This is a genomic window from Mesorhizobium sp. M0340 (genome assembly GCF_040321535.1).
Taxonomy (GTDB): domain Bacteria; phylum Pseudomonadota; class Alphaproteobacteria; order Rhizobiales; family Rhizobiaceae; genus Mesorhizobium.
This window is the reverse complement of record NZ_JAMYRR010000021.1, coordinates 1-100,817: the sequence shown is the minus strand read 5'-3', so window position 1 is coordinate 100,817 and position 100,817 is coordinate 1. Positions and strand designations below refer to the sequence as shown.

Here is a 100,817-nt window from a genome sequence, read left to right as displayed (position 1 = left end):
CGGTGCCGGATCCGACGCGGGTTCGGCTGAAGGCTCCCGTCGAGGGCGAGGTGCCAAGCCCGATCAATCCGCCGAGCGGATGCGCGTTTCATCCGCGCTGCCCACTCGCGGTCGAGCGTTGTCGCATCGAAGTGCCGCCATTGGTGCCAATGGCCGACGGTCGGGTCGTGGCCTGTCATGTGCGCGCCCCGGCGACAGAAGTTAACCGGCTGAGCAGGCGATCATCTGTTGCTCATGTGGTCAGCCACATGATCCAATCCTAAAGATATCAGAAAACGCAAGTACAGCGACAGTCAAATGTTGCTTGCAACAAAATAGGAAATCACATGAATTCGCCCGACGATAATACTCGCCCATCGGTCCAGCAGGACGATGGCATTGATACGGTCGGCTCAATCGAAACGAACGTTGCAGACGGCTTCACGATGGCGGCAGTCGGCGACCTTCTCTTGGCGCGGCCCGTAACAAAAGGACATCATCCAGGCTTGGCTGATGTCCTCAGGATCTTTCATGAGGCCGACGTCACTTTCGGCAACCTGGAAACCAACATCTTGGATGTTCAGTCTAAAGGATGCCCGCAGGCTGAGTGTGCTGCGTATTGCGTCAGCGCCCCGGAGCTGGGGCCGGACTTAAAAGCGATGGGCTTCAATATGGTTAGTCGCGCGAACAATCATACACTGGACTGGGGCCTTGAAGGCATGCGTGAAACAAGTCGCGCGCTTGATGAGAACGGTATTGTCCATGCAGGCGCAGGCGAAAATCTCGCACAAGCCGGCGCGGCTCGCTTCCTGGAAACTGCCCGGGGTCGGGCGGCCTTGGTATCATTCGCTGCATCGTTCAAGCCGATGGCTCGCGCCTGCAACGCCGCTGGGGAGGCGCCAGGCAGAGCAGGGCTCAACGCCCTTCGCTTGACGAAGAGCATTGTAGTCCCGCCGGCGATTTTCGAGAGCTTGAGACGGCTACGTGATATGTTGCCAGGTTTCAAGCCCAGTAAACAAGAAAGGAGCTGCGTCGTACTCGAATTTGAGATGAAATTTGAAATGGGCGAGAAAGCCGGCTACTGCTTCGACGCAGACCCGCGCGATGTTGCCGATATTCTACGAAACGTTCGTCGAGGTAAGCAGTTCTCGGACTTCTGCATCGTCACGAACCACGGGCACCAGCCCGGCGAATGGAGCCAGGAATCTCCCGACTACGAACAATCGTTTGCTCGCAAACTCATTGATAGTGGAGCGGACGCATACGTTGTACACGGACCGCATCAGTTGCGAGGCATTGAGATCTACAAGGGGCGGCCTATCTTTTATAGCTTGGGTAATTTCTTCTGTGAAGACCTCCGGACCCCCGCAGGAGCTGACTTATTCGACGCATACGGCAAAGACCCACGCGTTCACACGGACGCCGAGTTGACGGTCGACGAGGTGGCAATAGGATACCCGACGTTGGAAGGAATTGTAGCGCCACTCTCCGACGCCGTGTACTATGAGAGCGTCGTCGCCGTCAGCCGCTTCGAACAGAACCAGCTTGCCGAATTGAGGCTCTATCCAATTGAGCTCGGTCGCTTGAAGAGATTTGCCAATCGAGGAGTGCCGCGTCTCGCTGCCGCACCGCAAGCAAGAGTTATTCTGGAGCGGCTGCAAAAGCTCTCGGAGCCATTTGGAACCCAAATCGCCATCGAGAACGACGTTGGCGTGATAAGCCTGAAGCCCGACGCATCGATATGAGGCGTCTCGCAGACGGGATTGGCAGCCCGATCCAAGTCGCGATGCAATTTAGATTAGCAGGGTGCTGAAAAAGGGCTCGCGACAGCCGAGTGAATCGTGCGCGGCGGGGGCGAGCGGTCTGGCGAGTTGTTCAGATCCTAGGAGGAGGTGGATAGCGACCGGCGCGGTGGCAACGTGAGGTCGCCAAAACATCTTACGTTGGAGTTGAGCCGCTCGAAATGGCTGATCACGTCGCTGTTGCCGGGTGGCGGAGAGAGATATCGAAGCACATGGGTGACGGCGGGCGACGTCGCTATCGCAGTGACGTTTCTGTTCCTGATGATCCATGCGGTGACGGGCGAGCTCTGCTCGGCCCCCGCTCCACGCCGGAGATGAGGGCGCAGCTCTATCGGCAAATGGGCTCCACAAACCGCTTGTCATGCAGATCGCCATGTTCTTCGGTGGATTGCTCCATCGCAACCTAGGTTTCGACGTGTTCAGCCAGAGGTCTGTGGCCGACCCGTTTTTGAGCCGTTACCCTACAGCTTGAACTGATCTTCGTCTCATGGGCGGTTGCGAATGCCGTGCCCTTCGGGTGGTACTCGGCTGTACGTCGTAAATCGGCAATTGATCAGGTTGTTGGCATCGTGGCGGTGGCCACGATGCCACCCCTCATTTGTCATGGCGGTCTCTTCTGCCGTTTTTATCGAGGTCGTCTTCGAATCGGTGCGATCAAGTATGCTTCGAAATGCGAAACTATCCAGTCGTGCTGGACAGCGTGCTTGTCACTAGCGTCCTTGTTGTCGCCGCGACGACACTCTCCGATCTGGTCGCTGCAGCGCTCGATCCACGAACCCGCGAGAATTTTTAGGATGGCGAGCATCGAAGAATCCACTGCAAAGCCAATCAGGCAGCGGGCCTCAGCGCCTTCGCACCCCCGCGTTGCCCTTGCGCAAACGCCGTCTGGGCGTGCTTGGTGCGGGGCTTGTAGTGCTTTTGGTGGCCAGCGTGCTTTTTGCTCCGCCGTCATCACGCATGAGCCGACCCGCATTATGGTCGGGCGGCGTCTGGCAGGCGCTTCAATGGATCTTTTTTGGGCACGGATCAGCTCGGTCGCGACACGTTTTCGCGAGTCATCATGGGCGGTCGCATCCCGCCCCTCATCTCATTCGCCTCGCTCGAGAGTGCGCTGGCACTCGGTGCCGCATCGCAGGTTCGGGCCGCCTTGGCTGGACAATGTGCTCCTTCTTGTCTTCGACACGATTCGCTCCATTCCGAGCATCATCTTCGCGATGGCGATGATCGCGCTTCTCGGGCCCAGTCTGGCCACTTTCATTTCTATCCTCGCAATAGAGTCGGTGCCGATCTTCGCGCGTGTAGTCCGTAACCAGACACTGGCCCTGCGTAACAGTGAGTACATTGCCGCGGAGCGCAGCATGGGGCGCGAGCACGACCCATCCTCGGCGTTCACGTGGCTCCTAACGTGATCGGAGCGCCTCTAATTCTCGTCAGTATGGACATTCCGTTCGTCATCGCCGTAGCAGCAGGTCTAAGCTTTTTGGAATCGGCGTACCCCCACCCACGCCCGATTGGAGAGCGACTCTTTACGACGGCTATACGTACATCCAGCACACAGTCTGGCTGTAATCGCTGGCAGCATCCGATCGTCCTAGCCACGCTCGGCTTCACACTGCTAGGTGGGGCGCAGCGCGATATATTCGATTCAAGCTGCGGAAAGACCTATGAGACACGATGATTCGACGTCGCACGTGTCCAGCATTTCGCTTCTCGGCATCCGTGGGCTTAATCTCGATTTCGGAACTCCATACGGCCGCGTTGATGCGCTACGCAACGTTTCGCTCAACGCTCCAGCCTTACAGGTGGTTGGCACACCCGCGCGCTGCTTGAATGCAATCCAGGCGGATCAGAAAAAGGACGCCCACTTTGCCGACCACTCCCGGCGAGGTGCCCAACCTTCTAGGGGTCCAAGAAGGATGCATCTTCCGGTACTCAACCGGATTTTCTTGCATACAGCGATCGAATGCCGAAGGGCACCGCTGACGGCGTATCGGCCTCGAGCACAGCGCGATGCCATCTGCTCAGTGAAGAACAGAAGGTATCAGTATGAGCGCGCTGCGCCGCGTCCAGGATCTCTGCGTTCTTCCGCACCATGGGCCCACTGAAGGCGCTTGCCACGGGGTACGAAGCGTCCTTTCGTCGACAGCGGTATCTGCGGCGTGTCCTTCGAAATCCGCAAGGGCGAGACCCTTGGATTGTGGGCGAAAGCGCCTCGGGCAAGTCCACAGTTGCGCGCGCGATCATGGGGTTGAGAGCGGCAGCATTCGCTTCGAGGGAGAGGAACTCACTGGACTGAGCGTGGCCGAACGTAAGCCGTATCTGTGGCGCATGACAATGATGTTCCAGGATCCCATCGGCTCGCTTTCGCCACGGCTGACCGTACAATCGCTCCTGTCGGAGCCTTTCCGCATCCATGGATTAAGCGATCGCGATGCCGGAGCCGAAACGGAACGTCTTGCCGACGGATCTTGCTCGTGGCCACCCCCATCAGCTTTCCGGCGGGCAGGCCAGACGCGTGGGCGTCGCGCGTGCCATTGCGCTCAATCCGGATCTGATCATTGCCGCCGAGCCGACGGCTGGCCACCGGTTACCGTGGCGCTTCGATGGCGTGGTGGTGCCAGAAGGACGACAGCTTATTGAGCTGCAACTCCCCCCAGTTGTCGAGTGCAAGAATGTTCTATTACGATCGCTTTTTCGGTAGCGCCACCTCCGCTCGTGCGGGAAGGTGAGAGGCTTCTGACTGTCCTTGTTCGCCCAGAGTCGGAAATGGTGAGATCGACCAACTAATTAAGTCGACAGCACGCTCAAGTATCGCCTCTGTCTGAGCAAGGCTGGATGAAGCGGCAACGACATGCCCGATGCGGTCTCGGTGATCGCCTTTCCTGACGATCGGCATCTTGGGCTCAACATACAACGCGACCTCGGCGACATCTGGCACAGCAGCCGCCTGACAGTCGCCGGTGATCCAATCCAGGATGCCATCGCGATCAGGCACCAGAAACCGCGCGCCCGCGGCATGCGAATGCCTTCTGTTCAAATTCCATTTCTCGCCGATAACAAGCTCAATGTGCGCCGTGATGAGATCGACACCGTAAGCCAGCTGAACCAGCCGAGGATTGGGCCCACCCGCAAGACGCGGATTGACTTCAATGACGACTGGCCCACGCTTCGTCCACCGGAATTCAACGGACCATGGCCCCCAGCCAAGCCCGAGAGCTTGCGAACAGCTCAGCGAAACATTGGCGACACGCTCATGCTCCTCATCAGTCAGCGGGGCCGGATGGGTGTACCCACGAAAGACGAAATGCGGTGGGAGGCCGAATTCAGCGGCACAAATCCCAATGAGTTCATTTCCCATCATGTCAGCACTATAGTGTGGGCCTTGTGCGAATTCTTCGACCAGTATCCTCGGCGAAGACCGCCATATATGCTTCCCGCCCAATAGGTAGCTCGTATGTTCGGCTAACTCATCAACGCTGCGGCACAGTCGGACACCGATACTGCCGCTGCCTACGGCTGGCTTTACAATCACCGGCAGGCCGATCTCCGCGGCAGAGCTTTCCACGTCTGTTGCACTCGCCGCCACGCGATAAGCAGGTATTGGAACGTCGGCCTCTGCAAGGAGCTGACGTTGAACGAATTTGTCGCAGCATCGCTCAATCGATCCGGGGTTCGGTCCCGGTAGATCGAAATGCCGGCAGAGCTTGCCAACTGTCGTATAGATCGACTCGTCGTCGCCCGCAAAGCCAGTAATGCCCGCAATGTCATAGGTCGCACGTAGCCGGGAACATTCGCGGATCAGCGCATCGAAATTGTCTGTATCGACACGGATTGCCTCAAGCCTTTCCGCCGCAAGATAGTCGTACTGAGTTGGCTCGGCCGACAGAGTAATCGGATGAAGACCAAGACGCTGGGCCGCTTGGACGTATAGCAGACCATTAACCCTATGACCTTCAACCAGGATGAGCGCTTTTCTTGCCATTGGCGTCAACTTCCCTTGCGTGCTTTGCGGCGGTACGATCGTAAACAGGCATCAACTGCTTTAGCCGTGCCTGGCCTCAAACTTTGCGCTCAACCTACTATTCTCAGCGATTTGCGCTCGCAAAGATTCTATAAATTTGGTTGAAGGATCTGTTTCAACGCCTTGATTACCGGCCGCTGGCACGAAGTCCGGCGACCAGGGTTGCGATCTTCAAGGTACGCCAGTTTGACAGTCAATGATCCTGCTTGTTGAGATGCGCTAAAGAATCAGAGACGCTCCCCGATGGAAGCCAATTTCGGCCCGAAAAATCACCCTTTGAGACTGGCCTCCAAATGGGTCCATCATATCGACGCTGGATTTTTCCGACGGCGGAGGGCGCCAGCCATCTCCAAACGCGATGGCACCGTCCGGGACTTTATCGCGATGGCACCGTCCGGGACTTTATATAGGCGAACTCAAGGCCAAGTGGCGCATAGTTGGCGCGTAGGGGGATCGAACTGCATCCGCCGCGAACGCCATCCGGAAAGAATCGAGCGAATTGAAGTGCAGAGTCAAAGACGTCCTCCTCGCGCCTGGCAATGGCGCATTTTTCTATGACGACCAGGCTGCTATTAGGACCGGCACAATCCAGGACGGCTTAATCTAGGTCGGCGAGCCGATAACGCCCGGCTTCACGTCCATTCGCGTTCTTGATCGGAATGGAAGAAGCGCTCGCGTAACCAATCATCCAGGCGCGCCGTGTTGCGCGCGTATCCAAATCTGGAAAGCCGCTTGGCACCCACCAATCGTGCAGCCGCAACATCGCCACCACCTCGTCAGCCTGAAGCATTTCCGCGCCCTGCATCGTTCGCGACGATGCAGGTGCGCTGAGATATCGGTCGTCCATCTCTCCTCGTTGACAGAGGGGTCAGTTCTAAGCTTCGTTAGGGGGTCAGTTTCTCACTTCGCCGCCAAATTTAAAACGCGCAACGCTGTACCGGCCGTCGACACTGACGGGCACCTCGCCCTCGATGGTCGCACGGCTGGCGACGCGGCGCTGGTCGCCGTAATCCCTAGTCGCACAATGCATCGTGGCTCGGTTGTCCCAGATAGCAACATCACCCTGCTTCCACTTCCAGCGCACCGTGTTTTCCTGCGCTGTGACATGAGACTCAAATAGATCGAACAGCCTCTCGCCGTCGTATTTCGAGACGCCAACGAAATGTGCTACATAAGAGCCGAGCACCAGCGTGCGCTCGCCGGTCTCGGGGTGGACGCGTACGACGGGATGCTTGGTCTCGATCCTCGGTCCGGTAAGGGGCTCCGCATAAGGCCTCTTAGAAGCTCCGGGAAAGCTGTGAACAGCCCAGAGGTCGTCGGCAAGCCGTTGGAGGGGCAGCGGCAAGTCGAGATATGCGGCCGCAGTGTTTGACCACACCGTGTCGCCGCCGACTGGTGGGATCACAACGCCTCGCAGCATCGAAATCTTGGGATAGGCATCCATGCAGGACCAATCGATGTGCCAAATGTCAGAATGGGTTCCTCCTGCGGAATCAACCTCGAGGATCGGCATCGTTCCCTCTGGATATGGCGATAGCTTCCCGAAACGAAGAGCAAAGCGCTCCTGCTCGGCGTCGTCGAGATGACCCTGGTCGCGGAAGAAGATGACCTTGTGCTCAAGCACCAGACCGTTTATCGCAGCGATGGCCTGGTCCGGCAAATCGGCCGACAGCTTGATGTTCCTGATTTCAGCGCCGATGCGCGCTGTGCATTTAACGACATCCGTACGTGGAATGACTTTATCGATCAAGTCTATTTCACTCATGGTGGCATTCTCCAAAGTTGCGGCCTTTTTCACCGTGCAAAGCTATCCTACTGTGACAAGGTGGGTAGTGTTACCATGTCTCCATTTGCCACCGCGCCTACCTCTCCTAGTGGGTTGATCCCGAGCGAGATCGGCGCGACGTCTCTGCTGAAAGATCGCCTTGCCGCCGAACTCTAGCGTGCATTCGCGCCTGTGACAGGGGGCAAATGGAGTCGATGTTGATGGCACCGCCGCGTGACGGCAGTGATCGCCGTATGATGCAAGGCGACTTCCAGGTCGGCCCGGCGCTGGCGCTCCTCGGCGCCAGCCGTTGTCGAACCAGGCCTCCAGTTCTTCCTCGAGTGCGCGTACGGCCGCGAGAGGGCGCCGTTCCACCGGCGCTTGAGTTCGTGAGCAACCGACGATTCTCAAGTCGACCGTGTCCACACGCGCTCTGGTTGCCTCATATCGCGCCTGTTCGAGCGCCAACTCGATCTGGCGCTGTTTCTCGCCTGACTGATGCTCGCGCTGCGCGATCGCCTGGATGGCAGCTTTGCGGATTCCGACCCGAAGCCGGCCACCATTCCATCAAAAGCCGGCCGGTTTTCGGCACTGAATATTACCTCCCGGGTCAGCAAGTTTGACATCCAATGCTCCGCGATAAACGGGAAGATTTTGGTACCGGCAAAGAGAAGGCTGATCATGAGACAATTGAGACAAATGCTGCGTCTTGCTGGAAGCGGGACGAACTCGCGCGAGATTGCGGTAGTATTGGGACAGCGCGCAGTATTGTGCAGGGTAATCTGCAGCGCGCAGCGGCGGTTGGATTCAGCTGGCCCTTGCAGGGGGAGCTGGCCGACGATGCGCTTGAGCACAAGCTCTTCAGTCGCAATGGCGCCAAGGAGGGCACGGGCGACTAGGGACAAATAGAAAGCCGAGAACGCCATGCGTTTCGCCCAGTCCTGCATTCTGGGGGATACCCTCCGGCGAAGGCCGCCTTGCGAGAGGACGGCACGGTAGCGAGGCTGCGCTCTTAAGGTCGCCCTTACGAGCGAAGTTAGCAGCACAGCATGAGCCATGTGACGTTATTGACCGGGCCTGAGCGTCGTCGTCGTTGGCGTGAAGAGGATCAGTGCCGGATACTGGCCGCGGCATTCGCGCCCGGGGCCACAGTGGCGGCGGTAGCGCGTCAGTACGATGTCGCGACCAGCCTGATCTATAAGTGGCGCCGCACGGTGAGAGCCCGCGAGACGGGCTTTGCCGAAGTTGTCGTGGCTCCCGATGAGCCTGTCGCCGTTTCGCGGCCGGCGGCATCCCCAGCGGTGATCGAGCTGGAGGTCGCCGGCAAGGTGCGGCTGCGGATTCCGCTGACCACGCCGCCAACACTGGCGGCAGCGATGGTGAAGGCGCTGGGCGTTTCATGATCCCGGTTCCGAGCCAGGTGCGGATCTGGTTGGCGGCCGGCCGGACCGATATGCGTCGCGGGATGCAAGGCCTCGCTCTGCAGGTTCAGGAGACGCTGGGCCGGGACCCGCATGCCGGCGATATTTATGTCTTCCGCGGCCGCAGCGGGCAGTTCGTTTCATAATGCATCCCCTTGTCAGAGTCCGGGCAGTCGGACGACTTTATCGTATTGATATTGCTCGTAGAACTTCGGTCGACGAGCGACGATACCTTGCACCCCTATGCGCACCGCTTCTGAAGCGAGTGCTTCAACCGGGACCAGCCAGGGCGAACCGGGCAGAATCTGTTTCGCCGGCAGGATGCCCTTGAGAGCCAAGCTTTTCGCGGACCCGACGCAGATGCCAAGCCGTTCGGCGGCTTTCATCAGACTGATCATTTCGCCATCAGCCTTGGCTGGATCGTATCCGGGTATGCCGAGCCGCTCGCGCATTTCGCGCACGCGCACCGTCGTCCAGGTCTCGCCATCGCCGGTCTTGCAGCGCATCCGGTTGAGCGATACGGCAAGCTCGCGATCTGGCCAGTGTCCGGCGAGTTTGCGCAGTGCTTCGACGGCGCTCGGCGCCATATCTGGACAACGGCCGGTCTTGACGCGGGCAACACGCACCTCGGTGTGACGCCCGCCGGTCCAATGGATCAGCAGCACGGCTTCGTTGGTCGCCTCATCGAGATCACATACGATCTCCTGAACCAGGATATGGATAAGGCGCTGCTTGGTCCGAGTGTCGGTTGAGGGTGCGTTCCATACCGCCGGTAGATCATGGGCAAGCTGAAGCAAACGGGCGCGATCGACCTTTGGGCGTGTCGCCGACAGAGCCGACAGCTCCGCGATCCGGCGCTCCAGTGTGGCCACGCGGTCCAACGCATCGTTCCAGCGAGCCTCGAGTTCGCGTGCGACATGGCGCTTGGCGGGGTCGACCAGTTCGTAACGACGCCCGGCCAGCGAGGCATCGTATCGGGCTGCTTCCAGCTCCCGCTCGACGGCGGCAACGATGTCCTTTCGCGAACGCTCGGCCTGCTCCGAAGCAAAGATCGCGGCTTCCACGGCACGATCGGAGACGGCTTCTAGGATCTGCAGGGCGACGGCGCGATCAATCCGCAGACCGCCAATGCCGATGCACAGGCCAGCGCCGACATGGGCATCATCGCCGCGGCACTGGTAGCGATGGGCGTTGCCTTTCGCCATGCCATAGAAGACGCGCATCATTCGTCCGCATCGCCCACAACGCATCAATCCCGTGAGCAGGGCGCGGCCTCCACGTGCAGATTTGCGCGCGCAGTTCTTCTTCATATGCGCGTTCTCGAGCAGGAGCTTCTGATTCTCCTCGTATTCCTGCCAGCTGATGTAACCAGGATGATTGTCACGCAACAACACATGCCATTCGTCGCGAGACTTCCTGAAGCCGCTGGCCTTACGGGCGCGCCCCTCGACAATCCGTGTCCGCTGCGCCGTTCTGCCGAATGCGTAGGCGCCGCCATAAAGCGGATTGTGAAGAATCTGCATGACACTGTGGTAGGCGGGAGGCTTCCAGACGAGTTTGCAAACCTCGACATTGCGCCGGACCACGGGCATTTTAATGTCTGCCGATCGCAGCCATAAGAAGACCTGCCGCGCGCTGCCCAACTCGCGGAACTTCGCGAAGACCAGCCGGATGGTGTCGGCCACGTGCTCGTCAGGATCGATCTCGACCTTATCGGCCTCGCTCCAGCAGAAGCCTGGCGGAAGCATGAAGCGGAACTCCCCACGCTTGGCCTTGGAGTCACGGGCGGCGATGCCGCGCTGTCGCATCAGGCTCAGTTCGTATTCCGACATCGTTCCCTTCAGCCCAAGCAGCAGGCGGTCGTTGACGAGCCGCGGATCGTATGCGCCATCCGGATCGACGACCAGCGTGCCGGCCAGCGCGCACAAGTCAATCAGATGATGCCAGTCCCGTCCGTTACGCGCCAGTCGTGACGCCTCGATGCAATAGACCGCACCGACATCGCCGGAGCAGACCATGGCGACAAGCCGCTCAAAGCCGGGTCGCTGCATCAGGCCGGACCCCGAGCGGCCAAGATCGTCGTCGATCACCGTCACCGATGCAAAGCCGACCGCTTCTGCGGCTCCCGCCAGGTCATACTGCCGGCGCTGACTTTCCAGATTGCCCGTCACTTGCGACATGGTCGATTGACGAACGTAAACTACCGCCGAGCGGGCGAGGTGATCAGGCGTGATCTTCGGGTTCATCACCGCCTCCCTGATCCGCTTCGGCCGCCAGCGCTTCCAGCAGAAGGTCGGCCAATGTCTCGACCAGTCCCTTTGTGTTTTTGCCCACTGGCGGATGAGGAATTTGACGCTCCAGCTGCAGGATGAGCTGCGCGCGATTGTGATATCGGCTTCTTCGCACCGTCCCTCTCCTTCTTCCTTGAAGGGCGGGATTGTGCGCCTTGCTTGCGATTCGCGCCGAGCGCCGTCAGGACGATCGTCAACTCATTGAGACCCTCGATGCCGATTTCGGGTCGCCCGAGCGTCATGCCCGCGCAGTAGCCGGCGTCGAACATCCAATTCGGGAGTTCGCGGCAAAGGTCAGGACGCTCCTCCGTGTAGATGCACGTCAACGCCTTCCCACGACGAAATGGCGAAACCTGCAACGTGCTCCCAAACAACGGATGCCAGCGATAGGCAACCGTCGCAAAGCGAAAACCATATGCAGAATGTCGATAATTGCGCCAATCTGATCAAGATTATCTGGCATGATGGGCTCGGCATGTCGCTGTATGCAAAACGGCTCGAGAAGGGCCGGTTTCTATGGCCGTCGCCGGCGGACGGCACGGTTTCCATATCACCGGCGCAGCTCCCCTACATGCTCGACGGGATCGATTGGCGCAACCCGCTTCACACGTTCCGCCCGCAGCGCGCGGGCTGAGTTTTTCTTTGAGTTTGCGCCATTTTCCGCGAGTCAGCGGACGCGTTTTATGATTCACTCCAGGGCATGGTTGCCACCGCCCAGGATGCTGTTCCGGACGATATTGGCGCGCTGAGAGCAGCGCTGACCGCGGCGCTGGCCAGAGCCGAAGACGAGGCCGCGCGCGCTGCGCTGGTCGAGGCCGAACTGGCGGTCGCCAGGGCCAAGGCATCGGATGATGCGGCGCTGATCGCGCATCAGCATCTGACGATCCGGAAGCTGCAGCGGGCGCTGCATGGTCAGAGTTCTGAACGCTCAGCCCGCCTGCACGACCAGATGGAACTCACCTTCGAGGAACTCGAGAGCACCGCGACGGAAGACGAGATCGCCGCCGAACAGGCCGCGGCCCGGACCACCGAGGTGGCGCCTTACATGCGCAAGCGACCGGCGCGCCAGCCATTTCCCGAGCATCTGCCGCGCGAACGCGTGGTCGAGCCGGCGCCGGCCGCTTGCCATTGCTGCGGCGGTCATCGGCTGCGCAAGCTGGGTGAGGATATCACCGAGACGCTGGAGGTGGTGCCGCGGCAATGGAAGGTGATCCAGCACGTGCGGGAGAAGTTCACCTGCCGCGACTGCGAGGCGATCAGCCAGGCTCCGGCGCCGTTCCACGCCACTCCACTGGGCTGGGCCGGTCCGGGCCTGCTGGCGATGATCCTGTTCGAGAAGTTCGGCCAGCATCAGCCGCTCAACCGCGAGGCTGAACGCTATGCGCGCGAAGGCGTGCCGCTCAGCCTGTCGACGCTCGCCGACCAGGTCGGCGCCGGCGTCGCGGCGCTGATGCCGCTGTTCAAGCGGCTCGAAGCCCATGTGCTGGCCGCTTCACGTCTGCACGGCGACGACACGACGGTGCCGGTCCTGGCCAAGGGCAAGACCGATACCGGCCGATTATGGACCTATGTGCGTGATGACCGACCGTTCGGCGGCGCCGATCCGCCGGCGGTGGTGTTCTACTATTCCCGCGATCGCCGAGGCGAACATCCCGCGGCGCATCTCGCCGGCTGGAGCGGCATTCTGCAGGCCGATGCCTATGGCGGTTATGGCGATCTCTATGCGACGGGCCGTCAGCCGGCGCCTGTTCTGGAAGCCAGCTGCTGGGCCCACAGCCGGCGCAAAGTGTTCGAACTGGCCGATATCGAAGCGGCTGCGCGCAAGAAGGCGCACGGCGAGAAGCCCAACCTGGTCTATCCGCTAGCGGTTGAAGCCGTGAAGCGCATCGATGCCCTGTTCGATATCGAGCGCGAGATCAACGGCCTGTCGCCGGCCCAACGCCACGCCGTGCGCCAGGAGCGGAGCGCGCCGCTGGTCACCGAACTCGAGCGCTGGATGATCGAGACGCGCGACAAGCTCTCGCGCGGACACGATCTGACCAAGGCCTTCAACTACATGCTGCGCCGCTGGTCATCCTTCACCCGGTTCCTCGATGATGGGCGGATCTGCCTATCCAACAATGCAGCCGAGCGAGCCCTGCGCGGCATCGCTCTCGGCAGAAAGTCCTGGCTCTTCTGCGGTTCCGATCGCGGCGGACAGCGCGCGGCCGTTCTCTACAGCCTGATCGTCAGCGCCAAGATGAACGATGTCGACCCGCAGGCCTGGCTCGCCGACGTCCTCGCCCGACTGCCCGCCTATCCGGCCCATCGGATCGATGATTTGCTGCCGTGGAATTGGAGATCCGCAAAATTGCGGACCCAACCAGCGGCGGCCTGATCATGCAGCGCAATAAGGTGCATCACGTCTACACCGTCGATCGTGTCGCCAGGGACCTCGGCGTCAGCGAAGCGCTCATCCAGGACCTGACCCTCGGTCTCGAGCCCGAGGACGGCGTCATCTGGATCTACGGCGCCAACGATGACGACGGGATCTTGGCCTTCACCGATGAAGGCATCGAGGAGGTCAAACTCCTCCTCGAAGAATATCATCGCGTCTCCCCAAAGAAAGCTTGACCCCAGCACTCCGGTGCTCAGGTTCTCCTGGCTGCCGGATGCGCACGTCTGCGGTCTTCACCGGATGCGTACTTCTGGGGCGTCTGCGCAATCAGACCTTCTTCTCGCAGGCTGAGGCCAAGCCGCCATTGCCCGGCACTCGATGCATCAAAGATATGTAATGCGGCGGCTGAGCGTCAATCGCCGGCAACTATTCGAGACCGTCGAGCGCCCGGTTTTGTCCAGTCTTCCACTGGAGGACTACGAGTTTGGCCCGCGCACCATCATGCCCTTGCCATTGGCATCGTCCGCCGTCAAACCAGCTGTGATCTTCTTGTGTCCAACAGCTGGAAAAGACAGCGGCAGCAACGCATTTTCGGTCATTGCGGGTGTGGCTCGCGAGAGGCGGTGGCAGGGCTGGCTTAGACAACCGAGTCCTACGCCAAGTCAATCGCTAAGCTACATCAGCCAGCCTCTTTAAAACACGCCGTTATCATAAGACGGGCTTGGTGGCGCATGTTCAGGACCTTCGTGTGGACGACCTACCGCGCCAACATGCTGGCGATCTTGCGCAAGCGCGAACTGAACCGCGTCGCCGGTCAGCTCTCCGACGAACTCTGCTTGCCTATGGGCCTACGCCAAGGGTGTCATTCTCGACTTCCCGCGCCCAGGCTAGGGATGCAAATCTCCTTGCGTGACTTCAGCAACATCATCAGCGTGCAATGGCCGCGCCTCTCAGCGAATTTAAAGAACCTTCAGCATTCCGGAAACAGGATTATTGCGGAGATTTCTTAGAACTTTAATCCAAGGAACGCGCATTCTGTAAGATCATAGTCCCACGTTTGTTGTAGGTGCCGCTCAATTATAAGTGTCGGCTCAGAAAGGAAGCTTCTCATGCACATCCTAGAAACGCCGCGCCTGATCCTAAGGCCGCCGTCGCATAGCGACGAGCTTCTTCTACATGGAGTTCATAGCGATCCTTTCGTGGTGAACGCCATCGGGGATGGAGTCTATCCGACGATAGAGCAATCGAAAGCTGCACTGCTTCAGTTCATCAATCATTGGCAGCACAATCGTTTCGGCGTATGGATGGTGTTCGTCAAGGATGAAGGCCAAGCCAGAAAATTCGCTGGCTATTGTGGATTGATATGCAGCGGCCCGTATTTGCCCGAAGGTCCGAATAACGTGGGACTCGTAACCTGTCTCCACCTTGCGGCCTCGGGGAAAGGGATCGCGGTCGAGGCCGGCAGGGCAGTAGTCCAATTTGCTTTCGAGCGTCTAAAGCTTGAGAAAGTGACTGGATTCATTCGCCAAACAAACACGCGTTCGCTTCGAAAAAATATTAAGATCGGGTTTTGCTATGTCGGTGACAGGATGTTGTTTGAGGTTACTCCAGATAAAGCTGTAAAAATCGATAATTTACATGTTGTTGATTGCGCAGAACCCAGAAGTCCCAAATCAGTAGCGCTGCAACCAAACCGTATTGCTCGGTGCATGCTTACCCGTCGATGAACTTGCACTATGGTTGACACCGACGCGCCCGCGGGTAAGCCGTTACGCAGAACGGTTGATGCGATTGGGTGGTTCGAATGCAGCATCTGGTCTTCGACCGAAGCATGATGGGACGGCATTATCGACATGCCTCAAATTCGATGCTGGATTGAGAACGCTGACTACGGTCCCCTTGAGATATCGCGAGATCGGGAGAGTTCGCGTGCACAGGACATGAGGGGCAACTGCACTGTTTGTGATCTTACTCGGAATGTGCGGGTGTTTAAAGAGCGGCCAGCGAGGATACTACCGCCCTGGGGTAGGCGCGGACCGCGGTTGCCGCTTGAACTGCGGAGCCGCTACCAAAGTCGATAGACACTCGCTTGTAAAGACAGGACTTGGTAGATCGCAGCGACGGCGGTTTTTTCTTTGGGCAGGGGCCATCTCCAAACGCGATGGCACCGTCCGGGACATTATATTGGCGAACGGATTGCCACACGGCGCATACTTGGCACGCAACCGAACGAAACTGCATCAGGCCGCCAATGCGGTCCCATAGAGATCGAGCGAAGAAAAGTGCAGATCAAAGACGTCCTCCTTGCGCCTGGCAACGGCGCATTCTTTTATGACGATCAAGCTGCCATTAGGTCCGGGGCGACCCAGGACGGCTTCATCTATGTCGGCGAACCGACAACGCCTGGGTTCGACTCGATTCGCATTCCAGCATCTTCGCTCAGTCTGGGGCTCGTCCTTACAGACGACACCGTTGTTTGGGGTGACATGATGAGCGTCCAGTACTCTGGTGCCGGTGGACGCGACCCTCTGTTCGACACCAATCAAATCTCAGATCTAATGTCGCGCGTTGTCGCACCGCGGCTTCTTGATGTCGATGCCTCTCGGTTTCGTGATTCTTGCGCAAAGGTTTTTGAACCCTTCGAACATCGGCGGTTACCTCTGGCTGCTGAGTACGGCGTGAGCCAAGCGCTTCTTCGCGCAGCCGCCCACCTTCATCGGAAGACCATGGCGGAGATCATATGCGCCGAGTTTGATTTGCCGCTGCCGACGCGCAGGATTCCGATTTACTGCCAGAGCGGTGACGCACGCGAAATCAACGTGGATAAGATGATTCTGAAGGCCGTGGATGTCCTTCCCCACGGCCTGATCAACTCACGTCAGAAATTCGGCGTCAACGGCCAGACCTTCATGGATTTCGTCAAGTGGGTTGCAACGCGCACGCGGGAAATCGGGCGCGCGGGGTATCAGCCGGTGTTGCATTTCGATGTGTATGGCTGGATCGGTCAGGAAATCGGTCTGGAGCCGCAACGCATCGCCGACTTTATCTGCAGGGTTGCCGATACGGTTCCGGATTTCACGCTCAACATCGAGTGCCCGGCGGACTTTGGTTCCACACAGGCCCAAATTGATAACTACGCTCGAATTGTATCGATCCTGAATGACCGGGGCTCCGGAGCTCGCATTGTCGTGGACGAGAGGTGCAATACGCTTGAGGATATTCGGCTCTTTGCCGAGGCGAAGGCCGCGCATCTCGTTCAAATCAAGGCCCCGGATGTGGGCTCAATTGCCGACACGGCGCGTGCCGTTCTTCTGTGCAAGGGGAACAAGGTGGGAGCGTATGTCGGGGGAAGCTGCACTGAGACTGATTTCTCCGCCCGGGCTTCGGTCCACATATCGGTTGCAACCCAGGCGGACATGATGCTCGCAAAGCCCGGAATGGGTGTCGACGAGGCATTTTCCATCGTCGGGAACGAACAGAACCGATTGCTCGTGATGCTGAATCGTCGTCGGACTCCAAACGAAAACGCTGGGATGAAAAGCGCGGTGTCGTGATGCCGAACTCTCTTGAGGGGATCACTGTGGTAGCCGTGGAGCAGGCCGTTGCCGCGCCTTATGCATCGTCTCGTCTTGCAGACGCCGGCGCACGTGTCATCAAGATCGAGAGGCCGGAAGGGGACTTTGCCCGAAATTACGACAAGTTGGTGCGGGGACAGAGCGCTTACTTCGTCTGGCTCAACCGGGGTAAGGAGTCGGTTTGCCTCGACCTGAGGTCGGAGACGGACCGGGATGTCCTGGAATTACTCATCGGCGCTGCCGACGTCTTCATCCAAAACCTGAAGCCCGGCAGCATCGAAAAACTGGGTTTCGGGTCTGCGGATCTGCGTCGCCGATATCCGCGTCTGATCACTTGCGATATCTCGGGTTTTGGGGACAAAGGGCCGTATTCCCACTTGAAGGCTTATGATCTCATCGTCCAAGCCGAAACAGGTCTATGCGCGATCACCGGCAACCAACAAGGGCCCGCGCGTGCAGGGGTCTCGGTCTGCGACATCTCAGCGGGCATGACGGCGCATAGCGCCATTCTTCAGGCCCTCTATCATCGCGAGGTCACCGCTGAAGGGACCAGTATTCAGGTGTCACTGTTCGATGCCGTCGCCGACTGGATGAATGTTCCGGTTTTGCAAAACGACTATAGCGGCTACCACACGATACGCGCCGGCGTGAAACACCCGTCGCTTGCCCCGTATGGCGCCTACCGTTGTGCCGATGGCAAAGAGGTCATCTTTTCGGTTCAGAATGACCGCGAATGGGTAAACTTCTGCGAGAAATTCCTGAAGCAGCCCGGGCTTACACGAGCACCTGGCTTTGCTGATAATATGGAGCGTCTCAGTCACCGTGCGCAACTTGATGAGATCATTGAACGGCGGTTTTCAAAACTGTCCTGCCACAAAGCAATGCAGGAGCTTGAAGCGGCCGGTCTGGCGTATGGCCGACTGAACGAAGTGGCCGATGTTTCAAAACATCCCCACGTTCGCAGGGTTGAGGTCGGCACACCTGAAGGAGTTGTAGAGACGATTGCGCCGGCGGCGATCTTCAACTCCGAGCGCCCCTCGCTGCGCCCGGTGCCGGCTCTTGGCGCCCACACCGAGGCTGTCCGCGAAGAGGTTCTGGGGCGTTCGCGCGAAAGAGCCGCATCAGAGTGAGCGCGCATATTGTCGGTAAGATGGGCGCGCTCGCGATTTGCATAGAGCGTGCATACTTCTGGGCATCCCAGCGCATCGGCCGCCCAGCAAGGTCACTGCTAGTGTCCCAGCCAAAATCAACCGCAGAGGCGGCTGCATGATGAAGGACACCCTTCCGGCCTTTGAAGGCCCGATGTCTGTACCCCGCTGGAGATCCCTGCTCTTCGTTCCCGCGCACGTTCCGCGCTTTGTCGAGGCGGCCCATGAGCGCGGGGCAGATGGCTTCATTCTCGACCTGGAGGACTCCGTTCCCGAGGATCAGAAAGGCGAGGCACGGCGGCAGCTTCCCGAATCCGTGGCAAAGGTGGCGCGCAAGGGCGCATCTGTTTTGGTCCGCGTGAACCATGGTTTGCGCGCGTTGGCGGCCGATCTCGATGCAGCCGTGATGGCGGGTGTTGCGGCACTTGTCCTTCCGAAGACGGATTCGGCAGAGTGGGTTTTAGAGATCGCGAATGCGGTTTCAGACCTTGAACGAGAAAGAAATCTTCCACTGGGACGCATCCGGTTCCTTGCCCAGATCGAGACGCCTGGCGCCTTGCAAAGGCTCGCGGCCATTGCGTCGGCGCATTCAAGGATGGTCGCAATGGCGCTTGGTCCTGAAGACTTCAGTGCTGCTGTTGGCGGCGCCCCGGATTTTGACCTCCTCTTGGCGCCGAACCTTTCCGTTCTCTTTGCCGCCCGTGCGGCCGGGTTGCTCCCGCTGGGCTTTATTGGAAGCATCGGCGAGTTCTCGGACACTAATAAGCTTCGTGAAGCCGCAGCGCATGCGCGACGGCTTGGCTTTGCCGGAGCTTTGGCGATCCATCCGACACAGGTGGCCATATTCAATGAGGCTTTCTCGCCAAGCGCACAGGAACTCGAGTGGGCCCGTTGTGTCGTCGCGGCGGAAAACGATGCCGCCACGCGTGGACTATCTGCATTCTCATTAAATGGTAAGATGATAGATCCGCCAGTGGTTCGGCGCGCCCACGAGATACTGGCTCTCGCCAACAATAACTGAGCCTCAATCAGCTGCCGGACAGGCTGTTTCGAACTGGTGCGACAGTTTTGTGACTTGTCGACCATCTCGTTTCGAGATAGATATGAAGCACTGGGGATCATGCCCGGTTGGATGTGTTCATCGTGGACATCAGGCAGTTAAGATACTTTGTCGGCGTAGTCGAGGCAGGCAGCTTCACGAGAGCAGCCGCGATCTTGCACATTGCTCAAAGCGCTCTAAGCCTGCATGTGCGTCAACTGGAGGAAAGCTTCGGCACCCAGCTGCTGGTACGCGACAGGACTGGCGTTAGTGTCACGGCGTCCGGTGCAAAATTGCTTGAGCGCGCGCGGATCATCCTGAAGGAAATTCAGCTCACTGAGGCGGAACTCACCAACTCGGTGGCTGCTCCTTCCGGAGAGGTGACCATTGGCATTCCGTCCGGAGCCGCTCGCGTCCTTAGCGGTCCCTTGTTTGAATCGATGAGAACCGAATTGCCGAGGATCTCACTTAAGATGATCGAGGGCATGACGGGACCGCTGGAGGAGTGGATGGCTGCTGGCCGCTTCAATCTGGCAGTCCTGTACCGCACTGCGGAGAGCGTAGGGCCAATGACGGTGCTGGCCCGCGAAGAGTTTTGCCTGGCGGTGCCTCCGGGTGAACCGCCTTTCGAAGAGTCGATACCGCTCGCCGACCTGCATGCATTCCCGCTGGCGGTTCCAATGCGCAACAACAATGTCAGGCGTTCGGTGGCTGATGTCGTTGCGCAACACGGTTGTGTGCTGGACGTCAGATTCGAAGTCGACTCCCTTTCTACGATCATCAATATGGTCATGGAAGGAAAAGCCTATTCCATCCTTACCCCGTCGGCCATTCAGAAAGAGGCGTCTCAAGGCCAAGTCCGGACGGTTAAGATCATTGATCCGGTGATTACCCGTTCCGTTGTGCTTGCCGTCAACCCGAAAGATGAGCGCTCTCCAGCCGTTTCTGCGGTCCGCAAGCTGATCCCCAAGGTCGTCAGGACATTAATCGAGAGCAGGCACTGGTCGGCCACGGCTCCGGACCGGACTTAGGCACATCCTTCAAACCAAGTTCCAGGTGCTATTGCTCCTCCGCGACTGCCTGAGCCGTATCAATCTGTATTCGAGATGGTTTTGGTCGATATTCCATATTTGACCGGGCGTGACCATCGCGATGAAACTGCAGAGAAGCGAGCCTAGGCTGGATATCGGCTGGTCTCGCACTGGCAGGAATTCAGTCAAGCGGAGCATGCGATGTCCAACGCCACGAGCTATCAGCTTTTCATCAATGGCAGGTGGCGAGCCGGAAGTGACGGAACTACTCTGCCGGTGATCAACCCGGCGACAGAGAAGGTATTTGGCTCGGTGGCCGCGGCTTCAGCGCCGGACCTGGATGAGGCCCTTGCTTCGGCAGAGCGGACCCGCAAGGTTTGGTCCGCACGGCCTGCAAAAGATCGTGGCGAGATCCTCGTAGCAGCCGCCAGGATCTTGGCAGCGAAGCTTGGAGCGGCAGCCAGGGACCTGTCGGCCGAACAGGGAAAGACAATTGCCGAAGCGACAGGTGAATATGCGCGCGCTGTCGAAACACTGGAGTGGAACGGCACCCACGCCGACGAGCTGTCGGCCCCTATTCCGATGGGCCCGAACAGGATGATCGTCCCGGAGCCCCTTGGAGTCGTTGCTGCCTTTACGCCTTGGAACTATCCCGCCGTTCTCATCGCCCGCAAGCTCGCCCCTGCTTTGGCGGCAGGCTGTCCGGTGATCCTAAAAGCGGCTGAAGAGACACCAAGCGCGGCTGTCCATTTCGTCGAAGCCTTGCGACAAGCGGGTATCCCGGACGGCGTGGTCAATCTCGTCTTTGGCGTGCCTGTCCAAATATCCCGGCATCTCCTCAGCTCGCCGATCGTGAAGGTCCTAACTTTCACGGGGTCTACCGAGGTTGGAAGACAGCTCGCCAAGCTTGCCGCGAATAACTTGCAGCGGTGCATTCTTGAACTCGGTGGGCACTCCCCGGTCGTTGTATGCGAGGATGCCGACCTGGCAAACGCCGTACCTGCAATTTCGGAATATAAGTTCGAGTGCGCGGGCCAGAGCTGCAATGCGCCGAGCAGGATCCTTGTCGCGCGGACCCTCTATGAGGAATTCCTATCCCGGATGACGGAAGCCGCCCGCAAGATCAAGATCGGCCCGCCGGACGACCCGGCGACGGAGATGGGACCAATGGCAAACGCGCGACGAATCGAGGCCATGCAGCGTCTGGTCAAGGATGCGGTCGATCGCGGCGCCCGCATCGAAACTGGCGGCATCCGCCCCGACCAGCCCGGTTTTTACTGGCCACCAACCATCCTGACAGGGGTGCCAAAGGATGCGAAAATGCTTCATGACGAGCCGTTCGGGCCGATCCTCACCGTAGCGCCATTCGACACGATCGAGGAGGCGATCGAAGAAGCCAACGCCACCGAGTATGGCTTGGCCGCCTACTTCTTCACCGGCGCCGCCGACGCGAAACGGGCGCTGATCAGCGGTCTTTCGGCAGGCGCTCTCAGTGTAAATTATCTAAAAGGCGTTTCCGCAGATGCGCCATATGGGGGCGTCAAACAGAGCGGCTATGGATACGAAGGCGGTGAGCACGGTTTTCGGAGCTTCCAAAACCTGAAACTGGTCAACGGGTTCCGGTCATTAGGATGAGATTTCGTGAATAATAAGACACGGACCATTGCCGGCAAGGATATCACAAAGAGCGTCGCCGACGCCCTTCAGTACATCTCGTACTACCATCCCCCCGACTACATCCGATACCTTTCGCAGGCATACGCGCGCGAACAGAGCCCGTCTGCGAAGAACGCCATCGGGCAGATACTGCTGAACTCTCGCATGGCCGCCTTCGGACGGCGCCCGATCTGCCAAGACACCGGTCTCGTGGTGGTTTTCGCCAAGGTCGGCATGGGCGTCCGCATCAAATCAACGGCCAGTTTCGCAGACCTGGTGAATGAGGGCGTCCGTCGGGCATATCTCGACCCGGATAATCCTCTCCGGGCATCGATCGTTGCCGATCCGCTCGCCGGGCGGGTCAACACCCGCGACAACACGCCGGCGGTCATCCACGTCGACCTCGTGCCCGGCAACCAGATTGAGATGACCATCGCCGCTAAAGGCGGCGGGTCGGAAAACAAGGCGCGTTTTACCACCCTGAACCCCAGCGCGTCCGTTGCCGACTGGGTGGTCGACACCGTTTCGACGCTCGGCAGCGGATGGTGCCCGCCCGGCCTGATCTCGGTCGGCATCGGTGGCAGCGCGGAAAAGGCGATGCTGCTGGCTAAGGAGGCCATGAACGAGCCCATCGATATGTCGGAACTGATCGCCAGGGCCCCGTCAAGTGCGGAGGAGGCACTGCGGGTTGAGCTTTATGAACGAATTAATGCGCTAGGCATCGGCGCTCAGGGCCTAGGCGGCCTGACGACAGTCGTGGACGTCAAGGTTGCCACCTATCCTACACATGCGGCGTCCAAGCCTGTGGCGCTCATTCCGCAATGCGCCGCCAACCGGCACTTGAAGTTTATCTTGGACGGCGCAGGACCGGTACAGCTCCAACCGCCCGATCTTTCCGAATGGCCCCAGATCGGTCATGAGGACTTGCACACGACCGGCGTCCGTCGGGTCAATGTCGATGCGCTCACCAAGGAAGAGACGGCATGGTGGCGCTGCGGGGAAACCCTTCTTTTGTCCGGAAAGATGCTGACCGGCCGTGACGCCGCCCACGAGCGCATCGTCGACCTAATCGATGCCGGCAAGCCGCTCCCGGTCGATCTGCGCGGACGCGTGATCTACTACGTCGGACCAGTCCGCGCGGTGAGGGATGAGGTCGTCGGACCGGCTGGCCCGACAACCTCCAGCCGCATGGACGGTTTTACTGACAAGATCCTCGCCGAGACTGGGCTATACGCGATGGTCGGCAAAGCGGAGAGGGGCCCGGCGGCCATCGAGTCGATTGTCAGACACAGAACGCCCTATCTCATCGCAGTGGGTGGCGCTGCATACCTGATTTCAAAATCGATCAAGGCGGCGCGGATCGTTGCCTTTGAAGACCTGGGCATGGAAGCCATTTATGAATTCGAGGTGCAGGACATGCCGGTGATCATGGCTGTCGATGTTGAGGGAAACTCCATTCACAATTCCGGACCGCTTGAGTGGCGTAAGCGCATGGCGGCCGACAGCATCGCACGCAACATCGGCGTTTGAGTCTTCGGCTGGGCGATCCGGCCAGGCTCAATGTCGCGACATCGGGCCGGGCCGGACTCTGGGCCGTAGCGGCAACACGAGCGGCATTTGCGGTACCCAGGCTCCTCGGCGACCCAAAGAAGAAAGGCCTTCAATTCATCTCGAAGCCAAATGCGCAGATGTAAACACTGCATCGACCATGCCGTCCACGCGATCGATGCTCGGGAACTGTCGAGGGTGCCAATCAGGTAAAGTAGCGGAGATTCAAGAAATGCGCTGTCTATTTCGACGAGGTCTCTGCCGGGCGACTAACCTCTCCAGTGCGTCATCGCCCCGTTAGGCGGCGGGGCGATAGCGGCTTCTACAGGCTTTCCATGGTTCGAACTCCCTCACCTGACTTTCGACAACCCCACTCTGGCGCATTGCGGCCCGGGAATGGATGCCGTCCACTACATTAGGTCGCTTCAATTAATGATAGAATTGGTTGGCACTGATTGCGCTGTCGACCACGGCTTGAGAGCAAAAGGTCATGAAGTCGAAACTCGACCCTGTGCGACTAGACGCTTGGGACGTCCGGATTCTCTCAGAGATTCAGTCAGACGGTCGGATTTCGAAAAGCGAGCTCGCAAAGCGTGTTCACCTATCGGCTTCGGCCTGTTCGGAGCGGCTCCGTTTACTCCAAGCCGCAGGGATCATTGAGGGGTTCTACGCGCGACTCAGTCCAGCCCTCATCGGGGGTATTGTTTTTGTGATGGTTGAGGTGGTGCTGGATCGACACCGTCTCGAGGACCAACGACACTTCGAGGCTGCGATCCAAGACCTCCCGGAAATCCTTGACTGCTGGGCTATAGGGGGGCGGATCGATTATCTGATGCGCGTTTCATCTCCTTCTATGGCTGCGTATCAGGATTTTATGGAGCGACTGCTGCAGGCAGGCTTGGGGATCGATCAATACTACAGCCTAGTCGTGACGAAACCAGTGAAATCCAATTCACCAATTGCGTTGTCCTCCTTCAAGCGGAGATGAACTCTGAAGCGTTGATTTCGTCGGTAATTAGTCCCGATTCCGCGAATTCATCAGTCAAATACGCACATTTCCGCGAAATGCGAGAGGCCGTTGCGCATATAACGAGCCAGTCGACCGAGTGTTCCGCGTCAATTTTTCGGGCGAGAGCAACCAAGCTTTTGAGCAATTTAGTCGGAGATCCGAAAAGTTCTACGCCCAGGATATAAGCTCAGAAGCACATTAATGCCAACAACCGATAACTGCCGGCCCTACGACAAGCTCACAAAGTATGTGGATATGGAGGCCAAATATGGCTGGAAGACCCGACAACCCCGGAAAGGGACCACCAGATAATCCCGGAAAAGGACCGCCTCACGGAGTGCCTTCCGGGCCGCCTCACGGTGTTCCGCCGGGGCCGCCTGATCCGCCCATACCCCCGCCGCGCAAGGTGGGATGAGAGGATGGTTGATCCCGATTCATCCATGACGACCCCGGCGCAGCCAGTTCCCCGCTGGGAGAAGCGTTATCCGGGGCGGCTTAAATACGAACTCGACGCGCTGCACACCGCCGGGATAACGCCTGAGATTGACGAGCCGGCCCTCGCTGCCGGGCGATTGTCGCTCACATTCGACTGGCCGCTCGATACGGCGACGCCCCTTCGGTTGCAGGCTGTCTTTCCCGACGCCTACCCGCACTTTCGGCCTCAGGTCTTTCTGCTCGCCGGCCTTGACCCCCCGCCTGCGCGCCACCGCAGTCCTATCGACGGCAATCTCTGCCTGCTCGGCCGCGACACCCGGCAGTGGACACCGGGCTGGTCGCTTTGCACGTTGCTGGAAAAACAGCTCGCCGACTCCGTGCGTGGCACCGGTGAGGAAGACCAGCAGGGCGAGCCTGCCGAATACTGGTGGAATAACCTTGGTCGCAATTCGGGATCTTATTGTCTGATCGACAGCGACTGGAATCTCGGCGACACCTCGCAGGGCACCTTGCAGCTGCGTTATATCCAAGATCAAACGGTCAAAGTGGAGACCGAGAACGGTCCAATCCGTAGTCCGGCGGTCAGGGCCTATGTCGAAGAGGTTCGCGCTGAGGATGGCCAAGTACTTCACCAATGGGCGGGTCCGCTCCCGATTGACCTCGCCGACGCGAAGAATCAGCTGGAGGTTCCGTGGGTGAGATCAAAAGACACGATCCTGCCCGAACCTCAGCTCGACGCACAGCTGAAAAAGCTCCGCCAAGATTACTCATGGCTCCAGCGGGCCCGGCCGCGAAACTACGGTTCAGGTCTGAAGTTTGACCTCTGCGCACTCGTCTATCCGAGCGAGCTTGCCTTTGGTGAAACGGGCCTCGGCTGGTGCTTCGTCATGGTCTTCGGTCATGCCCACGGCTTTGAGCCGAAGAAGAACAAAGCCCCCAAACCGCGGCGTATCACCGCGTTGCCCGTTTTTCGCGCCGGGCCGGGCGACATTGGCTGGCGTGTTCCGGCCGTTGCATCCCTCAAAGACAAGCGGATCCTTGTCGTCGGTGTTGGCGCCGTCGGCGCACCGGTAGCGATCGAACTTGCTCGCAACGGATGCCGCACCCTCGATCTCGTCGAACATGACATTCTTGAGCCCGGAAACACGATCCGTTGGCCGCTGGGCGCAGCCGTCTGGGGTCAGCGCAAGACAGACGCGTTGCAGGCTTTTCTCGCTCGCCAGTATCCGGCAACCGAAGTCCGTAGCCATTCGCATTTTATAGGTATTGCGGCGCAGGCTCTGAGCGATCCGGGTGACGACGATATTCTCGACTCGCTCATCAGGGACGCCGATCTCGTTATCGATGGCAGCGCTTCGCACGGCGTTACAACGCTGCTGGATGACCGCTGCCGAAGCGCAGCCGTTCCCCTCATAAGCATGTCCGCGACGCCGACGCTGGAGGGCGGCACCGTTGTCCGGCACGTCCGCGAAAGCGGCTGCCCGAATTGCCTTTTGCACGCATGGCACAAGCACGAGATCGAACCCCCGCCAGGACAGGATGCCGGTGACGAGGCCCTGACCCAGCCGGCGGGGTGCAGCGAGCGCACATTCACCGGTGCCGACCATGATCTGCAGGAACTTTCGCTGCAGGCGGTGAGGCTGGCCATCGATACCCTCTCGGGTAAGGCGGACGAGGATTCGGTCGTGCAGACACTCAGCTTTGTTGATGATGAACGAGGGCGCTGTCCGCCGCGCTGGCGTGTCGATCCGCTGCCAAAACATCCGGACTGCCGGGGCGGGCATTGATGTTGCCGGATGTCGATGTCTGGCTGCCTAACACCGTGACTCAGGAATGCGCGGTTGAAGCCGACACCAAACTCCCATTAGAGACCGGCGGCACTTTCATGGGCTGGTGGTTGAATCCTGATACCGCCGTCGTAACCGACATGATTGGCCCCGGACCCGGCGCCCTTCACGAGCGCTTCCGGTTCCAGCCGGATCAGCAATGGCAGGCTGAGCAGATTGCCGCCCACTATGAGCGTTCGGGTCGCCGCGAGACTTACCTCGGCGACTGGCATAGCCACCCCGGCGCTTCGAGCGGCGCGCTGAGTTGGACCGACCGCGGCGTCCTTCGCCGCGTTATCGCCACACCAGAAGCCCGCTGCGCATTGCCGCTGATGATGGTTCTATGGGGTTCTTCCGGCACATGGCAGCTGACGGCGTGGCGAGCACAAACGGTGCCGCGGGTGGTGCTCTGGGACAAGCTGCATCTCGATCCGGTGCAGATAAGGGCCTTTTGAAATCTCCGCACACGCAGATCCCAGCGGCTTGATGAAAGGCATGACCTGGCATCCGCTTCGGTCAGGCGATGATCCGGCAAACCTGAGCGAGGAACGGCCTGCCCGACAGCGCGGGCAGCAGCGGGTGAAGTCGCAAACGGCCGCGCCCACCGGCGGGGACCCGCTGCATTGGCTGCTCCTGACCACCCATGCGGCAACCTGCTCCGCCGGGGCCTGGCAGATTGTCGCTTGTACACGCAGCGCTGGCTCATCGAGCAGTTCTTCCGAGTGATGAAGACCCAGGGCTTGAAGATCGAGACAGCCAATTGCAATCGGGACAGATGGAAGCGTCTACTGCTGTGTGGACACCGGTGTCGAGCCTTGGCGAGCCCGTCCAAATCTATGCGAAAGAAGAATCTAGAGCACGTCCTGGGATCGTAAGTCGATCGTGATGTGAAGAGGGGACCTTTGCTGTTCGATGAGGAGACTGAAGACGGTCTTCCCGAGCATGCTTCCCTGCCGCGCGACTCAGCGATCCCAACGCCTTCATAACGCTGCGAATCTGCTTAGAGAGGGTGGCAATCCTGAATAGCCCAAGGCGTGCCGCCACGAGCGTGCGCATCACCATATGCCCGAACATATCCCGGCGACACGAGGTTCTGTTGGGCTGCTGGATGGGGGCCTTCGGACAGCGCATCTCATAATACCAGTCCAGGGGGGTTATGCGGTACCTTCGCAGACATCCGCCGACGAACAGAACACGGCAGCGGCCGCACTGATCCCCTTATGCCTCAAGGAGAAGGTAAACTCCAGAAACCTTGGTTTTCACTGCGTTCGAGGCCGATTTTCGCGAATTCGTCGGCTAAAGACGTGCATTCCCGCGAAACTCGAGGGTGTTTGCGAGTATGCTTGTTTTCAATAGGCGGCTGGTTGAGTGTCTTCTGCCTACTACTCCCGAGGAGGAACTATGAGCTTGAGCAATTTGGGGACTGAGCAGCTGCGGGAGAAGGACCGAAGCTTCGTCTTTCATCCGTCTACACACTTGGCCAAGCACAGCCGCGGCGAGACGCCAAACCGGATCATGGCCGGCGCAGAAGGCGTCTACATCTGGGATACGGAGGGTCGGAAAAGTCTCGACGGTTTCGGCGGGCTCTATTGCGTCAATATGGGATATGGATGCACGGAGATTGCCGAGGCTATCGCCCGGCAAGCGCACGAGTTGCCGTTTGCCCATGTCTATGCGAGCCAAGGCACCGAGCCAGTCGCCCTCTTGGCAGAGGCCGTGGTCGAATATTTCGGACAGAACATGCGACGGGTCTACTTCGGCCTCTCCGGCTCCGACGCCAACGAAACCAACATCAAGCTGGTCTGGTATTACAATAACATCCTCGGGCGCCCCGAAAAGAAGAAGATCATCTCGCGGCATCGCGGATATCACGGGTCAGGGCTGGTTACAGGTAGCCTGACAGGCCTCGCTTTCTTTCATGATTTCTTCGACCTACCTTTGAATTTGGTGCGCCATACGACGACGCCACACTACTATCGCCAGGCGCGCGACGGCGAACATGAGGAGGCGTTCTCCAGGCGCTGTGCCAACGAACTTGAAGCCCTTATTCTCGCTGAAGGCCCAGAGACCGTTGCGGCCTTCATTGGAGAGCCGGTACTTGGGACCGGTGGCATCGTTCCGCCTCCGAAGGGATACTGGGCTGCGATTCAGGGGGTGCTTGACAAGTACGACATCCTTCTTATTGCCGATGAGGTGGTCTGCGGCTTCGCGCGAACCGGTGAGAAATTCGGTTCCCACCTCTATGGCATGCGCCCGGATTTCGTAACCATCGCCAAGGGCTTGAGTTCCGCCTATCTGCCTATCTCCGGTTCGATTATCGGTGACCGGGTCTGGTCGGTCTTGGAACAAGGGACGGAAAAGCACGGGCCACTCGGCCATGGCTGGACATATTCTGGTCACACGCTTTGCGCGGCGGCCGCGCTTGCCAACATTAAATTGCTAAAGGAAAGAAACATCCTGGAACATGTTCGGGACGTCGGACCCTATTGGCAAGCCCGCATGAAAGCCGAACTGGAGCGACATCCCATTGTCGGCGAGGTTCGTGGCGTCGGCATTTTATCCGCCGTGGAGCTGATGCGGGATCCGAAGGGCCGGGTGCCATTTGAACCCGGACTTCAAGTCGGCGTGCGCGCCGCCGCTGCTCTGTTTGAAAATGGCGTCATAGGCCGCGCTATGCCGCATGGCGATATCCTCGGCTTTGCCCCACCTCTGATCATTACCCGAAAAGAGATCGACATCATCGTCGATGCGACTGCGAAATCAGTCGATACGACCTATCGTGCGCTGAAGGCGGAAGGCGCGATATGATCTGGCGTGAGATGACGCCTTCAACTCGGATCGCCGGGATATTCACGTGCGGCAGCCCTGTGGCATCATGAGCAGGGGGCGCAACAATCCGCTCCGTTTTTAAGGCAACTTGCATGGAGGGTGTGCGAGCCGATGCCGAAATGCGACGCCAATCTCGAAAAACACAGTGCCGCCTTCGCGTCCGAAGACGCTCACGTGAGCTGCTGCAAGAATGTAGAGGCGACGCTCTGACAGACGACAGACCGCAATGTACCGTGAGGCTGAGCTCCTCCATGGAAAACAGTCCCAACAGCCCGCAAACAGACACCCCGACCGTAAGGTAGTGCAACCAAGAGGAAAACTGTCACCTGCTAACATATGACGCTGGAATGAGGTCTCGACGTCGATAACAGCGCCGTCGAAGCACGTATCGCCCTCCCAAGGCGCACGGCCCGGCACGGAGCTCAGTCTCCGGCCGGGCCTTCAACCCAGAATGGCTGCGCATTGGCCCCGCCCGTCTTGGCTCCTGGAGGGGGCCAGAACTCACTGCAGTTTAGCTATGCAAGACGCTTTTCATAGATTTGTAGAGCAGATAGCAGACAGCGCTGACGCGACGGACCTGCGCAACGCTCTGGGCGAGATTGCCTCTTCGCTCGATTTGCCGTCTTTTGCCTATCTTTTCCCTTCGCCTGGCAAGGGCCGCAAGGTGCGCCTGATTTCCACCTACCCTCAATCCTGGACATCTCACTACCTTCACAGTCGGTATGAAAAGATTGACCCCGTTATCCATCAGGCGCGTGGTGGTCAGGAACCGTTCAACTGGGATGCGCACGGTCCTGATCTCGAACTATCGACGCAGCAGCGACAATTGATGGATGAGGCGACGCAATTTGGCATTCACTGCGGCTTCACGATCCCGATCCATGACAGCACCGGTACTTTTGCAGCACTGACCTTCGCCTCCGATGAAAGGCGACCACCGTTCTTTCGCCTGATTGATCGATATGATCGCGTGCTGCAGCTCATCGCGGTCTTCTTCCATCTTCATGCCTGTCGCAAGCTGGCCGACGGCAGGACCGTGGCTGGCGTTGCCCTATCGCGAAGGGAAATGGAATGTCTGAAGTGGGCGGCTCGCGGCAAGACGGCGTGGGAGATCGGCCGCATCCTTGGGATCAGTCGGCGCACCGCGGCCTTTCATCGGGATAACGCCAGGGATAAGCTTGGAGTGAAGACGGCTATTCAGGCAGCTGTTCGGCTTGCACTGTCCCGGCCATCTCTCTTCACCTGATCTCCGAAACCTGGGCACATACACAGGTTGTATCAACTCCGGCCTTTGCCTTCAATCGCAGGTGTTATCCATGCGAGGGAGAAGGCCATCATGATGCAGTTGATCACGCCGGATTGTTACGCTGAGTTCAGCGACGAGCTCGAGCAGATGCATCGCTTGCGGTATCGCGTTTTCAGGGATCGACTTGATTGGGACGTTTCGTTCAGCGGTGGCTTTGAGGTCGATCCGTTCGACGCGCTTCGTCCCCATTACCTATTGCTGCGTGCGCCCGCCGGACGCATCGACGGCTGCGTGCGCCTGTTGCCGACTACAGGACCGACGATGCTGCGCGATAGCTTCTTCGCTCTCCTTGCCGACCGTCCAGCGCCGGAAGATCCGCGTGTTTGGGAAAGCAGCCGTTTTGCGCTTGATCTGCCGCCTTCCGCGCCCAAACAGGCGGGCATCGCAATTGGCACCTACGAGCTGTTTGCCGGAATGGTTGAGTTTGGTTTGTCACGCGGTCTGCGCAGCATAGTCACCGTAACCGATCTGCGCATAGAGCGCATCTTGCGTCGCGCCGGCTGGCCACTCGAACGGCTGTCCGATCCGCAAACAATTGGCAACACACGCGCCGTTGCCGGATATCTCGACGTCTCGAGAGAGAGCTTGGAAGCCCTCCGTCGCAATGGCGGGCTCAACGGCCCGGTCCTGTGGACCCCGGTCATTAAGATCGCCTGAGCCTGCAATCCAACCCTTTCTGGAAATAATGCAATGGACGAAACAAGACCTGGCCCTGCGTGGCCGGACTGGCAAGATGATGATGCCTATGGCTATGTCGAGCGGCTGACCAGCCGAGGCTGGGCCTGGGAATTCCTCAGGCGCAATCCGGACTTCCAGAACGATCTGGCGTACGCGCTGCGCCGTGCCGAGCGTACGAACGCCGGGGCCGTGGACATAATCAGCCTGCCGTCGAACACTGCCGATCTTTCGCGGTGGGGCCTTCTGTTTTGCAAGCTCGAAAGCAAATGATGCGAGTGTCTTCTGGTGCCCCCGCCAATGTCCGCATGTTTTGCCCCTTGCTGCCGAAAGAGCGGCGCGGCCTGGCGGGATCGACGTGCTCGATCTCGCCGCGCGCTCCTGCCGCATCTCCATACTCGTTACGGGAGACGGGCATCAGCACGTCCTTGTCGAGGACAATGGCAGGAGCTTGCAGGTGGCTGCTTCAGGCGTCAGCCTCCTCGAACCTGTGCGATTGACTTCCTCCGTCTTCTGGCCGCCTGAGGAACTCAAGCAACGCCTGAACGGGATGGAATGTCTGAACGGCCTCCGTTCGACCGGAAGGCTGAAATCGGGATTCTTTCCAACCGAACCCCGTCGCACGCGGTTGCGCCGAGTCTTGCGTGCGCTCGATGGCTCCATCGCTGGCGCGCCACACCGCGAGATCGGCCTCGCCCTCTTCGGTAGAACCCGCGTCGAGCAGGACTGGGCCGACCCCGGTGACCATCTTCGCGACAGCGTCCGCCGTGCAGTCAGACGCGGGCGCTCGCTTATGAACGGTGGGTATAAGCGGTTTCTTCTATAGTGATCGTCACTATCAGGCCTCTTGGCCAGAGAACAGCTCTTTGTACCCCGCGATCACCAGCCAGTGGGCGCGCGCGAGATGGCTGCGAACCGCCTTTTGGGCGCGAGCCGGCTCTTGCACTGGATCGATGCCCAATATCGCCTGCGCCATCTCTTCTTCGCTGGCATTCCCGGCGCATGCGTCTATGAGTCTCAGATAGATCCTGAAGTGCTCATTGTCATAAGCGGTCAGGCTCTCCGCCCAGGGGACCTCGTCGGCAACGGCAGGTTGGAGCAATCTGTCTTCCATCTCATATCTCGCTATGAATTCTCCCGCGTCCGCCTTTGACTGGACATATCCTAAAATGGGATAATCCGAAACTGGGATTAGTCGGTGAGCCAGTTCTTTCTGGCCGGTTCGTCTGATGCCGAAATCCCTTCGATCACCTCGCCAGCGCTGGCTGCTGAAAAGGTTGATAGCGGCGCGCAAAAATATCGGATTCACCCAGAGCCAGGTTGCTGAAATGCTAAGCCGCCCGCAGTCGTTCGTCGCCAAGTATGAGGGTGGTGAACGTGGGCTGGACGTAATTGAGTTTCTCGACGTAACCGAGGCTCTCAAAATCGATCCTTGCGAGCTTCTGGCACAAATGCGCCGCTGTCGTGACCTATAGGGGGCGTCGCACTTTGTTTGGGTGTCAAACTTCACGATTTACGTCCTTGAGTTCTCGGATCAGCGGGATTTGCCCTCGCTAAAGTGATGCCGTGCAGCCGCTCCTCTTTGTTGTCTCTGATTTTCGTAGAGAATCCTCCGTGGTGAAATCCTCGACGAGAGGGTCGCTTCTCGTGCATGGAAATCCGAGAGGTCTTTGCCCGCAATCTGCGTAGGCATCGCCAAAAAAGAAATTGTCGTAAGAAGCGCTGGCCCATGAGGCTGGCGTCGACCGAACATATGTCAGCGCACTTGAGCGCTCGGTCTATGCCGCCAGCATTGATACGGTGGCAAAACTCGCCATAGTGCTCGGAATCGAGCCGGCCGATTTACTCGACCCTCATTCTGAATAAATCTGGAAGCAGCGACGAAACCGCGGTTGATGAGACTCGACCAGAAGGTTTTCCAGGCATTTCATGCCGCTGACAGGAGCACCCGCGCGCGTGGCGACGCGCACCGGGTGCTCGTGAACCGAGCCCGCTTTTCTTCGGCAAGCTCAGGCGGTCTCGGCCATTCGGCTTCGCCCCTTGGCGTGGGCAGCCCTTCGGGCTGTGACGGCCGTCGCCCTTGCGGGCGGCGCGGTTTGTCTGTTGGCCTTTCCCGGTGGCGCGGGGTGGGCGGCACTCCCTTCTAGGCCCGCCGCGGCAGCCCGCAACCCTTCGCTGCCGCTCAGGGTCCTCCTCTTCGTTCCGGTCCTTCGGATGCGGTCCGCCTACCACGGCGGGCCTTTCCGGTCGCGACTCGCCGCCCACCCCCGCTCACATGGGGATTTTGTCGTCAAGACTGTCTTCGCATATCCACCTCAATGCGTTGTGATCCAAGGTCCGAGCCTGTCATCTTGGCGCGGTGACAACACCGGTCCAAACTCACGTACGGTCGCTGCTCTGCGGCAGCTGCACCAACATCCCGCTTTCGTCGGTAAGGCTCAGGGGAACGCGACCAATCTTCCGGACGGCATTTTGGGCCAAGTGGGGTGGAAGGTTCGTTCGCCCAGGATCAGCCGGGAGCGATCAATCCCGGCGGATGGAGAAGAGTGCGTTGATCATGCCGGCTTCATAACAGCGCCCTCAATGACAGCACCATGATGAACGTACTTCCACAGCGCGATCAGAAGTTTTCTCGCGAGCGCAATGATGGCCGGCTTGCGGCGCCTGCCGCCGTCGATCGCGACTCGCTCCTGGAACCATTGTGCCAAAGCCGATCGAGGTTGATGCAAAAGCCAGAACCACGACAATTGCACCATCACGGTCCTCAGCCTCGGATTGCCCGCCTTCGATACGCCCTGTTCCCGGCTGATCGATCCGCTTTCCGTGGGAGCGGACTTTGCCGAGGTGCTTTGGTCCGAGGGTCTTTATCGCGAATTTGCGAATCGACACGACACTCGGCGCTATCTTCCTGTCCCTGGAACTCAGTCGCTCGACCTGGTTGGTGACAAGTTTGTTGCCGTGCAACGGAGAGAAGATGTCAAAGCGCATCGCCCCTTGATCCGGTTCACAATCTTGATCCGCTCCGCGATGAGAGCGCGTCGCTCACGGCTGTTGCGCGACTGAGATTGAAACCGATGCCGTCCATACGAACAGCAGCTGTCGCAGCATGGCTGAACAAGGCATCTTGTCGGCGTCGAGGGAGCTCCGTGCTCGCCTTACGCAGGCGCATAGCTCTGACATGACGTCCGGGAGACTGATGCTGGGCAAAGACCGTAACTTTGGCATTCCATCAACAATACGCAATAGCCATCCTGGTCCGAAGCGCATCTAAGCACCTCCATTTCAGGCGTTCGTCGAGCCCGCATTGACCACGGGCTACCCTTCTTGGTTCGCTGGAGGAGGGCGGCCGCCCCTCGACAACCGCTTCTTCAGTTGTCGCCCGTTCAGGGCCGACGGAAAAAGGGCGCACAAGGCGCCCTTCATTTCGATCGGCTATCAGCAGGTGCCTTCGCTTTCGTTATCAGAAGCGGTAGGTGACACCTGCGCCTATCAACCAGGGATCGAGCTCCGCCTTCCCCGTCAGCTTCGCGCCGTCGACCGTGACGTCGAAGTCTGGCTTGAGGAAAACCTTCTTCACGTCGAGGTTGACGCCCCAGTGCTGATCCACCATGTAGTCGAACCCGACCTGCAGCGCGGTGCCGAACGTGTTCTTAACATGGAGAGCATCTGCACTGCCGACGTCCTGGTTATAAAAGATCGTGTAGTTCACGCCGGCGCCGACATACGGCTTGAATGCGCCGAAATCGGTAAAATGATACTGCAATGTGAGCGTGGGTGGCAGCAGCCAAACCTTGCCGACATTGCCCAGCGCGCCGATCGCTCCTTGGCCCTCGATATTCGCATAGGTGGTGCCGAGTATGAGCTCGGCGGCGATGTTGTCCGTGAAGAAATAGGAGATATCGAGTTCCGGCGTCACGGTGTTCGAATACGAAAGATCGGAGCCGGGCAGTGCATTGACGTAGCCCGAATCCTCAGTGACGACCCCCAACGCACGCAGGCGGATCTGCCAAGGGCTTGGCGCTTCCGTGACCGAGGCTCCCGCCTGCGGGACGCTCGCCGCTTGAGCAAGGTCCGCCGCGACGGCCTGCTCTCCCATCACAATGAGGACAACGGCCGCTGTTACTCCCCGCGCCGCGCGCATTTGGTTTCTCGCCATGATATTCTCTCCTTGCTCTTCAGAAATGTGGACTGAATTACGAAAAATCTTGCTCGAATTGCTTGATATTGGCGGAGCGCTCATCCCCAGTTTGCTTCGCGGCTGCGACCGCGTTCGGCGCGCATGATCATGGGAATGATTTCTCCTCTTTCCGTGCCGCAGCGCGTTTTGCGGACTGCGCTGCAGGTGTCGTGCCAAATGAGAAAATCATTTCATAACAATGCGATCACCCTGATGGCGCTATGTCTCATGTCCGACATCGTCGAAGATCCGACAACGAACGCAGCCGCGACCGCCTGATAGAACCTCCAGTGCCACTCGGTGGGCACTGCGGAATAAGCAGTGAAGCTCACCGCGAAACTGCCCGAGCTTCGGATCGACATCGGCGACGGGGCGATCGACGACCACTACGTCGCCGGTGTCGGGGCGCGACACAGCCTGAGAACTCCGCGGCGGCGATCATCGAATAATTGCGTTTACGATGGCTCCATCCTGGCCCACCGGTGGGCGCGCAAAAGACTGCTTTGCGGCCTCATCCCTTCGCCAGGATTGAGTCGCAGGGACCGAATGGCGCACGGGCTTTTGGAACCGACAGAGTGGCCATGACGCAATTGTCTTCCGGCTATCTTTACAGAGATTCGACAATCCAGTTGGTGAAGGTCCCATATCGCGCAAAGCATTGATGCGCTTAGGTCTGGGCATGCGCCCATCCGCAACCATCTCATCAAGAGCATCGATCCGACACCAACATAGAGAATTGCTTCCCCCTGAGAGAGGCCTCGCGGCGGACATGAGATTGCGTCACTCTTCATGATCGCGGCCTCCGAGGATGTCGGGATCGAGCCAGTGCAACGGCACGATAAGGGCGAAGGATCTGCAGCTCTTGCAACTGCCGGCCTCGATGGGAGAGGCACATCGCGATCTGTCCGGCAGAGACACAAAGTTCTGCACTGTCCGTTCATGAAGACGTCGTGCTGGTCTCCATAAGAGAAGTATTCTGGTGCAGAAAGTGCCCGATTAGCTATTCGGAAAAAGGTGACATCGACGTGCAAATCGAGCGCCGCCGTGAGGCGTCCCTCAATGTCGGATTTCCGACAGGATCGCAAATCCGCCAACCCATTGTTAATAAAGTTTTCCTGCTCTGGCACGGCCCATGCATGGGGTTCTGCGAACGCATCAGCGAGACCTCCTCCACGATCATGCGCACCGAAAATGCCGTCGCCGCAGTGAAAACCGCGCTCTCGCCTGCCATCAAGCCGCCGAAAGGCCGGCGCGCAATTGTTGAGGCGGGCGATTGCGCCGGCTTCAAACACCTGAATCGGCCTGGAAAGCGTCTCGCGTGATGGCGACGCGGGCATCCAGACGGGCGGAAAGGACATACGTCGTTGCCCCAGTCGCCGGCATGACCCGTCGATTGTCACCGCGCTGGAATGCTCGGGTCTACATTCGACGACCCGAACGCGCAGCACAATTCTCGCAAATCCGGTCGGCACCGGGGCTCGAGAACGCCCGCGAGGGGGAGCCCAATCGCTGCGGCCGATATTCGCCGCGAACAACCCGCCGAGTGGGAAGAGTCTATAGGAGGAAGCAGTGGAGTTATCTTGCGTTGGGGTCGGTGCTGGGCCGTCTAATTTGAGCCTTGCGTGTCAGATACACGAGCAAGTTGGGCAAGGTGCACTGTTCCTGGATCGGCAGGTCGACTTCCGCTGGCATCCAGGCATCGCATTCGATTCCTCGGAGCTCCAGGTCAGCCACTTCAAGGATCTGGTCACACTGGTGAATCCGCGATCAGCCTACACTTTCGTAAACTTCCTGCACGAGAACCGGCGTTTGTACCACTTCCTGAACGCACAGTTCGAGGCTGTGTTCAGAGCTGAGTTTGAGCAGTACCTGAACTGGGCCTTCCACAGGAACCCACTTGTCCATGGCGGCGAGACCGTGCACGAAATCCGCTTTGACGGCGCGTTTCGGGTGCGGACCGATAACGCGGTTCTCGGCGCCAGAAACGTCGTGGTTGGCATTGGCAAGCAGGCGCAAATCCCGCCTCAGTTTCAGGGCTGGATTGGACGCAACCTGTTCCACTCATCTGTTTTACTGCACATCCACCCTGAGGTGCGGAGAAAGCATGTCTGCGTGGTCGGCGGAGGCCAGTCGGGAGCCGAGGTGATGTTGCATCTTGTCGGCCTGCCGAAAGAACGGCGGCCTGCCTCGATCACTTGGGTCTCGCAGCGCGAAAACTATCTGCCTCTGGACAACAGCCCGTTCACAAACGAGTTGTTCATGCCCTGCTTTTCGGAACGTTTCGCGGCGATGAGCGAGTCGCAGCGTAAGCTGCTCCTGCGGCGTTTCGTGCTTGCCTCGGACGGCATTTCGGAAAGCACGTTGCGCGCGATCTATCAGGCGCTGTACCGCCACGCATTTTTCGAGCCAAACCGATCCGACATCACACTGCGGCCGGGCTGCACCGTCTCGCACTGCATCAACGCCGGCGCGGGTCACAGGCTGACCCTGCAGCACGGCATGGTCGAGGTTGAAGAAGTCACGGCTGACATCGTCATCCTGGCCACTGGTTACGAGAACGCGGTGCCAGACTTCTTGGAACCCATCGCGCACCGGCTGGAGCAGATCGACAATGAATTAGCTATTCGCGAGGATTTTTCGGTGAGCTGGGACGGACCGCGTGACAGACGCATCTTCGTACAAAACGCGAGCCCCGGGCAGCGCGGCCTGGCCGATCCGAACCTAAGCCTGCTGGCCTGGCGCGCGCGCCGCATCCTCGATAGCCTTCTTGGGCGCGCGCCATGCGCGAACCCCGAGCATCCTGGCTTCATCAGCCATACCTCGATCGAGAGCTGGCCCGCCCCCCCAGCCGAAGAAATGGGCAGCGGGATATGACTCGTAGACTTTTGATCATCGGCGGTGGCATCCTAGGAATGATGTCCGCCTCCGCTGCGGCGAAGGCCGGAGGCTTCTCCGAAATCATCGTGACCGAACAAGCCCTTGGACCAAGCGGCGCATCGCATTATTGTGGGGGCGTGCATTTCCCATACGGTTGTCAAGACCGTACCAGGTCGCTCACTCGAAAGAGCGCCGTGGTCTTGGCGGCCATGGCTGGTTCGGCGGTCAGCGGATGGGGCCGGCCTTTAGCGATGCGTGTCGTGGCTGGACCGGGTGAAGCGATTGATCCGGCCCAGTTTACGGAACCCCTGGACCCGGCTGAGCCTGACATAGGCAGTCTCGCGCCGAGCGTCTGCGGACAATATCCGCCGGAGCGGAACGCACTTAGCATCGCCGTCCCACATGACGTGAGTCCGTCTCCGTGGACCCGCAACTTGACCAGCGCCCGACTGCCCTAATTGGGATGTCCGACCAACCAGTCTTTCCAACAGGAGGCTTTTCGCATGTTGACTGATGCACAAAGAGAAAAGTGGCAGAAAGACGGATACGTCAGGCTCGAAAGGTTCTTCGCTCCAGCGGCTCAGGAAGATATCTCTACTTTTGTCGAAGATATGTCACGCTTGGATGTCAGCGATGATAAATGGCTCATGTGGTTCGAGAAGACGACGGACAATCGAAAGATCATCTCCAAGATCGAGAATTTTCTCGACTTCCATGATCCATTGCGTCGTTTGCTCTTAGAAGATCAGCGCATAAAGTCAGCGGTCGAGGATTTGCTTGGCGAAGATTCGCGCAGGCTCAAGGAGTTGCTGATTTTCCACTACCCCGACAGCGGCGGCTATCTCCCGCATCAGGACATTTATCACATTCCACACAAACTCCCCGACCGGATGGTCCATGCGGTGGTTGCCATAGGCATCGACGACTCTGACCCGGAAAACGGCGGGCTTTTCTTCAGCCCCGGCAACCACAAGAAGGGGGTGTTTCCCATGGATGCCGGTGGGGTGATCGATCCTCAAGTCGCCGAAATGTTCTCCTGGGAACCCGTAGTATGGAAGGCTGGCGACATCTTCATCTTCGACGATTACGCACCGCACTACTCACGACCGAACAAAAGCAATCGTTCGCGGCGGACACTCTACTTGGTGTTCCAGCGTGCTTCAACCGGTGGACCGACCCGCGCTGAATATAACGTGCTTAAGCGCGCCCTTAACCCGCCCGAGGGCAAAGTGGCCGATCTCGACAAACTCAAGCCCCCAAATGGCATTTTCTATCGCGATTGAGCTCACGCAGCCAGGCGGAGGCATGCACACGAAACTGATCGACCGCTCAAAAATGCGCGGAGAGTATGGCGTTCTGATTTGCGGGCTCGCGGAGCATCGACCGCAGCCCGTTACGACGCTTCGGCACGTGGATTGTGGAGGTGGTCGCAGGGCGTCTTCTATGACGCCTACAGCCCGACTGGCGCCCCCCTCGTCGCCCGCCTGGCGGCCCAGAGCCGCATTATTCTGGCCGGGGCCGCCAACGGGTTGGGCTGCCGCTTCTCTGCGCAACTTGCACAAGAGGCTGTTGCGTTGGCAGCCGAAGGTCCCACTGCTTGAACAGCTTAGGTTCATTGTCATGCGCAAATACACGTTTTCTCGAACGGAGCTGTCGCGGGCGTTCGGTATCGACACGGCCACGCTTGGAACGGGCAGCGCTCGCACGGGGTTTTCATTCGGAAAGGTTGGACCCGGCGTCACATCCGAGCCCCATCGGCACGACGAAATCGAGGCCTTCGTGGTTCTGTCTGGCGCGGGCAAGGTCACGACCGACCGTGGGGAAATCTCGGTCGAGGCGGGGGATGTCGTTCTGTTCCACCCTTTTGAAGCGCATGTGCTGCGCAACGATGGGGACGAAGACCTAGATTTCGTCGGTGTCTACTGGCGAGACGGCGAGGCCGCCCTTGATGCCGCTGCAAAGACCACGGCTCCACGCGGGCCGATCTTCGTCTTCTCCACGCCGCCAACGCCAAATGGCGATCTGCATCTGGGACATCTTTCTGGCCCCTATTTCGGCGCCGACGTCTATACTCGTTTCCTGCGCATGAAAGGAGTCGAAGCATATCATCTCACTGGAAGCGATGACAACCAGAGCTACGTCACGACACGCGCCGATGCCGATCAATCGACGCCTGCAAACGTGGCGCACTACTACGCCGACGAGATTCGCGCCACGCTTGCACTTTTCGATTGTGAGGTCCACAGCTTCCAACTCACGACGGGCGATGACGGTTATTGCGAGTTTCAAGCCGCGTGTTTCCGCAGTCTTCTGAGCAGCACGGCGGTAGATCTGCGCCAGAGCCCTGCGCTTTTCGATGCTGTGACAGGCCACTATCTTTACGAGCCGGATGTTAGCGGCCTCTGCCCCGATTGCGGCGGCTCCGCCGGTGGCAACATCTGCGAGGAATGCGGCGCCCCAAACCTTTGCCACGACTTGGGTGCAGCCCGGTCACGGCAGTCTGCCGAGGCGCCGCTGGTCGGCTCCGTCCGCCGCCCGGAACTTGCCTTGGACCGATGCTACGACAATATCGACCGGCATCTAAGGGCGTCGGGCGTCCCGCTACGGATCTTAGATCTCTTCGCGCGCCTACGCCGACGCGGCAACTTTTCAGTGCCCATTACCCACCCCTCGGACTATGGCCTGCCGGCCGAAGGGTTCCCGGGGCAAGTGATCTGGGTCTGGCCCGAAATGGCCTTCGGTTTTCTTTACAACATCCAGGCGCTCGGCCGCTTGCTGGGTCGCGACTGGAAGGCGGAGATGCCCGGCAACGACTGGCAGATTGTCCACTTCTTCGGCTTCGACAATTCGTTCTACCACGCGCTACTCTACCCCGCTCTTTACGCCGAGGTCTTCTCCCACTGGACGCCACGCATCCACTATCACGTCAACGAGTTCTACCTGCTCGACGGCAAAAAGTTCTCAACCAGCTGCCGCCATGCGATCTGGGGCAAGGAGGTTCTGAGCCCAAAGACAGTCGACGTCGTGCGCCTCCATTTGGGCCTGACACGCCCGGAAGGTGAGCGGACGGATTTCACGCTGGACGCGCTGCGCCGCACCGAGAACGAGGTGTTCCAAGGGGTTTGGCTGAACTGGCTTGATGCGTTGAACCAGGAAATCAGGCAGGACTTTGGCGGCCGTGTGCCCGACGCAGGCGACTGGGCTCCGGCCGACCGCGCCTTCTTTGCTCGGATAGAGATCTATCGCGCGGCGATGGAGTGCGCCTATTCGGACGAAGGCTTCTCGGTCCGGCGCGCGGCCGCGCAGGCCTGTGATTTCGTGCGCGATTGCGTGATCTACCGTCGGGCGCAAGACTATGCGGCGGCGCGACGTTTCTATCCCGCCCGCAATCGGACTTCGCTAGCCCTTCAGACGACGGCCGCTGCGATCCTGGCGCCGACACTCGCTCCGCTGATGCCCCGATTCGCCAGAACGCTGGCGCGAGGCATCGATGGCGTCTCAACCGAAACATGGCCCCGGTCCGTCCAGCGCCTTGCGCCCGGGACACGCTTTGATCTCGGACCCGTGTTGGTGTTCTACGCCAAATCCGGCAATCCTCATCTCGATGAGGGGGAAGCACTATGAGCCCAAAGGTGCACCAGTGAGCTATCCCAATCTCGACTAGATCTGCGCGGCAATCAAAGCCGATGATGCCAAATATCTTTACTCGCTGTCACTGGCGACCGAAGCCGCTATCAGACGGTAGAGACCAGATTGGCGGACCTGAACCGACGCATCGTCGACACCCTGGCCCGCGCCTTCGAGGACCGCTCGGCCGATCGCTTCCCAGCCCTTGCTGTTTCGTGCCGCAAATGCCGTGTGGGCTCGACTGCGCTGACCAACCTCTTCGGCATCGCGGGATTTCCGTCCTCCAGCCGGTCAAGACTATCATGCGGTTCGAGGCGCTTGGTCAACATGGCGCGCCCTGGATCGTGCGCCGATCACCGGAATGTCGAATGCGAATCCTGCCTGATGGTATCTTCGATTCTGGCCGAGCCTGTACCGGCGCGGCAGTCGGCCGAAGAACAACTGAGCTACTGACAATCGGAAGGTAGCAGGTTCAAAATTCTGCCCCAGAAACCGGATATTGCGCACAGCCAGCGTTCACGATCGCGATGGTGAACAAGCTTCCAACCAGACCCGCGCAACGACAGCGCCTGAAGATAGTCGGCGAGGGCCGCCAAATCCCTCGCAAGCGTATCCTCCGTCACATGCACGCCGTCTTCGCCGACAAAGCAGACGCTTGTCTCGTCGAGAGATAAGTCCAGCCAGGGTGCTCCTTCAGGAGCGTGTTTGCTCGGGTACGGAGCCGCCCCTCAGTTCCCAATCGAGGAGCGATCCTACAATTCACATATTTGGAGATCGCTCGCTAGGTTACCCGGCTGTGAACCCTGCAAGCCGAAAATTCAGATGCCGCCCATGCAGAGATATTTCATTTCTAGGTAGTCCTCGAGGCCATGGCGGGATCCCTCCCGCCCGATGCCGGACTGTTTTATCCCACCGAACGGCGCCGCTTCTGAAGACATCCGGCCGGTATTTACCCCGACCATTCCATATTCCAAGGCCTCGGCCACACGCCAGACACGCTTCAGGTTGGAGGCATAAAAGTAGGCCGCGAGGCCGTAGATCGTGTCGTTGGCCTCACGCACGACCTGATCCGCATCTTTGAAGCGAATAATTGGTGCCAGCGGCCCGAATGTCTCTTCTTGCGCGACGGTCATCTCGCTGGAGACACCGGTCAGGACTGTCGGTTGGAAAAACGTGCCATTCGTGCCGATGCGTTTGCCCCCGCATCGAATTGCGCCGCCTTTGGCGACGGCATCGGCAATATGGGATTCGATCTTGGCCAATGCGTGGTTGTCGATGAGCGGTCCGATGTCCACTCCGGGAGCGAAACCATCACCAACTTGAAGTTGGCGAGCCCGTTGCACGAATTTCTCGACGAACTCGTCGTGAACGCCCGACTGGACGTAAAGGCGGTTCGCCGAAACGCAGGTCTGGCCGGCATTGCGGAACTTCGCCTGGATCGCACCGTCAACCGCGGCATCGATATCGGCATCATCGAAGACGATGAAAGGTGCATTGCCGCCGAGCTCAAGGCTGACTTTTTTGATCTGGTCCGAGCACTGGCGCATGAGCAGGCGCCCGATCTCAGTCGACCCGGTGAAGCTGATCTTGCGGACCTTGGGATTGGTACAAAGTTCGCGGCCGACCGCGTCACCTTCGGACGCATAGATCAGGTTGACGACGCCTTCGGGAAAGCCAGCCTGATGGGCGAGGGCGAACATTGCTCCCGCCACGAGCGGCGTCTGTTCAGCGGGCTTGAGGACGATCGTGCAGCCCGCCGCCAAGGCTGGCGAGATTTTGCGCGCCACCATCGAGGCCGGGAAATTCCATGGCGTTATCGTGCCAACAACTCCGATGGGCTGCTTGATTACCAGCATTCGGCGGTCCATCGATGGTGCGGAGATCGTCTCGCCATAGACGCGATTGGCCTCCTCGGCGTACCATTGCAGATACGCCGCAGCATGCGATATCTCCGACTTGGCTTCGGCAAGCGGCTTGCCCATCTCCGCGGTGAGAATCGCGGCGAGATCGTCGGCGTGGTCGATGATCAACTGATGCCATCGCCATAGAACGTCGCTGCGCTCACGTGCAGTCAGCCCTGCCCATCCAGGCTGCGCGACATAGGCCTTGTCGGTCGCAGCGCATGTCTCCTCGACCCCCATGTCGGGTAGTTCTGCCAGCACTTCGCCAGTCGACGGGTTGAGGACCTCGAATGTCCGCTCGCTAGTCCGCGTGCCAAGTGCCGGCAGGCGATCAATGGGTCCAAACAGGTCGGGGGATCTCAGGTGACGGATCATCGGCAGGCACAGGGGCAATACCGGATTCCTCCTCAACGCAGCAGGTATATATAGCAGGTGCGGTGTGTACTCCGCGACGTCCGGGTTCCTTATAGGGCCTCGGCCAGACAGCTGGTAGACCACGGTACCCGACTGCAAGGGAGAATACCTGAATACGCTAGAAGATGCCTCGCGGTTCTACTAGTCGAACGATTGAACAACGGACATCGGCTTCGCCAGCCGCGCGGAGTGGATGCTGGTGGCCTGCGCCTACAATCTGCGGACCACGAATCGGCGACTCTATCCACTCGAAGAGAGGCTGGCCTGAGGAGGAGCGCACCCCAATAATGACGCCTGAACCGGCAAATGCCTGGCAAGGCCCGCGAAAACCGCTCCTCGCGGCTTTAAAATCCCATTTACCGGGCGAGCGCCCGGAAGATGAGAAAGAGGATGGAGAGGAACAGGGTGGCGAAGGCGCGCCGAGGGAAGACCGGCCGGCGCATTTGCATGGGGATGGAGCTCATGATCAATTCCCCGCCTGTTGCTGCGGCAAAAGATAGCCTGTCGTCGAATGGTCGAGCACCAGATAACGCGCGGCGACCGCCTTGACCTCGTCGGTGGTGACCTTGCGGACGCGGTCCGGCCTCTCGAGCACGTCCTTCACATTGCCACCGGTGGTGAGCGTCTTGCCATAAATGTTGGCGATGTGGTCCAGCTCGTCGTGCGCAAAAATCACCGAGCGGATATAGCGGTCTTTGGCCTTGTCCAGCTCGTCGCTGGTGACGCCATCCTTGGCGATCCGGGCGACTTCGGCAACGGCCGCCGCTTCGAGATCGACGAGCTTTGCATCGCCGCGCGGCGAGCCGGAGATGGTGAAATTGGTGTCGTCTAGCATGGTGCCCTGGAAGGAGGCGCCGGCCGCCGAAGCTATGCCTTGCTTGGCGACAAGCTCCTGATATAGCCGGCTGCGGTTACCGCCGCCGAGGATCTCGGCCAGCAGGTCGAGCGCCTCGGCCTCGCCGGGCTCTGCCGTATGATAGGACGGCACCACCCATTGAGTGGAAAAGCTCGGCACCGAAACGCGCGCATCGGTCAGCGTCACTGTGCGCCTGGTGTTCTGCTCCGGCTCGACCGGGCGGTTGCGCGGGGGCAGGTCCGGCCCGCGCACAACCTTGCCATAGGTCGTCTCGGCCAGCGCCTTCACCGTCTTCGGCTCTACGTCGCCGGCCACCACCAGCACGGCGTTGTTCGGTCGGTAGTATTTGTTGTAGATGGTGAATGCGTCGGTTTTCAGCTTCTCCATCTCCTCCATCCAGCCGATGACCGGAATGCGGTAGGGCTGGTTCTGCCGCAACGTCGCGTTGACCTCCTCGTCCAGCAGGGCCTGCGGGTTCGTCTCTCTGCGCCAACGGCGCTCCTCCAGGATCACGTCGCGCTCGGTCTTGATATCATCGTCGTTGAGGATGAGGTTGAACATGCGATCGGCCTCGAAGCCCATCATCTCACCCAACGCCGAGGGCGCCACCGTCTCGACGAAGGTGGTGTAGTCATAGGCGGTGAAGGCGTTGTTGTAGCCGCCGATGGCTGAGACGGCTCGGTCGAACTCGCCGGCGGCGTGGTTGGTCGTTGCCTTGAACATCAGATGCTTGAGGATATGGGCAAGGCCTGATTTGCCGGGTGGCTCGTCGGCGCTGCCGATCTTGTACCAGACCATATGAGTGACGATCGGCGCGCGGTGATCGGGGATGACGACCACTTCCATGCCGTTGTCGAGCAGGAAATCCGCCACCTTGCCGCCGGCGGCGGCGGCCAGAGCCGGAGCGGTCGTCACCAGGGCCAGGGCGGTGGCAATGAACGCCTTGCGCAGCCAGGCGGACGATCGATGGCTCCGATTGTGGTGGCTGGTCGAAAGGCAAGGTTCGAGGCAAAGTGATTTGTTCCTCATTTTGATGAAGGCGCTGCGTCCCAGTCTCCCCCCGTGGGAGGATCGGCGGGCAGCGCCGAGGCAGTTGAATAAGCTCTTCATGGTGCCAGGCCTTACTCGAGCCTCATCTTTGGATGCACCCAGGAGACCTGCGGCGGTATTTCTTGGTGAGGTGATCATGGGACGGATTCTCCTTGGTCGGCGACGCCTTGCGGATGACCAAGCATGCACCGTGCCAGATCAGAAATCGTTCGAGGCATGTGGACAAATCCGGCTGTGCCATGCTGCGCATCCGACATTGTCGGACATCGGACAGGGCCGAACGCGACGCGCGCGCGGCTGAGGATATCGTCTTCGTTCGGAAGACGATTTGGGCGCGCTGCCGGGGGAGGGGTACAGGATGCGCTTCGAATGGCCGCTGCACTGACGGTGAGAATGGAGATGTTGGTCGCCCCAGCGGAACCCTATTCTCGACAGCCAGACCGGGTCGATGCTGAACGGCAGAGGCGTGAGCAGCGTAGCGAACTCGAGCGCGGGGCCTGCTCGCGCGCGAAGACGGATCTGATCAAAGATCGGCGAGGTGGGCGATATCCGCGAGGCGCTGGAAAACGAACATCGTAGGACTCGGGCCGGAAAAAACGATGCGGTTGCGCGATTCTGGCGTAATGCGCCTGCCGCGAGGCCGTTGAGCCTGATGAGTTGCTGCGGGAAAGGGGAGTGTTTCGCGGGACCTTGGTCAAACGTAAGAAACAACCGTCGAGCTCGCCGTGGATGGGGCATGCAGGCACGTTTGTCGCTGGAGGACAGCAGCACGGAAGCTGTCCGCGCTTGCCGTCGTCGCTGGGTACCAAACAGGAGAATTTGACGGTCGCGATCGAATTCATCTGCGTAAATACCGCCTGGCTGTGCTCGGTTTGCCGGCGAACAGATTTTGCCTTCTTTGCGGCTGCAAACGCATCGCTGGCGGCGTGGTCCCTTAGGTCAAGAGCATCGGGTGAGTAACAGCCTGATCCTGCTCAATCTGATACGCGCCAACCGCCTCGCCGGATTGTGGAACCGCTCGCGGGTAGCTTCTACCACAAACAGCAAGGTCATGAAATCAAGTAGGAAGTCATCGATCGCTTGGGCGATTGTTTCTGACTTGCCCTTGAACTGGTCCAGCAAAACGCGCGCGTTGTCGATCGCTTCCACGCTGGTGGCATCGATTAACTCCTCGACCCTCTTGAAACAATCCAATTCGAAACTCCTTCAAGCGCTTGCCAAGCCGTTATGCACGAAGGTAGCTCCGTGAACCACCCGGCCTTTGACCTGGCGGCACGAGCAGCGGTCGGCCTTACGTCCCGTGCCTCCAAGCACCAGCCATAGACGTGGCGCTGAGGAGCGTTGGAAGGATCGGGCGCTTCCGGCCATGCTCGAGCGGTAGTGTAGGACACTGCTTGCTGGCGACTACGGCCAAAATGGAGTGCGCCAGCTGATCGGGGCTTAACAATTTTTCGCTTTTTGCTGCGCCCAAGTCTCGGCTATGAGTCGGGCAGGCCTAATGGCCTGCCCACGTTGCAATTGTTAAGGAGGAACACGTATATGCCTACTGGAACGGTAAAGTGGTTCAACAGCACCAAGGGGTTTGGATTTATCCAGCCCGACAATGGCGGTCCGGATGTTTTCGTCCACATTTCCGCTGTCGAACGCGCGGGCCTATCGACCCTCGCTGACGGCCAGAAGATCAACTATGAGATCGAGCAGGATCGCCGCACCGGCAAATCCTCCGCTGGCAGCCTCAGCAAAGCTGGTTGAAATTTTCTCCTGCGTCTTGGCAAGAGTGGGCGCGTAGGTCCGGAGGTCCTCACGGCCGCTCGATAGGAGCGAGCAAAAACTGAGGGCAGCAGATTGCTGCTGGCGTCGCGAATTCCTCATGAAACAAAGTTGTTTGAAAGGAAGGCGGGGTTGGCCCCGCCTTTTTATATGACGCGCAGATTAAGCCGATGGCTGCAACGCTCCAGAACGAATCTCGATTGCCGAAATCAAGCCGCGACCTTCTTGCGGGTTCGCTTCGTCGGCGCCGGCTCCGGCGCTTCCGGCGCTTTCGGTTTGCGGCCGAGCCCCATTGTCTTGGCCAATGACGAGCGCGCCGCGGCGTAGTTCGGCGCGACCATGGGATAATCCGCCGGCAGGCCCCATTTGGCCCGATATCCATCCGGCGTCAGCCCATAGTGGGTCGACAGATGGCGCTTTAGCGATTTGAATTTCTTCCCGTCCTCAAGGGAGATGATGTAGTCCGGTGTCACCGACTTCCTGATCGGGACTGCAGGCGTAAGGGCAACCGGCTCTTTTGCAGAGACACCTCCGGCCGTCCCTTTCAGAGCCGCGTGCACTTGGCCGATGAGGGCAGGGAGATCCCCCACCGGGATCGGATTGTTGGAGACATAGGCTGAGACGACATCGGCCGTGAGCTCGATGAGGGTGTCGATGTTTTTTTCGGCTTCTTCTGTCATGAAACTCTCCAGGCGGCGTGAAACACAGTCGGCGAAGCGTCGCTTCATAGTGGCGGTCTCCGCTGAAAGCAACCAAGGTCTCGACAGGATTATTGCCATGCTCGTCCAGCAGCGAGATCTATAGCGCAGTATCGCGCCGTCATGACCGTTGATGTCCGTTGTTGGCGACCTGCCGCGGTGCTTGCGCATTTTCAGGCGCGTCTCGGCCGTAAGCTTTGCGCCAAAATGACCAGTAATCTCGAAACGAAGCGGGCTATTCCTGTTTCGCCATCCTCTCTTTGGCTGTGAAATCGGTGGCAGAGCAGTGGCCGCTTCCTGGTGGCGCGTGGAGGAACTATCAAGCGTTGATTCGCAATTGGTCGAAACGATGTAGATTCATCCGGTGAGCCGCTCTCGCAGCAGGATGTTAGGGATTGGACCGCGGGTAAACCGAGGACATCACGCCGCTGCTTGCTATTGAACCGCTATCGCTGTGACAACACATTCCGCAATGGTGGGCGGGTGTAGAGGAGGCGCCTTACGCAAACTAGCGGTTCAGCAGGTCGGGAGGAACGAATGAGCTCAGGGACTTTCAGCAGCCCACTTTTCGTAAGACGTCCAGCGCACATCGTGCAAGAGATTGCCAGTCCTGCGGATGCTATCGATTTTCCTCAACGAAGGGCCAGAAGATCGCAGAGACCGGATCTACGAAGCCGCCCTCAGGGCGTGCTTTGATGCATACAACGGACGAATACCTGCGAGCGCAGCGCGCAAGACTTTTTTCCGCTTTGGGGAACAGGTCGCCATATTGGAAGATGCAACCTCCGCGATGCAATGGCTCGCTGCCTGCATGTCGGGCAGTGGAAAAGCGCAAGTATAGGCGTCGCAGCCGTATGTGAGGCTGGAGCGGGTACGCCGACGAGGTTATTGTATCGAGATTTCGCCGGCACCTGGAGCGTACTATAGCGAACAAACAATATTTTGGGCCCCTATGGCGATGTTAATCATCTTGTTGTATTTTTAAATCAACTTCTCGCGACAGGACTGCAACGCTTCCGATGTGAAAATCACTGCATGGGACTTGGTTCTCTCAAATTTATGATGGTAAATTGCCGTGTAGTTATTGCAAAGCAGTTGTCCCATTGAAGCAAGATGATAACGGAGCCAAAATTGTGCTCCATCGTCTGCCAATATTCGCTCGATGGAGGCTATAGGCCTCACAAGGTAATCAAAACAGCTACTTGGGCGCCCTTTGAAATTCGTTTAATTTCGCTCACCCCAAACGGCCCTCCACAGTCGAAAATAAGATTGTCCCGCAAAGGGTGCTACAAGACGCGATCGCGGATCGTTTGGGCCAACGTCGATCTGGCGAAGGCCCGGAAATCGAGCAGGACCTGCAGCGGAACAGATAACCGGCCCCCAACCGAAATCTGACACGGCGGCGGACCCGATTTCTTCATAGTTGAAGGCGCAGAGAACCGGAGCACGGCTCCGGCGCCGAAGGTTGCCGAGCAGGGATCCTCCTCCTCCTCCCTGAAGTCCAATCGAGAAGAGCGATCACTTCCAAGAGGGTCCCAGCTCTGCCGCGAAAACAGGTGTCAGACCCCGGTCCTCTCCCGCAGCTGATCTAGCGCAGGGCGTTCATGGGCTGCGTATCCCAGAGTGGCTGCGTGCACGACGCAGAGAGATCATTTATGAAAATCCTACTCAGTACGATGGCTGTTCCGTTGCTGGCAGCCACCGCTTTTGCTGCGGATTCGATCCCCGCAGACCTCAGAGAAACGGCACTGGCCACCTTCAGGGCTTTGCCATCCACCACGCCGGCAGTCGCCAACAACCCGATCACCCCGGAAAAGATCGCTCTCGGCAAGGCACTGTTCTTCGATCCACGCGTTTCTGCGTCAGGCGTCTTGTCGTGCAACTCGTGCCACAACTTGGCCACCGGCGGCGACGACAATCATGAAACCTCGATCGGCCATTGTTGGCAGAAGGGACAGCGCAACGCGCCGACTGTACTGAACGCTGTCTTCAACATCGCCCAGTTCTGGGATGGTCGTGCCGCAGACCTGAAGGCTCAGGCGAAGGGACCGGTCCAAGCCGGCATCGAAATGGCCAATACACCGGGCCAAGTCATCGCCACGCTCAAGTCCATGCCGCAATATGTCGAGTGGTTCGATGCAGCTTTTCCGGCTGAAGCCGATCGGGTCACCTTCGACAACTTCGCCAAGGCAATCGAAGCCTTCGAGGCGACACTGGTCACGCCGGCCCCCTTCGACAGCTTCCTGAATGGTGATGAGCTTGCCATGACTTCCGAACAGAAACAGGGCCTGGCGCTTTTCATGGACAAAGGCTGCTCGTCCTGCCATGCCGGCATCAACGTTGGTGGGGAAGCCTATTACCCATTCGGCCTCGTGGAACAGCCCAGCGCCGAGGTCCTGCCGGAAAAAGACAAGGGCCGATTTGCGGTCACCAATGCAGCCGACGATTCCTATGTTTTCCGCGTGGCGCCGCTGCGCAACGTTGCACTCACCGCGCCATACTTTCATTCGGGCAAGGTTTGGGATGTGAAACAGGCCGTTGCCATCATGGGAACCACCCAGCTTGGCGTGGTACTGGCGGACGAAGAAGTCGACCTGCTTGTTGCCTTCCTCAACTCGCTGACCGGAAAGGCATCCGAGGTCGCCTATCCCATCTTACCCGCCGAAACGGCGACAACACCCCGGCCTATAACGCAGATCTTAGGAAAATAAACGGCCAGCTGACTGCGGAACATCGCAATTGACAATGATTGCGACTTTTACTGGACGAGACGAGTCGCGACGTCCATGAGAACGCAAATGGCTCGTTTCCAAAGTGCAGACACTGCTTCCGTCACCAGCTCGTTGCGATGGAATCATGTTTGGGATCTGGCGTGCGACATGCCAAGGAAGGCGTCTGACGCATGAGGCTCGCGCGCTGTCGATACCGCGCGGCGGCCGGTCATCGCGCTGGCGGCCGAATTGCCGCGCGCCGAAGTGATCGGCCCCCTTAGGGCGAAGGGGCAGCCACTCCGTCCTCCATGTCCAGCGATTCTTCGACTGCTTCCGGATTCCGGGCGATGGTCCAAAGGAGAGTATTCGCCGCTGCATCCGGTTTCGAGCGACCTTGCTCCCAGTTTCGAAGCGTTGCCAGATCGAGGCCATACCTCACGGAGAATGCCTCCTGAGAGAGCTTCGTGCGATCCCGGACTTCGCGAACACTTATCGGCCGCGGCGCATGAACCTTCGCGATCACGCCTGCGGACGACAGTTCATTCTTCAGTGCCAATAGGTCGTCGACGCAAGGAACCGTCACGAACGCCTTGCCGTGATCGACCATCTCCGTGAGTATCGCGTGGGCCGTCCTGAGCGGCAGCTGTCTCTTAACGAGAATCCGGGCGGCCTCAGGAGTATTCGCGCCGTGAAGAAAACTGAGGCTCAGTCGGACGGGAGAGCCTGACGACACCGGGGCGACGTCCCGGGTTCGCACCCGTTGTCCGTACCGCTCCATGAATTTCGATTTAGTCGACATTAAGCTTCTCCGCGATCACTCGACCGAGCTTGCGCAATTTGGACCATCCCCACTGGAAGCATCGCGATAAAAGTACGCCAAACAACGCTAAGGGAGAACAAGCAGTGATCTGATTTCGTTCGACGCTCGTTTTCGAGAGCCGTTCTGGGTCGTTCGCAATCAACTGTGTAGGCCAGCGGAGCGAGCAAGGAGCGCCAGATCCGGACAGGGCTGAGTGGGGTGTTTCTCCGAAAGCTGGGCCATGCCCTAAGGGACACGAGATGTAGTGGACTCGTCGATCCGCGCGGTTTCGATTCGCGCACCCGGGCACAACGCTTGGATAAGTCCCATCAAATGCTCTCCGGTGCCCGTCATCTGTATAGCTGACATTGGGCCGAGGGCTTCCAGCACGAGCCACATGGCGCGGGTATCGACCGTGACCATGGTGCGCCGCCCCTGCCGCCAGTTCCAGCGGCGGCACGTGGCACCGGAATCATCGCACCAGATGACTTCGCCCGGTTCGGGATGCTCGGTTACCATTTCACCTTGCTCGATCGTGTCGAATGGCTCCGCTCCCTTCGCAATTAAAAGTCTCGGGACCCCTGGTAGAGATCGAGATCTTCCCCGCCAATCGGAACGCCATACAGCACGCTGACGGCATTGTAGGCATCAACCAGTGGGGACATCCGCGGGAGAGAGCCATCTTTCCGCACCCGCTTGAGAAGCGCGGCGGCCGAGCACGGCGTTCGATTGGCCTTTGTGCCGAAAGCCTCGTAGGCAACGGCCCACGCCGCAAGATGCGCGTCCCTTTGGGCGTCATCGCGAAGCGCCGCCTGTTCCGCCGCCGCAATCGTGTCGTTCAACGCCTGTGCATCCGGCACGTCGATTTCAGCGTTCCGCACCACACTGCTGATCAGATGAAAATCCCGGTAGCGGGCCTTGATCTCGGGGTCAATCAATGGCGTGAAAGACATGGGATGCTCTTTTCTCATGGGGAGGCTTTGCGCTGCGGGTCGTTCGGGAAATGTTTGAAGAAAGGTGCTTGTCGAGCGTCCAGATCTTCTGGCATCGGCATGGTGCATGCCGCACCATGCTCCAGTTGGCTTTGCAACGAAATGCGGTTCAGCCCAAGCGTCGGTTTCCTCGCCAGCACGCCACGTCCCGCCGTTTTAGCCACCGTGTCCCGGCAACGCGTCTTGCACCTGCTTGACAACCGCTCGCAGGATCTCAACGCCCTTCTCGATTTGCCGAATGCTCAAGGCGGCATAGCCCATGACAAGCCCCACGCGATCGATGTGGCCTTCGTCCGATTGCCGCTCGTAAAGGGGCGAGATCAGGTGCAGCCCCAGGCCCGCGTCTCGGGCGGCTTCGACCAGGGTCGTTTCCCGCGATCGCGGCAGTTCGTCGAACCAAACGACGACGTGCAGACCGGCCTCTGCTCCCTGGACAGCGATGCGATCTCCGAAGCTGCGCCGCAAGGCGCCCAACAACGTCTCCCGCCGCTCGCCGTTCAGCCTGCGCACACGCCGCACATGGCTTTCGTAGCCGCCACTCTCGAACAAACAGGCCAGAGCCTCCTGTTCAGCCACCGGCGAATGCCGGTCCGCGAATTGTTTGGCGGTAGCGAAGACCTCCTGCAATTCCGTCGGGACGACGAGGTAGCCTATGCGCAGCATCGGCGAGAGCGTTTTGGAGATCGTGCCGAGGTAGATGACAGCCCCGTGGTCCTCGAGACTGTGCAGCGGAGGGACCGGATTGATGTCGTAGCGATATTCGCTGTCGTAGTCGTCCTCGATCACATAGGCGTTGTTGTGCCGCGCCCATTCCAGAAGCTGATGGCGGCGCGCGATCGGCATGACGCCGCCCAGCGGAAACTGATGCGATGGCGTGACATAGGCCAGTCGCGCCCCGATCCCCGCCAGCAACTCCGTCTTCATCCCGTCCTCGTCGACGGTGACGGGGATGGGCAAGGCACCCGTACTGGCAAAGACCTGACGCGCCATCCTGTAGCACGGGTCCTCGATGACGAAGCGGTCGGCACGATCGAGAAGCAGGCGAGCGCACAGATCGAGGCCCTGCTGCGAACCGTTGATGATGATGATCTGCTCGAGGTCGCAGCTCAGCGTTCGGGCGCGCCAGAGATAGCCCTGGAGCGCCTGGCGCAGCCGGCGCGAGCCGCGAGGGTCGTCATAGGCAAGACGCAACGGGCGCTGCCCCATCGCCTCGTTCATCGCACGTTTCCAGACCAATGCGGGGAAGTCTGACGGCGCCAGGTCGCCATAGCGGAAATCGACCTTCAGTCCAGTCGGCAGATAATCCGGCCAGGGCGGCGTGACGCGCAGTCGTTCGCCATAGGCGGACAGATGAACCGGGCCGACTCGTTTCGCGACAGTGCGGCTCGTCTCAGGACCGATCAGCGAGGATGCAACGCGGGGTCGTGCGCCTTGACGGACGTCGATGAAACCATCCGCAGCCAGTTGCTCATAGGCGACCGTCACCGTCGTTCGCGAAACCCCAAGGTCATTTGCGAGGCCTCGGGAGGACGGCAGCTGACTGCCGGTTTCGTAGACACTTCCGAGGATCTGCTCGCGAAGAGCCTCGTAGATCTGGCGTGCACCCATCGCGTGCGTGCGACCTGCAGAACCGGCACTTGAAGACTGGACCATTTCATTCATCGCCAACTGGATATTTCACATTGGCCAGTTTGCCGTCAATCTTTCGGAAACCCAAGAAAGATCTAGAGGCCGAATGACCCGTTCCTATCAATCCGAAACCGATGCTCTCACGCGGTCGCTCAACGACACCGGTCCCGGATTCGCCACTCGGGCGATCCATCATGGCTACGATCCGGCCGGCTTTTCCTATGCCGTTCAGCCGCCAGTCTTCTTGACCTCGACCTATGGATTCGAAAGCGTGGCAGCGAACGAGGCCGCCGCCGCGCTTGGCGGAAGGCTCTATGCGCGCGAATACAATCCGACGACGGAGATCCTCGAGCAACGGCTCGCCAATCTGGAAGGAGCCGAGGCAGGTCTGGTCGTTGCCTCGGGGATGGCGGCTTTCGGGACGCTGATCCTGTCGCTCCTGTCCCAAGGCGATGAACTCATCGTCCACAGGACGCTTTATGCGAACACGCTTGCCATGGTCGAACAGGCGGTCCCCCGCTTCGGCATCAAGGTCGTCGCGGTCGACCTGTCCGATCCTCACAATCTCGATGCCGCGATCACCGAGCGGACCCGGCTTGTTTTCTTCGAGACGCCGGTGAATCCGCTGAGCCGCATCCTCGACATCGCTGCCATTGCCGAGCGCGCCCACGCGCGCGGTGTAAAGGTTGCAGTCGACAGCACCTTCGCCTCCCCCGCGCTCCAGCGGCCGCTCGAACATGGGGCAGACCTCGTGCTCCACTCGCTGACCAAATACATCAATGGGCACGGCGATGCCCTTGGCGGGGCGATTCTCGGCGACGCGCAAACGCTCCGCACGCTGCACGAAACGGGCCTGCGCTACATCACCGGCGCAGCGCTCTCGCCCATGTCAGCCTTCCTGATCCTGCGCGGTCTGAAGACGCTCACGCTGCGCATGGAACGGCACAGCGCCACTGCCCTTGCGGTGGCTCAGGCGCTCGAGGCGCACCCGGCGGTGGCATGGGTGAGTTATCCCTTCCTCGACTCGCACCCTGATCAGGTGACGGCGCGAAAGCAGATGTCCCAAGGCTCGGGCATGTTGGCCTTTGGCCTCCACGCTGGGTTCGAGGGCGCGCGCCGGATGATGGACCGGCTCAACTTGATCACCCGGGCTGTCAGCCTCGGCGATGCCGACAGCCTCATCTATCATCCGGCAAGCCTGACCCGTGCTCGTCAGCCGATCCGCAAGGATGCGCATCTGGCCGATGGAGTCGGCGAGGACCTCATGCGTCTCTCGGTGGGTCTTGAAGACGCCGAGGACCTGATCGCCGACCTGCGGCGGGCTCTGGACGCCTTGTGATGACCTGTGGTCCGGCCAGTCCCGCGCTCGCGTACAAACCCGGAGCCTTGCCATGGCATTCCTGAGCGGCCTTTCCGCGTTTCCCATCACGCCCGCCGATCGTGACGGCCGCGTCGATACCGTTGCTCTGCGCAGGCTGATTGCCAGGCTTTGCGCCGCTCAGGTCGACTCCATCGGTCTTCTCGGCAGCACCGGCACCTACATGTATCTGTCGCGCGAGGAACGGCGACGGACGCTCGCCGAGACCTTGGACGAAATCGCCGGGCGAACGCCGGTCGTGGTGGGTGTGGGCGCGTTGCGCACCGATGAAGCAGTGAGGTTCGCGCAGGACGCCAAGGCCCTTGGAGTTGCCGCGGGGCTGCTTGCGGCCGCCTCCTACACCCCGCTCACTGAGGACGAGGTGTTCGAACATTTCTCGACGGTGGCGTGCGAGAGCGGCCTGCCGATCGTCGTCTACGACAATCCAGGAACGACGCATTTCCATTTCACCCCAGCACTCGTCAGCCGCCTGGCAAAGGTGCGTGGGATTGTCGCTATCAAGAATCCGACAGACAAGGGCGATGCGATCAAGAGCCATCTGGCCGACCAGAGGCGCACTGTGCCGGAAGGGTTCTCGATCGGCTACAGCGGCGACTGGAACGCTGCAGAGGCCATAATCGCCGGCGCCGACACATGGTACAGCGTCCTCGCCGGCATCCTGCCCGAGGTCTGCGTGAAGATCGTCACGGCGGCGCAACAGGGCGATGCGGCCGAAGCGCGACGGATCGATGCCACGCTTGCGCCGCTCTGGAGCCTCTTCAAGGAGTTCTCGAGCCTTCGCGTCGTCTATGCACTTGCCGAATTGCTCGACATTTGCCGTGCCGACCCCCCGCGTCCCATCCTGCCTCTGCCCTCAGCAGCGAAGCGCCAGATCGCCGCCGCGTTGGAACGCTTGCCATCGGATACCAGCCGGTGAACAGCGAACCCGGCGGCCAGTGAAAGGAACTGTCATGTATTTACCCGCGCATTTCGATGAACCGAGCCGAGAAGTCCTTTACGAACTGATCGAGAACAGCGCACTTGGCATGCTGATAACCCATGGCCGGAGCGGTCTCGACGCCAATCACATCCCCTTCGAACTCGACACGTCACAGGGAGAAAACGGTTCCCTTTATTCCTGCGCGATTAGTACACGTGCCGAAGGAAAGGGCACTTTCTCGCTCGAGTGACTTATTTCAAAGGATGTGATCGCGTTTTGGCACATTCACGGCCCACATGCGGCAGCCGGTAACTCACCACATGGTGAGCAACCAGGAAACCTTCCGGCCTACACTTTCTCCCGGAGCGCGCGTGCTGCAGCAACCATGTTCATGAGGGCAGGGCGGACCTCCTCCCACTTGCGGGTTTTGAGGCCACAGTCCGGGTTTACCCACAGTTGGCCGTCGGACAGTCGCTCGCGGGCAAGCATGATTAGGTCCGAAATCTCGCCGACTTCCGGGACCCGTGGTGAGTGAATGTCGTAGACTCCGGGCCCGATTTCATTCGGATATTTGGAGCTCGTGAAGGCGTCCAGCAGTTCCATCTTCGAGCGCGACGTCTCAATCGAAATGACATCCGCATCCATTTCAGCGATCGCGTCGATGATCTCGTTGAACTCCGAATAGCACATGTGGGTATGGATTTGAGTCGCGTCCTTTACACCCGTTGAAGCGATCCGGAAGCATTCGACAGCCCAGTCGAGATAGTCGTTCCAATCAGACTGGCGCAGTGGCAATCCTTCGCGAAACGCGGCCTCATCGATCTGGATCATCCTTGCGCCGGACCATTCGAGATCCGTCACTTCGTCGCGGATGGCGAGCGCGATCTGGCGGCATGCTTCGGAGCGGGGTACGTCGTCGCGAACAAATGACCAGTTGAGAATGGTCACTGGGCCTGTGAGCATTCCCTTCACAGGGTTTTCCGTAAGCGACTGGGCGAACTGCCACCAGCGCAGCGTCATCGGATTGGGTCTCGATACGTCGCCGAAGATGATGGGGGGGCGCACGTAACGCGACCCATAGCTCTGCACCCAGGCATGCTGGGTGAAGGCGAAGCCGGACAGCTGCTCGCCGAAATGCTGTACCATGTCGTTTCGTTCGAACTCACCGTGCACCAGCACGTCCAGCCCGATCTCTTCCTGCCAGCGAATTGCAGCCTCGATCTCCTTCTTCAGGAAGGTCTCGTAGTCGACATAGCTCAGCTGGCCCTTCGCATGAGCGGCCCGCGCCCTGCGTACCTGCGGCGTCTGTGGGAAGGACCCGATGGTCGTCGTCGGGAACGGCGGCAGCCCGAGCGTGCCGGCCTGGACTCTGGAGCGCTCGGCAAAAGCGCTCTCTCGTCGCTTCATGCTGTCGTCAATGCTGGCGATCCGCCCCTCAACCAGCGGGTCATGGATCTTCGTGGATGTCACGCGAGTGGCGGCAGCCTCGGCAGACGCTTTCAACGCGCCTGCCACCGCATCCCTGCCTTGGGACAGGGCCCGGGCAAGCAACACCAACTCGTCGGTCTTCTGGGCCGCGAAGGCGAGCCACGACCTGATGTCCGCGTCGAGTTCCGTCTCCATGCGGAGGTCGATCGGCACATGCAGCATCGAGCAAGAAGGCGCGATCTCGACGCGGTCCAAGGGCCAGCCGGCGACGATCGGTTTGATGCGGTCGAGAATGGCGGGCAGGTTCGCACGCCAGACGTTGCGGCCATCGATCAAGCCAAGCGAGAGCACCAGATCCTTCGGTGCGAGCCGACCCACCGTTTCCAGCTGCTCGGGAGCGCGCACGAGATCAATATGCAGCCCGGCCAGGGGCAGAGAAACCGCGGTTTCGAGATTGTCTCCCAGCGGCCCGAAATAGGCAGCCAGCATGATCTTCAACTCGGGCGCGGCTTTTGACAGCTGGCCATAGGCGAATTCGAACGCAGCTCGTTCGTTCGGGTTCAGATCGAGGACAAGCGCTGGCTCATCGATCTGCACCCAATCGGCACCCGACAGCTTCAAGCTCCGCAGGAGTTGCTCGTAGACGGGCAGAAGCCGTGGTAGGAGCGCGATGGGATCGAAGCCTTCGGCAGGCGATTTAGCCAGCTTGAGGAAGGTGACCAGTCCAAGGATGACTGGGCGTGTGTGAATGCCGAGGGCTTTAGCCTCGAGGAAGTAATCAACCGGCTTCGTCGACGAAAGAGCGAACGTCTGATCATCGTCTAGTTCCGGCACAATGTAGTGATAGTTGGTGTCAAACCACTTGGTCATTTCCATCGCGGTTACGCCAGGCCGATGAGCCGCATGCTGGTGATCACCGTGCCCACAATCCTCCGTCTGACCTTGGTTGCCGCGCGCCATAGCGAAGTAGATGTCGAGTGGGACCTCGCCGCCATTCCAGCCGTAACGGGACGGAAGGGCGCCGACCATGGCTGCGGTGTCGAGCACATGGTCGTAAAGCGAGAAGTCGTTCGACGGGATTTTCGACACGCCGCGATCGCGTTGCTCCTCCCAGCTAGCGGCACGGAGCGCCTTCGCCGTCGTGAGAAGGTCGGCAGCGGACGATTTTCCGGACCAGTAGCTTTCAAGCGCGAATTTCAGTTCTCGCCGACGACCGAAGCGGGGCACGCCGAGCGTTGCTACAGGAATTTGCTGAGAGACAGTCATGCATACCCCGATGGTTGGGGCGTCGGTGACAAGGAAGACGCTAGCAGGCCGGCACGAACGCCAGGCTGCAGCGGCCATCGAGACACCCCGCCCGTGGACGTAATTCGCCGTGGCAGGTCTCCTGGCTCGCGGGGTCATAGCCTCTACCCGTCTTCCCAAGGCTATTCGCCTCAGTGACATGAGTGGGGTTGGCTCGCCGCTAACAGTTGCGGGGGCAGCGCCGGCATCGCACCGGCTTCCCTCTTAGCTCCGCTGCGGCAGCGCCGTACGGAGAACCACGACACGGGAGACAATTACCGCAGTTCCCTTCTTTGTCAACGCCGCATAAAGAAATGTTTATGTCGTTATGTTAAATTTCCGTTGGCATGTTCCAAAGGTCGCCTCGAAAGCGAAAACTGTGGAAGCCTTGAGCGGCCGGTAAATCAAAGCAATGACGCACGGCGCCCTTGTCCAGGAGGATAGGAGTTCGTCGGCTGCCGGCAGCAAACATACCGGCAAGCGCCGTGGTGCTGCTTAGCGCATCATGCGAACCACCTCGGCGTCGAACTTCGGCTCCGAGGTTCCGACCGCTTCGTTGGTGATCTGCTCGCGACCATATTCGGCTCAATGGCGAGGCTGTTGCCCATGTGGAAGCTGTTGGCCGTGATGCCCTCGGTGATATGACACAACGATTTCGGGAGGAGCACACCGAGGCCAGGCGCAGCGGCGTGTTGCGAAGTGATCGAGGCCAATGTCTCGAACTGCTTGTTCGCAGCCCACCGGCTCAAGGTAACCCGGCTCAAACCACCGGGCCAGCTCAAGTCCTGTCCAAATGAGGCCTGAGCGGCAAATCGTCGTGCACGCGCACGGTTTGGCGTTCGATTTTGTGATGCGTCTTGGGCGGACAATCGCCACGGTGCAGCGCGCAGAAGCGGTCCCCAATTGGGAAGCCGCGGGCGGTGAGGGCAAGCCAGCGCCACAGGCGGAAGGGGACTTGGACCTGTTTGCCCTGCTGGACCACAAGTTCGCGACACAGGGCCTCAAGGAGAAGACCAAGAGTGATTATGCGCGGGACCTCGCCAAATTCATCAAAAGCAGCGGGCAGTCAAAGTTCGGCGCCGATTGACATGGAGATAGCCATCGCGGCGGACCGCCCAGGCGGACCGCAAGCCGGAATACAACCGGGTGCAGGCGGCCAAGCTCGTCCACAAGATGGCGTCGGGCACACACCGGCGATGGGAGAGCGGACCGTGGAGTGCAGGAACTTCACGCTTATCCACGCTCCCGTGGACGTGTCCTGCGGCACATCGGCAGCGATATTGAGGAGGCAGTTGAGCTTCTGGTCGAGCACTCTTACCTGCCACTACCTACGCTTAACGTCATCTCGTACTTAAAACGCACCACGCAAGGTCGAGATGTAACATGCGCCCTTCGTGGATGGTTCTAAGCTTCCTCGGGCGCGGTCAATCTGTGATAACGGTCGCTTGGAACCTCCATCACCGCGACGCGATCAAGGTTGGCGTATCGCGCTCGGTAGTAACCTTCTTCCTCCACTTCGGCGAAACTACACTGGGGAACGTCAAAGGTCGCAGCTTCCAATCCGAAGAAAGTCGTAGCGGTTTCTTCATCCAAGAAGTTCCACTCATCTTCTGCGTCGTCATATGTGACGCGAACATAGGAGGCCATGCGCACGGCTTCCTGATCACCCATCTCTGCGATGATGGCATCGCATTCTTTCTTCAGCTTTCCTGAAACCTCACCCTTATCCCAGTCATCCAAAGCCCGATAGATTTCTGGATGATAATACTCTGGCATCTCCTCTACATCGTCACCGATAAGCTCAATGGTGCGGACATATTGCGGATTTATCAAGAGTATTTTGTTGTCAAGGCTCCAACAATACAGCCATGGCCTGCTTGTGTTATTTCTACGCAGATTATGAAGTTCCTTCAACTGACGTAAAATCGATTCACGCGCCTTTTCATCGATAGGATATTGGCGGCTGCCAACAGTCGTCTTGATTCTGAGCGTGCCGTATCGCGTTTCGGCATCGGCAATTGCAAACGGGCTCGTGCGCCACTCCTCGACATCAATCTTCCAGCCCAGCAGCTCCTCGACCGTGCATTTCAACGTGAGACAAAGGTCCTTGATCTGCTCGACGTTCAACTGCGTTTTGCCTGTTTCCCAACGGGCCACAGTCTGTTGCGTCGTTGCCATCTGCTCTGCCAAATCTTTTTGAGTCATGCCCAGTCGAACCCTAAGCTCTTTCATGTTCATAACTCACCTCGCGTGTTCAACACACGCATTGTGGATGAATTAATCTAACACATCAAGCGTGTTCAAAAATCGCAGCATGTGTTTTTAGGGCGTCTTCGAGGCTCCGGCAGCCGTTCGTGACCACTTGCGCAAGACACAGGGCTGGTACACAGCACGAATGGGCGATCAAAAATTACTGCTGCGATGCTCGTCATCAGCCAAGCTGCCGCCGCACCTTCCACTAGGGTGCCAAGGTTCGAAATGAGTGCAGCCGACCATAGCGAACGGAAGGTCTTGTGCTCAAAAGGAACGAGTGAAGATGTTCTCTTCGCCATTGTGGGAAGCCTCGGGATTGACCGCGGGGCTGGATTTATTTCGCCTCACTCAACCATGGCCTCGCCGTACAAGCCAAGCTGCCACAGTGCGCGCCTGCTAACCCAGAAAACTTGGCGGCCTTACAGGCATGCGCAGGACGCGCGAAGCCGCTCAAATCCCCCAGATGGGTCAGCCATCGAAGACCGGCATCACTTGCCCGTTGAGCGGCTATACGATAATGCTCCGCGCTAAGCAGGAAGCGCCAAAAATTCGAGCGGCGACTTCATTCTCCTATTCAGGAAGGAACTATGAGGCGGCAGACGCGACCATTCACCGTGGAAGTCAAACAAAAGCGCAATTATCAAAAATCCGCACGTTCCATCTGGGGCAATTTCGACATCGCCGCGGCGATGGCCGAGACAACAAAGGAAGTCGAGCCGTTAAATCGTCAGCTTGTTGACTCTACTATAGTGGTCCTTGATGCTGAACCTTTGCACGAACCGCGAGTGGAGCATTTCATGGCCAATCCTCTGGAAACCGAGTCAGCAGTAGTTAGCGAACCGGCAGACAAAACGGAAACGCCAAAACCGAAGGCGAGAGCGCGGCGGTCGAGGAAGCCAGAAGCTGAGGCGAGCTCGCCTGCCCGCAAGAACGGCGCCAAGCCGATATCCGCGGCCACTGAAGCACCACCGTCAGCGCGAACAGGCCGAAAGAGCTACTCCGCGAAGGATCGTGCCCAGAAGCTGGCGCAGATCGAGACCTCGATCGGCGGCGGCGCTACTCTCAAGAGCGCGGTGAAGCAAGCCGGCATCTCGGAACAGACATATTATCTTTGGAAGAAGGCGGCGGCGCCAGCGGCGGACAGTGACGGGCTGAAGGATCTCGTCGCGCTCGAGGAAGAAAACAAGCGGCTAAAGAGCCTGCTTGCCGATCGTCTCCGCAAGGAGAATGCGGAACTGAAGAAAAGGCTCGGGCTGGATTAAGGAGGCTGGGCAGCTGGTTCTTGGCTCGCCACCTACAGCAATCCCACCTGCTCCGCCTCTCGGCGCAGATTTTGCCGTGGCCTTGGGCCGATTTGCTGGATGACCAGCCCGGCTGCCAGCGAGCCGAGATCGCCACAATCCTTGAGGCTGCGGCGTTGCGTGTAGCCGTAGAGGAACCCGGCGGCATAGAGGTCGCCGGCGCCGGTGGTGTCGACCAGCTCGCGGATCCTGGTCGCATTGATGGTCACGGTCTCGTCGCCGCGCACGATGACCGAGCCCTTTTCCGAGCGGGTGACGGCGGCGATCTTGCAATCCTTGCGGATCTGGGCCAGCGCCTCGTCGAAGGACGCGGTCTGGTAGAGCGACTTGATCTCGTGGCTGTTGGCAAAGACGATGTCGACGGTGCCGGAGCGCATCAGGTCGAGGAACTCGTCGCGGTAGCGGTCGACGCAGAACGAATCCGACAATGTCATCGATACTTCGCGCCCCGCCGCATGGGCGAGCTTCGCCGTCTGCCGGATCGCCTCCTTGGCGCGCGGCGGGTCCCACAGATAGCCCTCGAAATAGGTGACCGCGGCGCCCGAGGCCTTGTCGGCCTCGACGTCCTCCGGGCCGAGCTCGACGCAGGCGCCGAGATAGGTGTTCATCGAGCGCTCGCCGTCCGGCGTGACGAAGATCATCGAGCGCGCCGTCGGCGTTTCGCCGTTAAGCGGCCTGGTGTCGAAGGCGACGCCCTGGGCATGGATGTCATGCGCGTAGATTTCGCCGAGTGCGTCGTTGGAGACCTTGCCGAAGAAGGCGGCGCGGCCGCCGAAGCTGGCGACGCCCGCCGCCGTGTTGCCGGCGCTGCCGCCCGAGGCTTCGATGGCCGGGCCCATGCGGCTGTAGAGCAGTTCGGCGCGCCTCGTGTCGATCAAATTCATCGCGCCTTTGATGATGCCGTTGGTCTCCAGGAACGCCTCGTCACACTGGGCGATGATGTCGACGATAGCATTTCCGATACAAAGCACGTCATAGTCCGGCATCAATTCATGTCTCCGCCAAAAACCCACCGGCTTTCTGCCACGCCGGGCGCGGGCGGGTCTGGCCAGTGGGAATGGGCTTTGCGCTTGCCAATCCGTTCGGCGCCAGCCCTCACGGGGCGGCAAGTCCTGCCTCGCGACGCAATTCGTCGGCCCTGTCTGTCTTCTCCCAGGTGAAATCAGGCTCTTCACGGCCGAAATGGCCATAGGTCGCGGTCTTGCGGTATATAGGGCGTAAGAGATCAAGCATCTTGATAATGCCCTTCGGTCTGAGATCGAACAACTCAAGAATGAGGCGCTCGATCCTTCTTTCCTCAACCCTCGCTGTTCCGAACGTGTTGACCATGACAGAAACCGGACTGGCCACGCCGATTGCGTAAGCAAGCTGCACCTCGCAGACGTCCGCAAGTCCGCTAGCGACGATATTCTTTGCGACATACCGGGCCGCATAGGCAGCTGAGCGGTCAACCTTGGACGGGTCCTTGCCCGAAAAGGCGCCGCCGCCGTGACGACCCATCCCACCATAGGAATCGACGATGATCTTGCGTCCAGTGAGACCGCAGTCGCCGCGCGGCCCGCCGACTACGAACCTCCCCGTCGGGTTGACCAGAATTCTGATGCCTTCCGTCTCCAGGTGGGTCGGCAGGACAGGCTTTATGATTTCCTCAATGACGCCCTCGCGGACCGTCTCTTGCGAGACCTGCTCGTCATGTTGGGTCGATACGACGATGGTATCCAGGGCGACCGGGCGCAACCCGTCATAGCGCACTGAGACTTGGGATTTCATGTCAGGACGCAACCAGCCAAGCTGTCGTGCTTTCCGGACATCTGCCTGTCGTTTCGTCAAGCGATGAGCGAGCTGGATCGGCAAAGGCATCAGAGTATCGGTTTCGCGGCATGCGTAGCCGAACATGAGGCCCTGATCTCCCGCTCCCTGTTGGAGGTCCTGCCCTCGTCCCTCGTCAACGCCCTGGCTGATGTCGGGCGATTGCTCGGTGAGTGCATGAACGACGGAGCAACGCCGGCCGTCAAAGCCGACGGCCTCATCGTCGTATCCAATATCCAGAATCGTATCGCGCGCAACTTGGCTATAATCCACCCGCGCATCGCTGGTAATCTCGCCAGCCAGAACGACCATCCCTGATTTTACCAACGCTTCACAGGCGACGCGCGCCTTGGGATCGGTGCGGAGGATGGCATCGAGGATGGCATCCGAGATGTTGTCGGCCAACTTATCCGGGTGTCCCGCGCCAACCGATTCGGAAGAGAACACGAACTGCCTAGCCATGAAATGCCTCGCTTCGGGTGTTGGAGTTGTATGGGGCATGTTGCTTAGCCCACCTTACCTGTCGGTGATGCCCGGGACCTCGAACGCAGCGCACAAGTCGGCAACGTCTCATCGCACGCAGGCATGGAGATCTTCGTCGTCTGGCTCGCCGGAGGACGGAGTCAATGAAGCCAGCAATTTGCACCGTTTCCACATCGCGCATGCCCATTGACATCACTGCTGGCGCCCCCAGGCGAATTCCGCTTGTGACCGCAGGATGGCGCGGGTCGCCCGGCACCATATTAAAGCTCGTAATGATGCCTGCCTTCGCTAACCGCTTGGCATAGGCCTTGCCTGATAGTGGTCGATCGCGAAGATCAAGGATCAGCATGTGATTGTCAGTGCCCCCGATGACCAGGTCATAACCTCGGTCCAGAAGCGCCTGGGCCAGAGCCTTGGCATTTTTGACAATCTGTTGGCCGTAACTGCGGAAGGACGGGTCCGCGGCTTCCCGCAAAGCGACAGCTAGCGCCGCGATAACATTCATATGGGGGCCGCCTTGCAGTTGAGGGAAGACAGCGCGATCTATTCGTCTGGCGAGATTGTATTTGCCCTTCGAATGATACAGCGCTTGATAGCGATCTTCATTCCTTGACAAAATGAAGCCACCGCGGGGACCGCGGATCGACTTGCGAGACGTGCTGCTGACGACGTCGCAATGGGGTACGGGATTCGGATGCGCTCCAGCGACAATCAGGCCACTGATGTGCGCGATGTCGGCCACGAGGTAGGAGTTCGCCTCCAGAGCGATTTCTGCCATTGCCACGTAGTCAAAGATACGGGGATAAGCAGTACCGCCAGCCCAAATGAGCCGAGGCCATTCGCGTTTTGCTGTTTCGCGCAAACGGTCATAGTCAATTTGCTGCGTCTTTTCGTGCAGCCCATAGGGGACGCGCTTATAGTCTGTTCCGGAAAAATTGATGACCCAACCATGAGTCAGATGGCCCCCTTCCGGGAGGGGCAAGCCCATGACTTTGTCACCGGGGCTCAAAAGCGCACGATAGACAGCCTGGTTGGCCGGCGAGCCGGAATAAGGCTGGACGTTGGCATGCTCGCTGCCAAATAGTGTTTTCAAGCGCTCAATGGCTAGATTCTCAAGCTCATCAACGATCTTATTTCCAGCGTAGTAGCGCGCACCGGGGTACCCCTCGGCGTACTTGTTCGTGAAAATCGAGCCGTTCGCTTCCAGCACGGCCGAGGACGCAAAGTTCTCTGACGCGATGAGCTTAAGGGTCGTCCGCTCCTGCCGCTCCTGTCTCAGAAGCAGTTCGTGAACGCGGCAATCAACCGCGGCCAATCGAGACCGTCCGTAAGTGTCGCGCGGCGCGATGGCGCCGTCGGCGGAGTTGTCCATGGTGGTTTCGCGCTCCAATTGGACTGATCTATTTCACGGTCAAGCATGCGATCCCCTTCGACGGCGCGTCTTGTGTGGCTTCGAGCCGTTGAAGGTCTCGTTTGTGATAGCCATCGCCGTGGGGCAGGAGATCAACCAACAATTGAACCAGCCCGCCGTCCTTACCTCCTGTTTTGAGATTGTACGAGCACCACGGACGTTGTTCGTTGCAGTAAAGAAAGTCGGCTCTGGCCAGCAGCCGGACGTGTCGTACAACGTGCTCACGACGCAGACCTAGAATCTCCGCTAGCTGGCAGACAGTTAGGTCCGCGTGCGCGCAAAGGCCTAGAATTCGAAGGCGATCTAGATGCGCTGCCGTCCGTAGGCGACTGACCAGTGTCAGCATTGGTCAGGACCAAGCCACTTGGAAAGCCTGGGCACTCGTCCTACTGAATTTGTCATTTCGCGTTCTCCACAGATGTTGCAGCTTTCGAACGAAATAATATGGTTGCTTGTCCACCGACCGGACAATCTCGGTGGCCGTGAAGATACTGTTTTGAGCCAATATGGCTGTGTCGAACAAACAAGATGGGCGCTGTTCTTGCCATTGCCTTTAGCCGAAATTGCACGCAGTTCGGCGGGTCGGAGAATAAGCCACGGTTCGGACCCCACTGACTCAAACGTTGCAATAAGCCTACCATTCACAGCGAACCGGAGTTGCTAAGAGTCTATGAATTTCCTTGAAGGATCTGTTGCAACGTTTGCGCAGCCCGGTCTTGCTCCCGGCTTGCAGCGGTCAATCTCGTGCAGACTGACCGTGATGCAAAGATGACAAGGAAGGTTCGCTTTCAATCCGATCTTCTTCCTGGCCAAGTAGTTCGTAGTCTCATAACTGTGGCCTAGACAAAAGGAGGGCTAATCAGCGAGGTATGATGTCGTTAGCGTGGTTGGGCCACCAGCAGGTCGACGCCAAGATCGACACGCGCAATTTCCCGCGCTACGAGAATGTCAGTGACTGCGCGCTCTTCCTCGGGCGGTCTGGCTGCGCCGTCTAGAATCTGAATGCGTCTCGCGCCGACCCGTTCAGCAATGAGCTGTTCGGCTTGCCGCATTGACGGCGAAGCAAGCTCAAGTACGTTTTCGCGCATCTCACGCGCCGCCTCGCCGACTTCCGCAAAACGCTTCTCGGCGAACTGCTCCTTAAAGAGCGCAGCGAGATCATCAAATGTTTGAACTTTGGTGGGCTTGGGTTTCGAGCAAAAATATCCAGTTGCCAGTCCAGGTTTATAGGCAAGGCTGTGCGCTTTGTCGTCTGGCAAGGGCCCAATATCCCCTGGTGAGACGAAAATGGACTGCCGTGCTACGGTTGCTCCATTATAAGAGCGGTCGAAATCGCTGATGTTTACAATACAAGGAGCCGCATAGAAGACGTTTGACGGATAGCGCGCCTCAAGCCGAAGAAGCAGTTCATGCTGACGCGACACATCCCTGCGCATCATCGCAATCCGAAAAAATGGTATCGACAAACCGGGACAATGTCCGCTCGCAATCTCAAAGGCAGTTCCTCGCTTCATCAGCTCCGGAAGCTTGTACTGGAAAAACAGCGGAACCCCTGGGAAATTGATGCGGATGTCAAAGCCAGAATGCCCTTCCTGTATGAGGTTTGGAAAGACCGGCGCGCCTACAGGTGCGGCTGACGATGACCGGATAAGGTTTTCGGTGAAGGCATACCCAAATGAGAACTCCGTGTAGCCCACCTTCATTCAATTCTGCTTTCGTGCTGAAGTTTATCCGGGGCTCTTTGTCTGCAGCCGAGCAGACCCTATAACAGAAAAAACTATGTATACTTGCGATAGTCTGAGCTTATCGATTCCTCGGATAGATGTTTCAAAAGCTCACCCACTCTTCTGGCTGCTAGAATGGGAATGGGAAGCTTCTGGTTGATCTGGGTCGAGTTCCAGTTGATTTTGGTAAGCGACAAAACCTCCTTCGCTATCTCAGCGATTCCCGGCGCAGATCGCCGATAAGTTTCGGGCTTCGCGAACAGCGCCAGAGTGCGTAGCCGATATCTTCAACCGGGGCGGCGGCTTCTCCCTCGCCAGTGCCGAGCGCGATCACATGCGTTGCGCATTCGGCCAGCGCGCCGTCAAGGCGCCCCGCTTCCGTCGCGCTGCCGTAAAGGTCCAGGAACCACGCCAGCGAATAAGACCAGTCGGCAGGCAAGTCCTGCCCATTGTGACCCCTTGCGACGACGGCCACGACGGCGTTGCGGCCTTCGGGCGTGCCGGGCTCTATCCCAAGGATCGGGTATAATTCGGGTGTCGGCTGCTGAAGGATACGCGCCGGCACGAGCGACAGTGCTTTCTCCAGCGAGGGGAGGAAAATCCTCCAGTTCTTCGGCCAGTTCGGCAGCTTCTCTCCTTCGTCCCTCGCGGCGCGCTTCTAACATATTCTGCCGCAACCACGGCAACGGTGCGCTGCGCCCGTTCAGCGGTGCCGGTGGCAATCAGCTCGGCCGGAATGTCACCATCCTTGATCGCCCAGTGCGTACGGTGCTGTTCGAACTGTTGAATGCCCAGCCGGTCCGCAATTCTCAACACCGCTGACCGGTCGAGAAAGGCATGTTTCGGATCGGGCTCGAAGGTGAAGGCCAGTTCGTGTCCGCGCCGAACGATATTGCGTATGCGGCTGTGCCGGACCACGCGCGCGTGCGGGCCTCCCGCCCCGACTTCGTACATCAAAAGCGCCGGGATTTCCTCCAGCCGGCGCAATGTTTCAGGGCGCGAGGTCGATAGCCTCGGCCTCGGCGCCGCTAGATTCCTTGAACCGGTCAATGTTGACGTGAACGGCGGCGTTTCCCACCACTCGCCGTGGCCCGAGACAAGCAAGTTAAACATGGCACACCACCGATCTCACGCCGCCTTCTCCATAGACCACTTCACCCGTTCGGCGAGAAAGGCGGCGAACGTTTTCACATTCATATTGCCGCTCGCCTCCTCCAGCCCTGCGAGGTAGGCCTTCCGGTCATCGACTCTGACGACTGTCCAGGGGTAACCGCCTGAAGCCAGCATCGCGTTCATGAGGAACCGCGCCATTCGTCCGTTGCCGTCCGGATAGGGGTGCACATAGCCCACAAGCCAATGCCCCAGCACGGCACGCACGGAGGCCTCCTTCTCCGCCTCCAGCAGGTCGAACAGCTCATTCATACCATCGGCCACCGCTTCGGTACGCGGCGGCACGTGCTGCGAGCCGCGCAGGTACACAGGGTGAGTGCGATATCCCGCAAGCGCGCTGGCTTTGAGGATGCCGGCGGTCACTGACGGCGCGAACAGCTCCCGGTACCACTCCCGGTGAGTGTCCCGCGTCAACGCGCCGGCTGGCTTGCCGTTGATGATCGCGGCAACAGAGTCTTTGACCTTCTGGAATGCGAGGTAGTAGCCACGCGCGGCAAGCGCATCTCGGTTCTTGCGGTCCTCTTCATCAATCTCCGGATTCCAGCTCCCCTCGCGCACCCGGTCGATGAGTTCCGGGGTGACGCTGTACCCTTCTATCGACAGCGAATGGTAGGCGTCGCTTTCGTAGATATCCTCGACGAACTTCATATAGGCGTCTTTGTCGGACGGCAGTCCGGGTGCCTTCGGGAATATCTCGATGATGGCTTCGCGCTGCGATTGCCAGATCGCGCGCAGGCGGGCGACCAACGGCGGTACGCCCGCCGCAATAGTTGTCACTCCAATTTGTCCCGCGAACGGATCGGATTCGCGCACGTCATAGCCGGCGGCTTTGAAGGCGGCCACGATTTCATCGGCAAAGGAGTCGCGTCCTACGCGACGGAAGGCCCCCGCAAGCCGTCCCGCCACGGCGGAATGGCCGCCATCAAGCAGCAGGGCCAGAACGGTTGATACGTCGCGCACCGACGCCATGGCGATCTGCATCTCGATAGGGGCGCGCTGGAAGAACGCTTCCGGCACCCGGGTAAGGGCGGCCTCGACAGTGAACACGCGCTGGCCGTTTTTCTCTGTCAGTTCGGCCGGCATCTCCTTGACCTTGAGGTCATAGAGCGAAGTGCCGCACAGCAGGTCGATTTTGTTATTCGTGCCTTTGGGGGTGTTCACCACCACCTGAGGCGGAATAGTGGGCGCTTCCGCGTGCAGAAGCAGCGACTGCTCCGGTGAGAGGAACCAGTCCTTGCCGAACCGGTCATTGCAGTAAAGGGAGCAGAACTCCCAGAAGCTCGCGTACCAAGGGGTGGTGTCTTGCTGCCGTGCCTGCGGGCCGGTCGACATGAGCCAGCCTTTGATAACATCGCGCAGGAACCCGTTCTGCAGCAGCCGCTCCCGGTGGACGCGGGTCAGCTTATCTGATTTGAATATGCGCCGCCCACCCTCCTGCAGCTCTTTGAGGACGGCCAGTGATACAGCGAGTTTTTCATGGGGCTTGGCCATGGCCGTGCCTTTGCAAGTTTTTAGAGCTGTGCGATTACAAGTATATAGTGCTGATAGGGGACAAGTCAATGATGCTGTGGAGTTGCAAGTTTTTTTAGTCGTGCGATAACAAGTTTTTTATGCGATAATCGGCAAATGCGATCGTTTCCATAGCCGCGCGAAGGATCGTTACCCGGATGGGCCGAGACCCAGCTCCCCCGCAGGCTACGCAGGGGCTCGGGGCGAGCCTAGAGCCTGGCCCTCCGAAGCGCTTCGAAGGAGGACGCGCCTCTTTGAAAAACTCGCCCGTTGTGCATCGTGGGTACCCGTAAACGCGAATTCTCAAAGGAAAGACGCTCCTTACCTCTCCCTCCCGCTACGATCATCACGGCCGCGCCCGCGCTCACTACGCCGCGACGCCCGCGAGATCGCTGCACGCATCTGATCGGCCACCAGACCGGGTTGCAGATGAAGGATGTCCGTGACGCTGTCGTGTGTTTGCACCGTCACCGCAGTGACGGCAAGGCAGCTGCGCACGCCCATGGAGGAGAGCGTCTCGATATCGCGCGCGATTCCGGCACCCCCACTGGAGTCCGATCCGCCGACGACAAGTACATGCGATGCCTGCCTCAGCGCCCTTTCATCCGTTAGAATGAGCGTTCGAAACGCAGGATTCCGCCGACACTGCTCTTCTTGTTCGCGTTGGTCCAATTCATGTTGGAAGCGCCGTCCACCTTGCCGACGGCGAAGTTACCGTATCGGCCATAGTCGAGTTCCGCCGTAACTGTGAAATCTGGAAGAAACGCATAGGCGACGTTTGCAGCGACACCATGGTTCTTGAGCTGATCACCGGAGAGCTGAAGGTTGAACGAAGTTGTCTCGTTGAGCTTGTAAGTGGCGCCAGCCCAGAAAGCCCAGTTCCCGCCCCAACTCTTATAGAAGCCGCGACCATGAGCGTCGATCGCGTTGATGGAGTCGTCGTTGAGCTTGCCATTGGAACCGTAGCCGAACATTCCGAACAGCAACAGTTCGTCGGTGACATTGATGTCGACACGGACCTTAGCGGCCACCGATTCGTAGTTGCTATCATAAGCGGCAACGCCGGTGATCGCGCCCCAGCCATGTGTGTATTTCAAGCCGCCGACTACGTGCGGTGCGTAGCTGTCGATTGTGCCGACCACGCCCGAGCCTTCTTCGAGCGAAACCACGGCCGAAAAGCCGTTCCCGACGTCGAAGTAGTACTGAACCACATTGGTATCGAAAGGGCCGTACGGAACCGGCGTCTGGTTGAGTACGTCACCCGCGCCGCCAATAAACATGTCGAAGGCCGACCAGTCCTTACCAACTCGGAGGCCACCAAGCTGAATCCAGGCGAAAGTCAAAGTGCTGTCTCCGTTGAAGGCATAGGGCCGAGAACTGTCCGAAACCGAAGTGTGGCGGTTGCCGAAGTTCATGCGGGTTTCGGTGTAGGTCTTCAACGTGCCGAGTTCGGTCTCCTGGCCGGTCCAAGTTTTCAATGTGAAGCGCGTGTTGTTTTGCCATGTGCCCTGATGCTCACCAGTCCTCACATCCGAGGTTCTGGCGTGATCAACCAATCCGACATGGCCCAAGCCGACGTCGTAACGGACATAGCCGCCGATGCGCACGCAGGTCTCAGTGCCTGAAATGTAGACGTAGCCCGAGCCGTAGACGTCGCAGACTTTAACGTACTCAGTCGGGTCAGGCTCGGCAACGGCGGTCACGGCGCGAGCGTCGGAAACGGCAATCAGTGCCGCAGTTGAGCCGAGGAGGAGGCTCCTAATGTTCATTGTTGATCTCCGTTCAAAGAGTAAAAGGAATGGACGTCAGTGATGAACTCTTGCTAAGGAAACAGTCGATAACGATGCGCATTGAGTTGAATTTGAGCAGTTTTGATGCGCTCGTCACGCCAGATATTCATCAGAAATTGAGAATATGATTGGGTGTTATTGTTACAAATATGCGATTGTTATTACAAATATAATAATCGCCGAAACGACGCCATCCAACATTTCTGTACAAATCATCCCCGTCATCTCCGCTAGTTGTTGGCGGGCCGTCACAAAGGCTTCTACTGCAAATGACGTGCCATCCTGACGACGCAGCTGCGGCTTGAAGCTCAAGTGTGCCGGCGGACCTTGGTTCGCTCTTCCTTCCTTTTTGCCTGCGGATCAACCCAAGCACGAACGGCAAACGTTTCGGCTACGGTTCGTCTGTTCGCTTCGCGACAGTTTCGTTCAATGGCGACAGCTTTGTTTGCTGTGAGCCCCGACGTTGAGACATCATGCGGCGGCACCGCTCGGTACGACGCCGTCATTTTGGCGAGCGCGATGATCGGTAATCACGCGCTGAACGCGCAGCCTTGCCTCCACCACGGAGTCAGTAGACGCGCCGGCCTTGGCATGGCGGCCGACCTGACGGTCGCGTCGAGCAGCCTCTCGTCCTGATAGACGGCGCGCCACAGCTAATGCTTCTTGCCAGCAATTCACACAACGAGCTCATCGAGATGCCAGAGATCACTATGGGGCTGCGCTAGCTGGCGAGCAAAGTGTGGTCCCAACGCCGTGTTATCTCGTTGGATGCGGCAGCCGCGCTCAGCAGAATCTACTCGACCAGGCGCAGGCTGAAGGGAAGGGATGGTGGAACCAAACGGTGCGCGTGAGGGTCGCGGCGGGAACAGCCATGGCCAGTCGCTGACCGTCCAGCCAAGACTGAACGGCCGCTATTGCTGAGAAATACAAGTTTCGAGACCAAAGCGGAACGGACTGACATAGCGCAAAGACACAGGCGAGCGCAGCGGTAAGGTTGGTGGTTATCAGCATGGGACAGTAACTGTTGCAGACCACAAAATATCGCGAGGCCGGCCTGCCTTGGTACACTATCTATCCGGCTGTGTCGGAGTTCTCTGGGGCGGTCGGCGCCGAGGCTTATGAGGAATGGCTCAGGAACCTGCCGGCTGATGATCCGGTGTCACTCTATCTGCACGTTCCGTTCTGCCGATCAGCCTGCTGGTATTGCGGCTTCCCAACCACCATCACCCGCCGTGATGCGCCCATCCTCAACTATCTGGCGGCGCTGCGTGACGAGATCCGTCTGGTTTCGGAGCGAGTGCCGAAGACGTTGCCCGTGAGCGACATACATTTCGGCGGCGGAACGCCGTCTCTCATTGGACCAGCCGAGTTCCTCGCTCTGATGGAGTTCCTGCGATGCCGCTTCGCCATCTCGAAAACAGCTACGGTCGCCATCGAGATCGATCCACGCACGCTCACGCCCGAGATGGCGGAAGGCTTGGGAGCGGCCGGCGTGAACCGCGCGAGCCTGGGCGTACAGAGCTTCGATCCCATTGTTCAAAAAGCGATCAACCGAATCCAGAGCGAGGCCCAGACGTCGGCTGCCGTGGAAGTGCTGCGCCGGCATAGAGTAAGCCGCATCAACTTCGACCTCATCTACGGCCTGCCGCGTCAAACGGTGGAGTCGTGCGTCGAAACAGTGAGGGCGGCGGTCGCCATGCGCCCCGACCGGCTTGCCTTGTTCGGCTACTCGCACATCCCATCCCAAGTAAAGAATCAGCGCCTCATCGAGGCGGAATTTCTTCCCGACAGCGCTGCCCGCGCTGAACAGTATGCGGCTGTCGCCGTGACGCTGATTGCCGCCGGCTACCGACAGATCGGGCTCGACCATTTCGCCTTGCCGGACGACGAGCTCGCGCTGGCACAGGAAACAGGTCGCCTGCGACGTAACTCGTTGGGCTACTCGGCTGACACCTGCAGAACCCTGATCGGTTTCGGCGCGTCGGCTATCGGCCGCATCGGCCAGGGATACGTTCAAAACGAAGTTACACGGGATTCCTACATCCAGCACATCGCAGCTGGCCGACTGGCTACATCGAAGGGCCATCGCCTCACAGACGACGACCGCGTGCGAGCCGCAATTATCGAGCGATTAATGTGCGATTTCGAGGCTGACGTGCCGGCAATCTGTGTCGCCCACGGATCTGATCCGATCCGTCTTCGCGATTCGGCTGAGCGCTTGGCCATGCTGGCCAAGGACGGGATAGTGGACTTCGAAAACGGCTTTGTCCGCGTACGGCGGGAGCATCGCTTTGGGATTCGCGCTGTCGCTGCCGCATTCGATGTTTTTAGGGATGGCGTTACGTATATCCCGCAGCAGCTTAATGCGATGCAAAGCACGACATAGTCCGGCATCAATGTCTCCGCTTGGAACCGCCGGCCTACTTGCCACGCCGGCCGGGCGCTGGTCTGGCAAGTGGGCTTTCCGTTTGCCAATGCGTTCGTTCCCGGCCCTCCGGGGCGGCGAGTCCCTGCCGTGAGCGCCTCACCCGCGAGGCTACATGGCGGCCGTGGAGATTACCTCAGCAGCGGCGCCCGATCGGAAACCTTAGCACCTCAGCGCTTTGGCGTGGCTGCTTGAACTCTTCGACGGCAACCGCCTCAATTAGCAGGTCCAAGGCTTCGCGGCCCCTTTGACTCATCGGGTCATCCCCACAAAGGTAGTCATACGCTCGATCTAAATGCACTCGGGCGCCGGAAAAATCGCTTGTCATATCATAGAACCCTCTCTACCCGCCCGCATTGCCGTCTACGAGGTGAAGGTAGTGCAATCGTCAATATATACAGACAAATTTGAATTAAATCGGAGATGATCATGGAGGCCGAGTTCCCTGACCTGATGCCGCCATCGAGCCCGCCGACGACCACTCGCTGGCGCTCGGTCGGTTCATAAGTGCCGAGCACCCCGTCCCGAGACCACCTCTGACCTCCCTCCTTCGATGCTAGACGCGTGGAAGACATGGCTGCGCCGCCGCTGCGAGAAAGGCGTGTCCCATCGCGCGGCGTGCATAGTGGGCAGCCAGCGCCGGGAGCTAATCGGCAAAGCCGCGTGTGGCGATTTTGCATAGCGGGCGCAGGCGAATCGCCACGCCCGTCCAGCATGTCCGATGCCGCGTAGGCCGCCAGGATCCCTGAGCGGAGTGCATGCACGATCCCGCGTGATGACAGTGGATCGGCACAGAACAGGCAGTCGCCCGCCGCGACCCAGCGGTCACCGGCGGCGGGATCGATCGTTGCGGTTCCCGCCGCCTTGATCATGCTGGCGGTCTCGATTGCGTTGGGCGGCACGAGCGGCGCGATGGACTGCGTTGCGGCTAAAGCGCGGTACCAATGTCCGGCTTTGCGCAGTTCGCTGCCCAGATCCGGATCGGTGAGGCACGCGCAAGTCGGCGCTGTACCACCAGCCTTCGGGACGCGCCTCGACAACCATGCTGCAATCGCCCGGTGCGCGGTCGAAAAAGCGTGTGTAGGCGGCAAGATGTCCGTGCATGGTGAGCTTGGCGCCGAAACATCGCGCCAGCCTCCAACTGCGACCGGTCGTCCAAACCACGGCGCGGGCAACGATAGCTTCATCGGCCAGCTTGAGCAGCCAGCCTTGATCGTCGCGCACTGCCGAACCCACGGCCGAGCCAAACCGCGTGTCCACACCTGCCGCCTTGGCCGCCTGCACATCAGCCGGTCGAATCGCGTCCGGTCGAGCTGCCAGCCGGCACCTTGAGCGGAAAACATGCCGTGCCGCTCGCTGGGAACTTCATTGGCCCACACCGAAACAAGCGCACGATTTTCAACGAAGCCGGCCTCGGCGAACGGCGTCCAGACACCAAGCTGACGCAGCAGCCCATTCGCTACTGCCGGCAGCACCTCTCCCGGCTTTGGCCGATCATGCCTTCCTGCTTCCAGCAACAGCACGCTCCGCGCGGGTGCATCGTTGCCAACGCCAGTCCGGATGTGGTCGCCGCCGAACGTGATCGTCTCAGCGAGCTGGCGGGACAAAATGCCAACCTCAAGATAGCATTGGCCCGGATCAGCGAGGCGGACTAGGAAGACTTTAAATTCAAAAGGTGACACGCGGCAATAGTCGCGTGCCGCTGTAGCCCCAGGCTCCGCTTCACCGTGGGGACCGATCGGTCGCACTCTCAGCCTGGGGTTCTTCTCTGCCACCCATCATCGAATTTTGGTGGATTGTCCGTCTCCCGCACCGGTTTGAGCGCGATAGACAAGAATCGCGTTTTCTGTGCCGGCCGGGCTTCAATGACGGGGATGGCGAAAAGCTGAGTGCTCGGGCTTGCGGGCCGAGCTTGTCGGTCGCTCGATGGAAAGTGTCATCTGAGGCGCTTCCTCTCCCGCGTGCAACTGGAAGACACGCTCGTCCAGTTCCTTGTCCACTTCCGTCAGACGATGATTGAGGCGAAGGTAGTCCGTCCAGGTCGGCGTGCGGAACGTTTCCGTCCAATGCATAGGCTTCTGCAAGTTCCGCTGGAGCGTCCAATTCCGAGCACCGACCCGGCTGTGTACATGACGCCGCTGCCGCATGAGGTCGAGGAAAGCCTCGAGATTTCTCTCGGCTATCAGATATTCGACCTTGACCACGATCGGGCCGCTTCTCGGCTTCAGATTGAGAGCGACAGCCGGGGCATCGAATTCCTCCAGAGGATCGGGCTCTGAGTCGCGGCGCTCGCGAAGAGGAAACAGAACGCCGGCTGCAGCGACGAACATCAGGGAGGCAGCGGAACCCTCCAGCGCCAGGGCCAGCGAATGGTTTTCGGCCACCGTGCCCCACACCCAGCTGCCGAGCGCGATGCCACCATCTATCAAAGCATAGTAGATCGAGATGGTGCGCCCCACGACCCAGCGCGGGCTTGCCAGCTGCACGCTCACACCGACCCCTGACCAGGCGGTGACCCAACCCGCGCCGCCCAAAGCGAGTGCAATTGCCGCCACCCCGATCGAAGTTGTCAGTGCCAGGGAAAGTGAGCACGCCGCGCAGGCGACGCAGGAGAGCCTCATCAGCCGCTCCTGCGACAAGCTCCGTCTGAACAGGCTGTTGGAGAGGCCAGCGAAGACGGCTCCGGTCCCGAAGCCGGCCATGAGCGCGCCATAGGCGAGCGGGCCTCCTCCCAGCTGATCGCGGACAACCACCGGCAGCAGCGCGAGTATGGCGATGCTCGCCAAGCCAAAGAGGGTTCCGCGCGCGATCGCGGCCTTGATTTCCGATGACATCGCCGTGAAGCGCAGCCCGTCATAGATCGCCGTCCTCATCGACTCGCGTGGAAGAGGGGAAGAACGAACCTTCCACTTGCAGCGCCAAATAGTGGCCAAGGGTACGAAATAGGTGAGCGTGGTCACCGCGAATGCCGCCATAAGGCCAAACGAGGCAACTACAATGCCGCCGAGCGCCGGGCCCACAGTCCGGACGGTATTGAATCCGACAGAAAGCAGGGTGACGGCAGCGGGAACATCTCGTCGATCCACAATATCGCCAACCGACGCTTGCCAGGCCGGATCATTGAGAGCACCGCCGCTTGCGATCAAGAAGCTGAAGCCGAGGATCATCCACGGACTGACAAAGCCCAGCGCCACCGATGCGGTCAGCATCGCGGAGGCAGTCACCATAAGGCACCGACCGGCGAACATCACCCTGCGCCGGCTGAAATTGTCGGCGAGAGCTCCGGCAAAAACGGACAAGACGAAAGCGGGCAGGTTCGATGAAGCCTGAACCAACGCAACCATCAGATCGGAAGTCGAGATCGTTGCCATCAGCCAGCTGATGGCGACAGTCTGCATCAACCAGCCGAGGCTTGAAACCTGCGTGGCGAGCCAGATCGAGCGAAAGGTGGGCTGCAGAAGTGGCCCAAAGGTCGTTGGTGCAGCCAAATCTTCGTTTGATCCAGCCACCCTACTCATTTTGCGAACCTTTTCTTTCCGTTATTGTCGCTTCCCATGTAATCTAGGCTGAACCGTGGCGGCTTAAGAATAGATGGCCCATTTGCCTACGACGAATGTGGCCACAGTTCCTCCTGACCAGTTGTCAGGCGGCCGGGACGCAGAAATGGGCCGGCTCACTCGCCTTCGACGACATGTTGGTGAGCCGGAATTCACATGTCATTTGAGGCATCATGCTCGTTCGACGCGCTGCCGAGCGATTTTTCGCGAAACGTTACCCTGTTCTTTTGTTGGAAACTCACTCATCAGCGGCGTTCGATGCTGAGTGTGGCTTCCGAAAAGTGAGGACGCTTGCAGATCTTTGACAGGATCAGTTCCCTGATAGATGCACACGATTGCCAGGCCGCGATCGAAGACGCGCGCGCCCTGCTCCTTCAGTTCGGACAAAAGTCTGATGCGCTCACACATGCGATCGACGAGTTTCTGCTCGACCTGATGACATTGGCTTTCATCGTCGAATGTTACGGACGCTGTTTGATCCCGGGCTTTGATGGGGCATCCTTATCCTCCGAATCAAAGGATGCGCTATGGGCCAAATTCTGCATGGGAGCGCCACAACGACAGAGGCGGTCCGTCGAGCGATACAGCATAGTCAAGAGAGCCTGAGGACGCTGGCCAAGCGCTACGGGATCAACCAGAAGACGGTCGCGAAGTGGAAGACGCGAACTTCAGTCGCCGATCTGCCGACTGGTCCGAAGGAACCAAGATCGACAGTGCTCTCGATCGAGGAGGAGGCGGTCATCGTCGCCTTCCGGCGCTACACGCTGCTGCCGCTCGATGACTGCCTCTATGCATTGCAGCCGACAATCCCGCATCTGACGCGATCTTCATTGCATCGCTGCCTTCAACGCCATGGCATCGGCCGCCTGACGGATGTCGAGGGTGACAAGCCGGCGAAGAGGAAGTTCAAGAGCTACCCGATCGGCTACTTCCACATCGACATTGCCGAGGTGCGGACCGAGCAGGGCAAGCTGCACATGTTCGTTGCTATCGACCGCACCTCGAAGTTCGCCTTCGTCGAGTTGCACGAGAAGGCCCCCACCGCCGTATCGAGAGACTTTCTACTGCGCCTGATCGCGGCCGTCCCCTACAAGATCCATACCGTCCTCACCGACAACGGCATCCAGTTTACCACGCCCGGTGCAGGAGGGTCGGCCGTTCCACTCATCAAGGAGGCCATCGCCAACGGCGAGCGCTTCTGGGCGCATGCCTTTGAATATGCCTGCGCCACAAACGACATCGAACACCGGGCCACCAAGGCCAGGCACCCTTGGACCAACGGCCAGGTCGAAAGAATGAACCGGACCATCAAGGATGCCACCGTCAAGCGCTTCTACTACGAGAGCCACGACCAACTCCGCAGCCATCTCGCCGACTTCGTTGCCGCCTACAACTTCGCTCGCAGGCTCAAGACCCTCAAGGGCCTCACGCCCTACGAGTTCATCTGCAAGGCGTGGGTCTCACAACCGGAACGCTTCAGGCTAAATCCGCTCCAGCAAATGCCGGGACCAAACATCTAGGTGCAGACCGGGGAGACCCCTCCGCCCCCGGGACTTGCCCCCCCTCGCTCCCCGCTAGTCGCCGCGAGGCAGGGGTTCAGGGGACCTGAACCCATCAGGTCAATCCCTGAAATCAACACGAGCAAGTCCATGAATCCCGCTGTTATCACTATCCCGCCCGCAGGTAGGGCCGAACTGGCCGCCAGCATCGAGGCCCATGGCCTCATCCATAACCTTTTGACCCGCAAGGCCCCGAAGGGAGCCAAGTTCGAAGTCGTCGCCGGAGGGCGGCGACTGGGGGCGTTGCGGTTGCTGCTGGACGAGGGCCGCACCGTACAGGGCGTGGCTGTGACCAAGGATTATCCGGTCAACCGCTGGCTTGAAGACATTACGGCAGTTGCCGGCCATTATGCGTTTCTCCCTGAAGTCGACCTGCCAGATTTACTCAACGGCTTAGGCTACCGAAGCCTGGGGATGAGGATCTGGAGGGCATTGCCCAAACAGCGCGAGAGCACTGGGGAATCGGATTGCGACCGACCCCAACGTAGTTGCTCTGCTGGAGCAGATCGGCGTCGTCGTGGCGAGCGAACCAATGGAAACCACACAGTTGGATGGGCTAAGCAGGTGGGGATCTGATCGTCGCCCACACGTACTTCTAGCCACCGACAAGCAGTCATTCGCGCGAAGACAATTTGATGCCGCGCACGAGTTGGCCCACCTCTTGCTGCACCGTGCAGTGTCCGAGGATGAGCTTGTCGAGAACTTCAAGCTGATCCAAGACCAAGCTCATCGGTTCGCTTCAGCGTTGCTTCTGCCGGCGAGTCAGTTCTCGGCTGAGGTCACTAGTGCCTCGCTTTGGGAGCTGGAGCGTCTGAAGGTTCGCTGGCGCGTGTCCATCAAGGCTCAGATCATGCGTCTCCAACGCCTCTGCATTGTCGATGCCGAGGGAGCGACCCGCCTTTATCGTAGCTACAGCGCCAAGGGCTACTCAGTATCCGAGCCCTACGATGACGTTTGGCCGCTGCAGCAACCTACGTTACTGGCTGATGTATTTCGGACCGTGGTGGATGACGGGGGCTGTCCAAGGAAGAGCTTCGGCACGATCTGCCGTTGTTCGCTCATGATGTTGAGAGCTTGGCTGCACTTCCTCCGGGCTGGCTCTCGCAAGAGCCTGCTCGCGTCGTGAAGCTGAAGCTCGTGGCGCCGACCCGCGGTGAGGGGCCGTCCGGCCAGCTCGGCGAGGTCATACCAATGTCGCGCCGACAATAAGCGACGTCCGCCAACAAATATGCCGCAAGCGAAACAGCGGTGGTGTGCTTACATATGGGCAAGCTGCCGTTGAGATAACCGTCTGCCTGTGCCTAGGCTGCCCTATAGCCGACAGGGAAAATGCGCTGGTGTTTCTTCTTGTAGATGCAGTAAGTGAGCAGATCGTAGGTGTTTGAGAAGCTGTGCAACCAGAATACATGGGGTTCGCCGTTCGCATCATAAAAGATGCTTTCGCCTTCGCCTACTGGACCCCGTTTGCGGTTCGTTGCGTGATCGCAGATCGCGGAATAGGCAACTGTGGTGGTGATTCCGGGAAAGTGCTCAGCTAAAGCTATCGATCTTGGAAAATATGCCACATTGTCATTCCCCGCCTTCTCGCAAATATCTCTGTGATACGGATGCCGACTGACAACGCCGAAGGCAGGAAACTCCGGGTCGCGTTCACAAACCATTTGCCAAAGTGTTGTTGTAAGTGTGTTCCCATAGCGCTTGCGAAGCTGCTCGATACTCTTCCATTCCAATGAGCAGTCCAGCGCTTCCGGTCGAAACCTTCCTCCGAGAAACAAGAGATGGCGTCCGCCATAGTTAGCTTCTGCTTCCATTGCCTGATGGAATGTTGGGTTCAGCGTGGACTCGTTGTCGCCCAGAAGCAGGGAGCGATGCCACGGTAGAAGGTCATGTGTAATTTCATGTGCGATGAGGAAGCGTCGCTTTAGCTCGGCTACCTCGTCATCGATGAAGATTCTTTTGTCGCCTTCCTTCAACATTAGGATACCACGAAGGCCATATTGCTGGACTACATCGACCATGCGCTTAGCCGTGCTGGTGATCTCGTTCCCAGCCATTCGCGCCCTGTGGGCGATCTCATCTAATAGGCTCAAGTTCGCCTTGCTATAATAGGTAAGGTCAAGCTTTTGCAGCGCGCGCACCTGCTCGAGCCTTAATGGGGGCTCTGGATTGCCGAGATCACGTAGCAAACGTGATATGTGCTCATGGATATCTCGGCGCTCAAAGTTCCCGATTATCGGCTCAATCGCAGACATGGTCATCCATTCTTCTTATCGATTGACGCCAGTACCTTAACGAAATCGTTGAGGTCGCGCCTTTCAGCCTGGCTTAGTTTCGATAGGTCGTCTGAACTCGCAGCAAAACGATGCACCGCTTCGGTGAGATTGTCATTCTGCGCGGACGCCGCCGCAGTCAGCAGTCCTACAGCACGTGCTGAAACCCCAATAAACTCGGCTAGCTGATGAACGGTACGCGGGCCTGGAACATAGTTGGGATCCTTCTCCACCTGCTCCAATTCCGCCGCATCAACACGAATTTTGGCAGCCAACTGCGCAATGCTTAAACCGTCCTTGCGTCGAAGCTGATGCACCAACTTAAACAACACAGCAGATTTCTGTTCGGGGGCAGCCGAATTAGGCTGCCCCGCAGTTGCTTGATGACGAGACTTCTCCTGCATAAGACGCTCAAGCGGAGCTGCGTCGCGGAGCGGGAGCCCCACGTCGCAATCGACATCCGGATCATGTTCGATATGGCTGCGCAGCCAATCGGCAGTGAAATGTAATTTCATGGTCGACTCCTCTTGTTAGTGTTGCACGGATAGGAAAGTCGCAGCATCCCTGCTGGAAAGCTCGAAGTATCTAAGTCCTTTATGTACTCCTTCGCTATCCGTTCCGAAATCCGTCATTCCGATCGCATCCCGGTAGAAAACTTCTGCGCCACGAAGTGAATGCAGACCAATTCGGCCACCAAATTCCTCTTCTAGGCTCAAGCTGACGGCCGTACCGATGAGCACACGGCCCGCGCCCTTGTAAGTCGGGTCAGCAACCAACTTTGGTCGGTTCCATGGAGCCGTCGCCAAAAACTCCACGTAGATCAGCGGCGTTCGCTGATGCTCGGGGTGGCGACTGAAGCAATCCTGACCGCCTTTGCGCGTCATCATGATGGCTTGGGTACTGCCACCACATTCAAGCACGAAGAAATCGAACAGGAAGGGGTCGTTCAGCGCAACCAGCGCCTTCTTGCCCCATTCCCAATGGGCGTCTTCAGCATTGACCTCTGCTAACGTCTGAAGGGAAGCCTTAGCCTCCCTCCGACGCAACTCAAAAAGAGGTCGCCAGCGTCCTTCGATATGCGCGAGATTCGTGCTGTCCAAGCCATGATACAGGTGTGCATCTTCGTACAGGCCTGTGGCACGATTTTTGAGAAAGACTCGATCGATCAGCCCTTTCATAGAACCATAAGCTCTACTTTTTCTGATTTATCCGCGCTTTCGACGAACACCTTTTCGCCCCGCGCCAGTCGATCATCGACTGATTTGTAGAGCCGCAGCGCTTGGCGAACGAGTGCGGTTTTAGACAACCCTTTTTCTTCACACATGGTTTCAAGGACGCTCATTTCTGCGTCCGACAAATTAAGCGTCATCGTACGCTTCACAGGCGCTTCTCCCTAACCAGCACTCTCCATGTAGCTATAAAGTCCATACCTGTCAATCAAAAAACAATCATTAATTAGCCAATTAATAGCTAGACATTGGCTAAAAACTCCATATATGATTTGTGCAGAATGAGAAACAAGGAGGCTTCAATGCCTGACGTAACGAACTTTACATATAAGCTGGATGGTCGCGTGATCGCCACCAATGACGCCATAATCTCAGGTCGCGAGGTCCGCACCATCGGCGGGCTCAATCCAGCTAGCGGTTATATTCTCATCCAGATTGCGGACGGGTCGACGCGTTCGATCGGGCTTGAGGAGCCGACCGACCTGCGACAGATGCCGCAGCCTGAGTTCCTTTCATTCGAAGGTGATCGGACCTTCTCCCTCACGGTCAACGAGCGCGGCTGGGAATGGGGGGCGGCCAAACTCTCCGCAGCTGACATCTACCGTTACGCCAGCATCGATGAGGAACTCGAGCTAATCCTGGACAGCGCCGGCGACGCGGTCATTCCCGCTGATGGCGAGGTGACTCTGGGCGGACAGGGAGTCGAGCGCATCCGCAGCCGCGAAGCGAAGACGGTGGTCATCAAAGTCAACGGGCGACCGCGTACGGTGCCCAAGAAAAAGCTCAGCTATCGTGAGGTTGCACTTCTCGCCTACCCTGACGCCGACTTCGAGAAATTTAAGTACACGATAACTTACCTGAAAGGTGTACACGGCGCGGAAGGTGATCTGGTGGAGGGCGAAAAGATCGAAGTCAAGAATGGGATGGTCTTCAATGTCCGCCGATCTGATAAGTCGTGATCCACATCTGAAGCAACTGCTGGACGAGGGGTTTGAGCTTGAGATGCGCGACCTCGTCCTCCTCGTTCACAGCGTGCCCTATGTGAAGCGGGACATGTCGCTTGGTCGAGGCACACTTGTCTGCACTCTGTCGCTGGATACGGAAGGCCTGACCTCGACTCCACTGACGGACCACACCATGTGGTTCGCCGGCGAGACGCCTTGCCATCGCGATGGCACGCCAATGACAAATATCATCCATAATAGTCAGGAAGCGACTGTGGGGTCGGACATCAAGGTCCACCATTATTTCTCGTCGAAGCCAGAAGGCACCGGCCAGTATGCCAACATTTACGACAAGGTTGTCACCTATGAGTCTCACCTCGGTGCTGCTGCGCGGTCTCACGACAAGACCGCCAACGCGCGTACAGGCGTCACGTTGGCCAGTGCGGAGGACGATAGTCCCTTCGCGATTCCCGATTCTGCGTCAGTCCGCTACGGAATCCTCGCCGCCAACCGCAAACTCAGGGGCAGCATCGCGATCATCGGCCTCGGCGGAACCGGTGCCTATCTGCTCGACCTCGCCGCCAAGACCCGTGTTGCCGAGATCCACATCTACGATGACGACCAGCTTCTCAACCACAATCTTTTCCGTTCGCCTGGTGCTCCCGAACTGGTGCTAGCGAAGAATTTCCCCCGCAAGGTAGATTATTACGCTGCGCTCTACGCGCGCATGCACAAGGGCGTGAAGCCGCACACCACTCGAGTGACGGCTGACAACATTGACGAATTTTCAGCCTATGACTTCGTATTTGTCTGCGTTGATAAGGGATCGTCGCGGCGCGTGATTGCCGAAGGGCTGGTTCGCCTGGGCATTGCATTCGTCGACACTGGCATAGGTATAGGGCTGGACGACAACACGCTCGACGGTTGCGCAAGGGCAACGTTTATTGCCCCTGGTATGCCGTGGGCGGAAGTGGCTACCCATCTGTCGTTCGGTGACGACGACGAAGAGGCCGATGTGTACGGAACCGAAATCCAGATCGCCGAACTCAATTCTTTGAACGCGATTATGGCGGTCATGCGCTGGAAACGCTGGCTGACCTTCTATCGTGATGAGCGCAACGAAAGGAACGCGACATACATGATCGAGGGCAACAATATCACAAACCGGGTGACATGATGGCTCGGGTGGATTGTCTTACAACGGTCTTCGTCGAAGACATTCCGGAACAACTGGAAGACGGTGTCCTTTACGTGTCGCGCGAATGCCACGTCGCGCTGCATAATTGCGCGTGTGGGTGCGGCGAGGAGGTTTCAACACCGCTCGTTCCGACTGAATATGACCTCATTATGGAAGACGAGGGAGCCTCGATATGGCCGTCGATCGGCAATCACGACTTCCCTTGTGGCTCGCACTACATCATTAAAAGCGGCCGCATCCAATGGGCCGGCAAGATGTCTCGCGCGCAGATCGAAGCGGGCCGCGTCCATGACCGTCTGCTCAAGCGCGGCGCCCAGCCGAAGGGGCTCAGGGCCATCGTCGCATGGTTCAAGCGCCTGTGGATCAAGTTCATTGGCTAATCAACGTTTGCCATGGGGTCGGCCGCAATTTGCGGTCGGGCTGGCGCCGACACGGCTGTCCTCCGATTGGCTCCAAGTAGGTCTAGGAAGCCGGTAGTCGTTGATGTTGCAAATCTGAATGAAGGGCAGGTTTCAGGGAAACGGTTACCTGGCGGCGTTGTCCAAATGAGGCGCGAAGCCCGATCTTTCATCCAGGAGCACCCGGACAACGCCGAAACTCGCTCGTCAGGGCCGGAGATCGCTTCGTTTTCTGTGAAGTCGGTCGATTAGGGATTCATTTTGGTCGGTACCCATCCAATTCTGAATGAACCGAATTTGGCGGTCTGACCGGCCGAACAGATAGGTGTCTGCTGACCCAACGACGTGTTCGTTTATTGGCCTAATGCCAAACCCAGACGCTGCCGCGCGCGGAATCATGTCTGTACCGCAATGCGGGCAAGAGCCCCCGAAACCCGCTTGCGGGCGGAATCTTCGCCCATCGACCAATGCGTTACGCATGGCACCTTTCCCGGCAATGCAGATATGTGGCAGAATTTATGGCCGGGAGCGGGAGCGAAGATATATGCGACGGTAAAACCTTGGCATGCTTATCGTTGGGCGCGATCACTGAGAATGGCCTTTTCAAACCAATCAGGAACCTGTTGCTGCCACCTACGGCATTGCCGGGACGTCGCGCCAGAACGCGACAATCGCGTCTGAGAACGTCTGGAACTGGTCATCGCTCACCTTGAGGTGCGTGTGGTTCAGCAGTTTCTCTGACCACGGCGGCCGAGTGCCTTTGAGCGGATCGTCTAGATACTCGGAGCAGGTTTTCTTCAGGTCATCCGGCGATTTTCCGGCGCCGTGCTTGTAGACGTTGACCACCAACCGGCACGCATCGAGCGTCTTGAAGTAGTCCGTGCTTCGGGCTTTCCAGCCGAAACTTTCCAGGAGGTCTGCAATCTTGGCGAAATCCGCTGACCAGACCTTCGCAGCTGCCGTATCCCCTCGATGCCAGTTTCGTAATTCGCGGACCAGCCAGTCCCGCAGCTGTTTGTCCCACTCGTGGAACATCCCTGCGGTGACACTCAACCGGGTTTGGTCGCGTATGCCGCTCAGGAGCTGGTAGAACTCAATGCCGGCGTCGCGAGCAGCCTCGTAGAAATCCCCGGAATCGTCTCAAACCGGCCTTTGCTTTGCTCCAGCACTGCGGGGCCAGATCCGGCGGCCCCCGCCGCGCTGAAATGCCTCGCTCCTGCGGCCTCACACTCGCCAGGAGGCACAAGTGCATCCCCATGCCTGACTGGCAGTGCGCTTCGCCGCAGGAAGAGTCCCGTGACTTTCCCGGCCTGGCAGGGCAGCTTGTCTCGGCGCCGCTGAATTCCGATCTGCAAAGCGGCCTCATCCCGTCACGCCCTGTGAAAAAAGGGCAGGAGGGCTACGGCTTCCATTTCAGCGTCAGCCGCTGAACGCTTGAGCCGGCTCTACGGCTATTCGGCTGGGGTTTTCCGAAGCTTTTCTAACACAAAGAGCTTGCCCTGGCGCACGGCGTACTCGATTGATTGCGCCTTCGCCAGATGTGCCGCAATCGAGCTGGCCAGCATGCAGCCCGTCCCGCGCATCGATGCGGCAAGGCGCGGCGTGTCAAAGCGGACTGGTTCGTGATCGGGGCGCAACAGAATATCGGTTGATTGCGGTCCCGATGCATGGCCGCCCTTGATCAGCAGAGCCCGCGCGCCGGCTGCCAGCAATTCTTGGCCTTGCCACACTACGCCGTCCTCATCCACTGCCCGCTCCGAGCCAACGAGGAGTGCCAGCTCGAAGAGATTGGGGGTGACCAGACGGCAAAATGGCATCAGATCGCATTTCAGGGCGGCGATGGCGCCGGCTTCCAGGAGCGCCCGGCCTGACGTCGACGCCAGCACCGGGTCGAGCACTGCCGGCACCTGCGGATTTTCGCGCAGCACTCCGGCAACCGCAATGACGATCTCCACCGTGGCGAGCATCCCGATCTTGATGGCCGCCACTTTGTTGGCCTGCAACCCCGCACGCATCTGACCGGCCACCAGACCGGGTTGCATAGAGTGGATTTCCATGACCGCATGGTGCGTCTGCACCGTTAGCGCGGTGACAGCAAGGCAGGTGCGCACGCCAATGGAAGAGATCGTCTCGATATCGCGTGCAATTCCAGCCCCACCGCTGGAGTCTGATCCGCCGACCACGAGCACATGCGGTTCTCGCCTCAGCGCCATGGCTTTGTCTTTTCGATCCATTCTCGCGTGCGCGCTTCGGGATCGGCATTCAAGGTGATGTCGGTGACCACCGCGGCGCTGTCCGCACCAGCCTCGAAGACACCGTCGAGCCGGTCGGGGTTGAGGCCGCCGATGGAGACCAATGGGATCGGCGCCACCCGATGCTTCCACTCGCTGATCCGCTCGAGCCCTTGCGGCGCCCATTTCATCTGCTTCAGGACGGTGGGATAGATGGGGCCGAGCGCGATATAGTCGGGCTCGGCAGCGATGGCCGTTTCCAGTTCGAGATGATCGTGCGTGCTGAGCCCGAGCTTCAATCCGGCGTACTTAATCGCCAGCAGGTCGGCCGCGGCCAAATCCTCTTGGCCGAGATGGACAAAGTCGCAGCCTTCCTCAATGGCGAGCCGCCAATAGTCGTTGACGATCAGTTGGCAGCAGTGCTGGGCGCATAAACCCTTCGCCTTGCGGATCTCCGCGCGCAACCCGGCCTCATCCAAGGTCTTGATGCGCAACTGAACCAGCTTGACGCCAAGTGGCACCAGCCGTTCGATCCAGGCGGCGCTGTCGACGATCAGGTAGAAGGGATCGAGCTTCATGAGAAAACCGCCCTGCCGATCGTCGGCGTCGAGGGCACGGCGACCTCGCGCGGTTCGAGCATTCCCGAGCTGAAAGCTTCACGACCGGCCTCGACCGCCTTGCCGAACGCACGCGCCATGCCGACCGGATCGGCCGCCTTGGCAACTGCGGTGTTCAGGAGTACGGCGTCAAAGCCGAGCTCCATGACGGTTGCCGCGTGCGATGGCCGTCCGAGACCAGCATCCACGATCAGCGGGACATCAGGGAAATGTCCGCGCATCGAGCGCAGCGCCATGATGTTGACCGGCCCGAGGGCGGAACCGATCGGTGCGCACCAGGGCATCAAGACCTTGCAGCCCGCCGCAAGCAGCCGCTCGGCGACGACAAGGTCGTCGGTTGTATACGGGAACACCGCAAAACCGTCCTCGCACAGGATGCGGGCGGCTTCGAGCAGACCGAACACGTCCGGCTGCAGCGTGTCGTGATTGCCGATCACTTCGAGCTTGATCCAGGGCGTGCCGAAGACTTCGCGCGCCATTTGTGCGGTCGTGACCGCTTCCTTGACGGAGTGGCAGCCAGCAGTGTTGGGCAGGATTCTGACGCCGAGCGAGCGGATCAACGACCAGAATTTTTCGCCAGCCCTGCCGCCTGCCATTTCACGGCGCAACGAGACGGTCACCACCGCCGTGCCCGATGCCCTGACTGCATAGGCAAGGATGGCCGGCGAAGGATATTGAGCCGTGCCAAGAAGCAGGCGCGACGGAAGCTCGGCTCCATAAAGCTCGATCATGGCCTAGCCACCCTGCATGGGCGAGAGGATTTCGATCCGGTCGCCGTCGTTCAACTGGAATTCCGCCCGGTTGGCTTTGTGCACGAGGTCGTTGTTGACGGCGGTGGCGAGCCAATCGCCCTCATAGTCAAGCGCGGCAAGCAGCTCGGCCAGCGTGGTGGCGGCAACCTCATGCGCTTCGCCGTTGACCATCAGTTTCATGAGCAAGCTCCTTCGTTCTGTCTTGACTGAAAACCAGCTTGGCAGCCCGGCGCGCCATGGCGGGAGCCAGGAGAAAACCGTGACGATAGAGCCCGTTTATCGCGATGATTTCACCCTTCGTTTCGACGCGCGGCAAATTGTCGGGAAAGGCTGGGCGGACGCCGACACCGGTTTCAACGATCTCGGCCTCGCCAAAGGCCGGATGGAGGGCATAGGCGGTACCCAGAAGCTCCATCATGCAGCGCGCCGTAACCGGTCCGGCGGACTGGCTTTCAATCATCGTCGCACCAATCATGAAACGGTGGTCGGTGCGCGGCACCATGTAGAGCGGAAAGCGCGGATGCAGCAGCCTGACGGGGCGCGACAGTGAGATATCAGGGGTGCGCAGGAACAGCATTTCGCCGCGAACGCCGCGCAGCCAGTCATTTTGCGCCGCCATTCCCGTACAGTCGATCTGACGATCGAAACCAAAAACATGCTGGGCGTCGGCGCCGAAGTGGAATTCAACACCCGTGGCCGCGAGCTTGTCATGAAGTGCTGCCATCGCCTGGCGCGGATCAAGATGAGCCTCATCGGCGAACAGCAATCCGCGGCGGAAGCGGCCGGCTAAGTCGGGCTCCAGCAAGGCAATTTCATCTTCCTCGACACGCCGATAGCCCGTCGTGCGGCTGGCGAACCGGTCGAGCTCGCCCGCATCGCGCGGCGCGGCCAAGACCAGCGTTCCCCGTCGTGCTACCAAGCCTGGCGTTGCGGCATCCCACCAGTCGGCGGCGTCGCGTCCGAGATCCAGCACCGGCTGCTCGGCGCTTTCACGCTCGCACCACGGCGCCAACATGCCACCGGCGAACCACGACGCATTGCCCCCAAGGGCAGGCCTTGTCTCGGCAACGGTAACCGCCGCGCCGCGTGCGGCGAACTCGAAGGCGGCGGTGAGGCCGGCAACGCCCGCCCCTTTGACCAAGACCTTCATGATGGCTCACGTGGCTGAGGTATGAGCGGTGCGCCGGTCTCGTCCGCCGGCAGGTAGAGATCGCCGCCCTCGCGGTATTTCGCCGCCATCGCCGCCATGCCCTCTTTCGGTGCCTCGGCGCGGATGTCGTGAGAGATTCGCATGGAGCAGAATTTCGGTCCGCACATCGAGCAGAAATGCGCCACCTTGTGCGCCTCCTTGGGCAAGGTCTGGTCGTGGAAGGACCGCGCGGTTTCCGGGTCGAGCGACAGATTGAACTGGTCCTCCCAGCGGAACTCGAAGCGCGCGCGGGAAAGCGCATCATCCCTGACTTTCGCTGCCGGATGGCCCTTCGCCAGATCGGCTGCATGGGCGGCTATCTTGTAGGTGATCACGCCGATCTTGACGTCGTTGCGGTCGGGAAGGCCGAGATGCTCTTTCGGCGTGACATAGCAAAGCATTGCGGTGCCGAACCAGCCTATCATGGCGGCACCTATCCCTGAGGTGATGTGGTCATAGCCCGGCGCGATGTCGGTCGTCAGCGGCCCCAAAGTGTAGAACGGCGCCTCACCGCACACTGCGAGCTGCTTGTCCATGTTCTGCTTGATCTTGTGCATGGGGACATGGCCCGGGCCTTCGATCATCACCTGGCAGTCCTTTGCCCAGGCAATCTTGGTGAGTTCTCCAAGTGTTTCCAGTTCGGCGAATTGCGCCGCGTCGTTCGCATCGGCGATTGAACCGGGACGAAGGCCGTCGCCGAGCGAGAAGGATACGTCGTAGGCTCTGGCGATGTCGCAGATCTCCGCAAAGTGCTCGTAGAGGAAGCTTTCCCGGTGATGGTGCAGGCACCATTTGGCCATGATTGAGCCGCCACGCGAGACGATACCCGTGACCCGGTCGACGGTCAGCGGGATGTAATGCAGCCGCACGCCAGCGTGGATGGTGAAATAGTCAACGCCTTGCTCGGCCTGTTCGATCAGCGTGTCGCGGTAGACCTCCCAGGTCAGATCCTCGGCAATACCACCGACCTTTTCGAGCGCTTGGTAGAGCGGCACCGTGCCGATCGGCACCGGCGCGTTGCGCACGATCCAGTCGCGGATGTTGTGGATGTTGCGGCCGGTCGACAGGTCCATCACCGTATCGGCGCCCCAGCGGATCGCCCACACCATCTTTTCGACCTCTTCAGCCATCGACGATGTGACGGCGGAGTTACCGATATTGGCATTGATCTTGACCAGGAAATTGCGGCCGATGATCATTGGCTCGCTCTCGGGATGGTTGATGTTGGCGGGAATAATCGCCCGTCCGCGCGCCACCTCGTCACGCACGAATTCGGGTGTGACGAAATCGGGCAGCGTCGCGCCGAAAGCCTCGCCGTCGCGCTCAAGCTTGCCGTGCAGGATCTCGCGACCAAGGTTCTCGCGAATGGCAACGAACTCCATTTCAGGTGTGATGATGCCGGCGCGCGCATAGGCAAGCTGCGTCACCGCCTTGCCTGCTTTGGCCCTGAGCGGTCGGTGGCGGATGGGAAATTCCGGCGTCAGGCGTTCGCCCGTCGCGAATCCGTTGTCCTCCGGCCGGACATGGCGGCCGTCACAGTCCTCGACATCGCCGCGCGCCAAGATCCATTCGTGGCGAAGCCGGGCCAGGCCTTTTTCGATGCTGGTTTCGACAGCCGGATCGGTATAGGGGCCCGACGGATCGTAGACGGTGACGGGCGGCTCGCCGGCTGTCGGATGGACAGAGATTTCGCGCATCGGCACCCTGATCTGCGGGTGGATGGCACCGGGCTTGTGGATTTTCCGTGAGGCGGGCAGCGGTCCCGTTGAGACGGCTGGGGTGAGGGCATTCATCGTGAGGCTCCTTTGCTCATGCATTGGAGACCCAGTTCTGTGCCGGAAGGATGAAAAGACGCTTCTGTCTACCTGCCGAAACAGGACCTCGGGCGTGAACTCCCGCAAAGCGCTTGCACCGTCCCTACGCCAGTATGAACTGGATCAGGTTCAACGGGTCACTGCGCCGCGAAAGCCAGCAGTATCTCAGCCCCTTGCCGGGACTCCCCTGGTGAATGCCTCAAGTTGAACGGGCCGGGGTTGTCTTGTCAAGCGCATGTTCGTCCTGCGGCGGCGGTGGGCGGCAATCAAATTGGGCCCAAATTGGGCCGACGGCCTCGCCACGGGTCGCGGAGAAGTTCCGCGGGAGATAGGGCAGGTGTGGCCAAAGCTGCATTTGCCTCATCAAACTTGATGTGACATTGACGTAGACGGAACTGCTGCGTTTCAAGGATCTTAAGCCGTCAATGCCTGATCGGAACAGAACTGGTGGGCCGCCCGAACGCCCCACAAACATCGTGCTCTCGATCACCTCCTATTGTCGCCGGAAAAGGGGTGATCGACCAATCGATCAAGTCGACCGCTCGCTGAAGGGCGCCCTCGGTTTCAGCACGGCTGGGCGAAGTGGCAATGACATGTCCAATCCAGTCTCGGAAATCCCCCTTCCTGACGATCGGTGTCTTGGGTTCAACATTCAATTTGACCTCGGCCACACCTGATATAGCAGCTGCCTGAGTGTCGCCACCAATCCAGTCCAGGGTGCCATCTTGATCAGGAAGCAGGAATCGCGCGGCCGCAGTATGCGAATGCTTTTTGCGCAGATCCCATTCCTCGCCAATTGACAAGCTTGATGTGCTCGGTGACGAGGTCGACACCGTAAGCTAACTGGACCAGTTGAGGGTCGGGCGCGCCACTAAGACGCGGATTGACTTCAATGACAACTGGACCGCGTTTCGTGCACCGGAGTTCAATGTTAGTTGGCCCCCAGCCAAGGCCGAGAGCCCGCAAACAGCTCAACGAAACATCGGCGATGCGCTCACGCTCCTGATCGGTTAGCAGGGCCGGATACGTCACCTCACGTATGACGAAATGGGGGAGGGGACCAAAGTCATTGGCGCAAATCGCAACGACCTCATTCCCCATAACATTAATGCTATAGAACGGGCCCTGTGCGAATTCTTCGACGAGTATTTTCGGTGTAGACCGCCATATGTGCTTTCCGCCCAATAGATAGGTCGTATGTTCGGCTACGTCTTCGAGGCTGCGGCACAATCGGACACCCATGCTGCCGCTGCCTAATGCCGGCTTAAGAATCACGGGCAGGCCGATCTCTGCAGCCGAGCTTTCTACCTCCGCCGCATTCGTTGCCAACCGATAAGCCGGTATTGGAACGCCGGCCTGCGCGAGGAACTCGCCATGAGCCGGGTGCGCAGAGATCGTCCGACGCTCTTGTATTTGCTGGATCCCAGCCGGCTCCGCCTCCGACTGCCTCGGTAGCTCGGTATCCTGAGCGCGTCGGCGGCATCATGCCATTATCATCCTACGAATTGCATGCTCCATCGTCCTGGACGAGACCGGTTTGGCTAGCCAAAGGACGAAGGTCTGATTACCAGATGTGATCGGCATGGGGTCGCTTCCACCAACGACGATGATGGGCACCGTCATCAGGGTGGTACGTACGGCTTCGGGCTGTCCTGGCCCGAGGAAAGTCGCTTTATCGAAAATTAGGAGGTCGGCTGCCTTCCCGCTCTCGATCCAGTCGCAAAGACTTTCGAAGGTCGCGAAGCCGACAGGCTTATAACCAAGCGCGGCGATCTTATCGTTGTAGATCTCCAACGCTGCTGGATCGGGCTCCACGACTGCAATGATTTCTCCATTGCCAAGTGATCCATCGTATGGACCGGAAGCGCTATCAGCTCTGACCTGCTCCTCAGCGCAGGCCGGTAAGTAGAGATCGAAGCGTGTACCTCGGCCAACAGCCGAGGTGACGTCAAGGCATCCTGCGAGCGCGCTCACATGGCGGTCCACTGCAGCAAGACCCAGTCCGGTCCCGCCGACGCGAGAGCGCGTGGTAAAAAAGGGCTCAAAGATATGCGGAAGCACCGAACTTGCGATTCCTTGGCCATCGTCGCTGATGGAGAGGAGAACGTAATCTCCCGGTTTCAAGGTGCCCTTAGCCACGGGCTTCGTTTGACAGACGTGAGCGCGAGAAACGCTAATCTCGACACGGCCCTCATTCAAGAGAGCCTCCGACGCGTTCTTGCATAGATTCATAAGGATCTGCTGTATCTCGGTCGGGCTGCCCTCGATCACCGTTTGCCACTCGTTGATCTTGAAGTTCAACTGAACATCCGCACGAAGTGTAACCCGCAGCAATGGCGCGAGATCCATTACACTCTCCGAGACGTCGAAAGGCATCGTCACGCGCTTCCGATTTCGGCTTAGTGACAAAATTTGATCAATAATCAGCTTGGCTCGGTTGCTGGCCAAGATAATTTGGCCGATGTGGCCCCGAATTCTCGAGGGGCGGCGCACAAGACCTTTAGCCATCTCTGCGTAGCCAACTATTGCTCCTAGAACATTATTGAATTCATGTGTAACGCCGCTTGCGATTGTGCCGACAGCCGTCAGCCTTTCCGCATGCTCCCATCGACTCTCAAAAAGGTTACGTTCCGTGTGTACACGTTGCATTTCAAGATGGTTGCCTAAACGCACAGTAGCGCTCGCCAGAACCAGGAGGTCGTCTGTGGAGGGTGGTGAGCGATCTCCTTCAAAAACAAGGATACAAACCGCAGCCTGCTGATCGGAGGCCCTGCACCCAACAATTTGACAAACACCGGTGGTGCCTACGGCAGTCCGAACCACTTCCGACGCCGGAACGACGCGAAACACTGGCTGTTCCGGGTGTACAAGTGAGACGACTTCATGGATTAGCGTGGCGTTCCAGACGCGCATGCGCTTGTTCGCGACAAAGTACTCGGTATTCCTGCTGATACTCGGATCCACCAGAGCAAGCGCGCATTGATCCGCATCGAAAACGCATTGAATGAGTCTAAGCGCTGCTTCGGTGGAGAAGCGCCGCGAAGCCTTCGTTGCTTGACTGTCGATGAAGCAAGCTTCGATCTCACTCATTGCCGCTTCAAGCTCTAACCGCCTTTCCAACCGGTTCGTCCGCACATGCAGCGTGGAGGCTCGAATGGTCGCAAACAAGCAGAGGCATATGGACACCAAGCCAAAGAAAAGTCGTGTACGCTGCGCTTGCGCGCTGGCGAAGCTGTAGGCTTTCAGATGTTCTCGCTCCAATTCGGCAGCCTTGGCGAACGTGTCGAAGGATGGGATTCGATTGACAGCGCGGTCCAACCTCAACATTGAGGACAGGATAGCGCGGCCCTCGCGGGCCACATCCTCCGTGACTTGGTCCTGGCTAGGAGGAAGTCGGCCGAGAGACTGATCGATTTGTAATGCGAGGCTGAATCCCGGTCTGGCCGAAAATTGAAGGATCAGATTGGAAAATTCAGGCCTGTTCGACACTCCCCCCCGAAGGCGATTAGCCGAGCGAGCAAAGCGTACGAGAGAGCTTTGCAGAAGCTCATTTTGCGCGGCCGAGGCCGAGATGGCAGCTTCTGTGTTTTCGAGGGACTTTTTGAGCTGTGCAACCAACCTGGAGTGCACCCCGGAGCTCTCATTGGGCGAAATCTCAACAAGGCGTTGGTAGTTTTGAAGGTTCCTTTTTAATGCTTGCCCGGTAGAAGCAACGGAACGGAAGTCCAATACCATGTCGGCGCGGGCGACGTCTCGCTGGAGCAATGCGTAGTTGATCTGAATCGTCCGCAGTTCGCTTAGGACCGTCTCGTTGATCTGGGGGTCTTGCCACTGTATCGCGACCAAGAGCGCAACCGAGGCCACTAGGGCCATTACAGAAGCTTTGTCGGTACTGAGCCATTTTTCCCAAACGAACGGCGTTTGATCCGCGGTGCGTGCCTTGCGAAGGTCCGATTTGAATTCTAGCTCCCCATCGCGTCGGTGTGCGGCCGGATGCTGCTGGAACAGGAAAGCCAAGTGTACCTCTCCCCTCAAATAGGCGGTGTAGACACCGTTGCACTCTGCCCCCATGGCCCGCTGACCTTCCATTGATTCGCGGGCGTTTCGACCTCGACGGCGAGGCGGCAGCACAAGGCGGGCAACTGATCGCAGTTTTCGGAACTGGTCTTCCGAGAGATCATCGAAGGGGCATACAAGCGCACGCCTGCAGCAGCCGAGGATGATACCGGCCGGTCAAACGCAACTGGCGAGGGCCGGATCTGCTGTTGGCTGGCAGCTAACACTGGCGGGGCGGCGGCCTCAACTCCGGCGTGCCTAGAGCCGGCTGCTGCGAAAGCGTCCGACACGCTTCCCTTGGGGGCATCCCGTCCAGCGGGCATCCTTGGATCGCTGAAAAAAGACGAGGCGGCTTGATGATCCTGCCCTCGCTGAAGCACCTCGCGAAACCCCTGTTCCAGTCGCAGAAGCTCCTCTGGACCGGTAGGCGGCTCGTCAGCTCGACCATCGAACAGCGGCCGGAGCGCCTCGGACACGTGCTGCTCAAAGCCCACTCGCCGGGCCTGGACCGCTTGCCCGTCTTCCAAGCCGGCGTCCTGCACCTGCGACAAAGCTGTTACACGGGATGGATTACTATTTCGCGGGTTCATACTAGCCTCACATCAAACTGTATCGTCAAAGTCCTGCGCCAATCCACGCAGCGGCTCATCGAGTTTTTCTGTGGAGAGCCCCCCGTCTGCTTTCGTCAAGGGCGTCGGCTCCGGGAGGGCGCCTGTCTGGCTTTCAAAGATGCGTTTCAGAATGCGATCCGAAAAATATCGCACCTTCCTCAATTTTAATGGTGGCAGACCTTGATGAGAACGATTTCGTACTCGTCATTGAGCAGCCGCACCTGTTCGGGACGCAACAGCGGTGCACCTTGATGTGAATTCTGAACGTTCCTTCGCGCCTGGCTGTAGGAAATCGATTGGGCTTGAAATGTGAATCCACCGATAGCTTTGGAAATGTAGTTCGGAGTCTCGTCATCTACCTCGATGTTCCTAGAAGCGCGCCGGCAGCCCGGGCGGGGGGCTTGGGGTTAGACTGCCGGCGCACGCCACTCAGAAAGAGCGGCCTCTTTTCGCGGTTCGGACACCCATAGTCAACCCGGCAACGTCTGGATGCCCGCTGTGCTTTTTGCAGAGCGGCGATGCCGGGCATATCGGCCGATCCTGTCTAGGATGGTGTGGCCACTCTCGTCGGCCGAGTTGATGCTCCAGCCAGTATCGCCTTGCCGACCAGCATGAGTTCGCCGTTAGCAATCCATCGTTGCGAGCCGAGACCGACGTAAAAAGCGCGTGTTATCGACTATGTAGCTGACGCTCCCGCTGACGCCTTCGAGTGCGCACGCTATGCCCCGTTCGCACCCTCTTGTGAATAGTACTGCGCCATGCACCTGAAACCGCCTCCTGGGGCCAGGCTTGCTGATTCAACACGATTGATCCGACGCCAAGGGAAGCGGTTTCGAGGTGCCGCAGCGCGTACATGATGATGGCCGCCGCGGGGGCCTCGCGGACTTCGAGAACCTTTTCACCGGTTGAGATGTGTTCGAGCCCGGTTGCTGACATACTGGCTCTTGCGGCTGCTGATCGACTTCAGTGCTCGTCGCGATGCCGCAAGCGATTTTTTGCGGCAAATGACCTTTCCGAAAAGTTTGCGACAGAACCCGCCGACGCCGCTCTCATCGAAGCGGATGAGGCTCAGCGGCCTCCCCTGTCCGACAATTTGCGTCGGTTTGGCGATTTGACCCCAGCCATGGAGCTCAACGCCCCGCGTCGGAGCGCTCCCTGCTTCTGAAGGAAGCCATTAGGTCCGCTCGGGCTTGATCGGAGGCTTGGCTGATGGACGTCGTGGTTGCTTCGCTCAGTTGCCGCCCCATGGCGCGGCTTTGCGGATTATCAGTCCTCTGCCTCTTCGCCGGTCTCAACAGCGCTGTGTAATGTTCATTGTTTATGATGACGCCCCCGCTGTTCACGAGGTTGCTCCTGTCAAGTGTACTCGTCAGTCCGTCCTGGGCCTCGCGCTTCTTGCCCAAGTGCCGTTCAAACGGCGCTGGCGCGACTTGTTGAGCTCGAGAGATGGGTCCCTGCTCTCCTGCGTGGCCATGAGCTTGTGCCGCGGTCTGCGCAGCGGCGTCCCCAATGGCACGAGCCTCCATGCCGACTGCGTCTTCCCGACGAGCAGCAAGGGCAATTTTGCGCCCGGGTGCGAACTTCCGGAGATGAGCTAGTGCACTGATCCCAGCGGAGTTCATATAGCGCTTGGCATCTTCATCCAGCGACCCCTCGTGAAGCCGATCCGCAATCCGCGGCTTTTTGTTTTCAACCAGGCATTGACTGAAACGTCTAAGAGCAGACCCATAGACCTGAATGGTACCGGGATTCGGCCCGGTCGCAGGCGCTCCCTTGTACTCTTTGATGTGAGCCGCTGTGTACTCTCTGATGAGCGCGGCGTCGGCAGGGTCGGGATTCAGGACAGCGCGGCCCAGCACTGGCGCTCCGCCCGCCCACGTCTTGAGACGACCTAGTGACCCAGCCACGTCCGAGGAGCCACTCTTGCGCTGGTACTCCTTGAGATCCGGATCCAGCGACGAATCGTTAAGCCGAGCGGCAAATCCCGGCTTGTTGTTTTTAAAGAGCCAATGACCAAAGCCGAGAAGAGAATCTACATGGCGCTTGACCGTGCTCTCCTGGACCTTACCGGCATAGAGTGCTGACCTCAGCCCTTCGACAACGGTCGCATCGTTGGAATAAAGAGGACGCTGGTCGTGACCGGAGACCACTATTGGAGGATCTGGCTGCACCGCCGCCGGCACAGAACGAGCATGGTCATGCAACTCGAACGGTGCGGGGGGATTCAGATCAACCACTGACGAATCCGGCGCATGATGATGGCGCGCCGTTGAG

At 59.2% G+C, this 100,817-nt stretch carries 90 protein-coding genes, 9 pseudogenes and 2 riboswitches; of the genes and pseudogenes, 51 read left to right on the top strand and 48 right to left on the bottom strand.

The genetic code is table 11. The features are described 5' to 3' along the window. The 4 genes from NKI79_RS25480 to NKI79_RS25465 all read left to right on the top strand — a co-directional run. Positions 1-263: oligopeptide/dipeptide ABC transporter ATP-binding protein (locus NKI79_RS25480; RefSeq protein ID WP_352805477.1), on the top strand; the 263-nt coding region annotated here is incomplete at its 5' end. A 63-nt stretch (positions 264-326) separates the two neighbouring features. Then, entirely contained in the window at positions 327-1,724 is a 1,398-nt protein-coding gene (locus NKI79_RS25475; protein ID WP_352805474.1) for a CapA family protein, read from the top strand. 1,061 nt (positions 1,725-2,785) lie between these two features. Next, positions 2,786-3,190: an ABC transporter permease subunit gene (locus tag NKI79_RS25470; protein ID WP_352805471.1), complete on the top strand. Its 405-nt coding sequence runs from the start codon at positions 2,786-2,788 to the stop codon at positions 3,188-3,190. A 1,022-nt stretch (positions 3,191-4,212) separates the two neighbouring features. Further along, positions 4,213-4,482, top strand: a complete 270-nt coding sequence (locus tag NKI79_RS25465; protein WP_352805468.1) for an ATP-binding cassette domain-containing protein — start codon at positions 4,213-4,215, stop codon at positions 4,480-4,482. Here NKI79_RS25465 and NKI79_RS25460 read toward each other — a convergent pair. Beyond that, positions 4,462-5,763 carry an ATP-grasp domain-containing protein gene (locus NKI79_RS25460; RefSeq protein ID WP_352805466.1) on the bottom strand — a complete coding sequence of 434 codons (1,302 nt, stop codon included), beginning with the start codon at positions 5,761-5,763 and terminating at the stop codon, positions 4,462-4,464. The two genes, NKI79_RS25465 and NKI79_RS25460, sit on opposite strands and share 21 nt — an antisense overlap. A 538-nt stretch (positions 5,764-6,301) precedes the next feature. On the opposite strand from NKI79_RS25460, the pseudogene NKI79_RS25455 reads away from it, so the two are divergent. Then, positions 6,302-6,406: pseudogene (locus NKI79_RS25455) on the top strand (hypothetical protein); the annotation flags it as partial. A gap of 49 nt (positions 6,407-6,455) precedes the next feature. Here the strand turns inward: NKI79_RS25455 and NKI79_RS25450 are convergent. From NKI79_RS25450 to NKI79_RS25440, 3 genes and pseudogenes are all read right to left on the bottom strand, one after another. After that, positions 6,456-6,649 (bottom strand): annotated as a pseudogene (locus tag NKI79_RS25450) (IS21 family transposase); the annotation flags it as partial. Between the two features lie 45 nt (positions 6,650-6,694). Continuing rightward, positions 6,695-7,567 (bottom strand): TauD/TfdA dioxygenase family protein, encoded by an 873-nt coding sequence (locus NKI79_RS25445; RefSeq protein ID WP_352805463.1) that lies wholly within the window; start codon positions 7,565-7,567, stop codon positions 6,695-6,697. 407 nt (positions 7,568-7,974) lie between these two features. Continuing rightward, on the bottom strand, positions 7,975-8,514 hold the full coding sequence (locus NKI79_RS25440) for a hypothetical protein (RefSeq protein WP_352805461.1): 540 nt from the start codon (positions 8,512-8,514) through the stop codon (positions 7,975-7,977). Between the two features lie 102 nt (positions 8,515-8,616). Here NKI79_RS25440 and tnpA point away from each other — a divergent pair, with 102 nt between their 5' ends. Both tnpA and tnpB (NKI79_RS25430) read left to right on the top strand, forming a co-directional pair. After that, positions 8,617-8,970, top strand: a complete 354-nt coding sequence (gene tnpA, locus NKI79_RS25435) for an IS66-like element accessory protein TnpA (RefSeq protein WP_031239744.1) — start codon at positions 8,617-8,619, stop codon at positions 8,968-8,970. After that, positions 8,967-9,134 (top strand): IS66 family insertion sequence element accessory protein TnpB, encoded by a 168-nt coding sequence (tnpB, locus tag NKI79_RS25430; protein ID WP_352805458.1) that lies wholly within the window; start codon positions 8,967-8,969, stop codon positions 9,132-9,134. The genes tnpA and tnpB (NKI79_RS25430) overlap by 4 nt, the downstream gene beginning before the upstream one ends. A 12-nt stretch (positions 9,135-9,146) precedes the next feature. On the opposite strand, the gene NKI79_RS25425 is transcribed toward tnpB (NKI79_RS25430), so the two are convergent. Together NKI79_RS25425 and NKI79_RS25420 are read right to left on the bottom strand one after the other, a co-directional pair. Beyond that, complete coding sequence (locus NKI79_RS25425; protein WP_352805455.1) at positions 9,147-11,234, bottom strand: recombinase family protein; 2,088 nt, start codon at positions 11,232-11,234, stop codon at positions 9,147-9,149. Further along, a complete protein-coding gene (locus NKI79_RS25420; protein ID WP_031203903.1) occupies positions 11,212-11,394 on the bottom strand; it encodes a hypothetical protein in 183 nt (60 codons plus the stop codon). Before NKI79_RS25420 ends, NKI79_RS25425 begins: the two co-directional genes overlap by 23 nt. Positions 11,395-11,694: 300 nt before the next feature. On the opposite strand from NKI79_RS25420, the gene tnpB (NKI79_RS25415) reads away from it, so the two are divergent. The 3 genes from tnpB (NKI79_RS25415) (at position 11,695) to NKI79_RS25405 (ending at position 13,892) form a co-directional block, all read left to right on the top strand. Then, complete coding sequence (tnpB, locus tag NKI79_RS25415) at positions 11,695-11,913, top strand: IS66 family insertion sequence element accessory protein TnpB (RefSeq protein ID WP_352805453.1); 219 nt, start codon at positions 11,695-11,697, stop codon at positions 11,911-11,913. Positions 11,914-11,979: 66 nt separating this feature from the next. After that, positions 11,980-13,656 (top strand): IS66 family transposase, encoded by a 1,677-nt coding sequence (tnpC, locus tag NKI79_RS25410; RefSeq protein ID WP_352805450.1) that lies wholly within the window; start codon positions 11,980-11,982, stop codon positions 13,654-13,656. 2 nt (positions 13,657-13,658) lie between these two features. Next, on the top strand, positions 13,659-13,892 hold the full coding sequence (locus tag NKI79_RS25405; protein ID WP_352612028.1) for a hypothetical protein: 234 nt from the start codon (positions 13,659-13,661) through the stop codon (positions 13,890-13,892). 240 nt (positions 13,893-14,132) lie between these two features. On the opposite strand, the gene NKI79_RS25400 is transcribed toward NKI79_RS25405, so the two are convergent. Further along, positions 14,133-14,255: a hypothetical protein gene (locus NKI79_RS25400; protein WP_352805448.1), complete on the bottom strand. Its 123-nt coding sequence runs from the start codon at positions 14,253-14,255 to the stop codon at positions 14,133-14,135. Positions 14,256-14,387: 132 nt separating this feature from the next. Between NKI79_RS25400 and NKI79_RS25395 the strand changes: the two genes are divergently transcribed. The 16 genes from NKI79_RS25395 (at position 14,388) to NKI79_RS25320 (ending at position 32,559) form a co-directional block, all read left to right on the top strand. Beyond that, complete coding sequence (locus tag NKI79_RS25395) at positions 14,388-14,666, top strand: hypothetical protein (protein WP_352805445.1); 279 nt, start codon at positions 14,388-14,390, stop codon at positions 14,664-14,666. Between the two features lie 99 nt (positions 14,667-14,765). Then, entirely contained in the window at positions 14,766-15,383 is a 618-nt protein-coding gene (locus NKI79_RS25390) for a GNAT family N-acetyltransferase (RefSeq protein ID WP_352805443.1), read from the top strand. Positions 15,384-15,938: 555 nt separating this feature from the next. Then, on the top strand, positions 15,939-17,210 hold the full coding sequence (locus NKI79_RS25385) for a methylaspartate ammonia-lyase (protein ID WP_352805441.1): 1,272 nt from the start codon (positions 15,939-15,941) through the stop codon (positions 17,208-17,210). After that, positions 17,210-18,361 (top strand): CaiB/BaiF CoA transferase family protein, encoded by a 1,152-nt coding sequence (locus NKI79_RS25380; RefSeq protein WP_352805438.1) that lies wholly within the window; start codon positions 17,210-17,212, stop codon positions 18,359-18,361. Before NKI79_RS25385 ends, NKI79_RS25380 begins: the two co-directional genes overlap by 1 nt. Positions 18,362-18,497: 136 nt before the next feature. After that, the gene (locus tag NKI79_RS25375) at positions 18,498-19,400 is read left to right on the top strand and encodes an HpcH/HpaI aldolase/citrate lyase family protein (protein ID WP_352805437.1); all 903 of its coding nucleotides are present in this window, start codon (positions 18,498-18,500) and stop codon (positions 19,398-19,400) included. 122 nt (positions 19,401-19,522) lie between these two features. After that, a complete protein-coding gene (locus tag NKI79_RS25370; protein WP_352805480.1) occupies positions 19,523-20,449 on the top strand; it encodes a LysR family transcriptional regulator in 927 nt (308 codons plus the stop codon). A 201-nt stretch (positions 20,450-20,650) separates the two neighbouring features. Continuing rightward, positions 20,651-22,084, top strand: coding sequence for an NAD-dependent succinate-semialdehyde dehydrogenase (locus NKI79_RS25365; RefSeq protein ID WP_352805436.1), 1,434 nt, complete (start codon positions 20,651-20,653; stop codon positions 22,082-22,084). A gap of 6 nt (positions 22,085-22,090) precedes the next feature. Next, on the top strand, positions 22,091-23,635 hold the full coding sequence (locus tag NKI79_RS25360) for a fumarate hydratase (RefSeq protein WP_352805434.1): 1,545 nt from the start codon (positions 22,091-22,093) through the stop codon (positions 23,633-23,635). A gap of 508 nt (positions 23,636-24,143) precedes the next feature. Continuing rightward, positions 24,144-24,641, top strand: coding sequence for an Lrp/AsnC family transcriptional regulator (locus NKI79_RS25355; protein ID WP_352805431.1), 498 nt, complete (start codon positions 24,144-24,146; stop codon positions 24,639-24,641). Positions 24,642-25,081: 440 nt separating this feature from the next. After that, positions 25,082-26,884 carry a ThiF family adenylyltransferase gene (locus NKI79_RS25350; RefSeq protein WP_352805429.1) on the top strand — a complete coding sequence of 601 codons (1,803 nt, stop codon included), beginning with the start codon at positions 25,082-25,084 and terminating at the stop codon, positions 26,882-26,884. Continuing rightward, a complete protein-coding gene (locus tag NKI79_RS25345) occupies positions 26,884-27,378 on the top strand; it encodes a Mov34/MPN/PAD-1 family protein (protein ID WP_352805427.1) in 495 nt (164 codons plus the stop codon). Before NKI79_RS25350 ends, NKI79_RS25345 begins: the two co-directional genes overlap by 1 nt. Before the next feature lie 946 nt (positions 27,379-28,324). Beyond that, the gene (locus tag NKI79_RS25340) at positions 28,325-29,731 is read left to right on the top strand and encodes an aminotransferase (protein ID WP_352805425.1); all 1,407 of its coding nucleotides are present in this window, start codon (positions 28,325-28,327) and stop codon (positions 29,729-29,731) included. A gap of 538 nt (positions 29,732-30,269) precedes the next feature. Beyond that, complete coding sequence (locus tag NKI79_RS25335) at positions 30,270-30,998, top strand: helix-turn-helix transcriptional regulator (protein ID WP_352746467.1); 729 nt, start codon at positions 30,270-30,272, stop codon at positions 30,996-30,998. A gap of 90 nt (positions 30,999-31,088) precedes the next feature. Then, positions 31,089-31,715: an acyl-homoserine-lactone synthase gene (locus NKI79_RS25330; protein WP_352805422.1), complete on the top strand. Its 627-nt coding sequence runs from the start codon at positions 31,089-31,091 to the stop codon at positions 31,713-31,715. A 33-nt stretch (positions 31,716-31,748) separates the two neighbouring features. Further along, a complete protein-coding gene (locus tag NKI79_RS25325) occupies positions 31,749-32,006 on the top strand; it encodes a transcriptional regulator domain-containing protein (protein ID WP_352805420.1) in 258 nt (85 codons plus the stop codon). Positions 32,007-32,283: 277 nt separating this feature from the next. Next, entirely contained in the window at positions 32,284-32,559 is a 276-nt protein-coding gene (locus NKI79_RS25320) for a DNA -binding domain-containing protein (protein ID WP_352618274.1), read from the top strand. A 12-nt stretch (positions 32,560-32,571) separates the two neighbouring features. On the opposite strand, the gene NKI79_RS25315 is transcribed toward NKI79_RS25320, so the two are convergent. Further along, positions 32,572-32,847 (bottom strand): DNA -binding domain-containing protein, encoded by a 276-nt coding sequence (locus NKI79_RS25315; protein WP_352473864.1) that lies wholly within the window; start codon positions 32,845-32,847, stop codon positions 32,572-32,574. A gap of 115 nt (positions 32,848-32,962) precedes the next feature. Here NKI79_RS25315 and NKI79_RS25310 point away from each other — a divergent pair, with 115 nt between their 5' ends. Further along, positions 32,963-33,208: a helix-turn-helix domain-containing protein gene (locus NKI79_RS25310; protein ID WP_352473863.1), complete on the top strand. Its 246-nt coding sequence runs from the start codon at positions 32,963-32,965 to the stop codon at positions 33,206-33,208. A gap of 176 nt (positions 33,209-33,384) precedes the next feature. Beyond that, positions 33,385-33,599 (top strand): annotated as a pseudogene (locus tag NKI79_RS25305) (helix-turn-helix domain-containing protein). A gap of 689 nt (positions 33,600-34,288) precedes the next feature. Here NKI79_RS25305 and NKI79_RS25300 read toward each other — a convergent pair. Both NKI79_RS25300 and NKI79_RS25295 read right to left on the bottom strand, forming a co-directional pair. Continuing rightward, a pseudogene (locus NKI79_RS25300) lies at positions 34,289-34,561 on the bottom strand (transposase); the annotation flags it as partial. Between the two features lie 632 nt (positions 34,562-35,193). Continuing rightward, positions 35,194-35,889 (bottom strand): OmpW/AlkL family protein, encoded by a 696-nt coding sequence (locus NKI79_RS25295; protein WP_352805418.1) that lies wholly within the window; start codon positions 35,887-35,889, stop codon positions 35,194-35,196. Positions 35,890-36,024: 135 nt separating this feature from the next. Between NKI79_RS25295 and NKI79_RS25290 the strand changes: the two genes are divergently transcribed. From NKI79_RS25290 to NKI79_RS25265, 6 genes are all read left to right on the top strand, one after another. Next, positions 36,025-36,189, top strand: a complete 165-nt coding sequence (locus NKI79_RS25290; RefSeq protein WP_352805417.1) for a hypothetical protein — start codon at positions 36,025-36,027, stop codon at positions 36,187-36,189. A gap of 671 nt (positions 36,190-36,860) precedes the next feature. After that, positions 36,861-37,232, top strand: a complete 372-nt coding sequence (locus NKI79_RS25285) for a hypothetical protein (RefSeq protein ID WP_352805415.1) — start codon at positions 36,861-36,863, stop codon at positions 37,230-37,232. Positions 37,233-37,521: 289 nt separating this feature from the next. Continuing rightward, positions 37,522-38,784 carry a lysine N(6)-hydroxylase/L-ornithine N(5)-oxygenase family protein gene (locus NKI79_RS25280; protein ID WP_352805413.1) on the top strand — a complete coding sequence of 421 codons (1,263 nt, stop codon included), beginning with the start codon at positions 37,522-37,524 and terminating at the stop codon, positions 38,782-38,784. 506 nt (positions 38,785-39,290) lie between these two features. Next, positions 39,291-40,070, top strand: a complete 780-nt coding sequence (locus NKI79_RS25275; protein WP_352624109.1) for a phytanoyl-CoA dioxygenase family protein — start codon at positions 39,291-39,293, stop codon at positions 40,068-40,070. Positions 40,071-40,407: 337 nt separating this feature from the next. Then, the gene (locus tag NKI79_RS25270; protein ID WP_352805411.1) at positions 40,408-42,411 is read left to right on the top strand and encodes a class I tRNA ligase family protein; all 2,004 of its coding nucleotides are present in this window, start codon (positions 40,408-40,410) and stop codon (positions 42,409-42,411) included. Positions 42,412-42,540: 129 nt separating this feature from the next. Next, a complete protein-coding gene (locus tag NKI79_RS25265) occupies positions 42,541-42,867 on the top strand; it encodes a hypothetical protein (RefSeq protein ID WP_352805409.1) in 327 nt (108 codons plus the stop codon). A gap of 365 nt (positions 42,868-43,232) precedes the next feature. Here the strand turns inward: NKI79_RS25265 and NKI79_RS25260 are convergent, their stop codons facing one another. The 3 genes from NKI79_RS25260 to NKI79_RS25250 all read right to left on the bottom strand — a co-directional run bounded on the left by NKI79_RS25260 (position 43,233) and on the right by NKI79_RS25250 (position 47,829). Beyond that, positions 43,233-44,690, bottom strand: coding sequence for an NAD-dependent succinate-semialdehyde dehydrogenase (locus NKI79_RS25260; RefSeq protein WP_502909858.1), 1,458 nt, complete (start codon positions 44,688-44,690; stop codon positions 43,233-43,235). 505 nt (positions 44,691-45,195) lie between these two features. Continuing rightward, positions 45,196-46,614, bottom strand: a complete 1,419-nt coding sequence (locus NKI79_RS25255) for a M16 family metallopeptidase (protein WP_352805405.1) — start codon at positions 46,612-46,614, stop codon at positions 45,196-45,198. Between the two features lie 960 nt (positions 46,615-47,574). Next, a complete protein-coding gene (locus NKI79_RS25250) occupies positions 47,575-47,829 on the bottom strand; it encodes a hypothetical protein (protein WP_352805403.1) in 255 nt (84 codons plus the stop codon). Between the two features lie 345 nt (positions 47,830-48,174). Between NKI79_RS25250 and NKI79_RS25245 the strand changes: the two genes are divergently transcribed. Next, complete coding sequence (locus NKI79_RS25245) at positions 48,175-48,387, top strand: cold-shock protein (protein ID WP_023679670.1); 213 nt, start codon at positions 48,175-48,177, stop codon at positions 48,385-48,387. Between the two features lie 227 nt (positions 48,388-48,614). Here NKI79_RS25245 and NKI79_RS25240 read toward each other — a convergent pair whose 3' ends face one another. Then, positions 48,615-49,085 carry a Ros/MucR family transcriptional regulator gene (locus NKI79_RS25240; protein WP_352684092.1) on the bottom strand — a complete coding sequence of 157 codons (471 nt, stop codon included), beginning with the start codon at positions 49,083-49,085 and terminating at the stop codon, positions 48,615-48,617. A 634-nt stretch (positions 49,086-49,719) separates the two neighbouring features. On the opposite strand from NKI79_RS25240, the gene NKI79_RS25235 reads away from it, so the two are divergent. After that, positions 49,720-49,944, top strand: coding sequence for a DUF982 domain-containing protein (locus NKI79_RS25235; RefSeq protein ID WP_352708458.1), 225 nt, complete (start codon positions 49,720-49,722; stop codon positions 49,942-49,944). A gap of 814 nt (positions 49,945-50,758) precedes the next feature. Next, positions 50,759-51,814: a cytochrome-c peroxidase gene (locus NKI79_RS25230; protein ID WP_352805401.1), complete on the top strand. Its 1,056-nt coding sequence runs from the start codon at positions 50,759-50,761 to the stop codon at positions 51,812-51,814. A gap of 277 nt (positions 51,815-52,091) precedes the next feature. Here NKI79_RS25230 and NKI79_RS25225 read toward each other — a convergent pair whose 3' ends face one another. From NKI79_RS25225 to pdxR, 4 genes are all read right to left on the bottom strand, one after another. Next, positions 52,092-52,613: a helix-turn-helix domain-containing protein gene (locus NKI79_RS25225; RefSeq protein ID WP_352805400.1), complete on the bottom strand. Its 522-nt coding sequence runs from the start codon at positions 52,611-52,613 to the stop codon at positions 52,092-52,094. Positions 52,614-52,859: 246 nt separating this feature from the next. Next, on the bottom strand, positions 52,860-53,132 hold the full coding sequence (locus tag NKI79_RS25220; RefSeq protein WP_352805397.1) for a phenylalanine--tRNA ligase beta subunit-related protein: 273 nt from the start codon (positions 53,130-53,132) through the stop codon (positions 52,860-52,862). A gap of 44 nt (positions 53,133-53,176) precedes the next feature. Then, a complete protein-coding gene (locus NKI79_RS25215) occupies positions 53,177-53,566 on the bottom strand; it encodes a phenylalanine--tRNA ligase beta subunit-related protein (protein ID WP_352805394.1) in 390 nt (129 codons plus the stop codon). A 195-nt stretch (positions 53,567-53,761) separates the two neighbouring features. Continuing rightward, positions 53,762-55,258, bottom strand: a complete 1,497-nt coding sequence (pdxR, locus tag NKI79_RS25210) for a MocR-like pyridoxine biosynthesis transcription factor PdxR (protein WP_502899063.1) — start codon at positions 55,256-55,258, stop codon at positions 53,762-53,764. A gap of 82 nt (positions 55,259-55,340) precedes the next feature. On the opposite strand from pdxR, the gene NKI79_RS25205 reads away from it, so the two are divergent. Genes NKI79_RS25205 through NKI79_RS25195 form a run of 3 tightly spaced genes read left to right on the top strand, consistent with a single transcriptional unit; the run spans position 55,341 to position 57,781 of the window. Then, positions 55,341-56,573: a trans-sulfuration enzyme family protein gene (locus NKI79_RS25205; protein WP_352805391.1), complete on the top strand. Its 1,233-nt coding sequence runs from the start codon at positions 55,341-55,343 to the stop codon at positions 56,571-56,573. A 52-nt stretch (positions 56,574-56,625) separates the two neighbouring features. Continuing rightward, complete coding sequence (locus NKI79_RS25200; RefSeq protein ID WP_352805388.1) at positions 56,626-57,528, top strand: dihydrodipicolinate synthase family protein; 903 nt, start codon at positions 56,626-56,628, stop codon at positions 57,526-57,528. Between the two features lie 34 nt (positions 57,529-57,562). Then, positions 57,563-57,781 carry an FMN-binding negative transcriptional regulator gene (locus tag NKI79_RS25195; RefSeq protein WP_352805386.1) on the top strand — a complete coding sequence of 73 codons (219 nt, stop codon included), beginning with the start codon at positions 57,563-57,565 and terminating at the stop codon, positions 57,779-57,781. 98 nt (positions 57,782-57,879) lie between these two features. Here NKI79_RS25195 and metE read toward each other — a convergent pair whose 3' ends face one another. Beyond that, complete coding sequence (gene metE, locus NKI79_RS25190; RefSeq protein ID WP_352805384.1) at positions 57,880-60,225, bottom strand: 5-methyltetrahydropteroyltriglutamate--homocysteine S-methyltransferase; 2,346 nt, start codon at positions 60,223-60,225, stop codon at positions 57,880-57,882. Between the two features lie 94 nt (positions 60,226-60,319). Beyond that, positions 60,320-60,520: riboswitch (cobalamin riboswitch) on the bottom strand. 555 nt (positions 60,521-61,075) lie between these two features. Between metE and NKI79_RS25185 the strand changes: the two genes are divergently transcribed. After that, positions 61,076-61,330, top strand: a complete 255-nt coding sequence (locus NKI79_RS25185) for a hypothetical protein (RefSeq protein ID WP_352805382.1) — start codon at positions 61,076-61,078, stop codon at positions 61,328-61,330. A 317-nt stretch (positions 61,331-61,647) separates the two neighbouring features. On the opposite strand, the gene NKI79_RS25180 is transcribed toward NKI79_RS25185, so the two are convergent. Both NKI79_RS25180 and NKI79_RS25175 read right to left on the bottom strand, forming a co-directional pair. Further along, a complete protein-coding gene (locus NKI79_RS25180; RefSeq protein ID WP_352805380.1) occupies positions 61,648-62,481 on the bottom strand; it encodes a helix-turn-helix transcriptional regulator in 834 nt (277 codons plus the stop codon). A gap of 62 nt (positions 62,482-62,543) precedes the next feature. Continuing rightward, on the bottom strand, positions 62,544-62,795 hold the full coding sequence (locus NKI79_RS25175) for an MFS transporter (RefSeq protein WP_352458261.1): 252 nt from the start codon (positions 62,793-62,795) through the stop codon (positions 62,544-62,546). A gap of 288 nt (positions 62,796-63,083) precedes the next feature. Here NKI79_RS25175 and NKI79_RS25170 point away from each other — a divergent pair, with 288 nt between their 5' ends. After that, the gene (locus NKI79_RS25170; protein ID WP_352805378.1) at positions 63,084-63,758 is read left to right on the top strand and encodes a transposase; all 675 of its coding nucleotides are present in this window, start codon (positions 63,084-63,086) and stop codon (positions 63,756-63,758) included. A gap of 32 nt (positions 63,759-63,790) precedes the next feature. On the opposite strand, the gene NKI79_RS25165 is transcribed toward NKI79_RS25170, so the two are convergent. The 8 genes and pseudogenes from NKI79_RS25165 to NKI79_RS25130 all read right to left on the bottom strand — a co-directional run bounded on the left by NKI79_RS25165 (position 63,791) and on the right by NKI79_RS25130 (position 73,672). Further along, on the bottom strand, positions 63,791-64,783 hold the full coding sequence (locus NKI79_RS25165; protein ID WP_352805375.1) for an adenosine kinase: 993 nt from the start codon (positions 64,781-64,783) through the stop codon (positions 63,791-63,793). Positions 64,784-64,892: 109 nt separating this feature from the next. Beyond that, a complete protein-coding gene (metK, locus tag NKI79_RS25160; protein WP_352648323.1) occupies positions 64,893-66,068 on the bottom strand; it encodes a methionine adenosyltransferase in 1,176 nt (391 codons plus the stop codon). A 108-nt stretch (positions 66,069-66,176) separates the two neighbouring features. Further along, positions 66,177-67,461 (bottom strand): annotated as a pseudogene (gene glyA / locus NKI79_RS25155) (serine hydroxymethyltransferase). A gap of 917 nt (positions 67,462-68,378) precedes the next feature. Next, complete coding sequence (locus tag NKI79_RS25150; RefSeq protein ID WP_352805372.1) at positions 68,379-69,203, bottom strand: hypothetical protein; 825 nt, start codon at positions 69,201-69,203, stop codon at positions 68,379-68,381. Positions 69,204-69,432: 229 nt separating this feature from the next. Then, positions 69,433-69,789, bottom strand: a complete 357-nt coding sequence (locus tag NKI79_RS25145; protein WP_352805370.1) for a hypothetical protein — start codon at positions 69,787-69,789, stop codon at positions 69,433-69,435. Positions 69,790-70,352: 563 nt separating this feature from the next. Continuing rightward, complete coding sequence (locus NKI79_RS25140) at positions 70,353-71,885, bottom strand: Fic family protein (RefSeq protein WP_352805368.1); 1,533 nt, start codon at positions 71,883-71,885, stop codon at positions 70,353-70,355. A 402-nt stretch (positions 71,886-72,287) separates the two neighbouring features. Beyond that, positions 72,288-72,497: pseudogene (locus tag NKI79_RS25135) on the bottom strand (bifunctional hydroxymethylpyrimidine kinase/phosphomethylpyrimidine kinase); the annotation flags it as partial. 14 nt (positions 72,498-72,511) lie between these two features. Next, positions 72,512-73,672 (bottom strand): porin, encoded by a 1,161-nt coding sequence (locus NKI79_RS25130; protein ID WP_352478720.1) that lies wholly within the window; start codon positions 73,670-73,672, stop codon positions 72,512-72,514. 1,045 nt (positions 73,673-74,717) lie between these two features. On the opposite strand from NKI79_RS25130, the gene hemN reads away from it, so the two are divergent. After that, positions 74,718-76,079 (top strand): oxygen-independent coproporphyrinogen III oxidase, encoded by a 1,362-nt coding sequence (gene hemN, locus NKI79_RS25125; RefSeq protein WP_352478722.1) that lies wholly within the window; start codon positions 74,718-74,720, stop codon positions 76,077-76,079. Between the two features lie 175 nt (positions 76,080-76,254). On the opposite strand, the gene NKI79_RS25120 is transcribed toward hemN, so the two are convergent. Both NKI79_RS25120 and NKI79_RS25115 read right to left on the bottom strand, forming a co-directional pair. Then, positions 76,255-76,446: a hypothetical protein gene (locus NKI79_RS25120; protein ID WP_352805365.1), complete on the bottom strand. Its 192-nt coding sequence runs from the start codon at positions 76,444-76,446 to the stop codon at positions 76,255-76,257. A gap of 497 nt (positions 76,447-76,943) precedes the next feature. Then, positions 76,944-77,378, bottom strand: a complete 435-nt coding sequence (locus NKI79_RS25115) for a hypothetical protein (protein ID WP_352615338.1) — start codon at positions 77,376-77,378, stop codon at positions 76,944-76,946. A 68-nt stretch (positions 77,379-77,446) separates the two neighbouring features. Between NKI79_RS25115 and NKI79_RS25110 the strand changes: the two genes are divergently transcribed. Beyond that, positions 77,447-77,773 carry a hypothetical protein gene (locus NKI79_RS25110; protein ID WP_352478724.1) on the top strand — a complete coding sequence of 109 codons (327 nt, stop codon included), beginning with the start codon at positions 77,447-77,449 and terminating at the stop codon, positions 77,771-77,773. Positions 77,774-77,980: 207 nt separating this feature from the next. Here the strand turns inward: NKI79_RS25110 and NKI79_RS25105 are convergent, their stop codons facing one another. Beyond that, entirely contained in the window at positions 77,981-79,636 is a 1,656-nt protein-coding gene (locus NKI79_RS25105) for an MFS transporter (RefSeq protein WP_352642956.1), read from the bottom strand. 210 nt (positions 79,637-79,846) lie between these two features. Beyond that, positions 79,847-80,083, bottom strand: coding sequence for a hypothetical protein (locus NKI79_RS25100; RefSeq protein ID WP_352805362.1), 237 nt, complete (start codon positions 80,081-80,083; stop codon positions 79,847-79,849). A 119-nt stretch (positions 80,084-80,202) separates the two neighbouring features. Between NKI79_RS25100 and NKI79_RS25095 the strand changes: the two genes are divergently transcribed. The 3 genes from NKI79_RS25095 to NKI79_RS25085 all read left to right on the top strand — a co-directional run bounded on the left by NKI79_RS25095 (position 80,203) and on the right by NKI79_RS25085 (position 82,360). Beyond that, positions 80,203-81,195 carry an IS481 family transposase gene (locus tag NKI79_RS25095; protein ID WP_352805359.1) on the top strand — a complete coding sequence of 331 codons (993 nt, stop codon included), beginning with the start codon at positions 80,203-80,205 and terminating at the stop codon, positions 81,193-81,195. 129 nt (positions 81,196-81,324) lie between these two features. Next, the gene (locus NKI79_RS25090) at positions 81,325-81,810 is read left to right on the top strand and encodes a ParB N-terminal domain-containing protein (RefSeq protein WP_352805357.1); all 486 of its coding nucleotides are present in this window, start codon (positions 81,325-81,327) and stop codon (positions 81,808-81,810) included. After that, positions 81,767-82,360, top strand: a complete 594-nt coding sequence (locus NKI79_RS25085; protein ID WP_352805355.1) for an ImmA/IrrE family metallo-endopeptidase — start codon at positions 81,767-81,769, stop codon at positions 82,358-82,360. Before NKI79_RS25090 ends, NKI79_RS25085 begins: the two co-directional genes overlap by 44 nt. 175 nt (positions 82,361-82,535) lie before the next feature. Here NKI79_RS25085 and NKI79_RS25080 read toward each other — a convergent pair whose 3' ends face one another. From NKI79_RS25080 to NKI79_RS25065, 4 genes are read right to left on the bottom strand one after another with little or no spacing between them, the layout of a single operon-like run. Then, positions 82,536-83,492 (bottom strand): ImmA/IrrE family metallo-endopeptidase, encoded by a 957-nt coding sequence (locus NKI79_RS25080; protein ID WP_352538818.1) that lies wholly within the window; start codon positions 83,490-83,492, stop codon positions 82,536-82,538. Beyond that, a complete protein-coding gene (locus tag NKI79_RS25075) occupies positions 83,489-84,019 on the bottom strand; it encodes a helix-turn-helix domain-containing protein (RefSeq protein ID WP_023830723.1) in 531 nt (176 codons plus the stop codon). The genes NKI79_RS25080 and NKI79_RS25075 overlap by 4 nt, the downstream gene beginning before the upstream one ends. 15 nt (positions 84,020-84,034) lie before the next feature. Then, positions 84,035-84,682, bottom strand: a complete 648-nt coding sequence (locus NKI79_RS25070) for a hypothetical protein (RefSeq protein ID WP_352805352.1) — start codon at positions 84,680-84,682, stop codon at positions 84,035-84,037. After that, the gene (locus NKI79_RS25065; RefSeq protein ID WP_010913797.1) at positions 84,679-84,885 is read right to left on the bottom strand and encodes a ribbon-helix-helix protein, CopG family; all 207 of its coding nucleotides are present in this window, start codon (positions 84,883-84,885) and stop codon (positions 84,679-84,681) included. Before NKI79_RS25065 ends, NKI79_RS25070 begins: the two co-directional genes overlap by 4 nt. Positions 84,886-85,035: 150 nt before the next feature. Between NKI79_RS25065 and NKI79_RS25060 the strand changes: the two genes are divergently transcribed. The 3 genes from NKI79_RS25060 to NKI79_RS25050 are packed head-to-tail and all read left to right on the top strand — an operon-like array spanning position 85,036 to position 87,255. Next, complete coding sequence (locus NKI79_RS25060) at positions 85,036-85,692, top strand: multiubiquitin domain-containing protein (protein ID WP_032898264.1); 657 nt, start codon at positions 85,036-85,038, stop codon at positions 85,690-85,692. Further along, entirely contained in the window at positions 85,667-86,854 is a 1,188-nt protein-coding gene (locus NKI79_RS25055; protein ID WP_023697173.1) for a ThiF family adenylyltransferase, read from the top strand. The genes NKI79_RS25060 and NKI79_RS25055 overlap by 26 nt, the downstream gene beginning before the upstream one ends. Next, on the top strand, positions 86,854-87,255 hold the full coding sequence (locus NKI79_RS25050; RefSeq protein ID WP_032898265.1) for a ubiquitination-like system serine protease family protein: 402 nt from the start codon (positions 86,854-86,856) through the stop codon (positions 87,253-87,255). Before NKI79_RS25055 ends, NKI79_RS25050 begins: the two co-directional genes overlap by 1 nt. A 651-nt stretch (positions 87,256-87,906) precedes the next feature. Here the strand turns inward: NKI79_RS25050 and NKI79_RS25045 are convergent. Next, positions 87,907-88,326 (bottom strand): hypothetical protein, encoded by a 420-nt coding sequence (locus NKI79_RS25045; protein WP_352805349.1) that lies wholly within the window; start codon positions 88,324-88,326, stop codon positions 87,907-87,909. Positions 88,327-88,529: 203 nt separating this feature from the next. Here NKI79_RS25045 and NKI79_RS25040 point away from each other — a divergent pair, with 203 nt between their 5' ends. Continuing rightward, the gene (locus NKI79_RS25040; RefSeq protein WP_352693073.1) at positions 88,530-88,703 is read left to right on the top strand and encodes a hypothetical protein; all 174 of its coding nucleotides are present in this window, start codon (positions 88,530-88,532) and stop codon (positions 88,701-88,703) included. Positions 88,704-88,724: 21 nt separating this feature from the next. Here NKI79_RS25040 and NKI79_RS25035 read toward each other — a convergent pair whose 3' ends face one another. From NKI79_RS25035 to NKI79_RS24990, 10 genes and pseudogenes are all read right to left on the bottom strand, one after another. Continuing rightward, positions 88,725-89,486: a hydroxymethylpyrimidine/phosphomethylpyrimidine kinase gene (locus NKI79_RS25035; RefSeq protein ID WP_352538849.1), complete on the bottom strand. Its 762-nt coding sequence runs from the start codon at positions 89,484-89,486 to the stop codon at positions 88,725-88,727. Continuing rightward, positions 89,477-90,082, bottom strand: a complete 606-nt coding sequence (locus NKI79_RS25030) for a thiamine phosphate synthase (RefSeq protein WP_352805346.1) — start codon at positions 90,080-90,082, stop codon at positions 89,477-89,479. Before NKI79_RS25030 ends, NKI79_RS25035 begins: the two co-directional genes overlap by 10 nt. Next, entirely contained in the window at positions 90,079-90,852 is a 774-nt protein-coding gene (locus tag NKI79_RS25025; RefSeq protein ID WP_352805343.1) for a thiazole synthase, read from the bottom strand. The genes NKI79_RS25030 and NKI79_RS25025 overlap by 4 nt, the downstream gene beginning before the upstream one ends. Positions 90,853-90,855: 3 nt before the next feature. Continuing rightward, positions 90,856-91,053: a sulfur carrier protein ThiS gene (thiS, locus tag NKI79_RS25020; RefSeq protein ID WP_023685606.1), complete on the bottom strand. Its 198-nt coding sequence runs from the start codon at positions 91,051-91,053 to the stop codon at positions 90,856-90,858. Next, positions 91,022-92,023, bottom strand: a complete 1,002-nt coding sequence (gene thiO / locus NKI79_RS25015) for a glycine oxidase ThiO (RefSeq protein WP_352805340.1) — start codon at positions 92,021-92,023, stop codon at positions 91,022-91,024. Before thiO ends, thiS begins: the two co-directional genes overlap by 32 nt. Beyond that, complete coding sequence (gene thiC / locus NKI79_RS25010; RefSeq protein ID WP_352805338.1) at positions 92,020-93,855, bottom strand: phosphomethylpyrimidine synthase ThiC; 1,836 nt, start codon at positions 93,853-93,855, stop codon at positions 92,020-92,022. Before thiC ends, thiO begins: the two co-directional genes overlap by 4 nt. A gap of 103 nt (positions 93,856-93,958) precedes the next feature. Beyond that, positions 93,959-94,075: riboswitch (TPP riboswitch) on the bottom strand. 223 nt (positions 94,076-94,298) lie between these two features. After that, positions 94,299-95,241, bottom strand: a pseudogene (locus tag NKI79_RS25005) (ATP-grasp domain-containing protein); the annotation flags it as partial. Positions 95,242-95,358: 117 nt separating this feature from the next. Further along, positions 95,359-97,893, bottom strand: coding sequence for a two-component system VirA-like sensor kinase (locus NKI79_RS25000; protein ID WP_352805336.1), 2,535 nt, complete (start codon positions 97,891-97,893; stop codon positions 95,359-95,361). A gap of 641 nt (positions 97,894-98,534) precedes the next feature. Then, positions 98,535-98,899: pseudogene (locus NKI79_RS24995) on the bottom strand (type IV secretory system conjugative DNA transfer family protein); the annotation flags it as partial. Positions 98,900-99,673: 774 nt separating this feature from the next. Continuing rightward, positions 99,674-100,817 (bottom strand): annotated as a pseudogene (locus NKI79_RS24990) (hypothetical protein); the annotation flags it as partial.

Excerpts from the sequence above, each read along its gene's own strand:
- NKI79_RS25050 (WP_032898265.1), top strand. The coding sequence starts at position 86,854 with ATGGCTCGGGTGGATTGTCTTACAACGGTCTTCGTCGAAGACATTCCG.
- NKI79_RS25245 (WP_023679670.1), top strand. The coding sequence starts at position 48,175 with ATGCCTACTGGAACGGTAAAGTGGTTCAACAGCACCAAGGGGTTTGGA.
- NKI79_RS25325 (WP_352805420.1), top strand. The coding sequence starts at position 31,749 with ATGGACGAAACAAGACCTGGCCCTGCGTGGCCGGACTGGCAAGATGAT.
- NKI79_RS25035 (WP_352538849.1), bottom strand. The coding sequence starts at position 89,486 with ATGGCGCTGAGGCGAGAACCGCATGTGCTCGTGGTCGGCGGATCAGAC.
- NKI79_RS25235 (WP_352708458.1), top strand. The coding sequence starts at position 49,720 with ATGCTATCGATTTTCCTCAACGAAGGGCCAGAAGATCGCAGAGACCGG.
- tnpB (WP_352805458.1), top strand. The coding sequence starts at position 8,967 with ATGATCCCGGTTCCGAGCCAGGTGCGGATCTGGTTGGCGGCCGGCCGG.
- NKI79_RS25180 (WP_352805380.1), bottom strand. The coding sequence starts at position 62,481 with ATGAACATGAAAGAGCTTAGGGTTCGACTGGGCATGACTCAAAAAGAT.
- NKI79_RS25205 (WP_352805391.1), top strand. The coding sequence starts at position 55,341 with ATGACCCGTTCCTATCAATCCGAAACCGATGCTCTCACGCGGTCGCTC.
- NKI79_RS25230 (WP_352805401.1), top strand. The coding sequence starts at position 50,759 with ATGAAAATCCTACTCAGTACGATGGCTGTTCCGTTGCTGGCAGCCACC.
- NKI79_RS25090 (WP_352805357.1), top strand. The coding sequence starts at position 81,325 with ATGAATCCCGCTGTTATCACTATCCCGCCCGCAGGTAGGGCCGAACTG.
- NKI79_RS25150 (WP_352805372.1), bottom strand. The coding sequence starts at position 69,203 with ATGAAGGTGGGCTACACGGAGTTCTCATTTGGGTATGCCTTCACCGAA.
- NKI79_RS25175 (WP_352458261.1), bottom strand. The coding sequence starts at position 62,795 with ATGGCGAAGAGAACATCTTCACTCGTTCCTTTTGAGCACAAGACCTTC.
- NKI79_RS25330 (WP_352805422.1), top strand. The coding sequence starts at position 31,089 with ATGATGCAGTTGATCACGCCGGATTGTTACGCTGAGTTCAGCGACGAG.
- thiC (WP_352805338.1), bottom strand. The coding sequence starts at position 93,855 with ATGAATGCCCTCACCCCAGCCGTCTCAACGGGACCGCTGCCCGCCTCA.
- NKI79_RS25400 (WP_352805448.1), bottom strand. The coding sequence starts at position 14,255 with ATGACCGAAAATGCGTTGCTGCCGCTGTCTTTTCCAGCTGTTGGACAC.
- NKI79_RS25275 (WP_352624109.1), top strand. The coding sequence starts at position 39,291 with ATGTTGACTGATGCACAAAGAGAAAAGTGGCAGAAAGACGGATACGTC.
- NKI79_RS25470 (WP_352805471.1), top strand. The coding sequence starts at position 2,786 with ATGGATCTTTTTTGGGCACGGATCAGCTCGGTCGCGACACGTTTTCGC.
- NKI79_RS25445 (WP_352805463.1), bottom strand. The coding sequence starts at position 7,567 with ATGAGTGAAATAGACTTGATCGATAAAGTCATTCCACGTACGGATGTC.
- NKI79_RS25390 (WP_352805443.1), top strand. The coding sequence starts at position 14,766 with ATGCACATCCTAGAAACGCCGCGCCTGATCCTAAGGCCGCCGTCGCAT.
- pdxR (WP_502899063.1), bottom strand. The coding sequence starts at position 55,258 with ATGGTCCAGTCTTCAAGTGCCGGTTCTGCAGGTCGCACGCACGCGATG.
- NKI79_RS25260 (WP_502909858.1), bottom strand. The coding sequence starts at position 44,690 with ATGATCCGTCACCTGAGATCCCCCGACCTGTTTGGACCCATTGATCGC.
- NKI79_RS25335 (WP_352746467.1), top strand. The coding sequence starts at position 30,270 with ATGCAAGACGCTTTTCATAGATTTGTAGAGCAGATAGCAGACAGCGCT.
- thiS (WP_023685606.1), bottom strand. The coding sequence starts at position 91,053 with ATGAAACTGATGGTCAACGGCGAAGCGCATGAGGTTGCCGCCACCACG.
- NKI79_RS25405 (WP_352612028.1), top strand. The coding sequence starts at position 13,659 with ATGCAGCGCAATAAGGTGCATCACGTCTACACCGTCGATCGTGTCGCC.
- NKI79_RS25340 (WP_352805425.1), top strand. The coding sequence starts at position 28,325 with ATGAGCTTGAGCAATTTGGGGACTGAGCAGCTGCGGGAGAAGGACCGA.
- tnpB (WP_352805453.1), top strand. The coding sequence starts at position 11,695 with ATGCAGAATGTCGATAATTGCGCCAATCTGATCAAGATTATCTGGCAT.
- NKI79_RS25085 (WP_352805355.1), top strand. The coding sequence starts at position 81,767 with ATGGAAACCACACAGTTGGATGGGCTAAGCAGGTGGGGATCTGATCGT.
- metE (WP_352805384.1), bottom strand. The coding sequence starts at position 60,225 with ATGACTGTCTCTCAGCAAATTCCTGTAGCAACGCTCGGCGTGCCCCGC.
- NKI79_RS25395 (WP_352805445.1), top strand. The coding sequence starts at position 14,388 with ATGTTCAGGACCTTCGTGTGGACGACCTACCGCGCCAACATGCTGGCG.
- tnpC (WP_352805450.1), top strand. The coding sequence starts at position 11,980 with ATGGTTGCCACCGCCCAGGATGCTGTTCCGGACGATATTGGCGCGCTG.
- NKI79_RS25030 (WP_352805346.1), bottom strand. The coding sequence starts at position 90,082 with ATGAAGCTCGATCCCTTCTACCTGATCGTCGACAGCGCCGCCTGGATC.
- NKI79_RS25075 (WP_023830723.1), bottom strand. The coding sequence starts at position 84,019 with ATGAAATTACATTTCACTGCCGATTGGCTGCGCAGCCATATCGAACAT.
- NKI79_RS25195 (WP_352805386.1), top strand. The coding sequence starts at position 57,563 with ATGTATTTACCCGCGCATTTCGATGAACCGAGCCGAGAAGTCCTTTAC.
- NKI79_RS25465 (WP_352805468.1), top strand. The coding sequence starts at position 4,213 with ATGCCGGAGCCGAAACGGAACGTCTTGCCGACGGATCTTGCTCGTGGC.
- NKI79_RS25425 (WP_352805455.1), bottom strand. The coding sequence starts at position 11,234 with ATGAACCCGAAGATCACGCCTGATCACCTCGCCCGCTCGGCGGTAGTT.
- tnpA (WP_031239744.1), top strand. The coding sequence starts at position 8,617 with ATGAGCCATGTGACGTTATTGACCGGGCCTGAGCGTCGTCGTCGTTGG.
- NKI79_RS25095 (WP_352805359.1), top strand. The coding sequence starts at position 80,203 with ATGGGCCAAATTCTGCATGGGAGCGCCACAACGACAGAGGCGGTCCGT.
- NKI79_RS25345 (WP_352805427.1), top strand. The coding sequence starts at position 26,884 with ATGTTGCCGGATGTCGATGTCTGGCTGCCTAACACCGTGACTCAGGAA.
- NKI79_RS25320 (WP_352618274.1), top strand. The coding sequence starts at position 32,284 with ATGGAATGTCTGAACGGCCTCCGTTCGACCGGAAGGCTGAAATCGGGA.
- NKI79_RS25080 (WP_352538818.1), bottom strand. The coding sequence starts at position 83,492 with ATGACCATGTCTGCGATTGAGCCGATAATCGGGAACTTTGAGCGCCGA.
- NKI79_RS25225 (WP_352805400.1), bottom strand. The coding sequence starts at position 52,613 with ATGTCGACTAAATCGAAATTCATGGAGCGGTACGGACAACGGGTGCGA.
- NKI79_RS25440 (WP_352805461.1), bottom strand. The coding sequence starts at position 8,514 with ATGCAGGACTGGGCGAAACGCATGGCGTTCTCGGCTTTCTATTTGTCC.
- NKI79_RS25215 (WP_352805394.1), bottom strand. The coding sequence starts at position 53,566 with ATGTCTTTCACGCCATTGATTGACCCCGAGATCAAGGCCCGCTACCGG.
- NKI79_RS25140 (WP_352805368.1), bottom strand. The coding sequence starts at position 71,885 with ATGGCCAAGCCCCATGAAAAACTCGCTGTATCACTGGCCGTCCTCAAA.
- NKI79_RS25365 (WP_352805436.1), top strand. The coding sequence starts at position 20,651 with ATGTCCAACGCCACGAGCTATCAGCTTTTCATCAATGGCAGGTGGCGA.
- NKI79_RS25165 (WP_352805375.1), bottom strand. The coding sequence starts at position 64,783 with ATGCCGGACTATGACGTGCTTTGTATCGGAAATGCTATCGTCGACATC.
- NKI79_RS25350 (WP_352805429.1), top strand. The coding sequence starts at position 25,082 with ATGGTTGATCCCGATTCATCCATGACGACCCCGGCGCAGCCAGTTCCC.
- NKI79_RS25120 (WP_352805365.1), bottom strand. The coding sequence starts at position 76,446 with ATGACAAGCGATTTTTCCGGCGCCCGAGTGCATTTAGATCGAGCGTAT.
- NKI79_RS25255 (WP_352805405.1), bottom strand. The coding sequence starts at position 46,614 with ATGAGGAACAAATCACTTTGCCTCGAACCTTGCCTTTCGACCAGCCAC.
- NKI79_RS25170 (WP_352805378.1), top strand. The coding sequence starts at position 63,084 with ATGAGGCGGCAGACGCGACCATTCACCGTGGAAGTCAAACAAAAGCGC.
- NKI79_RS25200 (WP_352805388.1), top strand. The coding sequence starts at position 56,626 with ATGGCATTCCTGAGCGGCCTTTCCGCGTTTCCCATCACGCCCGCCGAT.
- NKI79_RS25105 (WP_352642956.1), bottom strand. The coding sequence starts at position 79,636 with ATGAGTAGGGTGGCTGGATCAAACGAAGATTTGGCTGCACCAACGACC.
- NKI79_RS25315 (WP_352473864.1), bottom strand. The coding sequence starts at position 32,847 with ATGGAAGACAGATTGCTCCAACCTGCCGTTGCCGACGAGGTCCCCTGG.
- NKI79_RS25240 (WP_352684092.1), bottom strand. The coding sequence starts at position 49,085 with ATGACAGAAGAAGCCGAAAAAAACATCGACACCCTCATCGAGCTCACG.
- NKI79_RS25040 (WP_352693073.1), top strand. The coding sequence starts at position 88,530 with ATGCCTGACTGGCAGTGCGCTTCGCCGCAGGAAGAGTCCCGTGACTTT.
- NKI79_RS25130 (WP_352478720.1), bottom strand. The coding sequence starts at position 73,672 with ATGAACATTAGGAGCCTCCTCCTCGGCTCAACTGCGGCACTGATTGCC.
- NKI79_RS25355 (WP_352805431.1), top strand. The coding sequence starts at position 24,144 with ATGAAGTCGAAACTCGACCCTGTGCGACTAGACGCTTGGGACGTCCGG.
- NKI79_RS25380 (WP_352805438.1), top strand. The coding sequence starts at position 17,210 with ATGCCGAACTCTCTTGAGGGGATCACTGTGGTAGCCGTGGAGCAGGCC.
- NKI79_RS25310 (WP_352473863.1), top strand. The coding sequence starts at position 32,963 with ATGCCGAAATCCCTTCGATCACCTCGCCAGCGCTGGCTGCTGAAAAGG.
- NKI79_RS25295 (WP_352805418.1), bottom strand. The coding sequence starts at position 35,889 with ATGGCGAGAAACCAAATGCGCGCGGCGCGGGGAGTAACAGCGGCCGTT.
- NKI79_RS25060 (WP_032898264.1), top strand. The coding sequence starts at position 85,036 with ATGCCTGACGTAACGAACTTTACATATAAGCTGGATGGTCGCGTGATC.
- NKI79_RS25100 (WP_352805362.1), bottom strand. The coding sequence starts at position 80,083 with ATGTGTGAGCGCATCAGACTTTTGTCCGAACTGAAGGAGCAGGGCGCG.
- metK (WP_352648323.1), bottom strand. The coding sequence starts at position 66,068 with ATGGCTAGGCAGTTCGTGTTCTCTTCCGAATCGGTTGGCGCGGGACAC.
- NKI79_RS25055 (WP_023697173.1), top strand. The coding sequence starts at position 85,667 with ATGTCCGCCGATCTGATAAGTCGTGATCCACATCTGAAGCAACTGCTG.
- NKI79_RS25475 (WP_352805474.1), top strand. The coding sequence starts at position 327 with ATGAATTCGCCCGACGATAATACTCGCCCATCGGTCCAGCAGGACGAT.
- NKI79_RS25070 (WP_352805352.1), bottom strand. The coding sequence starts at position 84,682 with ATGAAAGGGCTGATCGATCGAGTCTTTCTCAAAAATCGTGCCACAGGC.
- NKI79_RS25220 (WP_352805397.1), bottom strand. The coding sequence starts at position 53,132 with ATGGTAACCGAGCATCCCGAACCGGGCGAAGTCATCTGGTGCGATGAT.
- NKI79_RS25270 (WP_352805411.1), top strand. The coding sequence starts at position 40,408 with ATGCGCAAATACACGTTTTCTCGAACGGAGCTGTCGCGGGCGTTCGGT.
- NKI79_RS25375 (WP_352805437.1), top strand. The coding sequence starts at position 18,498 with ATGATGAAGGACACCCTTCCGGCCTTTGAAGGCCCGATGTCTGTACCC.
- thiO (WP_352805340.1), bottom strand. The coding sequence starts at position 92,023 with ATGAAGGTCTTGGTCAAAGGGGCGGGCGTTGCCGGCCTCACCGCCGCC.
- NKI79_RS25290 (WP_352805417.1), top strand. The coding sequence starts at position 36,025 with ATGATTTCTCCTCTTTCCGTGCCGCAGCGCGTTTTGCGGACTGCGCTG.
- NKI79_RS25460 (WP_352805466.1), bottom strand. The coding sequence starts at position 5,763 with ATGGCAAGAAAAGCGCTCATCCTGGTTGAAGGTCATAGGGTTAATGGT.
- NKI79_RS25025 (WP_352805343.1), bottom strand. The coding sequence starts at position 90,852 with ATGATCGAGCTTTATGGAGCCGAGCTTCCGTCGCGCCTGCTTCTTGGC.